At 41.8% G+C, this 115,343-nt stretch carries 126 protein-coding genes, 1 other RNA gene, 1 pseudogene, 1 riboswitch and 3 other annotated features (2 of these 132 cut by a window edge); of the genes and pseudogenes, 28 read left to right on the forward strand and 100 right to left on the reverse strand.

Going from position 1 to position 115,343, the window contains the following annotated elements:
• Positions 1–397, forward strand: the 3' portion of a protein-coding gene (locus MHB69_RS11830; RefSeq protein ID WP_144496231.1) for a DinB family protein. It extends 86 nt beyond the left edge of the window; 397 of the gene's 483 nt are visible here — the last part of the coding sequence; its start codon lies beyond the left edge, outside the window; its stop codon occupies positions 395–397.
• A gap of 22 nt (positions 398–419) precedes the next feature.
• Here the strand turns inward: MHB69_RS11830 and MHB69_RS11835 are convergent, their stop codons facing one another.
• The 7 genes from MHB69_RS11835 to MHB69_RS11865 all read right to left on the reverse strand — a co-directional run bounded on the left by MHB69_RS11835 (position 420) and on the right by MHB69_RS11865 (position 4,887).
• The gene (locus MHB69_RS11835; RefSeq protein WP_342495579.1) at positions 420–716 is read right to left on the reverse strand and encodes a DUF3986 family protein; all 297 of its coding nucleotides are present in this window, start codon (positions 714–716) and stop codon (positions 420–422) included.
• Between the two features lie 9 nt (positions 717–725).
• Complete coding sequence (locus MHB69_RS11840) at positions 726–1,142, reverse strand: hypothetical protein (protein WP_254001377.1); 417 nt, start codon at positions 1,140–1,142, stop codon at positions 726–728.
• A 35-nt stretch (positions 1,143–1,177) separates the two neighbouring features.
• Positions 1,178–1,603, reverse strand: a complete 426-nt coding sequence (locus MHB69_RS11845; protein WP_342495580.1) for an NUDIX hydrolase — start codon at positions 1,601–1,603, stop codon at positions 1,178–1,180.
• A 283-nt stretch (positions 1,604–1,886) separates the two neighbouring features.
• Positions 1,887–2,078, reverse strand: coding sequence for a hypothetical protein (locus MHB69_RS11850; RefSeq protein WP_034280052.1), 192 nt, complete (start codon positions 2,076–2,078; stop codon positions 1,887–1,889).
• A gap of 108 nt (positions 2,079–2,186) precedes the next feature.
• The gene (locus MHB69_RS11855) at positions 2,187–3,590 is read right to left on the reverse strand and encodes a polysaccharide deacetylase family protein (RefSeq protein ID WP_342495581.1); all 1,404 of its coding nucleotides are present in this window, start codon (positions 3,588–3,590) and stop codon (positions 2,187–2,189) included.
• A gap of 159 nt (positions 3,591–3,749) precedes the next feature.
• Positions 3,750–4,304, reverse strand: coding sequence for a delta-aminolevulinic acid dehydratase (locus MHB69_RS11860; protein WP_211043215.1), 555 nt, complete (start codon positions 4,302–4,304; stop codon positions 3,750–3,752).
• 16 nt (positions 4,305–4,320) lie between these two features.
• Positions 4,321–4,887 (reverse strand): GNAT family N-acetyltransferase, encoded by a 567-nt coding sequence (locus MHB69_RS11865; protein ID WP_313960052.1) that lies wholly within the window; start codon positions 4,885–4,887, stop codon positions 4,321–4,323.
• Between the two features lie 261 nt (positions 4,888–5,148).
• Here MHB69_RS11865 and MHB69_RS11870 point away from each other — a divergent pair, with 261 nt between their 5' ends.
• The 5 genes from MHB69_RS11870 to MHB69_RS11890 all read left to right on the forward strand — a co-directional run bounded on the left by MHB69_RS11870 (position 5,149) and on the right by MHB69_RS11890 (position 9,044).
• The gene (locus MHB69_RS11870; RefSeq protein ID WP_342495582.1) at positions 5,149–5,475 is read left to right on the forward strand and encodes an uberolysin/carnocyclin family circular bacteriocin; all 327 of its coding nucleotides are present in this window, start codon (positions 5,149–5,151) and stop codon (positions 5,473–5,475) included.
• A 933-nt stretch (positions 5,476–6,408) separates the two neighbouring features.
• Positions 6,409–7,314, forward strand: a complete 906-nt coding sequence (locus MHB69_RS11875; protein WP_231122779.1) for a hypothetical protein — start codon at positions 6,409–6,411, stop codon at positions 7,312–7,314.
• The gene (locus MHB69_RS11880; protein ID WP_241770699.1) at positions 7,277–7,816 is read left to right on the forward strand and encodes a stage II sporulation protein M; all 540 of its coding nucleotides are present in this window, start codon (positions 7,277–7,279) and stop codon (positions 7,814–7,816) included. Before MHB69_RS11875 ends, MHB69_RS11880 begins: the two co-directional genes overlap by 38 nt.
• Positions 7,817–7,837: 21 nt before the next feature.
• Positions 7,838–8,383, forward strand: a complete 546-nt coding sequence (locus MHB69_RS11885) for a hypothetical protein (RefSeq protein WP_041086311.1) — start codon at positions 7,838–7,840, stop codon at positions 8,381–8,383.
• Complete coding sequence (locus MHB69_RS11890) at positions 8,376–9,044, forward strand: ABC transporter ATP-binding protein (RefSeq protein WP_101676854.1); 669 nt, start codon at positions 8,376–8,378, stop codon at positions 9,042–9,044. Before MHB69_RS11885 ends, MHB69_RS11890 begins: the two co-directional genes overlap by 8 nt.
• A gap of 38 nt (positions 9,045–9,082) precedes the next feature.
• On the opposite strand, the gene MHB69_RS11895 is transcribed toward MHB69_RS11890, so the two are convergent.
• Positions 9,083–9,376, reverse strand: coding sequence for a spore coat protein (locus MHB69_RS11895; RefSeq protein WP_024423071.1), 294 nt, complete (start codon positions 9,374–9,376; stop codon positions 9,083–9,085).
• 250 nt (positions 9,377–9,626) lie between these two features.
• Between MHB69_RS11895 and MHB69_RS11900 the strand changes: the two genes are divergently transcribed.
• Entirely contained in the window at positions 9,627–9,839 is a 213-nt protein-coding gene (locus MHB69_RS11900) for a hypothetical protein (RefSeq protein ID WP_024427922.1), read from the forward strand.
• Between the two features lie 40 nt (positions 9,840–9,879).
• On the opposite strand, the gene MHB69_RS11905 is transcribed toward MHB69_RS11900, so the two are convergent.
• From MHB69_RS11905 to MHB69_RS11920, 4 genes are all read right to left on the reverse strand, one after another.
• Entirely contained in the window at positions 9,880–11,220 is a 1,341-nt protein-coding gene (locus MHB69_RS11905) for a sugar porter family MFS transporter (RefSeq protein WP_034280034.1), read from the reverse strand.
• Positions 11,221–11,301: 81 nt separating this feature from the next.
• Entirely contained in the window at positions 11,302–12,723 is a 1,422-nt protein-coding gene (araA, locus tag MHB69_RS11910; protein ID WP_211043211.1) for an L-arabinose isomerase, read from the reverse strand.
• A gap of 17 nt (positions 12,724–12,740) precedes the next feature.
• Positions 12,741–13,445 carry an L-ribulose-5-phosphate 4-epimerase gene (locus MHB69_RS11915; protein ID WP_340890077.1) on the reverse strand — a complete coding sequence of 235 codons (705 nt, stop codon included), beginning with the start codon at positions 13,443–13,445 and terminating at the stop codon, positions 12,741–12,743.
• The gene (locus tag MHB69_RS11920; RefSeq protein WP_340890080.1) at positions 13,439–15,064 is read right to left on the reverse strand and encodes an FGGY-family carbohydrate kinase; all 1,626 of its coding nucleotides are present in this window, start codon (positions 15,062–15,064) and stop codon (positions 13,439–13,441) included. The genes MHB69_RS11915 and MHB69_RS11920 overlap by 7 nt, the downstream gene beginning before the upstream one ends.
• A 273-nt stretch (positions 15,065–15,337) precedes the next feature.
• Between MHB69_RS11920 and MHB69_RS11925 the strand changes: the two genes are divergently transcribed.
• On the forward strand, positions 15,338–16,426 hold the full coding sequence (locus MHB69_RS11925; RefSeq protein ID WP_025092855.1) for a GntR family transcriptional regulator: 1,089 nt from the start codon (positions 15,338–15,340) through the stop codon (positions 16,424–16,426).
• A gap of 18 nt (positions 16,427–16,444) precedes the next feature.
• On the opposite strand, the gene MHB69_RS11930 is transcribed toward MHB69_RS11925, so the two are convergent.
• The 11 genes from MHB69_RS11930 to MHB69_RS11980 form a co-directional block, all read right to left on the reverse strand.
• The gene (locus MHB69_RS11930) at positions 16,445–17,455 is read right to left on the reverse strand and encodes a serine hydrolase (RefSeq protein WP_034280022.1); all 1,011 of its coding nucleotides are present in this window, start codon (positions 17,453–17,455) and stop codon (positions 16,445–16,447) included.
• Positions 17,456–17,911, reverse strand: coding sequence for a MarR family transcriptional regulator (locus tag MHB69_RS11935; protein ID WP_051627316.1), 456 nt, complete (start codon positions 17,909–17,911; stop codon positions 17,456–17,458).
• A gap of 100 nt (positions 17,912–18,011) precedes the next feature.
• Entirely contained in the window at positions 18,012–18,737 is a 726-nt protein-coding gene (locus MHB69_RS11940; protein ID WP_342495583.1) for a DsbA family oxidoreductase, read from the reverse strand.
• A gap of 140 nt (positions 18,738–18,877) precedes the next feature.
• Positions 18,878–19,435: a 6-phospho-3-hexuloisomerase gene (hxlB, locus tag MHB69_RS11945; protein ID WP_342495584.1), complete on the reverse strand. Its 558-nt coding sequence runs from the start codon at positions 19,433–19,435 to the stop codon at positions 18,878–18,880.
• Positions 19,432–20,064, reverse strand: coding sequence for a 3-hexulose-6-phosphate synthase (gene hxlA / locus MHB69_RS11950; protein WP_342495585.1), 633 nt, complete (start codon positions 20,062–20,064; stop codon positions 19,432–19,434). Before hxlA ends, hxlB begins: the two co-directional genes overlap by 4 nt.
• A gap of 240 nt (positions 20,065–20,304) precedes the next feature.
• Entirely contained in the window at positions 20,305–20,661 is a 357-nt protein-coding gene (locus MHB69_RS11955) for a winged helix-turn-helix transcriptional regulator (protein WP_029708013.1), read from the reverse strand.
• 76 nt (positions 20,662–20,737) lie between these two features.
• Positions 20,738–21,607, reverse strand: a complete 870-nt coding sequence (locus tag MHB69_RS11960; RefSeq protein ID WP_342495586.1) for an alpha/beta hydrolase — start codon at positions 21,605–21,607, stop codon at positions 20,738–20,740.
• 245 nt (positions 21,608–21,852) lie between these two features.
• Positions 21,853–22,200, reverse strand: a complete 348-nt coding sequence (locus tag MHB69_RS11965; protein WP_342495587.1) for a YxiJ family protein — start codon at positions 22,198–22,200, stop codon at positions 21,853–21,855.
• 95 nt (positions 22,201–22,295) lie between these two features.
• Complete coding sequence (locus MHB69_RS11970) at positions 22,296–22,778, reverse strand: hypothetical protein (protein ID WP_342495588.1); 483 nt, start codon at positions 22,776–22,778, stop codon at positions 22,296–22,298.
• A gap of 234 nt (positions 22,779–23,012) precedes the next feature.
• The gene (gene blaBPU, locus MHB69_RS11975; RefSeq protein WP_280806395.1) at positions 23,013–23,801 is read right to left on the reverse strand and encodes a BPU family class D beta-lactamase; all 789 of its coding nucleotides are present in this window, start codon (positions 23,799–23,801) and stop codon (positions 23,013–23,015) included.
• A gap of 125 nt (positions 23,802–23,926) precedes the next feature.
• Positions 23,927–25,090 carry an acyl-CoA dehydrogenase family protein gene (locus tag MHB69_RS11980; RefSeq protein WP_340890101.1) on the reverse strand — a complete coding sequence of 388 codons (1,164 nt, stop codon included), beginning with the start codon at positions 25,088–25,090 and terminating at the stop codon, positions 23,927–23,929.
• Between the two features lie 144 nt (positions 25,091–25,234).
• Between MHB69_RS11980 and MHB69_RS11985 the strand changes: the two genes are divergently transcribed.
• From MHB69_RS11985 to MHB69_RS12000, 4 genes are read left to right on the forward strand one after another with little or no spacing between them, the layout of a single operon-like run.
• Positions 25,235–25,999 carry an amino acid ABC transporter ATP-binding protein gene (locus tag MHB69_RS11985; RefSeq protein ID WP_340890103.1) on the forward strand — a complete coding sequence of 255 codons (765 nt, stop codon included), beginning with the start codon at positions 25,235–25,237 and terminating at the stop codon, positions 25,997–25,999.
• Complete coding sequence (locus MHB69_RS11990; RefSeq protein ID WP_024427907.1) at positions 25,996–26,856, forward strand: amino acid ABC transporter substrate-binding protein; 861 nt, start codon at positions 25,996–25,998, stop codon at positions 26,854–26,856. The genes MHB69_RS11985 and MHB69_RS11990 overlap by 4 nt, the downstream gene beginning before the upstream one ends.
• A complete protein-coding gene (locus MHB69_RS11995) occupies positions 26,853–27,551 on the forward strand; it encodes an amino acid ABC transporter permease (protein ID WP_046311870.1) in 699 nt (232 codons plus the stop codon). The genes MHB69_RS11990 and MHB69_RS11995 overlap by 4 nt, the downstream gene beginning before the upstream one ends.
• A gap of 12 nt (positions 27,552–27,563) precedes the next feature.
• Positions 27,564–28,277, forward strand: a complete 714-nt coding sequence (locus tag MHB69_RS12000; protein ID WP_034279995.1) for an amino acid ABC transporter permease — start codon at positions 27,564–27,566, stop codon at positions 28,275–28,277.
• Positions 28,278–28,312: 35 nt separating this feature from the next.
• Here MHB69_RS12000 and MHB69_RS12005 read toward each other — a convergent pair whose 3' ends face one another.
• The 10 genes from MHB69_RS12005 to MHB69_RS12050 all read right to left on the reverse strand — a co-directional run bounded on the left by MHB69_RS12005 (position 28,313) and on the right by MHB69_RS12050 (position 39,519).
• The gene (locus tag MHB69_RS12005) at positions 28,313–29,143 is read right to left on the reverse strand and encodes a manganese catalase family protein (protein ID WP_024427904.1); all 831 of its coding nucleotides are present in this window, start codon (positions 29,141–29,143) and stop codon (positions 28,313–28,315) included.
• 125 nt (positions 29,144–29,268) lie between these two features.
• Complete coding sequence (locus tag MHB69_RS12010) at positions 29,269–30,309, reverse strand: 2,3-butanediol dehydrogenase (RefSeq protein ID WP_024427903.1); 1,041 nt, start codon at positions 30,307–30,309, stop codon at positions 29,269–29,271.
• Positions 30,310–30,379: 70 nt separating this feature from the next.
• The gene (locus tag MHB69_RS12015) at positions 30,380–31,600 is read right to left on the reverse strand and encodes an MFS transporter (RefSeq protein ID WP_342495589.1); all 1,221 of its coding nucleotides are present in this window, start codon (positions 31,598–31,600) and stop codon (positions 30,380–30,382) included.
• 371 nt (positions 31,601–31,971) lie between these two features.
• Positions 31,972–32,721, reverse strand: coding sequence for an SDR family oxidoreductase (locus MHB69_RS12020; RefSeq protein WP_342496236.1), 750 nt, complete (start codon positions 32,719–32,721; stop codon positions 31,972–31,974).
• A 138-nt stretch (positions 32,722–32,859) separates the two neighbouring features.
• The gene (locus tag MHB69_RS12025; RefSeq protein WP_342495590.1) at positions 32,860–33,981 is read right to left on the reverse strand and encodes an ABC transporter permease; all 1,122 of its coding nucleotides are present in this window, start codon (positions 33,979–33,981) and stop codon (positions 32,860–32,862) included.
• Entirely contained in the window at positions 33,974–35,140 is a 1,167-nt protein-coding gene (locus tag MHB69_RS12030; RefSeq protein ID WP_342495591.1) for an ABC transporter permease, read from the reverse strand. The genes MHB69_RS12025 and MHB69_RS12030 overlap by 8 nt, the downstream gene beginning before the upstream one ends.
• Before the next feature lie 19 nt (positions 35,141–35,159).
• Entirely contained in the window at positions 35,160–36,104 is a 945-nt protein-coding gene (locus tag MHB69_RS12035; RefSeq protein WP_342495592.1) for an ABC transporter ATP-binding protein, read from the reverse strand.
• Positions 36,105–36,428: 324 nt separating this feature from the next.
• The gene (locus MHB69_RS12040) at positions 36,429–37,202 is read right to left on the reverse strand and encodes a class I SAM-dependent methyltransferase (protein WP_041118081.1); all 774 of its coding nucleotides are present in this window, start codon (positions 37,200–37,202) and stop codon (positions 36,429–36,431) included.
• A 98-nt stretch (positions 37,203–37,300) separates the two neighbouring features.
• Positions 37,301–38,515: a formaldehyde dehydrogenase, glutathione-independent gene (fdhA, locus tag MHB69_RS12045; protein WP_024423097.1), complete on the reverse strand. Its 1,215-nt coding sequence runs from the start codon at positions 38,513–38,515 to the stop codon at positions 37,301–37,303.
• A 401-nt stretch (positions 38,516–38,916) separates the two neighbouring features.
• Positions 38,917–39,519: a class I SAM-dependent methyltransferase gene (locus MHB69_RS12050; protein WP_342496237.1), complete on the reverse strand. Its 603-nt coding sequence runs from the start codon at positions 39,517–39,519 to the stop codon at positions 38,917–38,919.
• A 320-nt stretch (positions 39,520–39,839) separates the two neighbouring features.
• On the opposite strand from MHB69_RS12050, the pseudogene MHB69_RS12055 reads away from it, so the two are divergent.
• Positions 39,840–39,914: pseudogene (locus tag MHB69_RS12055) on the forward strand (YjcZ family sporulation protein); the annotation flags it as partial.
• Between the two features lie 43 nt (positions 39,915–39,957).
• On the opposite strand, the gene MHB69_RS12060 reads toward MHB69_RS12055, so the two are convergent.
• The 7 genes from MHB69_RS12060 to MHB69_RS12090 all read right to left on the reverse strand — a co-directional run bounded on the left by MHB69_RS12060 (position 39,958) and on the right by MHB69_RS12090 (position 44,639).
• The gene (locus MHB69_RS12060; protein WP_223251019.1) at positions 39,958–40,113 is read right to left on the reverse strand and encodes a hypothetical protein; all 156 of its coding nucleotides are present in this window, start codon (positions 40,111–40,113) and stop codon (positions 39,958–39,960) included.
• A 165-nt stretch (positions 40,114–40,278) separates the two neighbouring features.
• Positions 40,279–40,413: a YrzI family small protein gene (locus MHB69_RS12065; protein ID WP_144496241.1), complete on the reverse strand. Its 135-nt coding sequence runs from the start codon at positions 40,411–40,413 to the stop codon at positions 40,279–40,281.
• A gap of 450 nt (positions 40,414–40,863) precedes the next feature.
• Positions 40,864–41,094, reverse strand: coding sequence for a YrhC family protein (locus MHB69_RS12070; RefSeq protein WP_065214596.1), 231 nt, complete (start codon positions 41,092–41,094; stop codon positions 40,864–40,866).
• A 72-nt stretch (positions 41,095–41,166) separates the two neighbouring features.
• Complete coding sequence (locus tag MHB69_RS12075) at positions 41,167–42,315, reverse strand: bifunctional cystathionine gamma-lyase/homocysteine desulfhydrase (protein ID WP_214755511.1); 1,149 nt, start codon at positions 42,313–42,315, stop codon at positions 41,167–41,169.
• A 1-nt stretch (position 42,316) separates the two neighbouring features.
• Positions 42,317–43,240 (reverse strand): cysteine synthase family protein, encoded by a 924-nt coding sequence (locus tag MHB69_RS12080; protein ID WP_144496243.1) that lies wholly within the window; start codon positions 43,238–43,240, stop codon positions 42,317–42,319.
• A 46-nt stretch (positions 43,241–43,286) separates the two neighbouring features.
• On the reverse strand, positions 43,287–43,982 hold the full coding sequence (gene mtnN, locus MHB69_RS12085; protein ID WP_075623586.1) for a 5'-methylthioadenosine/S-adenosylhomocysteine nucleosidase: 696 nt from the start codon (positions 43,980–43,982) through the stop codon (positions 43,287–43,289).
• Positions 43,983–43,997: 15 nt separating this feature from the next.
• A complete protein-coding gene (locus MHB69_RS12090; RefSeq protein WP_046311888.1) occupies positions 43,998–44,639 on the reverse strand; it encodes a class I SAM-dependent methyltransferase in 642 nt (213 codons plus the stop codon).
• Positions 44,640–44,825: 186 nt separating this feature from the next.
• Here MHB69_RS12090 and MHB69_RS12095 point away from each other — a divergent pair, with 186 nt between their 5' ends.
• Positions 44,826–45,029, forward strand: coding sequence for a YrzA family protein (locus MHB69_RS12095; RefSeq protein WP_024423103.1), 204 nt, complete (start codon positions 44,826–44,828; stop codon positions 45,027–45,029).
• A gap of 38 nt (positions 45,030–45,067) precedes the next feature.
• Here the strand turns inward: MHB69_RS12095 and MHB69_RS12100 are convergent, their stop codons facing one another.
• The 3 genes from MHB69_RS12100 to greA all read right to left on the reverse strand — a co-directional run bounded on the left by MHB69_RS12100 (position 45,068) and on the right by greA (position 48,067).
• Positions 45,068–45,733 carry a YrrS family protein gene (locus MHB69_RS12100; protein WP_144496244.1) on the reverse strand — a complete coding sequence of 222 codons (666 nt, stop codon included), beginning with the start codon at positions 45,731–45,733 and terminating at the stop codon, positions 45,068–45,070.
• 67 nt (positions 45,734–45,800) lie between these two features.
• Complete coding sequence (locus MHB69_RS12105) at positions 45,801–47,543, reverse strand: penicillin-binding protein 2 (RefSeq protein ID WP_342495593.1); 1,743 nt, start codon at positions 47,541–47,543, stop codon at positions 45,801–45,803.
• Positions 47,544–47,593: 50 nt separating this feature from the next.
• Positions 47,594–48,067 carry a transcription elongation factor GreA gene (gene greA / locus MHB69_RS12110; protein ID WP_008358505.1) on the reverse strand — a complete coding sequence of 158 codons (474 nt, stop codon included), beginning with the start codon at positions 48,065–48,067 and terminating at the stop codon, positions 47,594–47,596.
• A 623-nt stretch (positions 48,068–48,690) separates the two neighbouring features.
• On the opposite strand from greA, the gene MHB69_RS12115 reads away from it, so the two are divergent.
• Complete coding sequence (locus MHB69_RS12115) at positions 48,691–49,038, forward strand: Ig-like domain-containing protein (protein ID WP_342495594.1); 348 nt, start codon at positions 48,691–48,693, stop codon at positions 49,036–49,038.
• A 52-nt stretch (positions 49,039–49,090) separates the two neighbouring features.
• Here the strand turns inward: MHB69_RS12115 and udk are convergent, their stop codons facing one another.
• From udk to MHB69_RS12180, 13 genes are all read right to left on the reverse strand, one after another.
• Positions 49,091–49,723: a uridine kinase gene (gene udk, locus MHB69_RS12120; RefSeq protein WP_024423106.1), complete on the reverse strand. Its 633-nt coding sequence runs from the start codon at positions 49,721–49,723 to the stop codon at positions 49,091–49,093.
• A 7-nt stretch (positions 49,724–49,730) separates the two neighbouring features.
• The gene (locus MHB69_RS12125; protein ID WP_065214592.1) at positions 49,731–50,999 is read right to left on the reverse strand and encodes a U32 family peptidase; all 1,269 of its coding nucleotides are present in this window, start codon (positions 50,997–50,999) and stop codon (positions 49,731–49,733) included.
• A 20-nt stretch (positions 51,000–51,019) separates the two neighbouring features.
• Complete coding sequence (locus tag MHB69_RS12130; RefSeq protein WP_061109403.1) at positions 51,020–51,949, reverse strand: peptidase U32 family protein; 930 nt, start codon at positions 51,947–51,949, stop codon at positions 51,020–51,022.
• Positions 51,946–52,611 (reverse strand): O-methyltransferase, encoded by a 666-nt coding sequence (locus MHB69_RS12135; RefSeq protein WP_039180249.1) that lies wholly within the window; start codon positions 52,609–52,611, stop codon positions 51,946–51,948. Before MHB69_RS12135 ends, MHB69_RS12130 begins: the two co-directional genes overlap by 4 nt.
• 211 nt (positions 52,612–52,822) lie before the next feature.
• Positions 52,823–53,905 (reverse strand): endolytic transglycosylase MltG, encoded by a 1,083-nt coding sequence (gene mltG / locus MHB69_RS12140; RefSeq protein WP_061109404.1) that lies wholly within the window; start codon positions 53,903–53,905, stop codon positions 52,823–52,825.
• Positions 53,906–53,978: 73 nt separating this feature from the next.
• Complete coding sequence (locus MHB69_RS12145) at positions 53,979–55,067, reverse strand: acetyl-CoA C-acyltransferase (RefSeq protein WP_342495595.1); 1,089 nt, start codon at positions 55,065–55,067, stop codon at positions 53,979–53,981.
• Entirely contained in the window at positions 55,055–56,518 is a 1,464-nt protein-coding gene (locus MHB69_RS12150) for an acyl-CoA synthetase (RefSeq protein WP_342495596.1), read from the reverse strand. Before MHB69_RS12150 ends, MHB69_RS12145 begins: the two co-directional genes overlap by 13 nt.
• Positions 56,515–57,081, reverse strand: coding sequence for a biotin transporter BioY (locus tag MHB69_RS12155; protein ID WP_061109406.1), 567 nt, complete (start codon positions 57,079–57,081; stop codon positions 56,515–56,517). Before MHB69_RS12155 ends, MHB69_RS12150 begins: the two co-directional genes overlap by 4 nt.
• Positions 57,082–57,235: 154 nt before the next feature.
• Positions 57,236–57,517 (reverse strand): DUF1292 domain-containing protein, encoded by a 282-nt coding sequence (locus MHB69_RS12160; protein WP_024423112.1) that lies wholly within the window; start codon positions 57,515–57,517, stop codon positions 57,236–57,238.
• Between the two features lie 15 nt (positions 57,518–57,532).
• Positions 57,533–57,949 carry a Holliday junction resolvase RuvX gene (ruvX, locus tag MHB69_RS12165; RefSeq protein WP_024427871.1) on the reverse strand — a complete coding sequence of 139 codons (417 nt, stop codon included), beginning with the start codon at positions 57,947–57,949 and terminating at the stop codon, positions 57,533–57,535.
• A gap of 3 nt (positions 57,950–57,952) precedes the next feature.
• Positions 57,953–58,219 (reverse strand): IreB family regulatory phosphoprotein, encoded by a 267-nt coding sequence (locus MHB69_RS12170; RefSeq protein WP_008358522.1) that lies wholly within the window; start codon positions 58,217–58,219, stop codon positions 57,953–57,955.
• Between the two features lie 89 nt (positions 58,220–58,308).
• Entirely contained in the window at positions 58,309–60,945 is a 2,637-nt protein-coding gene (gene alaS / locus MHB69_RS12175; RefSeq protein WP_342495597.1) for an alanine--tRNA ligase, read from the reverse strand.
• A gap of 80 nt (positions 60,946–61,025) precedes the next feature.
• Positions 61,026–61,233 (reverse strand) — a binding site (T-box leader).
• A 44-nt stretch (positions 61,234–61,277) separates the two neighbouring features.
• Positions 61,278–62,342, reverse strand: coding sequence for an AI-2E family transporter (locus tag MHB69_RS12180; RefSeq protein ID WP_041118105.1), 1,065 nt, complete (start codon positions 62,340–62,342; stop codon positions 61,278–61,280).
• 230 nt (positions 62,343–62,572) lie between these two features.
• On the opposite strand from MHB69_RS12180, the gene MHB69_RS12185 reads away from it, so the two are divergent.
• The 4 genes from MHB69_RS12185 (at position 62,573) to MHB69_RS12200 (ending at position 65,521) form a co-directional block, all read left to right on the forward strand.
• Positions 62,573–63,301, forward strand: a complete 729-nt coding sequence (locus MHB69_RS12185) for an amino acid ABC transporter ATP-binding protein (protein ID WP_024423116.1) — start codon at positions 62,573–62,575, stop codon at positions 63,299–63,301.
• Between the two features lie 13 nt (positions 63,302–63,314).
• A complete protein-coding gene (locus MHB69_RS12190) occupies positions 63,315–64,124 on the forward strand; it encodes a transporter substrate-binding domain-containing protein (RefSeq protein WP_046311901.1) in 810 nt (269 codons plus the stop codon).
• Positions 64,125–64,201: 77 nt separating this feature from the next.
• Positions 64,202–64,855, forward strand: a complete 654-nt coding sequence (locus MHB69_RS12195) for an amino acid ABC transporter permease (RefSeq protein WP_024427868.1) — start codon at positions 64,202–64,204, stop codon at positions 64,853–64,855.
• A 15-nt stretch (positions 64,856–64,870) separates the two neighbouring features.
• Positions 64,871–65,521, forward strand: a complete 651-nt coding sequence (locus MHB69_RS12200) for an amino acid ABC transporter permease (protein WP_024427867.1) — start codon at positions 64,871–64,873, stop codon at positions 65,519–65,521.
• A gap of 104 nt (positions 65,522–65,625) precedes the next feature.
• On the opposite strand, the gene MHB69_RS12205 is transcribed toward MHB69_RS12200, so the two are convergent.
• The 8 genes from MHB69_RS12205 to MHB69_RS12240 form a co-directional block, all read right to left on the reverse strand.
• A complete protein-coding gene (locus MHB69_RS12205) occupies positions 65,626–65,757 on the reverse strand; it encodes a YrzQ family protein (protein ID WP_003216198.1) in 132 nt (43 codons plus the stop codon).
• Between the two features lie 20 nt (positions 65,758–65,777).
• A complete protein-coding gene (locus MHB69_RS12210; protein WP_003216308.1) occupies positions 65,778–65,969 on the reverse strand; it encodes a hypothetical protein in 192 nt (63 codons plus the stop codon).
• 13 nt (positions 65,970–65,982) lie between these two features.
• Positions 65,983–66,501, reverse strand: a complete 519-nt coding sequence (locus MHB69_RS12215; RefSeq protein ID WP_052470355.1) for a PRC-barrel domain-containing protein — start codon at positions 66,499–66,501, stop codon at positions 65,983–65,985.
• 73 nt (positions 66,502–66,574) lie between these two features.
• Complete coding sequence (locus MHB69_RS12220; protein ID WP_041118108.1) at positions 66,575–68,959, reverse strand: ATP-dependent RecD-like DNA helicase; 2,385 nt, start codon at positions 68,957–68,959, stop codon at positions 66,575–66,577.
• A gap of 17 nt (positions 68,960–68,976) precedes the next feature.
• Positions 68,977–69,630, reverse strand: a complete 654-nt coding sequence (locus MHB69_RS12225) for a tetratricopeptide repeat protein (protein ID WP_034279920.1) — start codon at positions 69,628–69,630, stop codon at positions 68,977–68,979.
• A 59-nt stretch (positions 69,631–69,689) separates the two neighbouring features.
• Positions 69,690–70,808, reverse strand: coding sequence for a tRNA 2-thiouridine(34) synthase MnmA (gene mnmA, locus MHB69_RS12230; RefSeq protein WP_039180282.1), 1,119 nt, complete (start codon positions 70,806–70,808; stop codon positions 69,690–69,692).
• Positions 70,809–70,902: 94 nt separating this feature from the next.
• Positions 70,903–72,045 (reverse strand): cysteine desulfurase family protein, encoded by a 1,143-nt coding sequence (locus MHB69_RS12235; protein WP_024427863.1) that lies wholly within the window; start codon positions 72,043–72,045, stop codon positions 70,903–70,905.
• Positions 72,046–72,063: 18 nt separating this feature from the next.
• The gene (locus tag MHB69_RS12240; RefSeq protein ID WP_024423125.1) at positions 72,064–72,483 is read right to left on the reverse strand and encodes an Rrf2 family transcriptional regulator; all 420 of its coding nucleotides are present in this window, start codon (positions 72,481–72,483) and stop codon (positions 72,064–72,066) included.
• 208 nt (positions 72,484–72,691) lie between these two features.
• Here MHB69_RS12240 and MHB69_RS12245 point away from each other — a divergent pair, with 208 nt between their 5' ends.
• Positions 72,692–73,957, forward strand: a complete 1,266-nt coding sequence (locus tag MHB69_RS12245) for a replication-associated recombination protein A (protein ID WP_024427862.1) — start codon at positions 72,692–72,694, stop codon at positions 73,955–73,957.
• Between the two features lie 33 nt (positions 73,958–73,990).
• Here MHB69_RS12245 and MHB69_RS12250 read toward each other — a convergent pair whose 3' ends face one another.
• From MHB69_RS12250 to MHB69_RS12270, 5 genes are all read right to left on the reverse strand, one after another.
• Complete coding sequence (locus tag MHB69_RS12250) at positions 73,991–74,755, reverse strand: tRNA threonylcarbamoyladenosine dehydratase (RefSeq protein ID WP_024423127.1); 765 nt, start codon at positions 74,753–74,755, stop codon at positions 73,991–73,993.
• Between the two features lie 92 nt (positions 74,756–74,847).
• A non-coding RNA gene (gene ssrS, locus MHB69_RS12255) (6S RNA) lies at positions 74,848–75,028 on the reverse strand.
• A gap of 76 nt (positions 75,029–75,104) precedes the next feature.
• Positions 75,105–76,883 carry an aspartate--tRNA ligase gene (gene aspS, locus MHB69_RS12260; RefSeq protein ID WP_342495598.1) on the reverse strand — a complete coding sequence of 593 codons (1,779 nt, stop codon included), beginning with the start codon at positions 76,881–76,883 and terminating at the stop codon, positions 75,105–75,107.
• A gap of 18 nt (positions 76,884–76,901) precedes the next feature.
• The gene (gene hisS, locus MHB69_RS12265; RefSeq protein WP_217008790.1) at positions 76,902–78,176 is read right to left on the reverse strand and encodes a histidine--tRNA ligase; all 1,275 of its coding nucleotides are present in this window, start codon (positions 78,174–78,176) and stop codon (positions 76,902–76,904) included.
• Between the two features lie 73 nt (positions 78,177–78,249).
• Positions 78,250–78,489, reverse strand: a binding site (T-box leader).
• A gap of 58 nt (positions 78,490–78,547) precedes the next feature.
• On the reverse strand, positions 78,548–78,718 hold the full coding sequence (locus MHB69_RS12270) for a YrzK family protein (protein ID WP_003216250.1): 171 nt from the start codon (positions 78,716–78,718) through the stop codon (positions 78,548–78,550).
• Positions 78,719–78,855: 137 nt separating this feature from the next.
• Between MHB69_RS12270 and MHB69_RS12275 the strand changes: the two genes are divergently transcribed.
• Positions 78,856–80,436 carry an SH3 domain-containing protein gene (locus MHB69_RS12275; protein WP_217008789.1) on the forward strand — a complete coding sequence of 527 codons (1,581 nt, stop codon included), beginning with the start codon at positions 78,856–78,858 and terminating at the stop codon, positions 80,434–80,436.
• 97 nt (positions 80,437–80,533) lie between these two features.
• Here the strand turns inward: MHB69_RS12275 and dtd are convergent, their stop codons facing one another.
• The 8 genes from dtd to MHB69_RS12315 form a co-directional block, all read right to left on the reverse strand.
• Positions 80,534–80,977 carry a D-aminoacyl-tRNA deacylase gene (gene dtd, locus MHB69_RS12280; RefSeq protein WP_034279904.1) on the reverse strand — a complete coding sequence of 148 codons (444 nt, stop codon included), beginning with the start codon at positions 80,975–80,977 and terminating at the stop codon, positions 80,534–80,536.
• Between the two features lie 18 nt (positions 80,978–80,995).
• Positions 80,996–83,206 (reverse strand): bifunctional (p)ppGpp synthetase/guanosine-3',5'-bis(diphosphate) 3'-pyrophosphohydrolase, encoded by a 2,211-nt coding sequence (locus MHB69_RS12285; protein ID WP_034279902.1) that lies wholly within the window; start codon positions 83,204–83,206, stop codon positions 80,996–80,998.
• A 141-nt stretch (positions 83,207–83,347) separates the two neighbouring features.
• The gene (locus tag MHB69_RS12290; RefSeq protein ID WP_034279900.1) at positions 83,348–83,860 is read right to left on the reverse strand and encodes an adenine phosphoribosyltransferase; all 513 of its coding nucleotides are present in this window, start codon (positions 83,858–83,860) and stop codon (positions 83,348–83,350) included.
• Positions 83,861–83,883: 23 nt separating this feature from the next.
• Entirely contained in the window at positions 83,884–86,208 is a 2,325-nt protein-coding gene (recJ, locus tag MHB69_RS12295; RefSeq protein ID WP_342495599.1) for a single-stranded-DNA-specific exonuclease RecJ, read from the reverse strand.
• Positions 86,209–86,289: 81 nt separating this feature from the next.
• Complete coding sequence (locus tag MHB69_RS12300) at positions 86,290–86,640, reverse strand: lipopolysaccharide assembly protein LapA domain-containing protein (RefSeq protein WP_034279896.1); 351 nt, start codon at positions 86,638–86,640, stop codon at positions 86,290–86,292.
• 101 nt (positions 86,641–86,741) lie between these two features.
• Positions 86,742–87,230: a cation:proton antiporter regulatory subunit gene (locus MHB69_RS12305; RefSeq protein WP_041115109.1), complete on the reverse strand. Its 489-nt coding sequence runs from the start codon at positions 87,228–87,230 to the stop codon at positions 86,742–86,744.
• A 186-nt stretch (positions 87,231–87,416) separates the two neighbouring features.
• Entirely contained in the window at positions 87,417–89,645 is a 2,229-nt protein-coding gene (gene secDF / locus MHB69_RS12310) for a protein translocase subunit SecDF (RefSeq protein WP_061109412.1), read from the reverse strand.
• Between the two features lie 41 nt (positions 89,646–89,686).
• Complete coding sequence (locus MHB69_RS12315) at positions 89,687–89,983, reverse strand: post-transcriptional regulator (RefSeq protein ID WP_003216788.1); 297 nt, start codon at positions 89,981–89,983, stop codon at positions 89,687–89,689.
• 116 nt (positions 89,984–90,099) lie between these two features.
• On the opposite strand from MHB69_RS12315, the gene spoVB reads away from it, so the two are divergent.
• Positions 90,100–91,650: a stage V sporulation protein B gene (spoVB, locus tag MHB69_RS12320; RefSeq protein WP_176966903.1), complete on the forward strand. Its 1,551-nt coding sequence runs from the start codon at positions 90,100–90,102 to the stop codon at positions 91,648–91,650.
• Between the two features lies 1 nt (position 91,651).
• On the opposite strand, the gene MHB69_RS12325 is transcribed toward spoVB, so the two are convergent.
• Positions 91,652–92,314 carry a DUF421 domain-containing protein gene (locus MHB69_RS12325; protein WP_034279889.1) on the reverse strand — a complete coding sequence of 221 codons (663 nt, stop codon included), beginning with the start codon at positions 92,312–92,314 and terminating at the stop codon, positions 91,652–91,654.
• 152 nt (positions 92,315–92,466) lie between these two features.
• Between MHB69_RS12325 and MHB69_RS12330 the strand changes: the two genes are divergently transcribed.
• On the forward strand, positions 92,467–92,844 hold the full coding sequence (locus MHB69_RS12330; protein ID WP_034279887.1) for a TIGR04086 family membrane protein: 378 nt from the start codon (positions 92,467–92,469) through the stop codon (positions 92,842–92,844).
• A gap of 49 nt (positions 92,845–92,893) precedes the next feature.
• Here MHB69_RS12330 and yajC read toward each other — a convergent pair whose 3' ends face one another.
• The 7 genes from yajC to MHB69_RS12365 form a co-directional block, all read right to left on the reverse strand.
• Positions 92,894–93,160, reverse strand: coding sequence for a preprotein translocase subunit YajC (gene yajC / locus MHB69_RS12335; RefSeq protein ID WP_008360993.1), 267 nt, complete (start codon positions 93,158–93,160; stop codon positions 92,894–92,896).
• 47 nt (positions 93,161–93,207) lie between these two features.
• Complete coding sequence (gene tgt / locus MHB69_RS12340) at positions 93,208–94,353, reverse strand: tRNA guanosine(34) transglycosylase Tgt (protein WP_024423141.1); 1,146 nt, start codon at positions 94,351–94,353, stop codon at positions 93,208–93,210.
• A 31-nt stretch (positions 94,354–94,384) separates the two neighbouring features.
• A complete protein-coding gene (gene queA / locus MHB69_RS12345; protein WP_034279883.1) occupies positions 94,385–95,413 on the reverse strand; it encodes a tRNA preQ1(34) S-adenosylmethionine ribosyltransferase-isomerase QueA in 1,029 nt (342 codons plus the stop codon).
• Between the two features lie 34 nt (positions 95,414–95,447).
• Positions 95,448–95,648, reverse strand: a complete 201-nt coding sequence (locus MHB69_RS12350) for a DUF2905 domain-containing protein (protein ID WP_012010741.1) — start codon at positions 95,646–95,648, stop codon at positions 95,448–95,450.
• A complete protein-coding gene (gene ruvB, locus MHB69_RS12355; RefSeq protein WP_024423143.1) occupies positions 95,641–96,645 on the reverse strand; it encodes a Holliday junction branch migration DNA helicase RuvB in 1,005 nt (334 codons plus the stop codon). The genes MHB69_RS12350 and ruvB overlap by 8 nt, the downstream gene beginning before the upstream one ends.
• 11 nt (positions 96,646–96,656) lie before the next feature.
• A complete protein-coding gene (ruvA, locus tag MHB69_RS12360) occupies positions 96,657–97,262 on the reverse strand; it encodes a Holliday junction branch migration protein RuvA (RefSeq protein WP_024423144.1) in 606 nt (201 codons plus the stop codon).
• A 148-nt stretch (positions 97,263–97,410) separates the two neighbouring features.
• Positions 97,411–97,911 (reverse strand): intercompartmental signaling factor BofC, encoded by a 501-nt coding sequence (locus MHB69_RS12365; RefSeq protein ID WP_046312308.1) that lies wholly within the window; start codon positions 97,909–97,911, stop codon positions 97,411–97,413.
• Between the two features lie 239 nt (positions 97,912–98,150).
• Between MHB69_RS12365 and MHB69_RS12370 the strand changes: the two genes are divergently transcribed.
• The gene (locus MHB69_RS12370; RefSeq protein WP_034279877.1) at positions 98,151–98,795 is read left to right on the forward strand and encodes a serine/threonine protein kinase; all 645 of its coding nucleotides are present in this window, start codon (positions 98,151–98,153) and stop codon (positions 98,793–98,795) included.
• Positions 98,796–99,019: 224 nt separating this feature from the next.
• Here the strand turns inward: MHB69_RS12370 and MHB69_RS12375 are convergent, their stop codons facing one another.
• A complete protein-coding gene (locus tag MHB69_RS12375; protein ID WP_008342761.1) occupies positions 99,020–99,202 on the reverse strand; it encodes a hypothetical protein in 183 nt (60 codons plus the stop codon).
• Between the two features lie 192 nt (positions 99,203–99,394).
• Here MHB69_RS12375 and MHB69_RS12380 point away from each other — a divergent pair, with 192 nt between their 5' ends.
• Entirely contained in the window at positions 99,395–99,541 is a 147-nt protein-coding gene (locus tag MHB69_RS12380; RefSeq protein ID WP_180951406.1) for a hypothetical protein, read from the forward strand.
• Between the two features lie 36 nt (positions 99,542–99,577).
• On the opposite strand, the gene thiC is transcribed toward MHB69_RS12380, so the two are convergent.
• Positions 99,578–101,338: a phosphomethylpyrimidine synthase ThiC gene (gene thiC, locus MHB69_RS12385; RefSeq protein ID WP_342495600.1), complete on the reverse strand. Its 1,761-nt coding sequence runs from the start codon at positions 101,336–101,338 to the stop codon at positions 99,578–99,580.
• Between the two features lie 126 nt (positions 101,339–101,464).
• A riboswitch (TPP riboswitch) is annotated at positions 101,465–101,573 on the reverse strand.
• 235 nt (positions 101,574–101,808) lie between these two features.
• On the opposite strand from thiC, the gene MHB69_RS12390 reads away from it, so the two are divergent.
• On the forward strand, positions 101,809–102,441 hold the full coding sequence (locus tag MHB69_RS12390; protein WP_342495601.1) for a LysE family transporter: 633 nt from the start codon (positions 101,809–101,811) through the stop codon (positions 102,439–102,441).
• A 45-nt stretch (positions 102,442–102,486) separates the two neighbouring features.
• Here MHB69_RS12390 and MHB69_RS12395 read toward each other — a convergent pair whose 3' ends face one another.
• The 5 genes from MHB69_RS12395 to nadB form a co-directional block, all read right to left on the reverse strand.
• Positions 102,487–103,104, reverse strand: coding sequence for a YhcN/YlaJ family sporulation lipoprotein (locus MHB69_RS12395; RefSeq protein ID WP_342495602.1), 618 nt, complete (start codon positions 103,102–103,104; stop codon positions 102,487–102,489).
• A 133-nt stretch (positions 103,105–103,237) separates the two neighbouring features.
• Positions 103,238–104,608, reverse strand: coding sequence for a SafA/ExsA family spore coat assembly protein (gene safA / locus MHB69_RS12400; protein WP_342495603.1), 1,371 nt, complete (start codon positions 104,606–104,608; stop codon positions 103,238–103,240).
• Positions 104,609–104,739: 131 nt separating this feature from the next.
• Positions 104,740–105,849 carry a quinolinate synthase NadA gene (gene nadA / locus MHB69_RS12405; RefSeq protein ID WP_342495604.1) on the reverse strand — a complete coding sequence of 370 codons (1,110 nt, stop codon included), beginning with the start codon at positions 105,847–105,849 and terminating at the stop codon, positions 104,740–104,742.
• Positions 105,836–106,699 (reverse strand): carboxylating nicotinate-nucleotide diphosphorylase, encoded by an 864-nt coding sequence (nadC, locus tag MHB69_RS12410; protein WP_098677001.1) that lies wholly within the window; start codon positions 106,697–106,699, stop codon positions 105,836–105,838. The genes nadA and nadC overlap by 14 nt, the downstream gene beginning before the upstream one ends.
• On the reverse strand, positions 106,681–108,255 hold the full coding sequence (gene nadB, locus MHB69_RS12415) for an L-aspartate oxidase (RefSeq protein WP_342495605.1): 1,575 nt from the start codon (positions 108,253–108,255) through the stop codon (positions 106,681–106,683). The genes nadC and nadB overlap by 19 nt, the downstream gene beginning before the upstream one ends.
• Positions 108,256–108,340: 85 nt before the next feature.
• Between nadB and MHB69_RS12420 the strand changes: the two genes are divergently transcribed.
• Positions 108,341–109,492: an IscS subfamily cysteine desulfurase gene (locus tag MHB69_RS12420; protein ID WP_342495606.1), complete on the forward strand. Its 1,152-nt coding sequence runs from the start codon at positions 108,341–108,343 to the stop codon at positions 109,490–109,492.
• A 3-nt stretch (positions 109,493–109,495) separates the two neighbouring features.
• Positions 109,496–110,038, forward strand: a complete 543-nt coding sequence (locus MHB69_RS12425; RefSeq protein ID WP_024423154.1) for a transcription repressor NadR — start codon at positions 109,496–109,498, stop codon at positions 110,036–110,038.
• Positions 110,039–110,062: 24 nt separating this feature from the next.
• On the opposite strand, the gene pheA is transcribed toward MHB69_RS12425, so the two are convergent.
• The 8 genes from pheA to MHB69_RS12465 form a co-directional block, all read right to left on the reverse strand.
• Positions 110,063–110,941 carry a prephenate dehydratase gene (gene pheA / locus MHB69_RS12430; RefSeq protein WP_034279853.1) on the reverse strand — a complete coding sequence of 293 codons (879 nt, stop codon included), beginning with the start codon at positions 110,939–110,941 and terminating at the stop codon, positions 110,063–110,065.
• Positions 110,942–110,959: 18 nt separating this feature from the next.
• Positions 110,960–111,403, reverse strand: coding sequence for an ACT domain-containing protein (locus tag MHB69_RS12435; protein WP_342495607.1), 444 nt, complete (start codon positions 111,401–111,403; stop codon positions 110,960–110,962).
• Between the two features lie 55 nt (positions 111,404–111,458).
• Entirely contained in the window at positions 111,459–112,745 is a 1,287-nt protein-coding gene (gene obgE, locus MHB69_RS12440) for a GTPase ObgE (protein ID WP_024423156.1), read from the reverse strand.
• Between the two features lie 21 nt (positions 112,746–112,766).
• A complete protein-coding gene (locus tag MHB69_RS12445) occupies positions 112,767–113,360 on the reverse strand; it encodes a sporulation initiation phosphotransferase B (protein WP_034279849.1) in 594 nt (197 codons plus the stop codon).
• Positions 113,361–113,617: 257 nt separating this feature from the next.
• A complete protein-coding gene (gene rpmA, locus MHB69_RS12450) occupies positions 113,618–113,902 on the reverse strand; it encodes a 50S ribosomal protein L27 (RefSeq protein WP_003216586.1) in 285 nt (94 codons plus the stop codon).
• 12 nt (positions 113,903–113,914) lie between these two features.
• Positions 113,915–114,253, reverse strand: a complete 339-nt coding sequence (locus MHB69_RS12455; protein ID WP_034279847.1) for a ribosomal-processing cysteine protease Prp — start codon at positions 114,251–114,253, stop codon at positions 113,915–113,917.
• Positions 114,254–114,267: 14 nt separating this feature from the next.
• Positions 114,268–114,576 (reverse strand): 50S ribosomal protein L21, encoded by a 309-nt coding sequence (gene rplU, locus MHB69_RS12460; protein WP_003216781.1) that lies wholly within the window; start codon positions 114,574–114,576, stop codon positions 114,268–114,270.
• A 12-nt stretch (positions 114,577–114,588) separates the two neighbouring features.
• Positions 114,589–114,661 (reverse strand) — a sequence feature (ribosomal protein L21 leader region).
• Between the two features lie 66 nt (positions 114,662–114,727).
• On the reverse strand, positions 114,728–115,343 hold the 3' portion of the coding sequence (locus MHB69_RS12465; protein ID WP_217008779.1) for a M50 family metallopeptidase. 254 nt of this gene lie beyond the right edge of the window; 616 of the gene's 870 nt are visible here — the last part of the coding sequence; its start codon lies off the right edge, out of view; it ends in the stop codon at positions 114,728–114,730.

Below are 115,343 nucleotides of genomic sequence, written 5' to 3' on the forward strand. Positions count from 1 at the left end.
AGACCGCATAGGTGGAGTGGGGAGTATTTTATACACTCTTTTTCACATTATCGATGTTGAATATAGTTGGCTCCGTGCTATTCAGGGTAAAGAAGACGTGGTATTGAATTTTGATGATTACAAGTCTCTGACGAAGGTAAAAACTCTCTCATCTACTTTACGACATGAAATCGTTGAAATTTTAAAGTTTCATTTAGATGAAAAACAAGATCGAATAGTAACAGTTCCTTGGGATGAAGATGAATACACTAAAAATGAAATATTACATCATATAATTGCCCACGAAATTCACCATATCGGTCAACTTTCTGTTTGGGCAAGAGAAAAAGAATTAACACCTGTATCTGCTAATTTTATCGGTAGAAAGTTAAAATCAGTACATTCTTATGAAAAGTAAGGTCAGTTAAAGATCCATTCATTTATTCCACAATGCCATTTTCTTTTAAAAAGCACTCAAATAATTGCTGACCTTTCTCTTCGATTTGATCATCTTCAATGGGATATTCCCCAATGAATAAGCCTAAATGATTGTATTCCTCATAACTCTTTAAGAGATTCAACCCGTAACTTTTTTGATCAAAAAACAATAACCATTTTCCTGTTTCTAAACTCTTAAAAAACACGCCTTCATAATCACAACCTTGTTCATCATATCCTACATGTAAATGCATACTCTCATCTAAACTATGTATTCTTTCATTTGTACACACTTTCACCTTACTCCCCTAACTTTTCACTTCATGCTGAAACTCAATATTCCTCAACTCGACCCATTCAACAGAGTCAGGTACCTTTTTTGTCATCAAAAAATGTTGAATGATTTGATATGCCTGATTGCGGTCGACATAGCTGCACGATGGCACATACAATGGTGATCCTGCTATGAAATGCTCGATCGTTTCGATCTTTTCTACCTTTTGAAAAGGGACTAAAAAATCTGGATACCTGATGATAAAGAATCCATACGGTTCAGTATAAAAGAAAACTAGACTTTCACTTTCCCAACCATCCTCTACCTCAATGGAAGATTCCCCGTTACCTTGTTTCCAATACTCTTCACCCTCCTGAAAGAAGATTCTTTTCATGAATTCTTGTCCGGGATTTTCTATCGGAGCTTCTGTAGGCCCATAGTATAAAAACATCAATATCGCTCCTTCATGCCTCTATCAATTTGGATTCAACCAATTGTTCTATTTCCCTCAAAATCATAAAAAGCTTGTGTTTGTTGGTTTAACTTTAGCATGTGATATAACTTTAGGTTTAGCTTTTGAAAGGTTTGAGTGCTGACCCATTTTACTTCTTCAATATCCTGATCCGGATCTAGAATGTTCATCTCTCCTCCGGTGATTCCCGCAAAGAACGTAATGATAAGCGCATGATGTTTTTTATCTTGAAAGAACGCTTCTCGAACCGAATGAAGTTCATTTACTTTGACAACATACCCTGTCTCTTCTTTTACTTCACGGATGACAGCCTGCTGCAGGTGTTCACCTTTTTCCACAGCACCGCCCGGAAGTTCCCAATATCCCTTTACATTCTTGACTGTTAATAAATTTCCTTCCTCATCATAAATAATAGCTGAAACCACGTCTACTCGTTTCAAATAAATCCCCCTCAACATTCTCCATTCAATTGCCGAATATATGGCACGAACTGTTCATTTTATACATTCTTATTATACTGTATTAGTAGTCAGCGATTGGGGGCCAGAGCATGTGGATGATCAACATTTTACTTATTGTACTCACAAGATTTACAAGAAATATCGTTTCTCTTTTGAGACAACTCAAAGCGTCAAACGAGAAAATCATCCAACTGTTAGAACATCAAAAACCGAAAAAAACACCTCACGCAACTAGCAGGAGGTGTTTACAATAGGAGAAATCTTATCGTTTTTCATCAAATAACATATATCTAATTCGCCGAATATAATGAAGCGCAATATGACCGAGACATAAAATAAGCCCAATCATCGCAAGAATATAGATGGGCAGCATCAAACCAGGTACATAGTTTACGACAAATCCCAAACTAAACGCTGTCAGCATATATATGCTGATCAACCTCATCAATACCATTCGAAGCCCTCCCTTTCTACAATCACTTTAACATATTTTCCCTCCATTCTCATAATTGGCTTTAAAAAAGATGCGAATCCATTAAGACTTGCATCTTTTTTTACGTATTCAATTCACCTTTTTCGCCCGGGCTTCCTTCCACTGCTCAAGCTCCGAGACTGTTAGTAATTGATATCCTTGTTTGGTCAATTCTTTGATGATCGTGACAGCTGCGTTTGCAGAGGTGTCATAGATGTCGTGCATTAAGACGGTTTCTCCGCTAGACGCATGTGTGAGAATGTAGTTGGCGACGTATTGGCTGTTGCGATATTTCCAGTCTTCAGGATCTACGTCCCAAAGCGTGACTTTCATGTTGACAGCCTCGTTGATCTGCCTGTTTGTTCCACCATATGGCGGTCTAAAGTGAGTCGGTGTGAACCCGCCTGCTTTTTCAATGATTTGCTGTGTATCTTCTACTTGCTTGATGGCTTGTTTTAATGGCAGTCTTGTGAGTAAAGGATGACTATAGGAATGATTTCCGATTTCATTTCCACCTTTTCTGATTTCACCCAGCATATCAGGATAATATTGAACCCTGCTTCCTAATACAAAAAATGTCGCATGTCCTTTGTTTTCTTTTAAAGCTGTTAAGATTTTTGAGGTCGTTGATGGATTTGGTCCATCATCAAATGTAAGGGCAATGGCTTTTTGATTTGGGTTGAATACTCCCTGTTTTGGCAGTTTTACGATCTTTCTTTTTGCGATCGGTTCTTTTTTCTCGTTTTTGTTCTTTTCTTTATTGATGTATTCTGGCTTTAACATGCCTTTAAGCAGTGTTTTCTTAATCGCCAGCACTTGAGGGCCTTGTTTGTCTGGTGCAATTTGCCCTGCTGGGAAGTAGAATTCAATAAAACGATCTTTGATGGCAAAATACTGATAATGCTCTGCTTTAGGAGACGTTCCTTGTTTGAGCAAATGCTCGTTTTCAGCAAGAGAGCGATCTTTTTTCAACTCCTCAAATGTCATTTGAGACAGTTTTTGCAGACTTTTTTTCTTTGATAAAAATAGATCATCAATTGATAAAAACTGCTGTTTCTTGAAATCAAAATTGAATATCTTCGTTTCATGTGCGCCTTTTACTCCGCCTTTCCATTCATATGTATTGAATTTGATCGCAGCAGTTTGTTTGGCATAATGAGTAATCTCGTAATCTATGTTTAATTCGTATCGATGATCTTCATCGACATCACTTGCTTCACTAAACGATGTTTTGAATTTGTCCAGCGCTGTTTCTGCAAATCTTTTCATCTCTTGATCTAGCTTTTTTTGATGAAACACAGGATAGTTCACAGCATATCTCAAGTATCTCCCGTCATTCACGAGGGTCACAATTTCAACTTCTTTATAGCTCGCATCTGGTTCTACCTTCTTCTTCTCTGTCCCGCTTGCCTGCTGATTATGATAAAACGCAGCGATTCCGATGATCATCGCAAGTCCGCATAGGACGAGACTGACTTTCCATTTCATTGACACAATGATTCTCCTCTCGTGATGCCGTCATGCCTGAATGACGTGTGTTTGTAGGATAGACTTTGCATGCACCCTTTTTAGTTTGCAAATCACATAACTGTCACATTTTCGACACATTTTTAGAGAGGAATAAAAAAAGGACTTGATTTCTCAGTCCTTTGATTACTTTTGCATATATAGTTGAAATAATTTCGTTTCTTCATCAATGGAACGCGCTCGATCAAATGCCGCTCTGACCGTCTTTGTATTGTTCATGAGCTCGTACAGCATGGTCAGCACAAAAATAAATGCTGCATTCCCATCGATGTAATCGTCCGGTGCCGTATAAGATGTAGCTCCTGACTCTAAGAAAGCATCTGCTAAATTTTTCTCTCCTAGTGTGCAGCCTGTAGAGATGACATGAATTCCTTTTAAGGAGGCATACCGCTTGATTTCATCCACTCCAAAGGCAGTATCTCTAGGCTCCTCATCTTCGTAAACATCTTCCCCTAATTCAGGCAGGATAAATGCTCCTTCTTCACCGTGAAACGATAAAAGAAGGTAATCTATTTCACCTCTATTTCTGCCGGATAACACATGAATCAGATCATTCGGTCTTCCGATCCAATGCATATCGACTTTCACGCCGAAGTTTTCAAGTGCTGCACGCAGGGCAAAAGATTCCAGCTCACTATTGGGTCCTGCTGCTAATATGATACGCATGGCCTGTTGATCCACTTCTATCTCCTCCAGACTATGATAAAAATAAAACCATTTTTTCCTCATCTGCATATGTATCAGCCCATTTTAGCGCTTTTTCTTCGACAGCGTACGACTCAAATCCAACGGAGCGATAGAGGCGCTTGGCTGAGTGATTAGTTGTCACCACTGATAAATACATTTGCTCGATATCCTGCCGTTCTCGCGCAAAGGAAAGAGCTTTTGTCATCAAGGCCTGGCCTGCTCCTTCTCCGCGGGCACTAGGTGTTACATACATCGCTGTCAGATTCGCTCGATGCTTTAACTTCTGCAAGGTTTCTTGGATGAGCGTGACTGCCCCCACAAGCTGCCCTTGATGAAAAGCGCCAAAAGTCCACATAGATTGGGCCGAAGCAAAACGCGCTTTATATTTGTCCTTTGTATTGATTTGCTCTTCCTCATAGCTCATCGCAAAACCCTCTGGATTTAATCGCAGTGCTTCTAGTCTGAGTGCTGCATATTCTTCAGCATCATCTGGTGTTAACAATCGAATATTCAGAAAACCGCCTCCAAAAGAATGATGGATACTTCCAATTTTATCTTGAAAGAAGATTTTGATCAAAGGATATTGGTCCCTCTGCACATATCTCTTTACCTATATGCAAATTAGACTCGCTTTCCCACCTGTGAAAACAAGGTATTTCAGATCATGTTTACGTGTTTTATTCTAGCAAAAACGATTCTTTTCTCACTTATCTTTTCACCTTTTTTATATTAATCTATAACTAATTCATGAAAAAAATGAAAAAAAAGGATTGCGATAAACTAAAAGATATCTTAAGATAAAATAGTAATAAAAATACAAAAAAGGGAGGAATTTGATATGACAGAAACAAGAAATGATATCAAACTACATGTTCTTTTTGGTGCTTTAGCAGTAGGATTCCTTATGCTAGCTCTTTTTTCCTTCTCGCTACAAATGCTGCCCGTTGCTGATCTAGCAAAAGAATTTGGTATTCCAGGCAGTGTTGCAGCTGTTGTTCTGAACGTGGTTGAAGCGGGCGGGGCTGTTACAACAATTGTCTCCATTTTAACTGCTGTAGGATCAGGTGGTCTTTCTCTCATTGCAGCGGCTGGTAAAGAGACAATTCGTCAGTACCTTAAAAACGAAATTAAGAAAAAAGGCCGTAAAGCTGTTATTGCTTGGTAATTCAATTTTATGACCCAATAGAAGGAGACTTTGTTCTCCTTCTATTTAAATTTTTATGCAGGTGAGAAGATGTTATATCCATTATTATCACTACTTCTATCAATTAGAATGAAACAACAATATTCAAATCTAGCTCAGTTTATAATACGCAGGATTTCATTTTTCAAATCGTTTTCTTCTAAACAATACATATTATTTTCTTGCATTCTTGATACTTTATTCGGATGCCTGATTGTATTCGTTATTTATTCATATCTTTACTCTTCGGTCTATCAAATAGAATGGGAAAGTGCTTTTGTGATATTTTTGTTCCTTTTCTCTATTGTCAAAGGAATTGAATCTTATAGAAGAACGCATATTCTTCCTTTTGAAGAGTTAATACAGCTTGCACCTGTTTCCGCGAGACGCCTTTTTCAAACGCTTTTATTTTCAGAGTTGGTATGGCTTCTATTTACGAGCTTGAGTACTTATTTGATTTATTTTCTCTTTCAATATTTCATTGCTCAAACACATGACTGGATATTTTGGTTGAAGCATCTCAATGTTTTATTGACAGGCTTCTTACTTTTTATCGTCAGCAATAAGATATTTGGTGCTTACATCTATAACATTGTCGTAAAAAAAATTGGGATCATTCGTGTTCTTTTTTTCGCAAGCATCTCTTTACTTTTCTTCTTATTCGGAAGGGTTCTAATATCGAACGTTATTTTCCCTTTTTATCACACCTTCCGACAACTTTTTCAATCAATTTCTTCGCTTGCAGAAGATGCGTTTTGGATTACACTTTCAAACAACTTGGTGTCTTTATATCAGAATAATCTTCAGCAAATCCATCATGCTTTATTTTCACAGGATTCGGTATTTCTACAATTTCTAGCGCTTTTTACTTCACCTGTCACATTTTTCGTGGTGATATTAGCTGCAACACTCGTCATGAAGACTCCTGTTCGCTGGATTCCGACTGGGAAAGAGCATGATCAAAGCTCAAAACATTTTAGAGATTTATATTATTGGTACTTTCAAGCACTTGATAAAATTCAGGGCTCGCTGTTTCAAAAGAATATGTTGATTCAAAAAGACCTTAAGGTGTTAAAAGAAAAAAGGTGGTTGCTGTCTAAAGAGTTTTTTAATTATATGTTCATGTCATATGAAGCCTTCTTCTATGTCGGGGTTATGACAGGTTTGATCTCGCTTATTGATCATCAAGCTTTGCAAATTCAGATATTATTCACATTAAATGTGATGATTTTAGCTAATCAAACATATGAAATGAGAATGCTGACCCCTTCTATATTTTCTTTGAGTGCTGAAAAAAAGAATATTTGGCTCTATGAGCTTTCTCAAACATCTCTTATGCAGTTTTTCTTATCAAAAATCCAGTTATTTTATTGTTTATTTTCTATACCATCACTCTTTCTACTTTTCATTAATCTATCAATCATGAGTGTATATCACCTTTTTGATGTTCAGATGCTCATTCAATTGGTGGCATTGGGGATTGGCTTTTACATTTTTCCATTGATTCAGCTGTATTTGTTTCCATTCACAACAAAATTCAATTTTATTCACGAGCATGAAATAGGGACAACCAATGAAGAAATAGAAGTTATCGATAAAGGACAGGCCTTTGCAAGGAATTTTCTCGTGTTGCCTTTCATGTACTATATGATCTTGACCTCTTTTCTACCTATTTTGCAGCATTCTACAAGTCTCATAAGCGTTCTGTTTGCTTTATATTTTGTGATCGTTTCAGTGATTTGCTGGGTGTTATGCCGCAAGACCATCTATAAAGGGATTGAATATGTTGAAAAAAATAAGATGTTTTATATCGGAGAATAGACTGATTCTACGCCTCGGTTACCTCTACGCTGCTATCTTTATTGCAGCTGTGCTAATCGGAAGCCTTCTTCCTTATGATCAGATTCCTTATCTTAAAAAGGATGAAGAGATGTTTTTTCTATCTATTTTCTTAAACAATTTACAAGTTGGAATGGCGATATTAGGAATTGGAGCTTTTACAGGCGGCATCATGTCTGCAGGCATTCTTTTTTACAACGGCTACATTATCGGCAAACTCGTTCAGTATTTGATTGTCAATCACGAAGCGAAGCAGCTATTCACAGGACTCCTGCCTCATGCTTTCGTAGAAGTCCTTGGATTAATTCTGTTTTCAATCGTCAGCTCTTATCCTTTTATTTATCTCTATCGATTTATAAAAGGAGAAACAATTGAATTAAAAAAACTGACCCTAACTGTGCTTCAATTGATTTTTGCAGCAGCCATTCTTTTATTCATGGCATCTCTTTTAGAGCAATACGTTAGCCATGTACATCTACCATAGAAGAAAGGAGAATCTGGTTCCATGGAGCTACTTCTACGTCCTAAGCAATTTTTCAATCAGAATCAATCGATTAAAACCATTATAGGCCTTGTCTTACTATCATTATTTGTGTCGACTGTCTTTTTAACATTTTTTATTATTGATTTGTTAGTAGATGAACCTTTATCCACTGGGAAACAACTTGCCAGCATTGTTTTTATCTTTTTGCTGACAATCCCGCTTTATTTCATTTTAAATTTTCTCAGTACTGTCCTAACTTCTATTTATATGTATTTTTTTCATAAAGCTTTTATTTTACGCAAAATGTATCTTGTTATTTTGGTTTATAATGCATTTCTTTTATTAGTGAATAGTGCAGCGATCTATTGTGTGATGGTGTTACAATTAGATCACTATTTTCTCTTGATTCAAATAGTTTCCTTCTTATTCAACTTATATCTTTTACGGATCCTTTATGATGGAATTATTTACTATGCTGAAGGATCAAAAAAAGCTGCCTTAGCAACTGTGATCTTGTATATGCTTGTGACGACTGCGTTTGTTATTGGAGGATTCATCAATGGCTAAACTTCAAGTGTCTCAGCTATCTTTTCGCTATGAAACAACAGAAGAGAATTCTCCCCTTCTCGATCATGTGTCATTTGATCTGAAAGAAAGTGATCGAGCTTGTATTATTGGAAAGAACGGCAGCGGTAAATCGACACTTTTAAAGATCATCGCAGGTCTGCTTCCTTCAGCATCAGAAACGATTTTACTTAACGAGCAGCATCACCCTGGAACCGCTCAATATAAAAGTCTGGTAGCATACATCCCAGATAAACCTTTAGTCTATGATGCGCTCACTGGTTTCGAGCATATGGAGCTTATCCAGTCTTTATGGAAAATGAAAAAGTCGGAAAAGGTTTTATACAAAGAGACCTTTCTATCGCTTTGTGATACATTTGATTTAACTCATGCCCTAAAAATGCCTGTCAAACAGTATTCATTGGGCATGAGATATAAACTTTTCTTTAATTGTATGGTGGCAAGATCTCCAGAGCTGATCATTCTTGACGAGCCTTTTACCTCTCTTGATGAAGCCTCTCAAATACAATCGATTTCTTTATTAAAAAAAGAGTTCTCTCATCGATGTGTTTTATTTACAAGCCATCAGCGCTACCTTTATTCAGAGTTAGGAAATCGTTTCTTCCAGCTGGATCAGGGACAATTAAATGAAATGGAGCATTAGACATACAAAAGGCATCCCATAAAAGGATGCCCCCTTCATTACCACTTACAGCGCTTCACCGGACGGCAGCAAGGGTTTTTAATATCACTGCCGCAATCGTATTCTTCTACAATATACTCGTTATGAGTCGATTCAGTGACCGGATAGTAGTTTTCGATTCTTTTGATGTTTTTATTGACGTTTGTGATATGCGTTGGATGAATTTTTCTGATCGTTTGTTCATTCGTTCTTGTGTTGACAATTTGACGTGTGGGGAAAACAACCGTTTCGTCTCCTCCTTGGTTTCCTCTGCGAGGTCCAAAGAAGAAATCATCTAATCGATTTCGGCTCATCTTAACACCCCTTCAAGTTGTCTTTCACTTACACTCTATCGTATGTCAGAAGCACCTTTCGTGATTAGATGCATGTCTATTTTTAAAAAAATCCACTTTCTATCTATTTTTCTCTTTCTTTACAAAAGGACAATTTTAACATATTATACAAATGATATCTTACGAAGACAGGTCATCCATGAAAACAAAACATCAGCTCTTTTTATTCAATGCATTTTTTCCACTCATTATCAAATAAGAGGTGAACGATATGATCAACACGACACAGCCATTCGAACGAAACAAGCTAGACATTGCACTTGAACTAACTCAATTACATCTGAATCAATATCAAACAAACCATCCTGATCAGCTGAGTGAAATTTACGCGAAATATTACGCACTGCTTGAAGTGCTGGATTTGTCTTCCTATGATCAATTGATTGATTTACTGCCAAATGAGCTCAAACAGACGCTTGAGTAAAAAACCATCTACCCACATGGGATAGATGGTTTTCTTAAATTTATACACGTGCAGCCATATCGGTTTCGATTTGCTCTAAACTTCTTCCCTTTGTCTCGACTAGCACAAATCGGGTGAATAACAGCCCGATTAAGCAGATGACTCCGAATGAGGAGAAAATGACCCCAAAGCTGAATTGATCAGCCAGAATAGGGAAAACAAGTCCAACTGCTAATGATCCGGTCCAGTTAAAGGCAGAAGAGATACCTGCTCCGATGCCTCTGACAGAAAGCGGGAAGATTTCGCCGATGATGATCCAAGTGATCGGTGCCCACGAGAAGGCATAGCACAAAATAAAGCAGCAAAGTGAAATCAATGTCACCCAGTTTAAAATTCCTTCACTAACGCCAAGTGCCCCTAATGCGGCTGGAGCAAAGAAAGAAAGGGCCATGCCCGATCCCCCTACGGTGAGAATCGTTCGGCGGTCGAAGCGGTCAACAAATTGTAAAAAGATCACGGTCGTGACGACGAAAATGACACCGACAATGACTGTAAAACCTGCGGCGACCTGCGGCGCAAGACCTACATTCCGAGCGATACTCGTTGCATAATAGACAATGGAGTTCGCGCCTTGAATTTGCTGAAGGGTTGCCATTCCAACCCCAATGAAAAGAGCCATTCGGAATTTCTTTTGAAACAATTCACGAATTCCCGAGCGTTCTTCTTTGGCGACTTCTAAAATTTCCTGCATTTCTGATTCGATTTCTTCACGGGAAGAACGCAGTGATCCTAATACTTCCCGTGCTTTATGAGCCATTCCGTGTTTAATCAAATATCTCGGAGATTCAGGAAGCTTCAGCATGCCAATATAAAGCACGATCGCAAATAAAGCGGCACTTCCCAGCATCCAGCGCCAGCTGTCCGGGATGGGCTCAAACACAAACGCAACAATATAGCTGAGCAATAGACCCGTTACAATCATGAGCTGATTGAGCCCAGATAATTTCCCGCGAATTTTAGCAGGAGCGATTTCAGACATGTAAGCAGGAACCAAAGATGAAGCTGTTCCTACTGCTGTCCCTAAAAAGATTCGAGCGATGGTGAGTGAAATCTCTTCTGGTGCGACAGCTGATCCGATCGCCCCGACAAAAAAGATCACGGATGAGACCAAAATGAGTTTTCTGCGGCCAAATTTATCCCCTAAGAGACCGCTTAAGATGGAGCCAATGATGGCCCCGCCCATTAATGAAGAGACAACGATTCCAAGCCATAATGGGCTGAGCTGAAATTCTTCCTGAATATGTCCTTCCGCCCCTGCAATAATCCCAATATCATATCCAAATAAGATGCCTGCAAAGGACCCGAAAAAGAAGATAAATTTGCTTGACACTTTTTTCTCCAAGTGTATGACCCCCTCACTTAATTAACCGCTTTCATTTCACCCGGTGCTTCTACTGTAACCAGTAGAAGACCTTTCCCCCTTCTATAAAACCACATATTCTGCATTGACTAGCTTTGCAAAGTGAACAATTTGATCAACCTTTAAATTGAGAGACACGACTGTATGATGGCCCCCGCCTTCTTTAATCCATGCTTTGACGCCATCCTGAAAATTCGGTTTGATTTTCCACAATACACGCGCAACTGGTAAATGAGGTGCTGCTTCCTCTGGCTCAAAGGCTTCGACTTCTTGTATGAGCCATTTGAAATGTGTTCCAAAATCCGCTATAGAGACAACGACACCCTCGCCTGCTTTTCCATCAAACACAAGACGTGCTGGATCTTCCCGGTTTCCAATTCCAAGTGGAGACACGACAATGACAGGTTTTGTATGGGCGAGCGCTGGATCTACTTCCAGCATATGAGATTGCAGCACTGCTTCCTCTCCAGACGTCATTTCATATGTGTAGTCCTCCATAAACCCAGTGGATTGATGATGGCTCATCACTTTTAATAAGCGGTCCAGTGCGGCCGTTTTCCAATCACCTTCCCCAGCAAAGCCGTAGCCCTTTGCCATCAGTCGCTGTACCGCAAGTCCAGGCAGCTGCTTCATCCCATGTAAATCTTCAAAGTTTGTTGTAAAGGCATTATAGCCGCCTTCATCTAAGAAACGTTTGATGGCGATCTCATATCGCGCCTGCACCTTGACACTTTTTTCCCACTCTTCAACTGAATACGTTCCATAATTCACATCATATTGCGTTAAATACTCAGCAAATAATGCATCTACCTCTTCATCATCTACTGCATTTACATATTCGACGAGATCGCCTATTCCAAAGTAGTCAACGGTCCATCCTAATTGAATCTGTGCTTCGATTTTATCGCCTTCTGTCACAGCCACATGCCGCATGTTGTCACCAAACCGGGCTACTTTGATGTGAAAGCTCTCATGATAGGCAGCCGCAACATCCATCCAATCCGCAATTTGCTGCTGCACTTCCGGCTTTGACCAATGACCGGTCACAATTTGGTTTTGTTTATTTAAACGTGCATTAATATAGCCATATTCTCTGTCTCCATGTGCGGATTGGTGGAGATTCATATAGTCCATGTCGATCGTGTCCCACGGAATCTTTTCATAATATTGTGTAGCAAGATGCAAAAGAGGCTTTTGCAAAAGACTGGTGCCGCGTATCCACATTTTTGCTGGAGAAAATGTATGCATCCACGTCATCACACCGACAACTTCATCGCGATAATTGACCTCTTTCATAAGCTTTGTGATTTGATCGGCACTGACAGCCAGGTCCTGCAAGATCACTGGATAAGGAAGTAAACCGCTCTCATTTAAAGCATCCGTCATCTTTTGTGCATCTGCTTTTACTTTTTTCAGTGCTTCATCACCATATAAATGCTGTGACCCAACGATAAACCAAAACTCTTTTTTCAGGCTTGTTAACATAAATATCCCTCGTTTCTTTATCTTGAAGGTTTTTGTCCGTAATACGCATGCTTTCCATGTTTTCTTAAGTAATGTTTATCTAAAATTCGCTGCGGCAATGGCTCAGCAAATTCGTTCAATTGCTTGGCAAAAAGATTCATCTTGGCGACTTCATCTAAAATCACACTGTTTGTGACCGCACTTTTAGCATCCTTCCCCCATGTAAATGGACCATGCCCTTGAAGCAATACACCCGGCACCGCCATCACATCTAGGTTTCTTTTCTCAAACGTTTCGATGATCAGCTTGCCCGTTTCTACCTCATAACCCCGATTGACTTCTTCTTCTGTTAGAAAACGAGCGCACGGAACGGCGCCGTAAAATGTATCGGCATGTGTTGTGCCCATTGCTGGTAAATCAAGTCCTGCCTGCGCCCAAACGGTTGCCCACATGGAATGGCTATGTGAAATGCCGCCAATTTCCTCAAAGTGTTTGTAAAGAACTGCATGTGTAGCTGTATCTGACGAAGGACTCAATTCTCCTTCCACCACTTCACCATCAAAGTTCACCACGACCATATCTTTTGCTGATAGTTGGTCATACGCTATGCCGCTCGGCTTAATCACAAACAAACCAATGTCACGATCACATGCACTGACATTACCCCATGTAAATTTCACAAGTCCGTATTTTGGCAAATCTAAATTTGCTTGATACACTTCTTCTTTTAAGCGATCTAGCATACCGTCGTCACTCCTTTCTTTGGCATGAGATGCGCTACCGCCGCTTCTTCAATCGCAAGCCCATTTTGATAGCGCTTTAAAAATTCGTTAAAGCCTTTGACATCGAGTGGATCGGGCTCCATGAGCTCTTCTGATGTATGGGCAAATACGCGATGGGTGAGAAATTCAGCCAATGTTTGCTGCTGCTGATGGACCATATATGAAGCAAGGACAGCCATCCCAAATGCACCGCCTTCTCCGGCTGTTGAAACGACTGATACAGGTGTATTCAGTGCTGCGGCAACTATTTTTTGTCCAACGAGCGGTGTTTTAAATAATCCCCCATGCCCTAGTAAGCGGTCGATCACTACATGTTCCTGTTCCTTTAACCGGTCCATGCCTATTTTCATAGCACCAAAAGCAGAGAACAAATGGGTTCGCATGAAATTAGCGAGGTTAAAGCGGCTTTCAGGAGACCTGACAAAAAGAGGTCTTCCTTCTGGCAGTCTCGTAATATTTTCACCAGAGTAATAGCCATAGCTTAAGAGACCGCCGCCATCTTGATCTGCTTTTAAAGCTTGCTGCAATAAGGATTCGTATAACCTTTCTGACTCCACTTGCAGGCCAAGTGCTTCAAATGCCTCTCTGAATATATTCATCCAAGCGTTTAGGTCACTTGTACAGTTATTCGCATGAACCATGGCAACTGGCAGTCCATCCGGCGTCGTGACAAGATCCACTTCTGGATACACACCTTTTAGATCCTGCTCCAGCACAATCATGGCAAAAACCGACGTCCCAACAGAAATATTCCCGGTCCGTCTTTCTACACTGTTTGTCGCCACCATTCCCGTTCCAGCGTCACCTTCTGGCGGGCAAAATGGAATGCCTGGCTGCAAATGTTTTCCTTGATCTAAAATGGCTGCTCCTGCTGCCGTTAACACGCCAGCCTCCTCACCTGCTAAATAAACACGCGGCAGAAGATGACGAAGCTTCCATGGATAGCCTTTTTCTGCGATCAAGTCTTCAAATTGATGGAGCATTTCTTCATTGTAATCTTTCGTTTGTTCGTCAATTGGGAACATACCTGACGCATCCCCAATGCCAATGGCCTGCTTTCCGGTTAACAGCCAGTGAATATATCCTGACAAAGTGGTCATATATTCTAATCGGGATAGATGTTTTTCATCTTCTAATACCGCTTGATACAAATGGGCAATGCTCCATCTTTCTGGAATATGAAATTGAAATACGTCTGTCAGCTTTTGACTCGCCTCGATGGTCGTTCCGTTCCGCCATGTTCGGAACGGAACGAGAACCTCTCCTGTATGATCACATGCCACATAGCCATGCATCATCGCTGATACCCCGATTGAGCCAATGGTTTGAATGGTCACACCATACTTTTGCTCGGCCTGTTCTTTCATCTCTCGATACGCCACTTGCAGACCTGTAATGATATCAATTAAGTTGTACGTCCATATTCCATCTTGGAGAAAACTTTCCCATTCATATGCACCTTGTGCAATTGGCTGAAATTCCTCATCTATTAAAATCGCTTTAATTCGTGTTGAACCAAATTCAATGCCTAAAGATGTCCGTCCTTCTTTCAAGGCTTTGGCCGTCTCTTTGTGATCCACTCTACGTTCACCCCCATTTTTGATAGCGGTTTCAATTTTCTTTTTCTAGATTCATTGATTCTCTGGTACAATCACAATATAATATTTGTACGTACATATGTCAATAATAAATATAGTTGTACATACATAATGCGACAAAAACTTTCATTTTTTCTGAAGGGGTCATAACAGAAAAGGGAAGCGCCTGTTTTTGATCCGACAACCATGTTAAAATATGTCCATACAATTTCTTCTCAATCCGAGTAGATGATCAACTGAGAAAGAAGTGAAACGATGAAAAAGAAGTACCAGATCATTATTGATGATATAAAAAGCAAAATACTCACAGGGGATTATCGGATCGGGGAGCGTATTCCAACCGAATCAAGCCTGCAAGACATGTATCAAGTGAGCAGACATACAGTTCGAAAAGCCATTTTGGAATTGTCCAGCGAAGGATTTTTGCGCAGCGAAAAAGGTTCAGGCACATTTGTGACCAATCAATATCAAACAAAACCTGCGGGACATGCACATATGAAAACGATTGGTGTCATTACAACATACATATCCGATTACATTTTTCCTTCTATCATTCGAGGCATTGAAAGCCGTTTAAACGAAGAGAACTATTCCTTGTTACTGGCAAGTACAAATAACGATGTTGAGCAGGAGAAAAAAGCGCTTGAAATGATGCTGTCGTTTGGTGTGGACGGACTTATCGTCGAGCCGACGAAAAGCAATTTATATAACCCAAACATCTCGTACTATTTATCCTTTAAAGAACAGGATGTACCGCTCATTATGATCAATGCCTATTATGAGCAGTTAGAGGTTCCTTTTCTCTGTTTGGATGATGTAAAATCCAGCTATTTAGCCACAAAAGAGCTGATCACCTCTGGACATCAGCAAATTGGGCTTATTTCAAAAACAGATGATTTACAGGGAAAATATCGGATGAAGGGCTATATTCAGGCGCTAGGTGAAGCAAAGCTTAATTTCCTGCCTGAGCATGTGCTTTTTTTCGATACAGAATCGAAGCAGCATTTAGGGGAGCAAATTTCCACATTCCTGATGGCGCACAGGCATGAGCTGACTGCCCTTGTTTGCTATAACGATGAGGTGGGTTTAGAAGTAGCCAATGTATGCAGCGAAATCGGGCTGTCCATTCCAGATGATCTCTCGATTATTGGACAGGATAATTCATATATCGCCCAGAAAAATGCCCATGTGAAGCTGACAACACTGACCCATCCTCAGGAGCAAATGGGCCGGGATGCAGCTGACTGGATGATTAAAAAAGTACAAGGAAAAAAGAATCTCCCTGATCAAACGTTTTACGAGCCTGAATTGGTTCCAGGTGAAACGATCAAACGAATAAAATGAGCCCCTACTCCAAGTGGCTCATTTTATTTTAGATTCCAGCATATCCAGCAGATCATACGCTATACGATCGGGAGAGTCTTGCGTGATTCGATTACGGTAGTTGGATAAAACGACCACGCCTGTTTTTGAATGCGGGCGGAAGCCCATGAAACTGGAGAATCCAGACGTCGCCCCATTATGGCAAATGAGTCCTGTGTCATCGATGACCCAGCCGAGTCCCATTGACATGTTCCTGCCCATATCCCGTCTTGGTTCATGCGTGATTTTCCAAAAAGAATCCGCATCTGCGTGTAGATGGCTAGAGAGAAATGACAATAAATCTGTGATGGTCGAGCGAATAGCGCCAGCTCCTTGATAGTCAAGCATATGAAGCGGCGGAACCTCTTTTCCATTTTCCCGATGCCCTAAGATCATCTTTGCTTCTACATTATCCTTAATCGTAATAAAGGTACTTGATAGATGAAGCTCATCCACGATATATTCCATCAATAGCTGTTCATATGTTTTGTGACGAGACCAGCCCATGATTAAACCAAGCAGCCCCATACCCACATTGGAATAACGAGATGGAAAGCTTTTTGGCTGATTCCACTTTTTCGAATTTAACAGTTTCATTAATTCATCGAGTGAATACTGACAGAACATATCTCTTCTCACTTTAGGAAGGAAGCATAGCTGCAAATCTCTAAGAAGACGATGCGGAGGAAGACCAGACGTATGGGTTGCCAGCTGCTCTATTTGAATGGGGTGATTCTTTCGAATGTGAGGACAATACAGAGAAATCGAATTATCGAGTTTCATCTGCCCTTTTTGCATCATGCTTGCCAATATACTTGTCGTAAAGACTTTTGAAATCGAGCCAATCTCAAAAATGACATCCTCTGGCTGCACTCGCTTTTGTATAGGGTGATCCCCGAAATGAAAGACATGCGTTTCCCCTTGATGAATCAGTCCGATCACAAGCAGCGCCTCCTTCTTTTTCTCTGTATAAGAGGAAGCGATTCTCTGTACTTCTTGTTTGAGCGTCATTCATTCCCCTCCTTTCTCTTCGTTTTGATGTGGGATCAATTGATCAAGCTTTTCATAAATCGATGTCAATGTGGAGATCTCATCGAAGGATAATGCTGAATAATATTTTTCAATAATCGCAAGCTCTACCTTTCGCATATTCTCAAGGTACGTTTTTGCCTTCTCAGAAAGTTCAACATGCAATTCCCTCCGGTTATTCGGGTTAATGCTGCGGCGAATCCATTCTTTTTTTTCAAGCGTGTTTAACAATTGACTCACTGCACTTTGAGTGATCCCTAATTGCTGGGCAATTTGAATAGGAGAACTTCCCCCTTTCTGCTCAATAAAATTTAGTACAATATGCTGCTTATCGGTTAACTCATCTACAAATAATTCTTCAAACTCTAATCGGAGCTTTTGATGGATGCGGGCTTCGATATTGTTTAGCTCTTGAATCATAGCTGTTTTGGATGTCACTTTTATCACCTTCATAATTAAGATAACTTAAGTATAAAGCAACCTTTATATTAAAACAAGAAAAAATCCCCATCTTTTAGAAAGATAGGGAACTTGCCTATTACGCTTCTTCTTTAGGGGTAGGCACCGCACATACGCCATCTGCACATGCTGCTTCAAATGAATTGGCAGACGCTTTCTCTGCTTGAGCTGCTTCCTCTGTCCAAGCTGTTTCAAGTGCGCGCAGGAACGTATCGGCCGGCTGCGCACCTGCAACTGAATACTTGTCATTGATCAAGAAAAACGGAACAGCATTGATACCAAGCTGTCTCGCTTCTTGTTCATCTTTTCGGACATGATCGGCAAATGCTTCGCTGCCCAAAACTTGCTGTACTTCCTTCTCATCAAGACCTGCTTTTTCTGCAATTTGTAAAAGGGTTTGACGATCACCAACATGCTTTCCATTTGTAAAATACGCTTGAAACAGTTCTCCCATGACGAAATCGCCTTTCCCCATTTGACCAGCATATTGTGCCAATCGATGAGCATCAAAGGTGTTGGTCAACACGAGCGCATCAAATTGAAAATCGATCCCTTTCTCTTTGCCGGCCTGCTTCACCTGCTCATTCATCGCCATGGCCTGGCTGCGGCTCATGCCATATTTTTTGACGAGCATATCATGAACGTCATAATCGACTTGAGCAGGTGCATGTGGATCAAGCTCAAAGCTTTTAAACTCTATCTCTACCTGGTCCTTCTCTGGGAATTGTTCTAGCGCTGTTTCCAGCTGTTTTTTTCCTATATAACAAAAAGGACAGGCGATATCTGACCAAATTTGTACTTTCATTTTCATCTTCCTTCCGTGTTTACGCTTTTTCTTTAACGATGTAACTATTATAGTTACATCAAATCGGTTATGTCAAGATTCTGGGCTTGATTGAAATGAAAAAGCCTCTCCTTTTAAGAAAGGAAAGGCGTTGAAAATGACTATTCTAAATTTGCATGGTGACCGTACATTGTATGTGTATCGAGCTCTTTCATTTCCATTAACCGCAAAATGACCGCATCGTATGTCAAAAGAAGCAGCTGCTCAAATAGTGAACCCATTGGCTGAATGGTATGATGACTTCCTTCCTGTTGATCCTTTGGTGCACCTGACAATAAGATGATTTCATCTGCTAGATCAGCTATTGGTGACTCAGTTGAAAGCGTGAAAGCTGCCACTTTTCCGCCAATTGCTTTTGCTTTTTTTGCAAGGACAAGCAAGGTCTCTGTTCGACCAGAGCCGCTCCCCACAATCAAGAGATCCTCTTCTGTAAAGGAAGGCGTATTCGTTTCTCCAATGACATAAGCCTTGACGCCAATATGCGTAAGTCTCATCGCAAACGATTTTCCCATCAAACCAGACCTGCCTGCACCTGCCACAAAGACTTTTTGTGCAGATAGAATACTTGTGACCAGGCGCTCTGCTTGTTCGTCTTGAATGGCTGACGAATGCTCAGAAAGCTCATTTAAAATGGCTTTCACATAGTCGCTGGTCTTCATGATTGTTCGATCAGCTGCTTCATTTGTGCCGCTACTTCTGCTTTATTGTCCTGGCTTGCGATACCGCCGCCGACAATGATTAAATCAGGGTTTAATTTCACGACTTCAGGTAACGTATCAAGCTTAATTCCGCCTGCAATCGCTGTTTTTGCCTGCTTAACGACTTGTTTAATTGTCATAAGGTCAGCAAATGAGTTTTGACCAACCGCTTGCAGGTCATAGCCTGTATGCACACAAATATAATCGACTCCAAGCGCATCCAGCTCTTTTGCCCGGCCTGCGATATCTTTGATGCCAATCATATCAACTAAAATTTGTTTTCCTCTTGCTTTCGCTTCTTTCACCGCTCCTTGAATGGACATATCTTCTGCCGCTGCAAGAATGGTGACGATATCTGCTCCTGCTTCGGATGCCTGCTGCACTTCATAGCCGGCAGCATCCATAATCTTCAGATCAGCGAGTACACGTAAATTCGGAAAAGCCTTCTTGACTTCTTTTACAGCACGAAGCCCTTCGTTAATCACAACAGGTGTCCCAATTTCGACCACATCAATGGATGCTTCTACTTCTTTGATCAGCTCAATTGCTTCTGGTATATTCACTAAATCTAATGCTAATTGTAATTTCATGAACGTTCACTCCCGTTTTTTCATCTCATCTTCAAGAGCTCCGTGGATAGGGCTTCTTGAACGATGAAATGAGTATAACAACAGGATGGACGCAATCCAAGTACGCACTTTTTTTTTACATACTATACTTTTCCGCATATGGTTACAAAAAAGATACTGTCTTTTGGCCAGTATCTCAGCGTAAAGACAAAGGGCTAAAATAAAGTTATTTTAGCCCTTTGCCTACAATCGGTAGTCTTTCTATTTATCATCTTTTAAAAAATTACTGTCGAGATACTGTTTTCCCCAATCATACATCGCCTCTAAAATCGGCATTAAGCTTTCTCCTAGTTCTGTGAGAGAATACTCAACCTTTGGCGGGACGACAGGATAAACCTCCCGGTGCACAATGTGATCTTCCTCTAATTCTCTTAGCTGATTGACAAGCATTCTTTGCGTAATCCCAGGCATTAACGACTTTAACTCACCAAAACGTTTTGTCCCTTCTCTGCCAAGGTGCCATAAAATCAGCATTTTCCACTTACCGCCGATAATATTCAGCGTCAGCTCTTTTTCGCAATTGAACACTTTATTTTCCATTCGTGATGACAACAACATACACTCCTTTAATTTCAAACCATTTACGCTTTATCATATACTGCGGCAAAATGAATAGCCAAGCATACGGTCTTCGTTATTGATTTTGTTTTTTGACAAAAGCCATCACAGCCTCTGTCATTTTTTGTGCTTCTTTTGGCGCTCTGTCTGATCCAAACCATTTGTTCAGATCACTATGGCTTAACGTATGAACCCGAAAAACAAACCGAGAGCCTTTATCATGGTTCAGTTTTTCTGCAAATCGGTACACCTCAGGATTTTCCCAGCCCGTGACCAAATAGACAGGAGGTACATTCGCTTGATTCATATAAGTGACAGGTGATGCCTTTGTCCAATTTTTCTCTTGTTTGCCAAAGACTTTTTTATACGATGGGATGGCTTGTATAAATTGATTGAGGTTTAACGGTCCGTCTAGAACAACAATGGAATTGATCGATTTTGGCGACAGCCCCACACGTTTTAAGTAAGTCGAATCTGTAGCAACCAGCGCCGTCAAATGACCGCCCGCTGAGTGACCCATGACGTTGATTTTTGATGAATCGATTTGATATTCATCCGCATGATCCTTGACCCATTTAATGGCGTTTGCCGTATCATCTGCCATCTGCTCATAGTTGGCATCAGGGTGAAGCCTGTAATTCATCGAAACAAACACATACCCTTGACCAGTAAAATAATCAGCCTTTGAAGCAACTCTATTCTTATCTCCGCCTGTCCAGCCTCCGCCATGGAGATAGATCATGACTGGATGCTTCTTCTTTTTGTCTTTATCTTTGCCCTTTGGCATGTACATATCGAGTGTTTGCTGTTTGTTTTGTGTGTCTGCGTAATGGATGTTTGTTGTCGGCTTAGGCTGGTTGAAACGGAACACAAAGAATGCGCAAACCAATAAGCCAGCGATGACAACTACAAATAAGAGCCATTTCAAGATTCGATTCAAAGTCATTGCACCTTTCTGTGTTGGGATGGGGAAGCACGAGTAGCAGATATGTAGAGAAACTAGCACGATTCATTCGATACTAGATTCATATAGGAAGTGTAAAGCAATACAATTGATCAAGTCGTAATATTCATTATACCCCTTAAAGTGGTGAAATTCATTGATTTGCTCTAGAGGGTTGATATCGAAATCAGGGATTTGTTTCTGGATTTTTCATCTAAAAACCATGTCATAGTTTATCCTCCAAGAGGTTATTGTATAAATGCAATGATTCGTTTTCTTGTTTCTTCATGGTACTGGACATAGGAATGTAATAAAGGATACGATTCAAGGACGTGTTGAAATGATTTGATTTGAGGGTATTGCTCTTCAAATGACTGACGCAGCACGTTTAACTGTTTTTTTGGAATTCGTTTATGATCGATCACATAACTTAAGCTGCCTGTCACAAGAGTGAAAAATTCATAAAAATCATCGGACCACATACCAGTTTCCTCCTCAAAAAATACGATATCTTCTGGATAAGTGGAATGAAAAAAATATTGATAGCGCTGCTTCAAATCATTGATTAATGCTGTTTTATCTTGGCTGATGTTCATGGCCTTATGCTCCTTTTATATATAGACATTACTGATAATCATTTCTTTGTCTATCATTAGTAATTGATACTTCCTAATTTAAACCACAAGTACCATTACGGATAATTTGATAGCAATTGACTGAAATATTCATTGAATGTTTTTTGATCCTTCAATAACAGTTCTAACCAATTTGCTAAATCAGGATGATCCAGTGGTTTCCATCCTTCTTCTAATAAAATATTTTGGGGACACTCTTTTTTTGATACCATACCTATTATACAAATTTCCAAATCTCTATCTGCTAGAATCGCCCACTGCAAAGAACGGGATAACCAAACCACTATGTTTGAGTTCGTAATTATATTATCAGCTATAGAACCTTTTGGGTGCGTCCATAGTGCATTTACATAATCCTCACCTGAAATGTTCACACTCGCTTTCAGCCAATGATAATAACCAAACTCCTTCAAATAGTAATCAACTGGATCTGGCTTAAGGACTGCAGTCAAAAATTCTCTATCACGTGTTGAATTTGATAACTCCTTGATTGTTGGTAAAATATCATCACTTAATGCCCAATCAAACTCTTGAAACAAAAAACAATCAAAATTCTTACGGAAGACTTGCTGTGGCAGCCCTTTATTTTGATCAAATACATGATCCCTAAATTCTGATAGAACCTGAATTCTTTTTCTGAACGAACAAATAAGGGCTCAGGCTGGTTCAAGCAAAAAGCCTCCTTCTCATGTGATATCACTATCATTTTCCTAAAACTAACCCATATATCATCATCTTATCAAAATATCCCCTTTTATATATAAAAAAGCATCCTAAACGGATGCTTCCATCAAATGATATTTTTTCAAAATACGATAGGTAATTTCTTTTGCTTCTATGCCGGTGCCTTCGATATTTGTGGCGAAGATGTAGGTTTTGTTTTCATGTTTGATGAAGCCTGCGTACCAGCCGATGCCTGAGCCGGAGCCTGTTTTTCCGTATAGGGTGGCATGTTTCTCTTCTTCTTGGATCATCATTCGTTTGACGGTTCTCATGACAGACAGGTCAAATGGAAGACTTTCTTCATATAGCTGTTTGAGGAAATGGACTTGTTCTACTGGAGAAATTTTCAACGAACTGCTTAACCAAAATTGATCGATTCCTCCTGATATGTCTTCGTTCCCATAATGAATGGCTTTCACCCAATGACTCATGCGTTCTTCTCCGATGTCACGTGCCATGGCTTGATAGTACCAGACGACTGAATCTCTCATACCAGAGCCCAGTGTATGATCCTTATTCCAGTTATCAATTTCTCTTTTTACTCCGTCCCAATATTTGATGTCGTATTCATCTCTCACTGCGCCTGTTTGGAGCCCGATGAGGGCATTTGCCACTTTAAATGTCGATTGTGGGGCAAAGCGCTTGTTCGCTCTTTTTTGGTTATACACCCATGGCGATTTTTCTTTTACTTCTTGGATGACAAATGTGCCTTCTCGGTCTTTCATGAATTCATCTACTGACCACGCTGGAGATGTTCCCTCACTTGATGAAGGCTGGCCGATACAAAATGCCATCAGCATGATGGTGCAAAACAGCCATTTCATATGCTTTTTCTTCAAAAAAACCGCTCCTTTTCCTATGATTTGTATCGATTGTAGCATGCCTGAGTGATGAGACATAAGGGACGCTTGTCCTCTTTTCTGTCAAATAAAAAAAGCCGGTTTCATCCGGCTTTCTGATCATATTAGCTTTCTTTTTTCTCTTCAATGGCCTGCCTCGCGATTTTTGAAATCGTCATATCATCCATTGGCGGGTTATGGAGCCCAGCCCGGATATCTCGGTAGTAACGCTGAAGCGGACAGCCGAGGCTTAAGCTTTTTGCACCGACTAAACGCATGGCTTTATCGACCACTTGCAGACTATGATTAACGACTGTATGCTTCACAGCACCGAATTCATTGATTAACAGCTCTCTTTTCTCAGGCTTTTCATACAATGTTGTCGTTGAATAGATGACGTGGCGTGCTTGCTTTAATAGTAAATCAATTTCGCCAATCAGTGTTTGGACATTCGGCAGGTCACTAATCGTTCCGCTGATACTGTTCGGTGAATGTGTGATGGCATACTGTACAGCATAGTCTCTTGCCGCTTGTGCAATTCCTAAATAGCAGGAAGGAATATGGGCGATCCAAGGGTTTAACGTACCGCCCCGAGGTCCTTTTTGCACTTCAACAAGCATATCATCTGATACCACAACTTGATCTAAGATTAAATCATGGCTTTCTGTTCCTCTCATGCCGACAACATCCCATGTTTCTTCTATAGAAACACCTTCTGTGTCACGGTGAATTAAGAAGAATCCCATCGCCTCTTTTTCTTCGATCCATACACCGACTAAAAAGTATGTGAGAGCTGGTGACATTGTTGTGAAAATTTTACGTCCATTGATCACCCAGCGATCACCTGATTTCATCGCTGTTGTCCCAGGCTTGCCGCCTCTTGTTGGGCTGCCTGTCTGCGCCTCACTCACAGCGCGGTTGACAAGGGCGCCCTTCTTCACTTCTTCCGCAAAGAATTGCAGCTGCTTCTCATTCCATAGTTTCTTTTCATAAATTTCACCAACAACTCCTTGGTGCCAGCCAATCGATAAGGCAGTCGCTCCGTCCATGCTGCCAAGCGTTTCTTGAAATAGAACCATATCTGTTACAGATTGACCCCCGCCTCCATATTCAGCGGGAAGAGACAGGGCTGTATATCCCATGTTTACTAATGATTCGATATTCTGTTTAGGAAAATAAGCGCCTTCATCATGTTTTTTTGCGTTTTGTTCAATCGTTTCACGAAGAGATTCCAGCTGATTAAGCCATGTTTTTTGAAAATCGGTATCGACAAATAATGCTTTAGACAAAACGTATCCAACTCCTCTGTTTCTCACAATCTATGATATCTCATTTTTCCAATCGGAATGAATAAAACACACTTTACTTATAGGATTTAATGTGTTAAATTTTATCAATATTAAGTACATCTGTCAAAGGAACGTGATGCTTTTATGATCTCAGCTACTAATCTACATAAATCTTATGGGCTGACCCATGTGTTAAAAGGCATTGATTTCACCGTTCAAGAAGGTGAAGTGGTCGCAATTATTGGACCGAGCGGATCAGGAAAAACAACACTTCTCCGCAGTTTAAACAGCCTCGACATTCCAGACAAAGGAGAGCTGACTGTTGGAGAAGCCACGATTCAATTTGAACGATATCATAAAAAAGATCTTTTAAAACTAAGGCAGCAATCTTCCATGGTGTTTCAGCATTATCACTTGTTTCAAAATAAACGAGCACTTGAAAATATTACAGAGGGATTGATTGTGTCCCAAAACATGTCTAAAAAAGAAGCTGAAAAGGTTGGAGAGCAATTTTTAGCGCGGATTGGACTGCTTCATAAAAAGGATGCATTTCCGAGTGAATTATCTGGCGGTCAGCAGCAGCGGATTGGAATTGCCCGCGCTCTTGCGATGAATCCTGCGGTGCTTTTGTTTGATGAACCAACGTCCGCACTTGACCCAGAGATGGTCGGAGAAATCCTTGAAATGATCAAAGATATTGCGAGCCAAGGGATGACGATGGTCATTGTGACGCATGAAATTTCGTTTGCAAAGGACGTAGCGGATACCGTGATCTTTATGGCAGATGGGGAAATCGTTGAAAAAGGCTCCCCAGAAGACGTCCTCATGAAGCCTCAGCATGAACGAACGAAACAATTTTTATCTAGGATTCATCGCGGAATGTGGCAAGGATCGGAGGAAGACATATGAAACAAAAGACAGCATTCATGACAGCTGGTGTCCTTCTGATTCTCCTCTCCCTGATTGGCTGCAGCAGTGTGAAAACAACAACAGATGATGGAAAACAAATTGTGAAAGTCGCACTGAGTGCAGAGGTCAATCCACCTTTTTTAGCCACAAATGACCGAAACGAACCGATTGGCTATAACATTGATTATTTAAATGAAGTGGAAAAGAGACTTCCACACATACATTTTGATTACATCTTTGGCGAGGAAGAATCCAATTTAATTGGTGTTGGCGCAGGGAAGTTTGAAATGGCAGCTAATTGGTTTTTCAGTAACCCTGAACGCGAAAAACGGTTTCTTTATCCTCAAGTTCCGTACGGCTATTCGATGACAGGATTAATTGTGAATGAATCAAACCGGGATATTCAATCGCTTGATGATATGACATCAAAAAAGCTCGCTCCTGTCAGTCCCAGCGGCGGATTGCGTTCCATATTAAATCAATATAATGAAGAACATGATCCAGATATTCCGCTGACAACCATTGAAAGCCCTTCAAATGAACTCAACTTAAAGCGCGTTGAAAGCGGACGGTCTGATGCGGCTTTTATGAATATTTCGACCTTCGATACCATACAAAAGCATCTCAACCTAAAGGTCAAAGTTGGCGGCATTGTGTCAAAGGAGCCGATTTATCTTGTCTTACAGCCGAGTGAGAAGCAGCTTGCAGCAGATTTGGACCGGGTCACACAAGAGATGATTGATGATGGAACACTACCTAAGCTTGCGAAAAAGTGGTTTGGGGTTGATTTCTTTCAAGATATTGACTACATCTCAGAGCAAGGCTATCAATATGAAGAAAGGAAGGAAGCGTCATGACGTTTACAGCTGGAGATTGGCTGCGAATTTTTTTACAGGTGCTTGAACGCCTGCCACTCACTTTTCTCATTATTGCAGTGTCATTGTTTTTTGCCATTCTAATAGGGCTCTTATTTGCATGCATTCGTATAAAACAAATCCCAGTGTTGAAGCAATTGGCTGTTATCTATTTATCTTTTACACGAAGTACGCCATTAATTGTTCAGTTATTCTTGATTTATTTTGGGCTTCCTCAGCTTTTACTTGTAGCAGGAATTCAAATCAATCATTGGGATCGTGTGTTATTTGTGATGATGACGTTCTCTTTACATACGGGGGCTTATTTATCTGAAGTTTTTCGCAGTGCGTATTCGTCTGTTGGGAAGGATCAGCTGGAAGCCGCCTACATTGTGGGGATGACAGATACACAGGCCTTGATCAGGATCATTATCCCGCAGGCCTTTCTCATTGCCCTGCCAAACCTCGGAAATTACACCATTGATCTTGTGAAAGACACGGCGATTGCCTTTACGATCGGACTCATCGATATTATGGGACAGGTGAAGATCATCTTAGGAAATAACTATGGAATCGGCATGTTTGAAGTGTATGTGATCATTGCGATTGTGTACTGGCTCATTTGTATGAGCATTGAACTAGTCACCATGCTGCTTGAAAAGAAATTTGTAAAAGGCCGTACTAGTCTGTCACGTTAAGGAGGCGATTTGATGCAAACCATTGATATTCCATTTGCGATTGACCAAGTACCACATATTCTAAAAGGTGTTCCTTTCACATTATTAATTGCTCTTGTTTCCATGGCTGTGAGTCTTGTGATCGGATCTGTTTTTGCTTTCATTCGCCTCTTTCGCATCCCTGTACTCAGACAGCTCGTTACGCTATACGTCTCCTTTTTTAGAGGAACGCCGCTTATTGTTCAACTGTTCGCTTTCTTTTATGGGCTCCCTTTTCTTCTAACCAGTATGAGCGGCACATTCGGACTGACCTTTCATCCGGATATGGTCTCCCCTTTAGCTGTGGCTCTTATTACCTTCAGCCTGCATTCAGCCGCTCATTTAACAGAGGTGGTCCGAAGTGCACTTCTGGCAGTAGATAAAGGGCAGCTTGAAGCGGCAAAAATTGTAGGCATGACCACACGTCAGGCGATGATACGCATTATTTTGCCGCAGGCATTTGTTGTGGCCTTACCAAACCTAGGCAATCAGCTCGTTCAGTTATTAAAAGCGACATCTCTTGCGTTTACAATTGGGGTACTCGAAATCATGGGTATTTCCCGGATCATTGCAAATGACGGCTATCAGTTTTTAGAAACTTATCTCGTCTCTGCTTTGATCTATTGGCTGCTGAGCATTGTCTTTGAATTAGCCTTTGCATTATTAGAGAAACGTGTCAGTGTATACGGAAGAACTCTCGGACGTTAAAAAGTCGATCAGGCACAAAAACCTGATCGACTTTTTTATTCACCCTTTTTTGGTGTGTTAAATAGTTCTTTTGGTGCGGGTTTGAGCTTTGGTGCAGAGCCGAATACGACAGGTGCAGAAATATATCTGAACTCTCCTTTTCCATCCATGCTGCGGCCATGTGCCCATCTGCCTTGCTTACTTTCTTCCCCTCTTGAGAAGTTAAACAAGTCATAGGATACTTGCTGTTTTTCTAGTGAACGAGGGAAGGTGGTTGGTACGACGACATCTCCTTCTCGCTCTTCTAATTCTTTAATTGCGGCAAGCCACATATTTTGATGGTATGTATCACGAGCAATGAGGAAGGAGAGCATATCTTTGACGCCGCGGTCATCTGTCATTTCGTAAAGTCTTGTGACCTGAAGGCGGCCCTGGGCCTCTGCATTTAAATTGGCTCTGAAATCCGCCATTAAATTTCCGCTTGAAATGATGTATTTGGCATTCCACGGGTATCCTTGACTATCCGCTGCCATTGCCCCTAAACCTGCAACAATCGCATGCTGCGGGTTCATTCCGCCCATGACAGCTGCAAGTGCAGGATCACTTTGGTACGCCTCTTCTTGTTCCTTAACTGGTGCATTATCAAGTAAACGCGCAATCATCGTTGCCAGCATTTCGACATGACCAATTTCCTCTGTTCCCACGTCAAATAATAAATCCCTATATTTTTGATCTGCCCGGCAATTAAAGCCTTGAAATAAATATTGCATCATCACGCTGATTTCACCATATTGACCGCCTAATACTTCTTGTAATTTCTTTGCATACACCGGATCAGGCTTTGAGGGCTTTGCTTCATATTGCAATTCTTTGATGTGATAAAACATGATGTCATCTCCCTTATCAAAAACATCTTTTCACTTATCACTATTCGACCGCAGCTCTCTTTATGAAAATGATATGAATACATAAAAAAAGAGAATGGCTTATGCCATCCTCTTTGTTATCTTACTTATTCAGCACTGACTAAAATTTTCACTTGATCTTTTTCATTGATTAATGCATGGAAGCCATCCTCGATCACATCGTCCAGCTTGATTTTTTTCGTGACGAGTGTGTCTGCAGAGAAATAGCCTTTTCTCATTAAGTTTAATACAGATGGGAATACGTCTCTGTAGCCGATAATTCCTTTTACTGTACGTTCTTTAATGACAATGTCATTCGGCATAATTTCTGCGCCTTTTTCCCAAATGCTTACAATCACTGTTTCGCCTGAAATTCTAGTTGATTGGATTGCTTGCTTCAATACAACAGGTACACCTGTCACTTCAAAAGAAACATCGACGCCACCGTTTGTACGGCGAGCAATTTCTTGAACAACATCTTCATACTGAGATGGATCTACAATGATCGCTCCAAGCTCTTTTGCTTTCACTTGGCGCTCTTTTGATAATTCAACTGCATAAATATCAGTAGCACCAGCTGCTTTTAATGCTTCAATGACAAGTAAACCGATTGGTCCGCAGCCAAACACAGCCGCTGTATCCCCAGCTTGTACTTTACTAGAACGAACCGCATATAAAGCAACTGCAGAAGGCTCGACAAGCGCGCCTTGCTCATATGAGATTTCGTCTGGTAATAAATGAAGTAATTCTTCATCGACTGATACATATTCAGAGAATCCACCGCCGCCTCCGGCAAGTCCTAAAAAGCCCATGTTTTCGTCTAAGTTATAAGCACCTTGATGCCCGTGAGTTGCAAAAATAGGTTCAACCACCACTCGATCGCCTACTTTGTAATTGCTCACGCCTTCTCCTACTTCAACAACTTCACCAGAGAACTCGTGTCCCAGTGTAACGGGTGCTTTTTCTTTTGTAAGTGGATGAGGTTCATTCACAGGAATGAAGATCGGTCCGCCTAAATATTCATGTAAATCACTACCGCAAATGCCGCACCATTTTACTTTAAGTTTCACTTTTCCTGGAGCAACTGTTGGTTCATCAATTTCCTCTAGTCGAATGTCCTTTTGATCGTGCCAGCGTAGTGCTTTCATTTATAAGACTCCTTTTCTCATCAATTTAATTAACTTACTTAAATAATGATAACATAATTTTTTTAATTTTCTAAGTAGGATGCACTATTTTTTTGACAGTCAATGGACGAAAGATGACAAAACATAGCAATAGACAGATAAGAAGCATACATAGACACCCAATGATGACGGAAATTCTGATCGATAGAATATGAGCGAGTCCGCCGAATATTCCTGTCATGGTCATCGTCAGAATGGCTTCAACCAAAGCATAAAAGCTGGCTACCCTCCCCATCACCTCTACGGGGATATTTGTTTGATAGAACGTCATAAAACCTGTATTCGCAAATGCTAAAAAGAAGGCTAATATAAAAAATCCACCGGCGGCTGCAACTAGACTGCTGGAAAATGCATAAATAAGATAGCCAAACGCCACAAACAAACTGCCGATTCCAAGCATCAGCGAAACTGACAGCCTTTCGACAATGACCGAATTAAGACTTGCCCCTGCGATAATACCCGCTCCAGCTATACTGACAAGAAGGCCATATTGTGTATCAGTCAGCATCAATACTTCTTTTGCAAAGGCTGTTTCAAGTGAGTCTATGGCCGTAGGAAGGACCGATATCGCGGCACTAAATAATAAATATACCGTCATGATTTGGCGTGACGTCAGACTAAAACGCAGAACAAGCTTTGCATCCTCTTTTAACATTGAAAGGGAAAACCGCTTTTGGGCAGCATCTGTTTTGAGCAAATTCGGTAAACACATCGTTAACAAAGCAGATATCAAGAGGCAGATCGCATTTACATAAATTGAAAGCACAGGAGTCCCGATGAGAAAGAGCAGACCTGCTGCCGCGGGCCCAAGTAAAAATCCCCCGGATTGTAATAAAGAGCGAATGGCATTAAACCGTTTTCGGTTATCCGCCGGGATTAGTCCTGTCATATACACCATCGACGCTGGATGAAACATCGCTTGTGCCATCTGTATGAAAAACACCATGACATATAGGATGATCAGATGTCCTGAGAATAAGGCAAAAGGGATGCATGCAATGAGCAGAGCACGGGTAATATCTAAACTGATCATCACATTCCGCTGATTCAGCCTGTCAATCAAACTGCCGGACCAGCTATTGGTCAAAAGAGAAGCCGCCGGTCTTAGTAAATAAACTGCTGTTACAGCAAGTACAGAGCCCGTTTCTTGAAAAATAAGCAGATGGAGAGCAATCATATAAATCCATTCTCCTATGTTCGCGATCCCGATGGCTCCAAGTAAAATACTCATATCCCGCCAATGTTTTTTCATCATGGTCCCCCCTATTTGTCATAAAAAAATCCCGCCCCCAAGACATGTCTGTCTTGAGGACGGGATTTACTCCGCGTTGCCACCTCAGTTCATTCATCTGTTGCCAGATGAACCTTAGCGGGTGATCATTCACCCTTCTCTGTAACGGGAGAAGTTCGCTGCACCACCATCCGAGGGAATCCGGTGCAGAGCTAAGAGGCTTGGTTCCATCATGCTTCCCAGCTCCTTCTCAGCTTGACGGAGTTCTCTGTGTGGGGCAGCTATGATGTACTCTTCTCTATTTGCGCTGTGTCTTTTTTTCATCACGATCTTCAGCTGAATTGTTACATATTGTACTGCGCCTCGATCAAAGCGTCAATATTTTTTTCATGTTAATCCGCATAAATCATTTTTCTAGTCATGCCGCCATCAACAACCAAATCTGTGCCGGTCACAAATTGATTGTCTTCATCTGTTAAATAAAAACAGGCTTTCACAATATCCTTTGGCGTGCCGACTCGATTGGAAAGATGCTGCTGATGGTCAATTTCTCGAAGACTTTTCTCATCCTTCGTTTCAATCCATCCAGGGGAAATGCTATTCACCGTAATGTGATCCTGACTAAAAGAAACCGCCAAGGCATGAGTAAGCGCGGAAATCCCGCCTTTTGATGCAGCATATGCTTCCGTATGAGGCTCTGACATGGCCGCGCGGGTAGATGAAATGTTCACAATGGAACCGCCGTTTGGATTCTCTTTGATATAACGTGCTGCTTCTCTAGCGCATAAAAAAGTCCCTCTTACATTTGTATGCAGCACATGATCCCACTCATCGACCGTTAACTCATAAGGCGATGCTGTGCACATGACGCCGGCATTGTTGATGAGAATATCAATCGTTTTGCAGTGCTCCGCCGCAAACGACATTAAGCGCTGAATATCCTTCTCCTGTTTCACATCTGTTTTAATGAAATAAACTTCACAGGACTCTTTTCTCAGCTGCTCCTCCAAACGCTTCCCCTTCTCTTCATCTATATCCGCAAGCACCACACGCGCCCCTTCTTTTGCATAACCGCAGGCGATCGCTTCACCAATACCATTGGCTGCGCCTGTGATGATGACGGTTTTATGTTGAAAAATCATCATTCATCCAATCCTTTCTCCATGAGATGTTGTCGTCTATCATATCATTTTGAGGAGTACGCATGAATAAAAAACCCTCTATCGCAATTGAGAGCCATAGAGGGTTTTTAAAAACTAAAATGAAACGAAGAAAAGTGATTAATAGGATCTAATATTTTTCAAACCAATCACCATAAAAACAATCGTAAAAGCTGCTAAAACTGTTATGTCTAATAATAAGATTGATTGGTTGACCGTACCACTCATGATCTCACCAAAACCAGACATCATCCACGTTTGCGGTATAGCCAAAGAGACCTTCTTCATAATGTCTGGAACGATATCTAAAGGCCAATAAATACCACCCAGCATACACGATCCTACGATAACAATTGCACTAAATACTTCAGATTGCTTTTTTGTATGAGATAAGGTGGCAATCATAAAACCTAAACTCACGACTAGCCCTATAACAAATGATCCAAACACTAGAATATGAATTACGTTTCCTAAGTACACATGAAAGAACACAGATAAGACAGTCAAAAGAACACCCAGTTGTATCCATCCAAGGAGGAAATAAGCCACTAAATAGCCCAGAAGCACATATATTTTATGAATTGGACTCGAAAGCAATCTTTGCCATGTATAATCTTTATATTCCAAATGAATAGATGACACAGAGCTTGAAATCGCAAACATCATAAACATAATGGTAAAGCCAAGCGGTATTAAATTTGGTTGCTGGCTTGCTTGATCATCTTGATTTTTTTCAATCAATGAAATGGTGCCAGATTCATTTAACTTGTTCAATGCATTAGAGAGAGAAACACTTTTCTGCTTTTTCACACCCTGATTGATTTGATAAATGATGGTAGCTGTCTCTTTTAAATAAGGAGATAAGACTGCATATTCTTCAGTTTTCTTATAAACTGTCACATCAAAAATTTCTTTATTTTCTTTTAGATGGGACTTTAATTGGTTTGCGACTTTCACAGACGCCACTACCTTTTCTTCAGATACTAAATCTTTTGCGTCCCTTTCAGTCGCCTTTACCCAGAGAAATTTGGTGTTTTTTTCGAGAATTTGAAAAATTTCTTGATCCAGTTTCCCTTGACTAGGCTCTAGAATAAAAGCAACTGTAGGTTTCTTTGAATCAGATGAGGTACTTCCAAAGATAAAACTAAATACGATTGGCATAACAAATAAAAAAATGAGGGTCAATGGGGACTTTAATGTTTCTTTTAACTTTAACGTTATAATGGCTAATATTTTATGCATAACGATGCTTCCTTTCAAAAGACATTCTTAATAAAGCAATGATGAAGAAAGCTAGTCCCATCCCACAGCTAAGTAATAATCCGCTTTGAATTTCACTAAAATCAGCACCTTCCATACTTTTCAAAAACATTTGAAGTGCAAGAGAATTAGGTAAAAAATAGCTGATATCAATCACCCATTGTGGGAATAAGTATAAGGGCACCATACTCCCACCTAAAGCAGCTAACACTTGAGTTCCTAAAATCCCTACACTGTTAAACGTTTTTTCTCTATTGATAAAAGAACCAATCAGCACCCCGAAACCCGCAGCATTTAATATAAAACTACATCCGATCATAACAACAGTAAAAGGCTCTCCCCAGTTCACCTTAAAGACAAAACTAGTAAATAAAATAATGACCGCAAGTTGAATCATACTCATCAAAACAATACCCAATAACTTCCCAACGATGTAACTAGTATTGCTTAATTTTGATACAATCAGCCTTTTATAAACATCTTCTTCTTTTTCCTCTATCATACTTCCAACTAGAAAAACAACAGTCATTAATAAAAAAAGCACACCCATCCCGCCTGCATAGTATTGGAAGGATGTAATCGGCTGGCTGTTGATATGAATATTCCTCTCGTTCACCAGTTCTTTTTTCAGTTGATCAGACGCGATTTCCACTTCTTTACCTTGATTCAACGGCACCAGAATACGATTCATATGATAATTTTGAAAGAATTGCAAAACCACATTTTCCAGAACCATTTCCTGTAAGTTTGAATTAGGCCCTTTCAGAATATTCAATTGCACATGATCATAATTCAATAGGCTTTTTTCAAAATTCGGCTTGATGATTATACCCATTGTAATGTCTCTACTATTTAAATCTTTCTCTAGCTGATTTTTCGAGGTGACCTTCACATCAAATATGTCACTTAGTTCACTCTTAGACACTGTTGAAATAAACATTTTACTTGTAGCGGACTTATCTTGATCTGTTATTCCTACTCGAAATGAATTGATCCTGATTTCACTATCTTTCTTCATGTTATCTCCAAATGCTGCACCTAAAATAGCAATTAATATGATAGGCATAAAAAAAAGTGTAAAAAAGCTTTTCTTATCCCTAAAAAACAATAATAGATCTTTCAGTACAACCCAAATGCTCATATGCTCACCTCCAAACAGCCTAATCTCTCAATTTTTTACTAGTTAAATATAAAAAAACATTTTCTAAGTTTGGTTCTACGATTTCTGCTGAAATAATTTGAACATTTAATGCAGTCACACCTTGAATGAGACGACTTAATAGCTGCTGAGGATGTTGATCAAATATTTTAATTTGATTTCCATGAATCACGATTTCCTTTAACGGATCTTCATCATTTATGTATTGGCACACACGATCTATTTCGCTCTGTCCATGTTCACGTTTAATAGTAAAAATAATTTCCCTTTGATTGCCGACAAGCTCACTTAATTCATGTTGATCCCCCATTGCAATGATCGATCCGTGGTCCAAAATAGCCATTCTTTCACATAAATATTCGACTTCTTCCATGTAATGACTAGTATATATAATTGTCATCCCTTCACTATTTAACATTTTTACTGTTTCTAGTATGTGATTTCTTGATTGTGGATCTATACCTACAGTCGGTTCATCCATGATTAATAGTTTCGGTTGATGCAAAATCGAGCATCCGATATTCACTCTTTTTTTCATTCCTCCAGAGAATACTTTCACTTTGTCATTTGCTCTATCTTCAAGACCAATTAACTGAAGTGTTTCTTGCACTCTGCTTTTTAACTCCTTTCCTTTGAGTCCGTACATTCTCCCCCAAAATATTAAATTTTCTTTTGCTGTTAAATGTAAATATAACGCGATCTCTTGCGGGACAATACCAATCATTTGCTGTACTCTATTTGTTTCTTTGTTTAAATCTAAACCTTCAATCGTTACAGAGCCGCTAGTTGCTCGGATAAGCCCTGTCAAGATGCCAATTAATGTGGATTTCCCAGCACCATTCGGTCCCAATAGACCAAATGATTCTCCTTTTTTTAAGTGAAAGGTTACCCCTTTTAATACCTGCTGATTCTCATAATTTTTCTTAATGTCATGTACTTTTAGCAACCTATCTCTCTCCTCTATTCTGTCTATCGTTCTCTCACATAAGATCCCTTATAATAAATATCATCCAATCAAATCTTAATATATAGTAAAAAAATCTACTAAAGACGTATATTTCCAATCTTTTCATTTTAACATGTTACGGAATGCAGGAGAATAGTACAGGCTTTTTTAAATCTTGAAAACAAAAAACTTACAAGGTGTTCTTGTAAGTTTTTTAATCAATTTATGCGGATCAAATACATTTTCGGTCATATTACAGCACAGGAGTGTCACCCTTCACAAATGTTTGAGTCTGTTTTTTCCAGCAAAGTTTAATCAACATTTTTATTCTTTCCTGAAAAGAGCAATCCAGTCATCCACCTCTATTGATTCTATCTGATCCTCTGTCATGTTCAATCTATAATATTGCTTTATTTTCTCGTTAGCATCTAGCATGTATTTTGTAACGATCTCTTCTTCCTTTAAAGTTTTCGTTGTTCGCTTGACCCATTCTTGAAAAGGGTAACGTTTTTTTCGTTCCATTGATCTTACTTCTTTTATTCCCTCTTTATAAAACAATTCCCGCCATTGTTCTGTAGATAGACAGGACACATGACTTGGGTCTCTTAATCTTTCCAGCTCATTGATAAATAGTGCAAGCTCTTCATCATTTGGCGAAACATTATCAATAAAGAAAAACAGACCATTTGGCTTTAATACGCGAGATGCCTCTTTGGCAAACTGTTGAGGGTGCGGGAAATGGTGTGCTGCAATTCGGCATGTGACCACATCAAATGTGCCATCTAAAAAAGGAAGGCTTTCTGCATCCGCTACTACATAAAAAATTTGTGGATACGCTTTTAAATGAAGTGATGTATGAGAAAGCATCTCTTTCGTTAAATCCGTCGCAAATACTTGATTCACATATGGAGCCAATGCTTTTGCGGTATGCCCGCCACCAGTTGCTATATCGAGGACGATCCAACTTTCTTTTGGAGCTGTCCATTCAACGATTAGATCCAGGTCTGCTCCCTTTGCATGAGTTTGACTCGTCACATACTTTTCTGCATTTCTCCCAAATTGTTCTACAACCCTTCTTTTGGCTTGATCTGAATTCATCTAATTCCTCCCCCTTGAAATGGATTTGTATATTCTATGTGATTTTCCACAATAAAGAGCCGTCCCATTTTATTGAGCGGCTCCTTTCATGTTAAAAATTATCGAGAAAGCATCCCGTGCGGGTCAATGACAAATTTCTTCGCCACACCCGAATCAAAGTCACTATATCCTTTAGGGGCTTGATCAAGGTCAATGACGGTCGCATTGACGGCTTTGGCGATCTGTGCTCTGCCGCTTAAAATGGATTTCATTAGACTGCGATGATATTGCATAACAGGGGTTTGACCTGTCACAAAGGTATGAGCTTTCGCCCAGCCAAGTCCAATTCGCACTTTCAGAGAACCGACTTTTGCATCGGCATCCACTGCTCCTGGATCTTCTGTGACATAAAGCCCTGGAATTCCAAGCTTGCCGCCAACTTTAGTAATATCCATAATTGTATTTAAAACAGTTGCTGGTGCTTCTCCCTGGTCCCCATGACCCGAAGCTTCAAAGCCGACACAATCGACGGCACAATCAACTTCTGGCTCCCCTAAAATATTCGTAATTTGTTCGCCGATTCGATCATGTTTTCGTAGATTGATCGTCTCACAGCCGAAGCTTCTTGCCTGTTCCAGTCTTTGCTCATTCAGATCTCCAACAATCACAGCAGATGCGCCAAGAAGCTGAGCCGAATGTGCTGCTGCAAGACCTACTGGCCCAGCACCTGCAATATAAACGGTTGAACCAGGCTTTACCCCAGCCGTATAAGCACCATGAAAACCTGTCGGGAAAATATCGGAAAGCATCGTGAGATCAAGTATTTTTTCCATCGCTTGATCTTTGTCTGGAAATTTGAGCAGCTGAAAATCTGCATATGGAACCATGACGTACTCGGATTGGCCGCCAACCCATCCGCCCATATCTACATATCCATAGGCAGAGCCTGGACGGTCCGGGTTTACATTTAAGCACACATGGGTTTTTTGTTCTTTACACATGACGCAGCGTCCGCATGCAATATTAAACGGAACGGACACGAGGTCCCCTTTTTGAATAAACTCTACATCTCGTCCAACTTCAACGACTTCACCTGTAATTTCATGACCAAGGACAAGCCCCTCAGGTGCAGTCGTACGCCCTCTCACCATGTGCTGATCACTTCCGCAAATATTCGTCGTCACTACTTTTAAAATGACGCCATGCTCACATTTGCGTCCCACATTGGCTTTAGGTACACCCGGGCCGTCTTTTAAGACCAAATCAGGGTATCCAATATCCTCAACTGCTACTTTTCCTGCTCCTTTATAAACGACACCTTTGTTTCCCGACATGATTTCATTCCTCCCTTTTGTTTAAAAATGAAGTCTCTACAATTTTCTCTATTTCTTAAGCAATTCCCTTCTTCAAACAGCAAATTATGTGAAAAAGAAGGAGATACATGTCTACGTGAGAAAGAAAAATGTGTCTTCCAGTGAAATAAAAAAGAAAATATTGAAAAAAAAGCTAAACTTTTGCAGAACGGTGTCGATATAAGAAATAAGCCAGACAGGTATCCTTAATCGACAAACAAATTCCTTATATATACTATCATTCCTTACACACCTGGCTGGCGCCTATATCACATACAAAAGGCTCTTCTGATGAAGAGCCTTTTTTTATTGCAGGCAAAGAGGCTCCTCTGACAAAGAGTCTCTTTTTTGAGTGCTTGTTCATTACCTGGGAAATATTTTCATCATTTTAAGGCTTTGATACAGATGTATGTATCATAGTGATAAACCGAGACTTCTCTAAAGTGATATGCTGAAAACAGACGGCTGATCTCTTCTTCACTGTACGTTGAAAAAGATGTTGACCGTTTTTGTTCGTTGATCAGCTCCTGCTTTTGGAAGGATAAAAATACTTCTCCATCCACTTGAAGGACGCGGTACACTTCCTTCATGACTTGCTCAATATCCTTCAAGTAATAGATCGTCTGCACCGTAAATAATTTATTGAATGATCTGTCTTCAAAAGGTAATTGCTCAGCCTTACCAAGCGTAATAACGGCTTTGTCCTGTTCCGCAAGCTTCTTATGTTTTCTTTTTGCATATTTAATCATATGACGAGAGGCATCCACTCCATATACTTTTCCGCGGTCAAGTTTTTCAGCTACCTTTGATAAGGTGATGCCTCTTCCAGTCCCAATTTCTAAAATTCGGTCATTTTCTTGTATATTTAAGAGTTGAAGCGTCCATTCATTGATATTATGATGATTTTTTTCCATATAGCGGGCAACCCATTTTGAGAACAAGCCTTTTGGTTCCCTCATTTGTTTTCCAATCCAGCTTTGAATCAATGTTAACACCTGCTTTTCACCAGTAAATAAACTATTTACAAATTTTCTTACTTTTCATATCGGCTCTCACCTAACAAAAATTAAGACCTAGTCCTAATTTATTTGTCTTTTATAAGACGCTCCTTTTCAGAAAATGTTTCGCAGAAAGTGAAAATTATTTTTTAACCTGAATAGGCGTTTTCATTATTTGTGCTCAGATTGATTTCGTTTTCTGCATGAGCTGCATAATTTATAAATGTATCTTGATTAGATAAAGGTGGTGCTAGATTATGGGCTTTGGCGGTTATTCTGGAGGCTACTGCGGTGGCTACGGTGGCGGTTTTGCAGGCGGATTCGCATTGCTTGTTGTACTGTTCATTTTGTTGATCATCATTGGTGCAAGCTGGATTTGCTAACGTAAAAGGAGCAGGAAACGTCATGGTTTCCTGCTCCTTTTCTTTAATACCAATAAGTCCGGTACTGATACATATAACGTCTGAGCATTTCCTCTTGCTCTCTTTGCATGCGGTATGGATTGCCGTATCCGTGCTTTAAGGAATGCGGAATAGATGCATACCCGTGCCCCACAGACGGAAATCTCATATATGGTGACATCGACATTCATTGATCACCTCACAATCACCTTTTACGGTATCATATGTGCAGGTGATCAATGTGGAGCGTGTCTAAACCTGGTCCTTCTCCATCGTATAACAATCAAGCATGGCTAGCATCATAAACATGTCAATCTCCTCCTTTTCACATTTTTCATTTCCTGTTTTAGTTCATATACTTTAGTTGTTTCTGTTTCATTTCTTCATAAATTGTTTCGACTTCTTGTTCGTAAAGAACGGTCTCAATGTCCTTGTATCTCCGCTTAATTGTCAAAGTAATAAAAAATAAATGGATTGTCATATACGCTCACCTCCCTTCAGTTCGCAGCACGCGAAATAGCCCGCAGATCTTCTTTATCAGTTGACCTGCGGGCACACAAAAATGCAGATCAAAAGACAGTGTCTTCCAACCTGCAATGGATGATACGTGTGAAATCCTCGTTTACTTAAACAGTTTTGAAGCGTGCACCGTATAAGGCAAAGGAAGGACACGAACTCTTCCACAGGCTGATGACATGATGAAATTGTTGGTTGAATTGATCACAAGTAGATACGAATAACATATTCTTCAGCCTCCTTTACGTTTTTTTTTAATTACTTTGTAAGTATATCCAGCAAGCACCATTTTGTAAACCTGTTTTTAGTCATATAGGTGATTTTTGTGTTTTTGACTAAATTTCTACAGTTATTCTTGTCCGATTATCCAATACAATAAAAAAAGCCTCCTCAGGCAAATGAGGAGGCTTTCGAATTAATCTTCATCTAATTCTTGCAGTTTCTTTTGAAAGAAAATCGCGCGTTTAACACAAACAAAAGCTACTAATAAGAAAACACAATCTATTCCCATCATCAGCATTTTTGGAAATGCTTCGATGTGCTGGTTCGGTAAGATCGTACCAATATATAAAAAGGTGCTGACAGCAAGCAAAATAAAAGCGTACTGCTTGTAATCTGTCACTAAATCACTCCACTTTTTCTTCACTTGTTTCACCTTCCAGTTATCAATGTCTATTCATAGCTTAACATAGTGAGAGAAAGCGAGGAGCATGTAAATCTATCCATTCGCCAGTGCGCTTAGTCCTTGCTTGATATCATGTAGTAAATCATCCACATCTTCAATTCCGACGGAAATACGAATTAAACCATCTGTGATGCCAAGCTCCTCCCGGCGGTCTTTTGGAATGGACGCATGGGTCATCCGGGCAGGGACAGAAATTAAGCTTTCAACCGCTCCAAGGCTTTCTGCGATTGTAAACAGCTTAAGCTGGCTTAAAAATACATCGACATGTTCTTCTTTTCCAATATCAAAAGAGATCATGCCGCCGAAGCCGGATGCTTGTGTTTTCGCAAATTCATGTCCAGGGTGAGTATCGAGACCTGGATAATAAACACGTGTGACGGCTGCATGTTGTTCTAAAAACTCAGCGATTTTCTGTGCATTTTGTTGATGTGCTTCCATTCGTAGTCCAAGCGTTTTCATCCCTCTCATGAGAAGCCATGAATCCTGCGGTCCAAGAATTCCGCCTGTCGAGTTTTGAACAAAGTGCAGTTCTTCTCCAAGCTCTTTCGTCGCTGTGACGACAAGCCCGCCTACAACATCACTATGGCCGCCTAAATATTTAGTCGCACTGTGCAAGACAATGTCTGCGCCATATTCAATCGGCTTTTGGAAATACGGTGTGAAAAATGTATTGTCGACAATCATCAAAATGTTGGCTTCTTTTGTCAATTCGCCGATGGCTTTTAGATCCGTCATTTTGAGCAAAGGATTGGTTGGTGATTCAATGTAAACGGCTTTTGTTTCAGGTAAAATGGCTTTTTTCACTGCTTCAGGATCACTTGTGTCAACAAAGGTTGCAGTAATGCCAATGCGGTTTAGCACCTTTGTGATGACGCGGTAGGTTCCGCCGTACACGTCATCTGTCAGGACAATATGATCTCCGCTGTTAAACAGCATCATCACAGCCGTAATGGCTGCCATCCCTGAACCAAATGCGTAGCCGCTTGCTCCTCCTTCAAGATCACGAATGACTGTTTCCAGTGCAGTTCTTGTTGGATTTGCTGTTCTGGAGTATTCATACCCCGTATGTTCGCCTGCTTTCGGCTGCTTATAAGTACTCACTTGATAAATCGGCACAGACACGGCGCCTGTTCTTTCATCACCCGTTGTTCCGCTGTGAATCATCATTGTTTTTGGTTTCATGCTATTTTCCTCCCTCATAAATTCCTTTACTTAAATATCGCTCACTGCTGTCAGGAAAAATGGTGACAATGACTGTCCCAGGTGCTGCTTTCTTTGCTTCCTCTAAAGCGGCAAATAAAGCGGCACCAGAAGAGCTGCCGATGAGAACACCTTCTTTTTCAGCTGCTTCTTTCACCATTCGAAACGCATCATCATCACTGACAGTGTAAATCTCATCGAATAAAGCCTGCTCCATATAATCTGGGATAAATTCAAGGCCAATTCCTTCCGTTCTATGCGGGCCCGGGTCCCCTCCATTTAAAATTGATCCTTCAGGCTCCACAACCACTGTTTTTAACGCCTGATGCTGCTCTTTTAAATAGGCGGCACACCCTTGAAAAGTCCCGCCAGATCCTGCTCCCGCCACGAATACATCGATATTCCCTTTTAAGTCGGACCACAATTCGGGACCGAGCGTTCTGTAGTAAGTCAATGGATTTACTTGGTTTTTAAATTGTAAAACACAATAGGCATTGTCAAGGCTTGCCTCTAGTTCAAGGGCTCGATCAATCGCACCCTTCATGCCTTCTTTTCTCGGCGTATGAATAATTTCTGCACCGAGCGCCTTCATCAGCTGTTGTTTTTCTTGACTAAAATGTTCTGGTACACAAAAAATGGTCTGCAATTGCTGCTTTCTTGCACTTAGGGCAAGCCCAATTCCTGTGTTTCCAGCAGTCGCTTCAATAATAGTTCCGCCTGGACGCAGTTTGCCAGATGCCAATGCTTCTCTGATGAGCATATCACCTAATCGATCCTTAATACTTCCACCTGGATTCATCATCTCAAGCTTTGCATACACCTCAACGCCTTCTGGGACGCCAATCCCTGACAGCTTTAAAAGCGGTGTGCGGCCAATTAATTCAGTAATATCCTTTATGACAGCCATATGATTCCCTTCCTTTGCATGGAAAAGAAGGGGGAAACCCCTTCTTTTATTGTGTTTGCTTTATCATACGCAAGACAAGGTCGGTTGAGTGAATCGCTGCTTGCTCAAGGAATTGATCAAAGGAGATATTGGATTCTTTCCCTGCAATATCCGATAGCGCACGAACGACAACAAATGGCGTACCAAAGAGCTGACAGACCTGTGCAACGGCTGCGGCTTCCATTTCCACCGCATACAGCTCTGGAAACTTCTCTCTCACAAACGCTACACGATCCGGATCATTCATAAACGAATCTCCTGTTGCAATCGTTCCTTTTGCCACTTGAATATGATCAATTTCTAAAGCAGATTCTTCTGCCAGCTTCACAAGCTTTTCATCTGCAATGAAAGCAGCTGGAAGTCCCGGCACTTGTCCATATTCGTAATCAAAGATGGTCACATCTACATCATGATGTCTCACATCAGTAGAGATGACAATATCACCTACATTTAATGACTGGTGAAAACCGCCAGCAGATCCTGTATTGATCACATAATCTGGCTGAAAGCGGTCAAGCAGTAATGTTGTGCTGACCGCTGCATTTACTTTTCCAATCCCTGATTTTAATAAAATCACTTCTTTATCTTCATAAACACCTGTTGTAAATTCACACCCAGCGATGTTTTCTTGTGTAGCATTTTTTAGTTGATCTCTTAAAATCGTCACTTCTTCTTCCATTGCACCTATAACTGCGATTTTCAAATCAAAAACATCCTTTCATTCCCTTTTCTTCGCTTCTACGATCCAAACAAAATCATTCATTTGATGAAAGGATGTGCTAAAACCTTCTTCTTCAAAGATTTGCTTTAGCACATCAATGGATGGATAATATTCCGTTTCTAAATCCTCTGCAAGCTGATCGAACCCTGCGGCTCTCGCTTTGTCGATCTGAGCTTGATGTGCTGCTTGATTTTGAAACATTGTATCAGCAAAAACTATTTTACCATCTGAGTGAAGGATGTTGCTATAGGTGTGAATGGCTTGTTTTTTTTCTTCATCCGTTAAATGGTGGAATGCATATGAGCTGACGATCGTATCTGGCTCAAAAGGCGGCGCTGGAAATGATAAAAAATCCCCATCATGAAATAGATCTGGCAGTCCTTTTTGAAGAGCCGCTTTCTTCATGGCATCTGATGGTTCAACACCAAACACGTTTTTATCAGCTGCAAGGAGCAGCGCTGTTAGATTCCCCGTACCGCTTCCAAACTCAAGAACATCTTGGCCTGAACGGCGGGCAATTTCTTTTAAAATAGCCGGATACCGGCGAAACACTTCTCTATACTGCTCGTCATGACCACTTACCGTGTCGTCATAAGAGTCGGCCCAATGATCAAATAAAGAAAGAAATTCGCGTCCCATTTTCTTTCCCTCCACTTTATCTATTTATTCCTATGCGTATAGTATGTTTTATTCCGTCGAACAGTTCCTATCCTACCACAACTTCTGTTTCTTTCCTACTAAAAAATACTGGGAGAGACAGAAAAACATTTGCCCTCCTGAGGGAGAGAGATTAAGATGAATGAAGAGTATAGAGAGGTGAATCAAATGGATTTTCAGCTGGATTTTTTAAAGGATAAAATAGAATTTTTTGAAGCAACATCTTTAAAAGAACTTGAACAAAAGATCCAAAAACAAATTGAACATAATCAGGCGATTCTGCTGACCGTTCATTCTGTCAGTCATCAAACGACTGTAATCGATGAGCGGATTTTGTATACAGCAGTTGTTCATTTTAAAGCAAATGTTTAAACAAAAAAGATAGCATATCTGCTATCTTTTTTTCATGTTTATCTTAATTTTTCAACCTTCACAGGTTTCCAGCCTTTTTCATCTACCCACGTAATTTCCACGCGGTAGCGTTCACCTGTTGATTTATCACGGATGGTTCCTTTTGCATCTTGAGGACCTCCGTTATTTCCTAACCAAAGAACGGTCATTTGATCTTCTGAAATTCCTGTCGCATAGGACATGGCTTTGATCATTTCTTTCCAGTCTTTTGAGCTGGAATCATAGGTTGCTGTATGTGAACCGGATTGCTCTGTTCCTACAGGCTCCCAGTCATCATTTTCGTATGTTTTGTCTACATCACTCGTTTTGCCGCCATCTGTTTCTTTGGCGTCTTTTAACGCATCTTTATTAGGTTTTTCTTCATCATCTGTCTTCTTCGTTTCGTCGTCTTGATCAGATGAATCATCTTTTTTTGCATCTGAATCATCGGATGTGTCTTTCTTTGGATCTTTCACATCTTCTTGTGAGTTTTGTTTATTTTCACTTGTTGCAGGTGCCGTTTTTGATGGCTCTTTCGCTACATCTGGATCTTTCGGCTTATTAAAAATTAACAAACTCGATGCGACAACCAAAATAAGCACCACAACGATACCAATTAATATGTTAAGCACCATATTTGCCTTTCTGCGCTTATCACGATGTTCAAATCGAGAATTTCTACTCAAAATCTCTGCACTCCTTTGCCTCTGTTCCCTAAGTCGTTACTATTCTAACATGTCATGAAGGGATGTTCTATGTCTGTTTCTTTTCAATTTCATTGACCTTTTTTACAATATCATAAAACGCATCATTTGTCTTAGCCCGGCCACTTGTCTCATCAAGGTGAACAACGACAAGGGCGTATTTTGGTTTTTCTACCGGAAAGTATCCAGCAAACCACTTATGATAAAGCGGATTCCCCTTTTTGTCTTGACTGCCGGTTTGGGCAGTACCTGATTTTCCCGCTACATCGTATGGCAAATCTTGAAACCTTCTTCCGGTTCCCTTGTCAGAGGTCACCACCTGCCTTAAGAATTTTTGCAGCTTTTGAGCTGTATAGCGGTCAATGCTGCCCCCTTCAGGCCGTTTGTTTTGAAAGGACAGCATCGTTGTTCCGTTTTGATACAGCACTTTTTCTGCGATTTTCACTTCTTTTCGTTCTCCTCCTCTTGCGATCGCAGCCATCATATTCGCGATTTGCAGAGGTGTCGTTTTGACATTTTTTTGTCCTATTGCGGTTTGTGCAATGGCTTTTTTGACATGCTTGTCTCTTTTATCTCCCCACACACTGCCTGTTTCTTCACGATCAAACTGTTTGAAGTGATGCTTATGATAGACATCCCCTTCCCAGCCAGCTCGATCTATGAGTCCAAGCTTTGCAGCCGTCTTTTCGATGATTTGATCATCTGTTTGAATGAGCTTTTCAGCAAGTGCCGCAAAGGTATAATTGCAGCTCTGCGAGAAACTGTCCGTCAGATTCAGCACTTCCTGTTTTCCTTCAGGCTCTCCATATAAATTCTTTCGACAGTCATACATGGTTTGTGGCTGGTCAAGGTTTTTTTCGATTGCTGCGGCAAGTACAGCTGTTTTAAAGACAGAGCCTGGAGCAATCGCTGTCAGCATGTAATTTCTTGCCTCATGCCGATTTTTGCTTGTGACATTTGGGGTACTTGCCATTGCCAGTACACTGCTGCTTTCAATGTCGAGCAGAACGGCACCGCCTTTTTCAACGCCTTGGTCTTTGAGCACCTTCTCCATTTCAGCCTGCATGTCTTCATCTATCGTTGTCTGTACCTGAAGTGGATAAAAGGAATGAGCTTCTGCTGTATATTTGACGTCCATACCGAACAAAGGGTTTCCCCTTCCGTCCACATGATATAACAATTTTGTGTCTTGCTCGGGTAATAGAAATTCGTCAAAGGTGCTTTCCAGCCCAAATGTGCCGATTTCAGTACGTATGGAAAGCTCTTTTTTGTCAGGATAACGCTTTCTGAGTAGTTCTGGATTTTCGCTTGTGAAACCTAATGTGTGGAGGGCAAGTCTTTTTTTGTCCTTCTCTTTCATATATACGCCGTACACACCTGAATATTTCATATCATTGATGTCTTTCAGTTTTTTTTTCGTGATGTCATCTTTTAAAATGAGAGGTTTTTTCGTTTCTGTTAACTGTTTTTTGAGTTCATCCTCTTCCATCTCAAGAATAGAGGCGGTTTGCTGCAAGCGTGGAAGATCATATTGCAGGAAAGGAAATAAGATAACCGCAGGCTGTTCTTTTGTAAGAAGTGCTTGGCCGTTTCGATCTAAAAACTCACCGCGCCCGTCTGAAATAACGACTTCTTCTGTTCGCTGTTTGACACTTTCTTGTATTAAATTGATATCAAGCTTTGAAAACGATTCTGTGAAGAACAGCTGAATTTCTGCCAGTCTCATCAGAAGACCGAGCAATAGTATAAAAATAATCGCACCTGTCCATTGAATTCTTCTTTTTTTGCGCATAAAAACACCTCGTCCCTATTGTGGACGAGGTGTTTACCTGATAAACGTGATTATGAAATTTTTACAATTTGGACGAACATTTCTCCGCCAGGTGTTTGAACGGTTACTTTGTCGTCTACTTGTTTACCTAAAAGGCTTTTTGCAATAGGTGAATCGTTTGAAATCTTGCCTTCGAACGGATCAGCTTCTGCACTTCCAACAATTGTGTAAGACTCTTCTTCCCCGTCTGGTAATTCAACGAATGTCACCGTTTTACCAAGTGAAACCACATTTGAGTTTCCTTCATCTTCGATAATTTTAGCATTACGAATCATATTATCAAGCGTTGTAATACGGCCTTCTACAAACGCCTGCTCTTCTTTAGCAGAATCATATTCCGAGTTTTCAGAGAGGTCTCCAAAACTTCTAGCGATTTTAATACGCTCTACAACCTCTTTACGTTTAACCGTTTTCAAATATTCAAGCTCTTCTTCTAATTTACGTTTTCCTTCTTCTGTCATTGGAAATACTTTCTCTTGTGCCATGAATCATTCACTCCTTCTATTAATCCTCATCATACAAACTTTCTGCACGTGAGTGACGACTGAAATATACAAGAATGAGGACATGTTCAGGCCCTCATTCCTTCTGTACCATATTCGTAAAAGTCCATCTTACATGGCGTCCCTTTTAGATGCAACTATTATGCCTTTTATTAGACAGGACCACTCGCAGCGGTCTAAAATCGCACAAACTGTGGAAAGGCACAGGAAGCTCCTGTACCTCGTTCGGCCATTTCGATCATATGTAGAAGAATAGCTTATCCATTCTCCATCTTCCAATACATAATATGGTCAGTGTACGATATGTCTATGCTATATTATTACAAAATTGCATTTTGATCAAGAATTGTTTGAAAATTTGTGATGATTTGTTTGTCGTTTTTTTAATATACTTTTTCAACTTCATTCTTTCGCTATGTGGTAGTGATTTCTCCATCTCTTCTTTTCTTCATTGTTTTCTTATCATATCAAACCCTTAAGATTTTTTCCGAGAATGCTGCTTTAATAAATGTTCACATATAATTAACAAATATTAACAAGGAAATATTTGGTTTTTATTGAATTTTATCAATGCAAGACCAAATACACGCTAGGGAGTGTTTTAAATGAACATGAAGAAAACAATTGTTTCTGTTCTATCCATCACTACCTTATCTTTTTCACTAATGGGCATGGCTTCAGCCAAAGAAACAGCGGATTTCACAGTCAATAGCAGCTCTTCTGGATTTCAAACTTTAGATGTGATTTCGATTCAAGATTACAGTGTATCTTTAAGAGTTGGTGAGCAATGCTCAGTCTATAATGCTGCAGCTACACGTTATTGGACAGATAAACAGAGTGTAGCTTCTGTTAGCTCTAATGGAATAGTGACCGCTCATTCACCTGGCAAAGCCACTATCACTCTTTATAAAGGGACGTCTGTCTTAGGACAAGTTTTCGTGACTGTTTATTAATATGATGCTGAAAAGACCTTTACACTGTAAAGGTCTTTTTCTTCTCCACCATTTACTCTGCTCGGTTTTGAAGAATCGTTTGAATTTTTGTCACCATTAAGTCTATCGCCACATGGTTTTGGCCGCCTTCTGGGATGATGATATCGGCGTATCGTTTCGTCGGTTCAATGAATTGATTATGCATCGGTCTGACAACAGATACATATTGTTCAATCACAGAATCGATCGACCGGCCTCTTTCCTTCGTATCGCGTAAAATACGGCGGATGATGCGAAGGTCTGCATCTGTATCAACATACAGTTTAATATCCATTAAATCTCTCAAACGTTCGTCTTCGAGCGCAAAGATACCTTCAACGATAATGACATCCTTCGGCTCAACATGAACCGTCTCTTCTGAACGTGTGTTTAGTTTAAAATCATATATTGGTTTTTCAATGGATTCGTATCTTAGGAGCTGTTCCAAATGCTCAAACATCAGGTCATTGTCGAATGCAAGCGGATGATCATAGTTCGTGAGCAGGCGCTCTTCAAATGGCATATGACTTTGATTTTTGTAATATAAGTCTTGCTGAAGCATGAGGATGGAATGTCCTTTAAATTTTTCATAGATTGAATTGGTGACGCTCGTTTTACCTGAACCCGAGCCGCCAGCAATACCAATGACAACTGGTTTACTCCTCATGTGGCTGTTATTTCCCCTTTCTCATCATGTTGCTAGGGTATACTTTTTGATCAAGCTTGAATTTGACGATTTGCAGCGGATGACGAGCAGCATCTAGTTCATTTCCTTTTTCATCCCAAATCGTTTCAATTTTGCATGTGAAATTCTCAATTTCTGGTCCGAAGAATTCGACTTCGTCGCCTTGCTTAAAGAAGTTACGCTGCTGCAATGTCACGATTTGTTCTTTTTCATCATAATGAAGAACAAGACCTGCGAAATCAAATGTCGTTTTCTTTCCATGAATGCCAAACATTTGTTCATCTGTTCCTGGTACGCCTTCGAAAAAGGCTGGTGCTGTGTCACGGTTTGCACATTTATCTAATTCATCTAACCATTCCTGCTGAATGACAAAATTGTCTGGATCTGCACAATACGCATCAATGACTTTGCGGTATACACTTACAACAGTGGCAACATAATGAATGGATTTCATCCGTCCTTCGATTTTTAAGCTGTCAATCCCCATTTCGATCATTTGAGGAATGGATTCAACAAGCTTCAAATCTTTTGGACTCATTGCAAATGGCGCATCTTCCTCACCAAATAAAGGCGCTTCCTCAGAACCTTCTAGTTTATAAAGATCATAATCCCAGCGGCAGGACTGGCAGCAGCCTCCGCGGTTAGAATCTCTTGCCGTCATATGGTTACTGAGCACGCAGCGGCCAGAGTATGCGATACACATCGCACCGTGAATGAATGTTTCGATTTCAATATCGACCTTTTCTTTCATTTCTCTAATTTCTAGCGCACTAGTTTCACGTGCGAGCACCACACGCTCAAGCCCTTCTTCCTTCCAAAACTGAACAGCTTTCCAATTTGAAAGAGATTGCTGTGTGCTTAAATGGACTTCAAGCTTCGGTGCAACACGTTTACATGTTTCAATGATTAGTGGATCAGCTACAATAATGCCTGCTACTCCAGCGCTTTCGATCCCTTGAAGGTATTCCTCCAGCCCGTCCATGTTTTCATTGTGGGCGAAGATATTTGTTGTCACATAAATGCGTGCACCATATTTGTTTGCAAATGCGACACCTTCTGCCATTTCTTCAATTGAAAAGTTATCTGCATTTGAGCGAAGTCCAAATTCTTTCCCGCCAATAAAAACAGCGTCAGCTCCGTAATGTACAGCAATTTTCAGCTTTTCCAAGTTTCCTGCGGGTGCAAGCAGTTCTGGTTTTTTTGTAATGACACGTTTCCCATCAATCATTTCAGAAATACCATCTTTCAATAATGCCATTTCCTCTGCCTCCTCTTATCTTAATAAACCGTTTCTTTAAAGAAGAACCCTGTATCAATCGAACGATTCACTGGCTGAATCTCTTCAATCCGCTTCACCCAGTCTTCTTTCTGATCTTCATACGCGTCTTTGTCAGTCGTTAGTAAATCAATTGCTTTTCTATAAAGTGATGTCACCTCTGTCATATAAGAAAGTGACTTTAAAATTCCGTCAATTTTAAATGAGTCAATGCCTGCGTCAACAAACTCTTCTAATTCGTCAATCATACACACATCATTTGGACTCATAATATGTGTCCCGTTTGCATCCTCGAAAATAGGGTATTTGTTTTGACGCTCTTGGTCATGCAGGAATAGTCCTTCCTCCATATTTCTGCCTACGACGTCCATTTGTTTGCCCTGGTATTCAAAGTAGTTGCCGATGAGCGTACGTTTTGATTGAAACATACATGTCATGCCATGAACTTGAATTTCAATCTCCACTTCAGCATTTTCTTTGATGTCGATCACACTGTCCATGTTCAGCTCTTTAGCAAGAACAGCACGCGATGCGCCTTTTCTGCCCCAATAGTTACAAGTGTAATAGTTGGTTCCAGTCGTTTCTGTACTCCAGTGAAGGTTCAGGTTCACCCCTGTTTCCTTTGCGGCCATGATCACGGCCGGGTCTCCAAAAACGACGCCGTCCACGTTTAATGAATCGAGAAAGGTTAAATAATCTCCAAGCAGCTGCACGCGGTCATTATGAAAAATCGCATTCATCGCCACATACACTTTTTTGTGATGGGCATGTGCAAGCTCTACCGTTTGTTTCACATCTTCTCTTGAAAACTCACCTGCAAGACGAATACCGTATGTTTGTTCGCCTATTAAGAATGCATCAGCTCCTGCCTCAATTAATGGCAGTACGTCCGACACGCTGCTTGGCGTCACAAGCAATTCTGGTTTCTTCATGATTGGTCACCTCTTTTTGTACTAATGGCGATCCCGTCTCCAACTGGGATAATGCACGTTTGGAAATCAGGGTTTGACATGAGCCATTGATTGTATCGATCAATTTTTCCAATTAATTGTTTCTTTCGTTTATCTTCAATTTCTTCTTCATAATTTGTCGCCACTAAGCCTTTGAATAATACATTGTCTGTAATAATCATTCCGTCATGAGCGAGCATCGGTTCAAACAATTCAAAGAAACGCTTGTACTGCCCTTTTGCGGCATCAATAAAGATCACATCATAGGGCGCCATCGTTTGGACCGTTTTAGCCGATTCCATCGCATCACCAAAAAACACGTGTATTCTTTCTTTTAACTTTAATTCCTCAATATTCCGTGTTGCTTCTTCATAGCGCTTTGCATTGCGCTCAATCGTATAAATCTCAGCATCTGGCAGAGCTGTTGCCATTCGAATGGCGGAATAGCCAATTGCTGTCCCAACCTCAAGAATTTTTTTCGGCTTTTTCATCGAAAGCAGCTGCAGTAAAAGCTCAATGCTCACCTTTTCCATAATTGGCACATGATGCTCTTTTGCATAGATCTCTAATTGAGCGATTGCATCAGGACTTGGGTGAATTAAATGTTCAATATAATCATTTATTCGATCATCTTCGATAGTCATTATCTGTCTAGCTCCTTCATGACCTGAAAAAGAAGAGTCCTGCCTATTGCAGCTCTCTCTCTCGTCAATCTTTCGTTCATCTAAGTAAAAACAACCCAATATATTTTACCACAAAGAAGTGGCAATTGCGAACCTATAAAATGGAGATTCCAACGAAAAAAACTGCAGGCAATCTCGTATTGTCTACAGTCTTTTTCGATTCACTTGTACATTAATTGCTGCCTGTGATGTATTTCGCTTTTGCTTTATTATGCTCATTTAACGTTTTCGTAAATACGACTTCGCCATTTTTCTTCGCAAGGAAGTAAACGTAATCCGTTTTCTCTGGATGCAAAGCGGCTTTCCAAGAGGATTCACCAGCATTTGCAATAGGTCCAGGCGGCAGCCCTTTGTTGTTATACGTGTTATAAGGAGATTTCACTTTTAGGTCTTTGTAATACACGCGGGATTTATGCTCACCAAGTGCATAAAGAACGGTTGGATCAGTTTGAAGCGGCATGTCCTTTTTCAACCGGTTATAGAATACACTTGAGATTTTTGCCCGATCTGTCTTTTCTGTTGCTTCCATTTCAATCAGTGATGCCATCGTTAACACATCATGTATGGACATGTTTCTTTTTTTCATGTCTTTTTCATACGTTTTCACGTATTGATCTGTTTGTTTAATCATCGTTTCAATGATCGTTTCGAGCGATTCATCCTCACGATAAAATGGATACGTAGCAGGGAATAAATAACCCTCCAACGGATGTTTCACCTGTTTTCCATTCACCTGTGATGTCACGGTTTTCGGATATTTTTTCATTAGTGTTTGAATAAAATCAGGATCATCCAGCTTCGCTTCAACTTCATTCGCTGAAAAATTCGTCTGATTTGCAATAATGGCTGCAATATCAGACAGCTGTCTTCCCTCTGGAATCACAAGCTGAAAGGCGTAATCTGTCCCGCCAGATGTCAGCTTTTTGATCAGCGTGTCTGCGTCCATTGTTTGTTTTAAATGAAAATATCCCGCTTTAAAGCCGGACGCCTTTTTGTATTTTGCATAATAAGTAAAAATCGCGTCATTCGAAATGAGCCCATTATCTTTTAAAATGCCTGCAATTTCGCGGACAGATGTCCCATTTGGAATATGAATATTAATGGTTTGTTTACTTTTTTGATCGACCGGTCCGAGTGCTGATTTAACATATAAAAAGCCTGATAATGCTGCAATGATGATGACAGCAAGGACAGATAACAGGACGATCCCCATTTTTCTTTTGAAGAATGGTCGTTTCTTTTGTTCTGAAAACATGCATGGCCCTCCTCACATCTAGCTTTTATAGTACATGATTCGACGGAGTTCGGCAATTCCTTGCTTATGCATGTCATGACAGAACTTGCCACAAAACGGCTAAACCAACGCCGCCACCGCTTCCAATAGCAGCCATGACATAGCTTCCATTCGGTAAGGTGCGCCCTTCATAAAATAATCTCACCATCATAGCAGCTCCTGACGCGCTGTAAGGATGCCCAAGGCAAAGTGCACCGCCTCTTCTATTGATCCGGTCATATGGTATCCCCAGCGTCCGGGCAATAAGTGCAGCTTTCAGCGCAAACGCTTCATTGATTTCAAATAGCGCCACTTCCTCTGCCTTGATGTTCTCTTGATGTAAAAGCTTCTTGATCGCATCAATTGGTGAAGCAGCTGGAAAATGAGGATGTATCGCTGTCACAGCACTTCCGGCATACCGTAGCATCACCTTATATCCACTTGCTTCCGCTAGCGATCTTTCCATCACAGCGACGGCGGCTGCTCCGTCTGCTTCCTTACAGCTATTGGCGGCGGTCACAGTTCCTTTTCCCGGTAAAAATACAGGCTTTGCCCGCTTGATCAGCTTTGCCATCGGTCTTATTTTAGCAGCCGCTTCATCTATGTTCATCCCGTCAATCGAAACGATTTCTTCTGAATATGTACCATGTGTGAATGCTGCTAAACTTCTTTCCCAGCTTAAAAGGGCATAGTCATCTTGTTCTTTTCTTGTGACAGAAAATGTTGACGCGGTCAGCTCTGCTGCTTCTCCCATATGCGGATCTCCTATCCACTCCGGTGAAAAGCGGGCTCTTTCTTTCATTGGTGATCTGGAAATGCTCTCTGTCCCGCCAGCGATATACATTGAGCCCTCCCCCGATTGAACCATGACGCAAGCTGTTCTGATCGCTTCAAGACCAGAGGCACACTGCCTGTCAATCGTCATGCCGGGAACATGTAAAGGAAGACCTGCTTCTAATGATGACAGACGGGCCATATTTCCACCGCCTCCGACGACATTGCCTAATATGACGTCATCCGGCGTCCTCATCTGAGACAAATGCCGAATAAGGGGAGCGGCTAATTGCTCTGGGCGATAATCCTTCAGCATCCCGTTTTTGTCACCGAAGGGTGTTCGTTTTGCTTCTACGATCACTGCTTGCATGACAATTGCTCCTCCGCCCACTTTTTCATGCTCGCACGGGCTATTTTTCCGCCGGATGTTTCAATCATTTGATCAATCACAAGCCATTTTTTTGGTACCTTGTAGGCCGCCAGCTTTTCTTTAACAGCTTGTCGAACCGCCTTTATTTGCGGCACTTGCTCCAGTATGGCAACAGGGATTTCACCCCAATATGGGTCAGGAACGCCAACCACAATCGACCGTTTGACCTCTGGCTGTTCATTTAGCACACGCTCAATTTCCTCTGGGAAAATATTCAGTCCTCCATAGACAATCATGCCATTCTCACGACCGCACATATACAGATAACCGTCTTCATCCAGCCATCCCATATCGTAAACTGTCAGCCACTCCTCCGGCGGTTTCTGCTCATGCAAGTAACCTGAAAACGTCATTGGGCTCTTTACATAAATCCTCCCTGTTTCATTTGGCTGACAGACAGATTGATCGGGCCGCCTTACTTCTACTTGAATGGAGGAGAAAAGCCGTCCAACAGAAGTAGGTTTTTGCATAAAGTCATTTGAAGACAAATAAGAGACAAAACTTAACTCTGATGTGCCATAAAAATCAAAAAAAGTGACATGTGGATAGTTGGTCACGAGCTGTTCTTTTGAAGAGATGCTCCAATCTGCTCCCGATGACATGACAAGAAGCGGATTGTCTTCTCTAAAAGCTTCGATTTGCAGTAACGTTTCTGTCATTGTTGGGACAGTATACATCACGGTGATATCACCTGTCTCTAAGGCTTTCTTCGCTTTTACTGGCACAAATTTTTCTAAAAGCGTCACTGTGCCGCCAAAATATAATGTACTGATGGCACCATATAAAAAGTGAGAGGATAAGAGTGTACCTAATATAAGAGCATGATCTTGATGAGTGATTCCAAATGAAGCAGTGGTCATTCGAAAGCTCTCGATCCAAGACTGCTGACGCCTAATAAAGGCTTTCGGTGAGCCCGTTGATCCTGACGTAAACCCCATATAAAAGACAGGATCCTTCTCGGTATCGCAGCTGTTATATGGACTGTCTGTGAGAAGGCTCATTCTTTCCTTCCATTCAGATAAAGAAAGAAGCGGCATGTCCACGCTTCCCTGTTCAAATCTCTTTATCAATCGATCCTCTATAATGGCGAGATCCGCCTCACTTAACAGGAGCTTTTCGACACATTCTTCATGACTCCATCTCGGATCAAGCGGAACGGCTGTCCATCCTGCATAAGCAGCGCCCGCAAATATTTGCAAAAAAGAAGCACCATTTGATAATAAAAAAGCGATTCTTTTTTGCTGATGAGCCGTTCCTTGTAACCACTGTGCTGATCTCTGCACACGTTCATACCAATCTTGATATGTAATGCTTTCTTGCTCATCTATGATGGCAATCTGATCTGATTTCATTTCTGCATGTACTGCATAGCTTTCCGTTATTCTGTTCAAACTGCACGCCTCCCTTTATGCAGATCCCTTTTTCGATATGACATGGCCTGTATGATTTTGACCGTAAAGACAGCACACATTCCCGCTTTGATGAGATCACCTGGAAGATAAATCAAACTAAGGAAAGCCGCCTGCGAGACCTTCATATGCATCATCATGGCTTGAAAGGGGATGCCGCACATATACAAAATCACAATACTGCAAACCGCATAGATCACAAAAAGACGCAGTGCGGTTACTTTTTTCAGCCGGTTCACCCATAAGCTGATCATGAAGGCAGCAACAGGATAAGCAAGAAGAAAACCACCGCTTGGACCAAAAAAGACCCCTATCCCGCCTCTCCCGCCTGACAAAAGAGGTGCGCCTGCTGCCACAACCAAAAGAAAAAGACATAAACTGATTAGTGCTTGTTTAGGCTTTAACAGCCCCCCAGCAAGCAAAAGACCTGCGGTTTGCAATGTAATCGGTACAGGTGTAAATGTAAATAAAATCGGCGGGATTAAGCCTAACATCCCGATGACCGCTGTCATTAACGCTATTTGCATCATATCTTGTATTTTCAATCTCCATGCCCCTCACTCAATTTATTGTTAAAAACAGAGTAAAAGGTACAATTCATTATGTCAACATAAAATAAAATAAAGTTAACATATTAATCGTAAAAAAAGACCTGTGAAGAAAGATCAAGAAGATCTGTTCACAGGCCTTTTATTTGTTCTATTCTTCGTCTTCTTGATCTAAGAACGTATTTAACGTTTCTTCAATCATGTCCCATTCTTCATCCGTTTCAATCGGCTCTAGCTCGCCATCTTCACCGTCTTCGTTCGGTGTAAAGCTTGATGCATGAATTTCAATTTCCTCATTGTCTTGCTCAGAAATTGGGTAGTAAAGGACATAAGATTTGTTAAAATGGTCGCTTTCAAAAGTAAATAGTACTTCGCAAAGCTGTTCATTTCCATTATCATCAACGATTGTAATTTGCTTTTCTCCGTGTTCCATTTGATTCACCTCATTTTAATTTAAGCTGTCTAAATATCCTTGCAGGATCATAACAGCCGCCATTTTATCAATGACTTTTTTACGCTTTTGTCTGCTCACATCTGCAGAGATGAGCATTTTTTCCGCTGCCATTGTTGACAGACGCTCGTCCCAAAGCACAACAGGAACATTGTACGTGTTTTCTAGCACTTTCGCAAATGATTGGCTGGCTTCGCCTCTAGGACCGACCGTGCCGTTCATATTTTTTGGAAAGCCAAGTACAATTTTATCCGCTCCAAATTCTGCAACGATCTCAGACAGGCGGCTGAGACCAAAGTCTCCGCCTGCTTCATCAATTTTAATTGTTTCAATCCCTTGCGCTGTCCATCCCATTTCATCACTGATCGCAACACCAAGGGTTTTCGTGCCTAAATCTAAGCCCAGAATTCTCATGTTTTACGCCTCTTTATGTGTCTCTAAGTACGATTTAACCAATTCCTCAATTAATTCGTCTCGTTCTAGTTTACGAATTAGGTTGCGTGCATCCTGATGTCTTGGAATATAAGCAGGGTCGCCTGACAGCAAGTATCCGACAATTTGATTGATCGGGTTGTATCCTTTTTCTTGGAGTGCGTCATGAACTGTAATGAGCACTTCATTCACATTGGTTTCAGCTGAATCATCAGAGAAGTTAAACTTCATTGTCTTATCAAATGAACTCACTGCTTCTTGCACCTCTCTTCCAACATTCTACTAGCAAGCTTTTTTCTAACCGCTCATCTAATACCATTATTCTACACTACATCGCCTGATTATAAAACGGATTTGACAGATTCTTCGACAGTTGCCAGTGCTTCTTCAAGCTTTTCTGGTTGTTTTCCGCCTGCTTGTGCCATGTCTGGACGTCCGCCTCCGCCTCCGCCGCAGATTTCAGCTGCCTGCTTCACAAGCTTTCCTGCATGAAGACCTTTTTCGATCACGTCTTTTGTCACTCCTGCTGAAATGTTTACTTTTCCGTTTTGAACGGCTCCCAGGACGATGACAGCTGATCCTAATTTAGCTTTTAAGTCATCAACCATTGTTCTTAAATGGTTCATGTCTTTAGCGTTTACTTTTTCAGTTAATACTTTCACTCCGCCAACTTCTGTCACTTTCTCTAAAATAGAGCCTGCTTCTGCTTGGCTTAATTTCGCAAGGAGAGATTCGTTTTCTCTTTGAACCTCTTTTAAATCTGCCTGTAATGAAGCAATCCGTTTTGGTACATCCTTTGTATTTGACTTCAGCTCGCTTGCTGCCTGCTCTAAAATCGCCAGCTGGTCATTTAATTCTTCATAAGCACCTTTTCCAGTCACAGCTTCAATACGACGTGTTCCAGCACCAATACCCGACTCAGACGCAATTTTAAACAAACCGATTTCCGCAGTGTTCTGCACGTGACAGCCGCCGCATAGCTCGATGCTGTAATCGCCCACTTGGACAACACGGACAATATCGCCATACTTCTCGCCAAAGAGCGCCATTGCACCCATTTCTTTTGCTTCAGCAATTGGTTTCAGATCAATAGCAACTGAGATACCTTCCCAAATCTTTTCGTTCACGATTTTTTCAATCTGAGACAATTCTTCTTTCGTCACTTGTCCAAAGTGAGAGAAATCAAAGCGAAGTCTGTTTTCATTCACCAATGACCCTGCTTGGTTCACGTGGCTGCCTAATACATCTTTCAGCGCCTGATGCAGAAGGTGTGTCGCTGTATGGTTTTTCACAATGCCTTTTCGAAGAGCTGATTCCACTTCAGCAGTGACCTCGAGACCTTTTTGAGCCGTACCGCTTACGACGACTCCTTCATGGACATGCTGACCGTTTGGTGCTTTTTTCACGTCTTTGATCTCAATGATGGCTTCTGCACTTTTTAGTGTCCCTTTATCAGCCACTTGTCCGCCGCTTTCCGCATAGAAAGGCGTTTCATCTAACAAGATTTGCACCGTGTCTCCTTCATGTGCTTCAGAGACAAGTTCACCATTTTGAAGCAGTTCGATAATGCGAGTTTCCGCAGTTAAATTTTCGTAGCCAACAAAGGTACTTTCCACTTTAATATCGCCTAAAGCGCCGCCTTGAACCTGCATACTGCCGACATCTTGTCTCGCATTTCTTGCCCGTTCACGCTGCTTCTCCATTTCCGCTTGGAAGCCTTCTCGATCAACTGTCATGTTTTCATCTTCTGCGTATTCTTCTGTCAGCTCGACAGGGAATCCATACGTGTCATACAGCTTAAATACATCTTCACCTGAAATTTGTGAACTGCCTTTGTCTCTTTCTTTTTTGATCACTTCTGACAAAATCGCTAACCCTTCGTTCAGTGTTTCGTGGAAACGTTCTTCTTCGTTTTTGATGACTTTCGCAATAAATTCTTCTTTTGCTTGTACATCTGGGTAGAAATCCTTCATGATCTCAGCAACAACTGGCACTAGATCATACATAAACGGACGGTGGATATGAATCGTTTTTGCATAACGCACAGCGCGGCGCAGCAAACGTCTTAATACATATCCGCGGCCTTCATTGGAAGGAAGCGCACCGTCGCTTACAGCAAAGGCAACTGTCCGGATATGGTCAGCAATGACTTTAAATGCTGTATCTTTTTCCTTCGCCAAACCATAGCTTTCTCCAGAAATGGTTTCGACTGCACGAATAATCGGCATGAAAAGGTCTGTATCGAAGTTCGTTGGCACATTTTGAATGACAGATACCATTCGTTCAAGGCCCATCCCTGTATCTATGTTTTTCTTCGGAAGTGGGGTATATGATCCATCTGGATTATGGTTGAATTCAGAGAACACAAGATTCCATACTTCTAGATAACGCTCGTTTTCCCCGCCTGGATATAATTCTGGATCGTTCATGTCGTCACCGTATGATTCACCGCGGTCATAGAAAATTTCTGTATTCGGTCCGCTTGGGCCCTCGCCAATATCCCAGAAGTTTCCTTCAAGGCGAATAATACGTTCTTCAGGCACACCAATTTTATCTCTCCAAAGAATATATGCTTCTTCGTCCTCTGGGTGGACTGTCACAGATAACAAATTCGGATCAAAACCAATCCACTCTTCACTTGTGAGGAATTCCCACGCCCATTCAATGGACTCTTCTTTAAAATAGTCACCAATAGAGAAGTTGCCAAGCATTTCAAAGAACGTGTGATGACGTGCTGTCTTCCCTACATTTTCAATATCATTCGTACGAATCGATTTTTGCGCGTTGCAAATACGCGGATTGTCAGGTACGACGCGGCCATCAAAATATTTTTTTAATGTTGCCACCCCACTGTTGATCCATAAAAGTGTCGGATCGTCATGCGGTACAAGTGACGCACTCGGTTCTACAGCATGTCCTTTTTCTTTAAAAAAGTCTAAAAACATTTGACGTACTTGAGCTGAAGTTAAAGTTTTCATTCAAAAATCCTCCCTTTTCATTCATCAATCTCCACACAAACGAAAAAACACCCCGCCCTATGCAAGCACAAAACGACTTACACAGGGACGAGATGTTCTCGCGGTACCACCCTGATTATAGACAAATTCGTCTATCACCTTCACATCCGATAACGCCGGAAGAGAGCGGCAGTGTTTATCTGCACTCGGGACTAGCTTCCGTTAAAGGTCTGATAAGGCTTTTCACAGCAAATAAAGCCTCTCTCTGCAACAGCTTTTTAACGTACTCGGGTCCGTCATTGAATTTCAATATGTATGAATCGAAATTATTATAGACAACTCGGCTCGTCTTGTCAATGAACGCTTCGTCTCATCAGGATATATTGCACAATGATCACCCTGATAATCGCAGCTGCTGGTACGGCTAAAATCATCCCAATTAAGCCAAACAGCTCCCCTCCTGCAAGCAAGACAAGCATAATGACGACAGGATGCATATGAAGACTTCGCCCTACAATGATCGGGCTGAGGACATTGCTCTCTAAAAATTGCAGCACCGCTACTGTGATCAATACAATGATGACCGATTTCACTGAGATGGTAAACGCAATAAAGATGGCAGGAACTGCGCCAATTATCGGTCCAAAATACGGAATCACGTTCGTTGCTCCTATCAGCATGCCAAGAACGAGCGGATACGGGATATGGAAAAGCCAGAGCACAATGGCTGCTGCACCCCCGATTAAAGAACAGACAAGCAGCTGCCCTCGAATATAATCACCAAGCGATTCATCCACTGCTTTGACAAAGGCATGCCCCCTCTTCCTAAATGATGGCGGCGTTAAATACCATGCCGCCCGCTTCATCGTGTTCATGTCTTTTACCATATAAAAAACAAGAAAAGGGATGAGTGCTGCAACTAAAACGTAATCAAATAAAACTTTACAGCTAAGAATCATCCGCTCAGCGCTATTGGCTGCATATGTCTCCGATTGAACAATGAAGCGGTCCAAGCGGTCGTGAAGTCCGTCAGGCCAGTGGCTCGTATGATGATGAATATGTGATAAAGCGCCATTATACGTTTCCGCGATGACAGGAATTTGTTCTGACAGCTCATTTAACTGTGCGATCATAACAGGCGCTCCTTTATAAACCGCAAAACCAATCCCGCCAAAAAACAGGACATAGATGAGTAAGAGACTGATTGTTCTCGGCAGCCCTCGTGCATGCAGTCTTTCGACAATAGGATAAAGCAGGTAAGAAATAAAAATGGCGATGAGAAGCGGAATGAGAACCGCCTTCAGTAATACAAAAACAGGCATCCATAACTCGTCGAGCTGCAGTAAAATGAGCAAGGATGCAAGGACAAGCAGGACCCCTGCAGCATATATCAGAAATTGGATCGGACGTTTCTTCACCTTTTTCACCTCTTTTCTTATTGTTTAACCATTTTCTGCAATTATCCACGTAAATAAAATTTGTCCTAACTTTGTTAAAAATGAATACACATGAAACATACAGCTCCATCCAAAGTCACTGTTTGCAGTAAAATCTCGTCAGAAAATATTCCATTATTTACTTCTTTTTACACAAGTTGTGCTAGAATCCACTTTAGCTTTAGCCAATGAAACACAAGAGGAGGTTCTTCATGATCACATTCGAAGAAGTCAACAAGCATTATGGCCAGTTCCATGTACTTAAGGACATTAACCTACATATTCAAAAAGGGGAGGTTGTTGTGATCATCGGTCCTTCAGGGTCTGGTAAAAGCACGATGCTCAGGTGTATCAATCGTCTTGAAAGCATTGATGCGGGAAAAGTTCTTGTCAACCAAGTGTCTGTTCAGCATCCGAAGACCAACATTAATCTTGTCAGGCAAAATATCGGCATGGTCTTTCAGCATTTTCACCTCTATCCGCATAAGACGGTGCTTGAAAACATTATGCTTGCGCCGATGAAGGTCAAAAAAGTGAGCAAGGAAGAAGCAAAGGAAACAGCTGAATTTTATTTAAATAAAGTCGGCATTCCTGAAAAGGCAGACACCTACCCTTCACGACTCTCTGGCGGACAGCAGCAGCGCGTTGCCATTGCAAGAGGGCTTGCGATGAAGCCGGAGGTGATGCTTTTCGACGAACCGACATCTGCACTTGATCCAGAGATGATCGGCGAGGTATTAGATGTGATGAAGCAGCTGGCCCGTGAAGGCATGACCATGGTTGTCGTCACACATGAGATGGGCTTTGCCCGCGAAGTGGCCGACCGCATTGTCTTTATTGATGAAGGCAGAATTCTTGAAGAATCAACACCGGCTGCATTTTATGAAAAACCGCAAGAGAAACGTGCTCAATTATTTTTAAGCCGTATATTAAATCACTAGGGGGAATGGTTTGATGAAAAAAATGAAACGCTTTGGCCTGATGCTCTTTATGACTTGCTGCATTGCCGCTTTGGCTGCTTGTGGATCGACTGAAAAAGGGTCAACTGAGGCAAAACAAGGAAGTTCTTTAGAAACCATTAAGAAAGACAAAAAAATCATTTTCGGTGTAAAAAATGACACACGTTTATTCGGTCTAAAAAATCCGAGCAGCGGTGATATTGAAGGATTTGATATTGACATTGCAAAAGCCATCACAAAGGAAATACTCGGCGATAAAGGAAAAGCAGAATTCAAAGAAGTCACATCTAAAACGAGAATTCCTTTACTTCAAAAAGGAGATATTCATGCGATTGTTGCGACCATGACAATTACAGAAGAACGTAAAAAAGAAGTCAATTTCTCAGATGTATACTTTGAAGCAGGACAATCACTGCTTGTGAAAAAAGGAAGCGACATTCAATCCATTGATGATCTTAAAAAAGGAACGAAGGTACTGGCCGTAAAAGGCTCTACTTCTTCTCAAAATATCCGCGAGAAAGCACCTGAAGCATCCGTATTAGAATTCGAGAACTATCAGGAGGCTTTTACAGCATTAAAATCAAACCAAGGGCAAGTGCTGACAACTGATAATGCGATCTTATTTGGTATGGCAGATGAGGATTCAAATTATGAAGTGGTCGGCGGCACCTTTACAGATGAGCCTTATGGCATTGCTGTGAAAAAAGGAGATCAAGAATTAACAGATGCGATCAATAAAGCCTTAAAAACGTTAAAAGACAATGGAGAGTATGACAAGATTCTTAAAAAATGGATCAAAGAATAGCATTTGATTCGTCAAGATCAATGCCTCAGGTGAGCCGCTCCTTGGCTCCCCTGTTAATCAGGAAGGAAGTGAACTGATTGCTGCGGTTTTCCATTCTCACTGAAAATGTTCATCTTTATTTAGAAGGCTTTAAATATACCATTGGTGCAAGTGTCATTGCTCTGATTGGAAGCTTTTTGATCGGTACACTCATTGCCATTATGAGAATAGCGCCACTCAGGCCGCTCAACTGGTTAGGGACGGCTTACGTGGAATTTATTCGGAATATTCCGTTATTATTGATCACCTTTGTTTTCTTCTTTGGTTTACCAGTGCTGGGTATAGTAGCAGATGGTTTTACTGCTGGAACGATCGCTCTTGCCATTTATACCTCTGCCTTTATTGCTGAAGCCATTCGTGCAGGGATACAAGCTGTGCCGCTTGGACAAATGGAAGCAGCCCGTGCTTCAGGTCTGTCATATGGCGGGACGATGCGGTATATCATTTTGCCGCAGGCGATTAAAATCGTCATTCCCCCTCTTGGGAATCAATTTATTAACCTTGTCAAAAACTCCTCTATTTTAGGTGTCATTGCAGGGTTTGATCTTATGTATCAGGGAGACCTCATTGCGTCTAGAACATTCGTGACGTTTGATGTCTACATCTTTGTCGCCATGTTCTATCTGCTATTAACCATTCCGCTCAGTCTAGGTGTTGGTTATTTAGAAAGAAGATTAGCAAGAAGCCACTAGAAAGGAGGAAACATCATGGATTTTATAGGTGCCTACCAGCCTGATCATCTCGCCTTTTTACTTGAAGGATTTGCTGTCACCTTAAAAGTGGCTTTTATTTCCATCATTTTGAGCTTTATCATTGGATTAGTCGTTGGCACATTGCGGTTCGCTCAAATTCCGGTTTTATCAAAAGTGCTTGCGGTTGTTGTAGAAACCATTCGGAACCTGCCGCTTTTACTGATCATCTTTTTCACATATTTTGCATTGCCTGAAATCGGCATCAAGCTGAGCATCACAGCCTCTGCTATTGCAGCTTTAACCGTGTTTGAATCTGCGATGCTGTCAGAAATTATTCGGAGCGGCCTTAAATCAATTGATAAGGGTCAGATCGAAGCAGCCAGGTCTTCTGGTTTAACCTATATTCAAACATTGAAAATGATTATTATGCCGCAGGCTCTGCGCCGAATGGTGCCGCCAATTGTCAGTCAGTTCATATCTCTTTTGAAAGATACGTCGCTTGCCGTTGTCATTGCGCTTCCAGAATTATTACATCACGCTCAAATATTAAACGGTCAAAGCCAATCCTATTTACTGCCGATATTCCTATTGGCAGCTATGATGTATTTTGTCGTCAATTTCAGCTTATCTATTCTTGCAAGACGATTAGAATACAGGCAGGCATAAAATTGAACATCCGCTCTTGACGGATGCCTCAGCGTATAGACCGGTTTGCGATCACGCTGAAAAAAACAAAGGGCTAAAATGAAGATCATTTTAGCCCTTTTTGTTTACATCATTCTCATAACACGTTTTCTTAGCTTTTTCATATCCCGCTTTGATGGCATATCATATCGGCTTGCAAAGTGATATGCGAGTGCACCTGCACCAAGCGTTAATAGTGAAGAAGTCATTTTGCCCATTCGAAATTCCCCCTTAACACTTATAATTGAATTGAACGTTCATCGTCACTAAACAGATCATCTAAGCTGCTTAGTGTCCCGTCTTCCTCCACTTGGTGTGTAGATATTTTGCCTTTCGACAGTGTCAATTCAATAAAACAGCCCCAGCAATAATATTGATTGACCCCAATTTTTCCGATGTCTTTACATTTGCAATTTGGGCAAATGAGCATAATCAGCACCTCTTTACGTTCGGTTTAGAACCAGTGCTTCCTTTTGAACGTTCATCAAGGTTCCGGCAGCCTGCAGCTGTTTCCGAATCCCTGATAGCTCTGTAAAGAAGCCGTCCGAGAGTTCATATGCTACGATTGTGCCCGAATTTGAGCAAAAGTATACATCTTCCAAAATGCCTAAATTTTCACCATCAGGCGACTGCATCATTTTCTTTTTTAATTTTGAAAATAACAAGAATGGAGCAGTGGAATCCATGCCCACTCCCTCCTGACAGCTCACATACAAACCTTTATCTGTCAGCTGATCAAAAGCAGAGAATGGAACGAGTGCACAGTCTTTCTTTTTCCCCTCTAACACATATCCTCCGCAGCTGCCTCCGGCTAAAAAGCAAATATCTTTTATGGAACCAAGTGATTGGGACAGCTCATCTGTATAGATCGTCATTCCTTCAAGTTCTCGGCATGTTCTCAAAATGTGCTCAACCACCTTTTGCGGAACAGTCTTATCGTGTGCGTTTGCTTCATGACTCATACGAAGAAATGGCTTCCATGAACAGAATGGGAGAAGTTCTTTTCATACTAAAAGGCTTCCATATGGAAGCCTTCTACTCATGCATAAAATCAAATGGAGTGATTCCCTCCATGCCAATATTTGCGTCATGTACGCTAAACGGAAGCTCTTTTTGGAGCGCTTCAAGTTCTGCATCCATGATTTGTTCGGTTTGCACTAGCCGCATCGTTAAGGACGTTTGTCTAAGGGAATCCTCATTGTTTTTCACGCCCCATTCCAGCGCTGATTCCTCGCCGCACAGTATTAAAAACTTTTTACTGCGTGTAATGGCTGTGTACAGCAGATTCCGCCGAAGCATTCGGTAATAGCTCCTGACGACTGGCAGCACAACAATCGGGAATTCACTTCCTTGTGATTTGTGAATGGAGCAGCAATAAGCATGGGTAAATTGATGAAAATCCTTTTTTGTAAAGGTGATTTCATTCCCATCAAAGGAGATCACGGCCATGTCTTCTTTTTCTGTATTTTCTTTTGCATAAAAAATCGAGACAATTTCGCCGATATCGCCGTTAAAAATGTTGTTCTCCGGCTGATTCACAAGCTGAAGCACCTTATCACCTGTCCGGTACACCACATCACCAAACGGGATTTCTCTGCCTTTTGGTTTTTTAGGATTCAAAATGTGCTGCAGCATTTTGTTGAGCTCATTGATGCCTGCTTTTCCTTTATACATTGGTGCGAGCACTTGAATGTCCTTTGCCGAAAATCCTTTTTGAGCAGCATTGCTGACAACTTTCTCAATGACTTCTTTCATTTGATCAGCTGAACACCGAATGAAGGACCGATCCTTTGAGCGTGCAGTAATATCCTTTGGCAGCACACCATTTTTCATATCATGTGCCAGTTCAACAATGGTTGAGCCGTCTGCCTGCCGGTAAATATCTGTCAGGGTAACAGCCGGCACGGCTTTTGAGGCAAGCAAATCCCGTAAAACTTGGCCTGGTCCGACAGATGGCAGCTGATGTTCATCCCCTACCATAATCACTTGGATATGATCAGGAATCGCTTTAAACAAATGATTCGCCAGCCAAATATCCAGCATACTTGATTCATCAATGATGACAAGCTTTCCTTCAATCGGCTGTTCCTCATCATGCGAGAAGCCCTCCGAACCGTTCCAGCCTAGCAGCCGGTGAATGGTGACAGCTGGAAGCCCTGTTGATTCTGTCATCCGCTTAGCCGCCCGTCCAGTTGGTGCCGCAAGCACAAATGGGAAGGATTCATCTTTTTTATAATCACTCGGATCAAGAGAAACACCGTGAAGATCACTGTAAAGCTCGACAATTCCTTTAATGACCGTCGTCTTCCCTGTTCCAGGCCCGCCTGTTAAAAGCAGCATCGGGGACATGAGTGCCTTTTGAATCGCTTCCTTTTGTGTCGGAGCATACTGGACGCCTAACCGCTCCTCCAGCTCGCCAAGTGCTAGCAGGAATTCTGATTCAGGAAATTGATCTGCATATTCTGTTTGGGAGACGATTTTTTGAATGCGTTTGGCGACACTTTGCTCTGCATAAAATAAGGATGGATGATAGCAGCGGTCGTCTTCAATGATCATTTCTTTTCCTTCGCCAAGTGCAATGATCTGATTGGCAACATCCATTTCAGTCACTTTGTAATCATTGCCTGTTTGGTTGAGCAGCTTGCGGGTTTCGACGATCAAATCTTTCGTTTGTATGTACGTATGACCGTCCTGTAGACTGGCTGTCTCCACTGTATATAGCAAGGCGGCGCGAATCCGCTCTGGGTCATTACCTGAGATGCCTGTTCTAGCACCAAGCTCATCCGCCTTAATAAATCCGATTCCCTCGACATCCTTGACAAGCTGATAGGGATTTTCCTCGATTTTCTGCAGCGTTTCACTCTCGTATACTTGGTAAATCTTCATGCTGAGCTGCGGACCAAAACCATACTGATTCAGGCTGATCATGATTTGTTCCAGCCCTTGATGCTCCTGAAGCGCTGCGGCCAGCTTATCCGCCTTCTTTTTTGATAAGCGCGGTACATCATACAAAACAGCTGGGTCACGCATAATCTTATGAAGCGTCTGATTGCCAAGCTTCCCGACGATTTCTTCAGCCGTCTTTTTCCCTATCCCCTCAAATAAATCACTTGAGAGATAATGTATGATTCCTTGCTTCGTTGTTGGTACTTCCTTTTGAAAATGAGTGGCCTGAAACTGTTCACCAAATTTCGGATGGCTTGTCACTTTGCCATAAAAGGTGTAGGTTTCCTCCTCATGAAGTGCTGGGAAGTAGCCTGTGACAGATGCTGTTTTTTCCTCTAAGTTTTCCGATGTTTCAATGACTTTTACCTTTAACACCGAGTATAAATTACTTTCATTATGGAAAATAACGGCTTGAATGGTCCCCTTTAAAAACGGTTCGTCCTCAAGCTTCATTTGATCTGGATGTTCCTGCACAGGTCTTCCCTCCTTCTCTATTCTGCCTCTTGAATCAGCTTTTGCGCATGTAGTGCCAGCATATGGTCAGGCTGCACGTCAATGGCTTTACCCAGCATCTCAAGTGCTTCGTCTTTTTTCTCTAAGTACGCATACGCAACACCTAAATTATAAAAGGCATCTGCATGCTGCGGATCACGCGTGATGACTTCACTAAAAGTTGTCACCGCTTCTTCCAGCATGTGTTCATTGGCTAAGCACATGCCAAATTGGAATCTTGCTTCATTATCTTCTTCATTTAGTTCAACGGCACGCTGAAGATACGGCATCGCAAGCTTTGGCTGCTCTAATTTGATGAGCGTCTGCCCGAGCATATAAAACAAATCACTATTTTCCATGCCCGCTTTTAGTGCTTGTTCAAAGTAGTCTTTCGCTTTCATAAAGTCTTCTTTTAATGTATATACATTTCCTGCTCCATAATAGGCTGCAGCTGCGGTATGATCAAGTTCAATTGCTTTCTGAAAAAAGTTTAAAGCGCGTTCAAATTCATTGATACTTGAAAGTAAGTTCGCAAAGTTAATATATGGAACCGGGTCCTTCGGGCTTTCTTCGATCGCTTTTGTAAAAGCTTCAGCTGCTTTTTCGATATTCCCTTGATTCAAGGCTTCTATGCCGATTTCGTTATAATTCATTCGCTCTCTCATCCTTTCATTAAAAAACCTCAACAGCGACGTTGAGGTTTTGAAACATACTACACATACGACAGCTTTTGACCATCTTTGAAGACATCGTCAATTGTACCGCCGCCAAGACATTCGTCGCCATCATAAAAAACAACCGCTTGTCCCGGGGTAACAGCACGAACAGGCTCATCAAAGATCACCATCGCTTCTTGCTCACCTGTCATTTTGACCTTCACATGGTGATCTTCTTGACGGTATCTGAATTTTGCTGTGCAAGTTAATTCACCGTTTTCTCCGACAATATGAGGACGAGTCCAGCTGATATTAACAGCTGAAATGCTTTCAGAGTATAAAAGTGGATTGTGGAAGCCTTGTTCAACAAACAAGATGTTTTTCTCCAAGTCTTTTCCAACGACAAACCAAGGATCACCGCTGCCGCCAATGCCAAGTCCTTGGCGCTGACCGATCGTGTAATACATCAGTCCATCGTGCTCCCCTTTTACTTCTCCGTCCATTGTCTGCATCACACCAGGCTGTGCAGGCAAATATTGACTGAGGAACGTTTTAAAGTTTCTTTCTCCAATAAAGCAGATACCTGTTGAATCTTTTTTCGTTGCTGTTGCGAGCTCTGCTTCTTTTGCCAATTCACGAACCCTTTTTTTCTCTAAATCACCGATTGGGAACATGACTTTATCAAGTTGTTCCTGTGTCAGCTGATTTAAGAAATACGTTTGGTCTTTGTTTGCATCAAGACCTCGCAGCATTTTGACTTCATCACCAGTTCGATCAACACGAGCATAGTGTCCTGTTGCCAAATAATCCGCACCAAGTGAAAGTGCATGCTCAAGGAATGCCTTGAACTTAATTTCTTTGTTACACATGACATCTGGGTTTGGCGTTCTGCCCGCTTTATATTCATCAAGGAAATATTGGAACACTTTGTCCCAATATTGCTTCTCGAAATTCACTGCATAATAAGGGATTCCAATTTGGTTACATACGCGGATGACATCCTCATAGTCTTCCGTTGCTGTACAAACACCATTTTCATCGGTGTCATCCCAGTTTTTCATAAATATGCCGATGACATCATAGCCTTGCTCCTTTAACATAAGAGCGGCAACTGATGAATCGACTCCTCCGGACATACCGACCACAACTCTTGTATCTTCTGGTCTTTTTGTCATCTTCATCAACTCCAATTTCAATGAAACAACATGCGCGTTTCGTTCTTCAGGTGCTTCGCTGTTTCATTTTTCACACACGAACAAAAGGAAGCATTTATTTGGCTAGGCGTTTGACAACAGCCGCTATCTTATGTGCCGCCTGCTTCACATGATCCTCTTCATTCCCAAGACCGAAGCTTATTCTGACTGAGGATGTCAGCTCTTTTGCTTCTGCGCCATACATGGCGCTTAACACGTGCGAAGGAAGGACAGATCCAGCCGTACATGCCGATCCGCTTGAAACAGCAATTCCTTCCATATCTAAATTCACAAGCAACGATTCAATGGAGACGCCCGGGAAATGAACATTTAAAATGTGCGGCAATGTCTCTTTCGGATGTCCATTGATAGAGAAATTGAGAGATTCCTCTTCGAATACTTGCAGCATGGTTTCTTTGAGCTTACCATAATGCATCGCTTTTTCTCTTCTATTTTGCTTCGTTAATTGAACAGCTTCTGCAAGCCCAACAATTCCTGCCACATTTTCAGTACCGGCACGGCGCTTTCTTTCTTGTTCGCCTCCGAATATTTGCGGAGAAAGTTTCACGCCTTCGTTTACATATAAAAAACCTGTTCCCATCGGACCATTCAGCTTATGGCCAGAAGCAGATAAAAGATCAATATGGAGATCTGCTGCATCAATGGGCACTGTGCCAAACGCCTGCACTGCGTCTGTATGAAAATGAGCAGTGTGATCACGCAGAAGTTCGCCAATGGCTTTGATTGGCTGAATCACACCTGTTTCATTATTGCCGTACATGACGGTCACAAGAATCGTATCATCTCTCAATGCTTGTTTTAATTGATCAAGATGAATCAATCCTGTTTCGTCCACATCTAAATATGTCACTTCAAATCCTAGTTTTTCTAGGCGTTCACATGTATGCAGCACCGCATGATGCTCTGTTTTCACTGTGATGATATGTTTTCCTTCATGCTGTCTTGCCATGGCAACACCTGTAATTGCCAGGTTGTCCGCCTCGGTTCCACCGCTTGTGAGGATGATCTCCTGCGGTTTACAGTGTAATTCTCCTGCAATGACTTCTCTTGCTTCATCGAGCCACTTTCTTGCCTCGCGCCCATATGAATGAATACTAGAGGGATTGCCAAATATCTCTGTAAAGTACGGCATCATCTTGTCCACAATACGCTGATCCATCGGCGTTGTGGCCGCATGATCTAAATAGATTCGTTCCATTTCCGGTACACCTCTGATCTAAATATAGAACATATACGAGTCTTGATCCCCGTCATCTGTGTAGCTTGCCAAGTCTTCAAGAGTTGTATTGTCTAGTACGTCTTTTACTGCATCACGAATACGAATCCATAGTTCACGCTTTGCTGGTTCTTCGTTTTCGATGACTTCAACAGGACTAATGGGTCCTTCTAATACACGAATAATATCACCTGCTGTGATCTCATTTGGTTCATGTGCAAGAACATAGCCGCCATACGCTCCGCGGATACTTTTTACAAGACGGGCATTGCGGAGTGGTGATACAAGCTGCTCTAAATAATGCTCAGACAAATCATTGTTTTGAGCGATTGATTTTAATGATGTAGGGCCTTCGCCATGTTTTTTGGCTAATTCGATCATGATCGTCAGACCATATCTGCCTTTAGTTGATATTTTCAAGTTAAACACCTCTGCGTTTTCTATTCTATGTCATCAATTATTTTTCTGATTTCATATACGCCGATATATAGACCAGAAGCAATTATATCATACTTTCAGCCAACTTTCATTTACGGGTTCTGAGCATGATAGAAGGACGAATCCCTTTTCTATTTGAAGAAATTTCGGTACTCTATACAAACAAGACATTGCTATAGGAGAGATAATTATGAAACCTTTAGCGTACCGGATGCGCCCAAGTCATATTGAAGACATTATTGGGCAGGAGCATCTTGTTGGAGAAGGTCAAATTATTAGGCGAATGGTCGAGGCAAAACATTTATCCTCGATGATTTTATACGGACCGCCGGGCATCGGCAAAACATCGATTGCAACCGCGATTGCTGGCAGTACAAGCATTGCTTTTCGAACGCTGAATGCGGTCATTCATAACAAAAAGGATATGGAAGCTGTTGCCGCTGAAGCGAAAATGAGCGGCCAGGTGATCCTTATTTTAGACGAAGTCCACCGGCTTGATAAAGGAAAGCAGGATTTTCTTCTTCCTTATTTAGAAAATGGCATGATCATTTTAATTGGGGCAACGACGGCTAATCCCTACCATGCGATCAATCCTGCCATTCGAAGCCGGACACAAATATTCGAGCTGAAGCCGCTTGAAACAGAGCAGATCAAAGCTGCGTTAACAAGAGCCTTACAGGATGAGCATCGAGGGCTTGGCGGCTATGAGGTGACAGTGGACGATGAAGCGATGAATCATTTTGCCAATGGATGCGGAGGAGACGTGCGTTCTGCTTTAAATGCACTCGAGCTCGCTGTCTTATCGACAAAAGCTGATGAGACAGGGCATATCACAATCACTCTTGCCGCAGCAGAAGAATGTTTACAAAAAAAGAGCTTCTCACATGACAAGAATGGTGATGCTCATTATGATGTCCTCTCGGCTTTTCAAAAATCCATTAGGGGATCTGATACAGATGCGGCGCTGCATTACCTTGCCAGACTGATCGAAGCAGGAGACCTTGAAAGCATTACAAGGAGATTACTCGTGATGGCTTACGAGGACATTGGCTTAGCCAGTCCGCAGGCTGGCCCCCGCGTGTTAAGCGCAGTACAAACAGCAGAAAGAGTCGGCTTCCCAGAAGCACGGATTCCACTGGCGAACGCAGTGATTGAGCTGTGTCTTTCTCCTAAGTCTAATTCGGCATATAAGGCGATTGATGCGGCACTTGGTGACATTCGTACAGGGAAAATTGGAGAAGTTCCAGTTCATTTAAAGGATGCTCACTACAAAGGCGCCACAGCACTCGGAAGAGGCGTCGATTACTTATACCCGCATGATTACGAAAACGGCTGGGTGAAGCAGCAATATTTACCTGATCCGTTGAAAAACAAGCAATACTATGTACCGAAACAAACCGGAAAATTTGAAGGTGCATTGAAACAGGTCTATGAAAATTTAAAACGCCAGAAATAAAAAAAGCCCCCTGCATGTTAGCAGGCGGGCTGTTTATTTATCCTTCACACGTGTAATTGGAATATCTTTTAAAAGCTTCATAATGACATGACCACCCATGATCAGTCCGGCAACAGACGGAACGAATGCATTGGATGATGGCGGCATTTGTGCCTTGCGAATCTTCGCTTCATCATTTCCAACTTCTTTTCTGACATCTTCACGAATGACAATCGGACTTTCATCAGAGAAAATGACTTCAATTCCTTTACGAATCCCTTCCTTACGCAGACGTGTTCTCACAACTTTTGCAATAGGGTCGGTATGTGTTTTTGAAATATCATCAATTTTGAAGCGTGTCGGATCTGTTTTGTTCGCAGCTCCCATACTTGAAATGATGTTCACACCTCGTTTCAGACACTCTTTCATTAAATGAATTTTATAGTGAATGGTATCTGAGGCATCAATGACATAATCAAGCGGATACTCAAAAAATTGTTCGTATGTTTCCTCTGTATAAAACATCTTTAGCGCAACAACTTCACATTCTGGATTAATATCAGCGATTCTCGCCTGCATTAAGTCAACCTTTGGCTGGCCAACTGTTGATAGCAATGCTGGAAGCTGACGATTTACATTTGTAATATCAATATCATCTTTATCAACAAGAACAATACGGCCAACGCCTGAACGAGCGAGTGCCTCTACTGCGAATGAACCAACGCCGCCCACACCAAGCACTGCAACTGTACTGTTTTTTAGTATATTTAAGCCTTCCTTGCCAATGGCAAGCTCGTTTCTTGAAAACTGATGTAACAAGTGCCTCACTCCACCTTTATTTAAAATGAATCGAAAGAATCATATCATATTCAGACTTCTCCGTCATCCTTCTCTAAAAGAAAAAAACACAAAAAAGTCCCGATGACGCCGCCAGCATTTCCTTCGTTTTGAACCCCGCACCATGCAGGTGGGTGCTTTCTTCCTGACTTTATAAGTCCTCTAAAGAGGCATTTATGCAGAAAGGAAAGGCAAGCTCCCGTATAAAAAAATGTTCGGTCAAAACTAGGTAACCACCGTACGTATCAGGACTTTATTTATTATTGATGAAAGCATATCATAGGCATATTTCTTTTTCAAGCGTTTACATACCTATAAACATGCGCCTATTTTACTGTTTTACTTTTGTTTTAATCGCTAAACTCAGCTCATCAAGCTGCGCCTCGCTTACATGGCCAGGGGCATCTGTGAGAACGCAGCTCGCACTTGCCGTTTTTGGGAATGCAATCGTATCTCTTAAGTTAGAGCGGCCTGCAAGCAGCATCACTAAACGGTCAAGACCCAGCGCGATTCCGCCATGCGGAGGAACACCATGCTCAAAAGCATCCAGCAGGAAGCCAAATTGTTCGTAAGCTTCTTCTTTTGAAAAACCAAGTAAGCCAAACATTTTTTCTTGAATGTCCTTTTCGAAAATACGAATAGAACCTCCGCCAAGCTCGTAGCCATTCAGCACAAGATCGTAAGCCTGTGCCTTCATGTCTTCCGGGCTTGTTTCAATTAATTCAAGATCATCGCGAACTGGCATTGTGAATGGATGATGGGCAGCATAGAAGCGGCCTTCTTCTTCATCCTTTTCAAGCAGCGGCCAATCGACAACCCATAAGAAATTGAATACAGACTCATCGATCAGTCCAAGCTCTTTACCAAGTTTTAAGCGAAGTGCACCAAGCGCATCATGGACAACAGACGTCTTATCTGCAACAAAAAGTAAAAGGTCGCCTTCTTCAACTTGCAGCTGTTCTTTTAATTCAGCTTGCTTTGCTTCATCAAAGAATTTAGCGATCGGCCCTTTTAATTCAGTCCCTTCTGCTTTTAGCCAAGCTAGACCTTTTGCACCGTAGTTCGCTGCAAATGCACCAAGTGCATCAATGTCTTTTCTTGAGTAGTTCGCTGCAGCCCCTTTTACATTGATGGCTTTCACAGACCCACCATTTTTCACAGCTCCGCTAAACACTTTGAAATCGGAGTCTTTTACCGTGTCTGAAATGTTCACCAGCTTCATCTCAAAGCGTGTATCCGGCTTATCAGATCCATAAGAATTCATCGCTTCATCGTATGTCATACGAGGTAATGGCAATGTAAGGTCTACTCCTTTGACATCTTTCATCACCTTCGCCATCATCTCTTCAGCAAGCGTCATGATATCCTCTTGACTCATAAAGGACATTTCAATATCGACTTGTGTAAATTCCGGCTGACGGTCAGCACGCAAGTCTTCATCTCTAAAACAGCGGGCAATTTGATAATAACGGTCCATTCCAGAAACCATCAGCAATTGTTTAAATAATTGCGGAGACTGAGGCAATGCATAAAATTCTCCCTCGTGTACACGGCTTGGAACAAGATAGTCACGCGCACCTTCTGGGGTACTTTTCGTTAAAATTGGTGTTTCAATGTCTAGAAAGCCGTTGTCGTCTAAGAAATGGCGGAATGCTTTTGTGACTTCATGTCGCATTTTCATTGTTTCAAACATTGCAGGGCGGCGAAGATCCAGGTAACGATATTTTAAACGAACATCTTCTGATACCTCATCTGCTTGATCTGAAATCACAAAAGGAGGAGTCTTCGCTTCATTTAAAACGGTGACCGTTTCGACTTGAATTTCAATTTTGCCCGTTTTTAAATTTGGGTTGATCGTTGCTTCTTCTCTTGCAACAACCGTTCCTTTAATATCAAGGACATATTCATTACGAATTGATTCTGCTGTCTCAAGCGCCTCTTTTGATAGGTCTGGATTGAAGACAACTTGTACAATCCCTGTACGGTCGCGCAAATCAATAAAGATTAATCCGCCTAGGTCACGCCTTTTTTGAACCCATCCTTTTAATACAACTGACTGACCGATTTGGTTTTCTGTTACTTCTCCACAATAAAAAGTTCTACCAAACACAAACATTCCACTCCTTCTTTACGCTTTCTGGTGGGCCTTCAACATTTGAATCAGCTCATCAAGCTTCACTTCAATTTGTTCACCCGTTGTCGTATCTTTCACATTCACAATTTGCTGCGCAAGCTCATCTTCACCAAGAACTGCAATAAATTTGGCTTTTAATCGATCAGCCGCTTTAAATTGTCCTTTTAGTTTCTTCCCTGTATAGTCCATTTCACTTGAGATACCTTCTTTTCTCAGACGGTTTAATAATGAAACAGAATAATCCTTCGCTTCATCTCCGAGAGCAGCAATGTATAGATCAATACCATCTTGCAGAGGAAGCTCAATTCCTTCAGCATCGATCGCAGATAAGAAACGCTCAATACTCATCGCAAATCCGATCCCTGGTGATTCAGGACCGCCAATTCCTTCAACGAGCCCATCATAACGGCCGCCGCCGGCTAATGTTGTAATCGCACCAAAGCCTTCTGCATTACTCATGATCTCAAATGCTGTGTGATTGTAGTAATCAAGACCGCGTACTAAATTTGGATCAACGACATACTCAATGCTTATATCCGATAAGTATTGTTTAACCTTTTCAAAATAAGTCCGCGATTCTTCATTTAAGAAATCTTGAATGGATGGAGCTGTTGCCATCAATTCATGATCACGATCCTTTTTACAATCAAGAATACGAAGCGGATTTTGATGTAAACGCGTTTGACAGTCGTGACAGAATTCCTCAATTCTTGGCTCAAAATGCTCGACCAGTGCTTTGCGGTAGTCTGCACGGCTCTCTTTGTCACCAAGGCTGTTAATGACGAGCTTTAAGTTGGAAAGACCTGCTTTCTCATACACACTCATCGCAAGCGAAATGACCTCAGCATCAATGGCAGGATCTTTGGAACCAATCGCTTCTATCCCAAATTGATAAAATTGACGATATCTTCCTGTTTGCGGACGTTCATAGCGGAACATTGGTCCGATGTAATACAGCTTTGTTGGCTGAGCAGGCTGTGCAAACAATTTATTTTCAACATAAGAACGGACGGTTGAAGCTGTTCCCTCTGGACGAAGTGTGATGCTGCGTCCTTTTTTATCTTCAAATGTGTACATCTCTTTTTGAACGATATCAGTTGATTCGCCTACTCCCCGTGCAAACAGCTCAGTATGCTCAAAAATCGGTGTGCGGATTTCTTTGTATTGAAAGGCTGCACATGTATCTCTCGCAATTTGTTCAACATACTGCCAGCGTTCTGACTCTCCAGGTAAAATATCCTGTGTGCCTCTTGGAATATTAAAACTCATTTTTCGTCCTCCTACGACCATCATTCATTTTTTATGTGGACATATAAAAAACCCCCGCCTCTACTATGTGTATAGTAGGGACGAGAGTTATACCCGTGGTGCCACCCTAGTTGGAACATGATCCAGCCATGTTCCCGCTCAAATCCTTAACGCAGATTCACGTTCTCCGCCTATTGACTCATTTTTAGAGCGTTCAGCAGGAAACCTACAGAGTGTTCTTTCGTGATAAATGCCATGCGGATTCGCTTTCAGCCTAAGGCGATTCCTCTCTGCTCACGCAATTTACCCTACTATTCTCTATCATCAGTTCCACATTTTAAATTTTCAAGTGTGTTGATTTATATTATAATAAGGTCGGTGCTGCCACTCTGTCAACCCTTGCCGTGCCTCTTTTTCTTTTCCAGCTCTTCTTTTGACGTACATCCGTATTCAGATGCGGTCTCTTCAAGGAAGCCTGGCTGATCCATTTCGTCGTGCTGCCAGCGGTCGATATCACGATGTCCATTATATTGCACTCGTCCTAATTTTCTGCTTAATCTCATGTTTGTACATCCTTTTATCACATTTTTATTTAGTATAAACAGATTGATTCATTTTTATTAGGGAAACTGCAAGGAATTCATCCACTACATAACGAATTAACATTCATCGGTTTTACAAGGGAGGGGAAAACACCGTTTTGAATCTGAAAAAACACAATCAAATGATGATGCTGCTTACTTGTTTTGTTCTCATCGCGAGTTCTTTGCCTATGACACATGCTACAGCACAAACAGATCAAGCTGTTGTCGCAACAGATGAAATCAATGTGAGAACGGGCCCTGGTTTAAGCTATGGAATTGCAGCTGTTGTAAAACGCGGCGAAAGTTATCCCATTCTCACTGAACAAGGAGAATGGGTGCAGATCCAATTATCAAACGGACAAAAAGGCTGGGTCGTCTCATGGCTGATTACCACATCATCCGGCGCTCAAAAATCCGCGAAGCCAAAGGCGCAAGGTCAAAGCACGGCTGGAGGCAGTACAATTACATCGACAGCTTCCGATCTTCGCATCCGGACAGGCCCTGGGACTTCCTATCAAGTGATTGGTACTTTCCCGCAAGGTGCTACCGCTAAAAAGCTCGAGACAAGCGGCGAATGGACGAAAATTTCGTATAAACAAGCAGAAGGCTGGGTTCACTCTGATTATGTTTCAGGGGGGCAGAAAACTTCTCAATCAAGCTCCGGCGAGTCCTCTCGCTCTAACCAGACAGGCACAGTTGGCGTATCGAGCTTGAATGTAAGGCAATCGGCCGCACCAAATGCACAAGTCGTCGCTTCACTTGCCCGCAACACACAGATCACCATTTTGCGAGAGCAGAACGGCTGGTATGAAATTGAGGGGAAAGGCGTAAAAGGCTGGGTTGCAAGCTATTACATTGTCACAGGCAAAGGAGCAGGCTCTGCACCTGAAAAGAGTTCATCCTCTTCGGCTTCTGAACAAAAAGCGTACATTGTCTATGATGGCACCAATATTCGAAAAAGCGCTTCTACCTCTGCTGGGATTGCAGAAAGAGCAACAAAAGGAGCTGCCTATCATATCGTTCGGACGCAAGGTGACTGGTACGAGGTGACACTATCAAACGGCGGAACCGGCTATGTGGCGAGCTGGGTCGTTCAAACGAAGAAAAATAGCAGCGACGCGCCAAGACCTCAGCAGGATTCATCGTCTGGAACTGGTTCTTTAAAAGGAAAAACGATTGTTCTTGATCCTGGTCATGGCGGAAAAGACAGCGGCACAATCGGCGCAGACGGTGCTTTTGAAAAGAACATCACCATCAAAACCGCCAATTTACTGGCAGGCAAATTAAGGGCTTCTGGTGCAAATGTATATTTAACAAGAAGTGATGATACCTTTATCAGCCTTCAATCAAGGGTGGCAACATCTCATTACCGAAATGCAGATGCATTTATTAGTCTTCATTACGATAGTTTTATGGATCAAAGTGTTAGAGGAAGTACAGCGTATTATTATCAAGCAGCAAAAGATCAGCAATTAGCGTCAAGCGTTCATTCAGAAGTCGCAAAACGCTCTCAAATCCCTGATAAGGGTGTCAAATTCGGAGATTACTTTGTTTTAAGAGAAAACAAACGCCCTTCCCTTTTATATGAACTCGGGTATTTAAGCAATCCTCAGGAGGAAGCGATCATTTATAGCGCCTCTTACCAAGAACGAGTCACAGAAGGAATGACTGAAGGATTAAAACAATATTTCCGTTAAAAAGAAAGAGGCCACTGCGCCTCTTTTTTGTTTATCCGCAAAAGAAAAAGACTCTAAACAAACTCCCGCACGAGTTCATCTACAGTCTAAAGAGAATCTATTCTTTGCTGTCCATCAAGATCGTGACTGGTCCTGAATTGGTCAATGTCACGTCCATCATCGCACCAAAACGGCCAGTTTCCACATGGATGCCTTTTTCTCTAAGGGTTTTATTGAAACATTCATAAAGCGAGTTAGCTGCATCCGGCTTGGCGGCTTTCATAAAATTCGGCCGTCTGCCCTTTCTCGTATCACCATATAGGGTAAATTGCGATACAGACAGAACGCTTCCTTTTATGTCCAATAATGAACGATTCATTTTCCCATTTTCATCTTCAAAAATACGTAAATGTGCAAGCTTTTCAGCTAAGTAAAGCACATCTTCTTCTGTATCTTCGTGTGTGACACCAACAAGCACCATATATCCTTCGTTGATGGCACCTGTGATCTCTTCTTCTACCTTCACAGATGCATTTGTCACACGCTGCACAACAAGCCTCATAGACGATATACTTCCTTTCTAATTCATGAATCGGCGAACAGAGTAAATGTCTTTGATTTGTTTAATGCGTTCGACCACTTTGTGCAAGTGATTAATATTTTGGATAAAGATCGCCATATGGATCGTCGCCACTTTGTTACGATCAGACTTCCCAGAAACAGAGGAGATGTTCGTTTTGGTTTCGTTGACTGCTTGAAGCACCTCATTGAGTAAGCCGCGTCTATCATATCCTAATATTTCAATTTCCACATTGTATTCTTTACGGTTTTGAGCAGGCTGCTCATGCTCCCACTCGACGGGAATTAACCGCTCCTGTGCTTCTCCTGTCTTCACGTTCGGACAGTCGTCGCGGTGAACAGATACGCCTCGGCCCTTCGTAATAAAACCGACAATGCTATCGCCAGGAACAGGATTACAGCACTTAGATAAGCGGACAAGCAGGTTATCAATTCCTTTGACCCTTACGCCAGCTTCCCGTTTTTTCCCGTGATACGTCTTTGGCTCCACCGTCACTTCTTGAACGGTTTTCTCTTGCTCTTCTTGATCTCTTTGTTTTCTTTCTTTTTCCGTTAAACGATTGGCGACCTGCAGTGCAGTAATGCCGTTATATCCAACTGCTGCATACATGTCCTCTTCGTTTGAAAAATTAAATTTGTCAGCCACTTTTTGCAGGTTTTCAGCGGTCAGAATGTCTTTGACATCAAACTCAAGGTTTTTGATCTCTTTCTCCACGAGCTCTCGGCCTTTTTCGACATTTTCTTCACGGCGCTGTTTTTTGAAAAACTGTCTGATCTTGTGCTTCGCTTGGGAGGTTTGGGCAAGCTTGACCCAATCCTGACTTGGCCCGTAGCTGTGCTTTGATGTCAGAATTTCAATAATGTCACCTGTTTTTAGTTTGTGATCGAGTGTGACCATCTTGCCATTGACCTTGGCACCGATCGTTTTATTCCCAATTTCCGAGTGAATCCGGTAAGAGAAATCAATTGGAACTGAGCCCGACGGCAGTTCAATGACGTCTCCTTTTGGAGTAAACACAAACACCATATCAGAGAAAAGATCAATCTTTAACGACTCCATAAATTCTTCTGCATCTGTGGATTCGTTTTGAAATTCAAGAATTTCTCTAAACCAAGAGAGCTTCTTCTGGAAGACCGCTTCTTCCGTTGATTCTGCTGACTCTTTACCTTCTTTGTATGCCCAGTGTGCCGCAATCCCGTATTCTGCGATTTCATGCATTTCCACTGTACGGATCTGAACTTCAAGCGGATCGCCTTTTGGTCCAATCACCGTTGTATGAAGAGACTGGTACATGTTCGGCTTTGGCATCGCAATATAATCCTTAAACCTGCCTGGCATCGGCTTCCAGCACGTATGGATAATCCCGAGCACAGCATAACAGTCTTTAATGCTGTCAACCAAAATACGAACGGCAAGCAGATCATAAATTTCATTAAACTGCTTATTTTGCAAGACCATTTTGCGATAAATACTATAAATATGTTTTGGTCTGCCGGAAAATTCAGCCTTGATGTTTACCTCAGACACGCGGTCTTTCACTTCATTGACAACCTCGTCCAAGTATTCCTCACGTTCCGCTCGTTTGCGCTTCATCAGATTCACAATCCGGTAATATTGCTGCGGATTTAAATAGCGGAGTGCTGTATCTTCAAGCTCCCACTTAATCTTTGAAATCCCTAATCTGTGCGCAAGCGGTGCAAAGATTTCAAGTGTTTCATTTGAAATTCTCCGCTGCTTTTCCTGCGGAAGATGCTTGAGCGTTCTCATATTATGAAGACGGTCTGCCAGCTTAATCAAGATCACGCGGATATCCTGCGCCATTGCAACAAACATTTTTCGATGGTTTTCGGCCTGCTGTTCTTCTTGTGATTTATATTTAATCTTCCCGAGCTTTGTGACACCATCAACAAGCATTGCTACTTCCTCGTTAAAATGCTCTTTTAAATCCTGTAATGTCACATCTGTATCCTCAACTACATCGTGCAGGAAACCGCCTGCAATGGTTGATGGGTCCATTTCAAGATCAACAAGAATACCCGCCACTTGAATTGGATGGATAATATAGGGCTCACCAGATTTCCGGTATTGCTCCTTGTGTGCATTTTCAGCATATTCATATGCTCGCTCTATAAATTGAATATGTTCAGCGGACAGGTATTCTCTTGCCTTGTCAATGACCTGCTGCGCCGTTAAAACTTGTTCGTTCGCCATGGAATCACCTTTTTAAATGAAAACTGTATTGTAGTTTATTATCAAGAAAAATTCGATAGATGTAAAGAGAAGAAGTCCGCTAAAAGATTTTTGATAGGAAAAAAGCACCCTTCTTACTGAGTGCTTTTTACGAAAACTCCATTAGTATTGCATTAACGTCATGATGTCGTAGCCGTCAAGCTTCTTTCTGCCGTCCAGATACGTCAGTTCAATCAAAAATGCAATCCCTGCCACAACGCCGCCTAATTCCTCTACAAGCTTAATGGACGCTTCAATTGTTCCACCAGTCGCAAGTAAGTCATCTGTAATCAGGACACGCTGACCAGGACGAATCGCATCTTTATGAATCGTTAATACATCTTTACCATATTCCAAGCCGTAATCGACTTTAACGACTTCACGAGGAAGCTTTCCTTCTTTACGAACCGGTGCAAAACCTACACCAAGTGCGTATGCTACAGGGCAGCCAATAATGAATCCACGCGCTTCAGGTCCAACAATGAGATCAATGTCTCTTTCCTTCGCGTAATCAACGATTTGATCCGTTGCATAACGGTACACTTCGCCTTTATCCATTAACGTTGTAATATCTTTAAATTGTACACCTTCCTTTGGGTAGTCAGGTACAACTGTCACATATTGTTTTAAATCCATCTTTTCCTTTTCCTCCTCGTACGTCAAAGCACAGGTGAGACTTCGCTCATCATGCTATTCAGCCATTCCTTCAGCTCTTTAGCTGAGGAATATGTTAGTGTTTGATCGAGTTCCATCAATCGTTGTTTTGCTGTATAGGATGCTGATGCCGTTAAATCTTTTTTAGGGGCATCAAGTACTATTGACAGCACACCATTCTCTATTTTAACAAAACCGAGTTCAAAAAACACCTTTGTCATAAAAATGATTGTATCTTTTGTCCAGCCTCTATGTTTGGCAAGGTCCATTCCTTGTTCTTTGATAGGAAAACTTCCCCGTTTAAACAAGAACCCATAAAACCATTTGAATTGGTCACGGCTTGGGAAAGAGGACATAAAATGATCTTCTTTTCTTTGAAAAACCGTATAAATTCTGGCAGGCTTTTGATTTTCTAAAAGCTGCTTCAGCAATTGCTCATCTGCGGGAACATCCGCAAAGACCACATATTTGCCCTGTACATCAAACGTTGATACATTTTCTGCATGAACATGATGAATGGGGATATCGACGTCCTGTTTTGTTGCTTCATCAAAACAGACAACCAAAGATTTTTCTGAATCAAGTGTCGAGACTTTCTTCTCCCAATCCTTTTTCCCGCGCAGATCAAACAGCTGCCATTCATCAACTCGTGCATCTTTTAGCATCAGCTGGGGCTTCTTCCGGTTATTCCATTCATTGACGGACATTTCTCCAATCACGGAAATGCGGCTTCCTGGAACAATTTCTTCTTTTAATTTCCCTTGGTGAAAACCGACACAGTCAAGCAGCTTGTCTTCGTCTTTCAGAGACATTTTAATATGGTTGTGATTTGCCCCAATCGTTCGGATATCTTCAAGCTTCGCATCTTCAATCATAATGAACGGTTTTGGGTTTGACATACCGAATGGTGACAGCATCCCCGCTTCCTCAATCGCTTCAACCGTCAATTCGTCTACCTTGCACACGGCATCGACCCGCTGTATTGGAATAAAATCTTCTTCCGTCAATGTTTCATTTGCATATTGATTTAATCTTTCCCTTAGTAAAGCGACATCATCCGCTCGAAGTGTCATCCCTGCTGCCATCGGGTGCCCCCCGAAATGCGGCAGGATGTCGCGGCATTTGCTTAGATGGAAAAACAGATCGAAGCCAGGAATACTCCGGGCTGATCCTTTTGCCATTTGCGTCTCTTCATCTATTCCAAGCACAATCGCCGGACGAGAAAAAGTATCCGTCAATTTAGAGGCAACAATTCCGACAACGCCCGGATTCCAGCCAGCTTTCGCTACAACGATCGCAGACTGGTCATCAGGCGTTTCTTCCACCATTTGAATGGCTTCTTCTGTGATCGTACTGACAATCTTTTGACGTTCTTTATTCAGTTCCTGTACAAAACGAGCGAGCTCTTCTGCTTCATCCTTATCCTCAGTCATCAGAAGATGAACGGCAGGATCTGCCTGTTCAATTCGTCCTACAGCATTCAGCCTTGGCGCAATTTGAAAGCCGACCGTTTCCTCATTGGCTTCTTCTAGAGTGGCTCCCGCTTCTTTCAATAACGCTTTCAGCCCCGGTCTATTCGACTGCCGAAGCTGCACAAGGCCTTTTTTGGCGAGCCATCTATTCTCATCATGAAGCGGTACAAGATCCGCGATTGTCCCGATTGCTGCAAGATCTAACAGCTGAACTGGCAGCTTCCCAAGCAGTGCATGCGCCACTTTAAACGCTACGCCTACACCAGCAAGTTCTTTAAAGGGATACTCACAGCCAGGCTGCTTAGGATGGACAATAGCAAGTGCCTCAGGCAGCTCCTCACTTGGTTCATGGTGATCTGTAATGATTAGGTCTAACCCTATTTCTTTTGCAATACGTGCTTCATTTACAGCAGCAATGCCTGTATCGACCGTGATGACAAGCGATGCTCCTTGCTCCTTGATATATCGAAATGCCTGTTCATTAGGCCCATAGCCTTCTTTAAATCGATCTGGAATATAAAAGTCTACTATCGCAGACCGCTCTTTTAATGTATGTAAAAGTACAGACGTACTTGTCACACCATCTGCATCATAGTCTCCGAAGATCACAATCGATTCCTGCTCTTCGATCGCTTTGTTGATGCGCTCTACTGCTTCTTTCATTCCTTTTAATAGAAATGGATCATGAAATTCGGCTTTTTGATCAAATAAAAAAGACCTCGCCTCTTCTACTTCTTCAATTCCTCTTTTTACGAGAAGCGATGCAGTCAGCGCTGAAATATTCAGATTTTCAGAGAGTGATTTCACTTTTTCTTCGCTTGGATGTTCATATTCCCAGCGCATTTTGGATAATAACATAAATTCACCCCTCAACCACACTATTATACTAGAGTGGCCTGAGGGGTTTCAATTTTTATTTTATGAAATTGTGCTGGAAGATTATTTTTCCTTCCGGTCAAATGATGCTGGCTGTTCTTTTAAAGGCGTGACATGAGATTTCTTTTGAAGATCTCTGTCTGCCTTTTTCGTCGCCGCAGCAGGTGCAGCGGCTGCACGCTCAGCTTTTAATGCTTTTAGTTCACGTTTCAGTTTCACAATTTGGAAGATCCCTGCAAATGCCACAATCAGCCCGCCCATTAAAACTGAACCGATAATGACAAGGATCAGCGGCCATTCAGCCGTTCCAAATAAGTAGTGTACCTCGACAGGCCGTACATTAATCACGGCAAATACTGAGACAATTAATACGAAAATAAATGCGAGTATGATGGTCCATTGTTGTTTGTTCATCTACATATCCCCCAAGCTTTTTCTTTTATTCTTCCCTTTTCGCTGCCTTTTTTAAACACCGAAAGAAAGCAGTGGAAGAAAACCTATCAGCATGGGCATCATCAGCTGCTGAGTTTTTCTTTAATCAGATTCTTTAATTCTTTTCTTTCTCCAGAAATGACAAGGGTATCCCCTTCTTCGATGATGGTATCTGGTCCTGGATTTAAAATCTTCTCATGTGATTTTCTCACAATGGCGATGACTGTTACTTGATAGTTTTGGCGAACATTGAGGTCACCGATGCTTCTTTGAACAGCTGGTGCATTCTTTTCAATTTTAAACCATTCAATCACCAGTTCATCAATGGCTACCTCTACGGTTTCAAGCGCTTTCGGCTTATAGACCATGCCGCCTAAAATAGCCGCAATTTGTCTTGCTTCTTCATCGTTTAGCAGGATGCCAGAAATCGTTTCTTCATGGTCGTCCTCCTGAAAATGATACATTTCTCTTCTGCCGTCATCATGTGTAATGATGGCAAGCTTCTCATTATTTCTTGTGATCATTTCGGCTTTATGACCGATACCTGGCAGTTCAGTTTCCCGAACCTTCATAACAGCCCCTCCAATGAATAAAGCCAAATGCCTAAACAGACACTTGCTTTCTATACTGGTCTAAACGTAAGTCATTATAGCAAAAGACCATTTCAAGATCAATGAAACCCAAAATGTTTTTTCAAATCATCTTATTTTCAGAAAAATCGATAGAAAAAGACTGCCGAAAAAGGCAGTCTTTCTAGATTAAATATCTTGTTCTGTATCAATCTTAGCTGGTTTTTTCAGCTCACGGCCTTTCCACATCAGCCAAATTTGTGCCGCGATATAAAGGGATGAGTACACCCCTGTTAATAAGCCGACAAGTAAGGCGATGGAGAAGTTTGTAATCGACGCTGATCCGAAGATAAGCAGTGCGACAACAACGACAAGTACAGTCAGCACCGTGTTGACAGATCGCGTAAAGGTTTGCTGTAAGCTTAAGTTCACAATGTACGATAGATCTTCAATGGTTTTCGGTTTACGTTTCTTCATTTGCTCACGAACCCTGTCGAAGGTAACGATCGTGTCGTTGATCGAGTACCCAATGACCGTGAGGATCGCGGCAATGAAGGTGACATCCACCTCTAAGCGCGTAATACTAAAGAAGGCGACAATAAAGAATGCATCGTACAGCAGTGAGATAATCGCCGCAATCGCCATCTTATACTCAAAACGGACGGATACATATAAAATGATCCCAATGGAAGCAATGATGACGGCATATAGCGCATTACGGGCAAGTTCTTTTCCGACAGTCGGTGATACTGTACTTACATTCGGCTCAGTGCCGTATTTATCTTTGAAGTAATCCTTCACTTCAGCGATTTTTTCTTTGTTCGGCACCCCGACAAATCGAGCAGCTGCCTGATTTTCTTTTTGCCCCGACAGCACAACACTGTCTGCTTCAAGACCAAGCTTTTTAAAGTCTTGCTCTACTTGTGCAGTTGTCAGCTTGTGATCGCTTTGAACATCAATTCTCGTTCCACTAGCAAAGTCAATACCAGCATTGAGCTTGAAGATCGAAAGGACGATGATTCCCGCAATAGTAACAGCTATGGAGAAAATCATAAAGCCTTTACGTTTGCTGACGAAATCCCATTTATCAAATGGCGTTTTCGGTTCGGTATTTTCTGTTGTTTCGTGGATACTCATGATGTCTTTTTTGCGGACACCAAACCAGCCTTTTTTGCGGTCGAGCGCACGGCTTTCTACAAGCAGTCCAAGAAGGAATCTTGATAGGAATACAGCCGTGATAAAGCTTGTTAAAATCGAGAGGATGAGCATTGTTGCAAATCCTTTTACAGAGCTTGTCCCGAAGAAGAACAGCACTCCGCCGGCAATAATACTTGTTAAGTTTGCATCAAAGATGGTCGCAAATGATCTGCGGTTCCCTGACCTGAAAGCAGAACGGACAGATTTGCCGAGCTTCAGCTCTTCTTTGATCCGCTCATAAGTAATAATGTTGGCATCAACAGCCATCCCTACCCCTAGAATAAGTGCGGCAATTCCAGGCAGTGTCATGACCGCGCCCATCCAGTCAAACACTTGCAGCGTAATGTAGATATAGGCTGAGAGTGTGATGACAGCTATAAGACCAGGTAATCGGTAATAAAGCAGCATGAATAAGAAGATAAATGCGATTCCTACAATTCCTGCGAACACTGTTTCGTTCAGTGCTTGTTCACCAAACTGTGCACTCACAGATGTGGAATATTTTTCTGTTAATTTTACTGGCAATGCCCCGGCATTTAAAATACTTGCGAGGTCTTTTGCCTCTTGGACAGTAAATTTCCCTTCAATTTGTACGTCACTGCTGTTAATCTCTTGATTCACATTTGGTGCAGATACATACTTGTGGTTTGATTTTGAGACTTCTTTTTTGAAGGAATCTCCTTTGTGATAATCAAGCCAAATGACAAGCTGGTTATTCGGCGCCATCGCCGCTACTTTTCTTGTGACGTCACCAAATTTTTTCGCATCCTTTAGTTTAACCGTCACAATTGGCTCATTCGTTTGACTGAATGTTTGTTTTGCACTGTTTTCGACTAGGTCAGCCCCGTTAAGAAGTTCTTTATCATTCGTATCTCTGAAGGATAGCTGTGCTTCAGTGGAAAGAATCTCCCTAGCTCTGTTTTGATCTTTTACCCCTGCAAGCTGCACACGGATACGATTATTGCCTTCAATCGAGATGTTCGGCTCACTTACACCTAGCACATTGGCTCTTCGGTTTAAAGCTTCCACTGTACTAACGAGAACACTATTTGTGATCTTGTCCTCTTTTTTCACTGGATGTACATCATACAGGACTTCAAATCCACCCTGTAAATCCAGCCCTAGCGTCATATCTTTCGCAACAGGCTTTGTCAGTAAGCCCACGCCAGTTCCGATTAACAGAACCACTAAGAAAAACGCAAGAATGCGCCCTTTTTTCATTATGTATTTCCTCCTTAAACACCTGAATCCATTAAGATGGCTTATTTCAACAGTTCATCAAGCATATTCTTGCCATCTTCACTGTCCAAAAAAGCAGACGTTTTAAACGACTGAACGGTTGCATAGTTCATAAATTCGCCTATTTTCACAGATAAAATATCTGCAACCATTTCATGAATCGGATACTCTTGTTTTTTCTTCCACTTCTTATTCTCTAAGTATGACCATAATTCCTCTAAATCTACATCTTTATAGCCCAAAACGATGAATTCTTCAAGCTTACTGAACAGAAAAGGCTTTAAATGGTCTTTGTATATAGCAGCTGGGTGTTGTGTCATTGCGTAGCTCCCCCTTTTCAGTTTTTTATCGAGAGACTTGTCATGCTTGGACGATATACACGCATATCTTATTGTATATGATTCTATGTCGTTTGAGAAGGCAGGTGATCTGTGATTTGACGAAGCAAACGTTTTTAAAGGGGACCATTATTTTAATTTTAGCAGGTTTTATCACGAGAATATTGGGTTTTGTCAATCGAATTGTCATTGCGAGGTTCATTGGCGAAGAAGGGGTCGGGCTTTATATGATGGCTGCACCTACCTTTTTTCTCGCCGTGACGCTCACACAATTCGGACTGCCTGTCGCCATTAGTAAGCTTGTCGCAGAAGCAGAAGCCCGGGGTGACAAACAGAAAACAAAACGTATTCTGGTCATGTCCCTTGCGATAACAGGAACACTCAGCCTGATATTCACGCCGCTCTTTTTATGGTTTGCGCCCATCATGGCAGAAAATATGCTGACTGATCCTAGAACGGTCTATCCACTGCTTGCCATTACACCCGTCGTACCAGTCATCGCCATTTCCAGTGTGTTAAGAGGCTATTTCCAGGGCAGACAGCAGATGAGCCCGCTTGCGATGTCTCAAGTTCTGGAGCAGGTCGCAAGAATTTCACTAGTGGCAGTATGTACAACGGCTTTCCTTCCTTACGGGATTGAATATGCGGCAGCAGGTGCGATGATTTCATCTGTGATTGGAGAGATGATTTCACTTGCTTACTTACTGATCGCCTTCCGCTATAAAAAGACGATTCGTATTCGAAAACGATTTTTTAAGGCGATTCATGACGGGAAGGACACGTTTAAACAGCTGATGAGCATTGCCCTGCCAACAACAGGCAGCCGTTTTATCGGGAATATTTCGTGGTTTTTAGAGCCGATTGTTGTCGCGCAAAGTCTTGCCATTGCTGGTTATGCAGCTGTAGAGGCGACAAGGCAGTACGGGGAGTTGACTGGTCTTGCCCTGACCCTTTTGACACTGCCTAGTTTTATTACGTATTCACTCTCCACTGCATTAGTTCCGGCGATCAGTGAAGGAATGGAGCAGAACAAACGTAAAACGGTCGAATACCGGCTGAAGCAGGCGATGCGCCTTTGTTTACTCAGCGGAGGCATTTCATGTATTATTCTTTTCGTTTACGCAGAAGATTTAACGCTCTTTATGTATGGTTCATCGCACGCGGCCATTTATGTGAAATTCATGGCGCCATTTTTCCTTCTTTATTATTTTCAAGGGCCCCTTCAAGCCGTGCTTCAAGCACTCAATTTAGCTGGTGCGGCGATGACCAACAGCCTGATAGGTGCAATTGTGAAAACAGGGATGATTTTTGTCCTTGCTTCCCAGCCTGGCTTTGGCATTATGGGCGCAGCACTTGCGATGTTAATCGGCATCATCCTTGTCACGCTTCTCCATGCGGCAACTGTCGGAAAGGTGCTGCCTATTCATTTACCATTAAAGGAATATGGACTATGCGTCCTTGTAATTATCGGTACAGGGGCTGTCAGCCTTTGGCTGAAATCTCAAGTAGACGGACTCTTTTCTGCTCCTATTGAACTTGTGACGCTCATTTTTGTTACGTGCACGCTCTATGTCATTCTATTAATCTGCCTAGGGCTAGTGAAACGAGAAGAGCTGCGCCGCATCCCGTTCATTGGGAAGCTGTTTTAGCTCATCTCTTTTTGATCACTTCATCTTTCAAATCAATATAAAATGTTTTTTGATTAAAGCTGCAGTAAGAGATTTGATCGATATCATGATAGCCTCTTTTAGCAAGCTCATCTTTCAGCCACTGTTCATTTTGATTGATTTGCTTAAGGTGGTCATGCTGCACGACACCGTCCGCAACAAGTGGAAGCTCAAGCGCTGCATGTTTGCGCTTGTTTTCTTTTTCGACAACGGCGAGCTTTCCAGACGGCTCTAAAATGGCGTAAGAGACATCCTGAATGCTGTCGATGTTATTTTCTCTTAATTGAATGAGAAGGTCATCAAAATTGTATCGCTGTTTTCTCATTGCACCCTCGTCTATTTTCCCATTGATGATGAGCAGGGCCGGTTTGCCGTCAAGAAAGCGCCGGACGCCTTGGAATTTCAATGAGAGGTAAGCAAGTGTGATTTGAATGAAGGTTAACAGCAGGATTGGCCATACCGTATGTAACATGTGATCCTCTACTTCTTCTATGGCGAGAACCGCAATTTCTGCGATCATCATAAAAATGACTAGATCTAAAATGCTCAGCTCGCCAATTTCCCTTTTGCCCATTAAGCGAAATATAAACCAAATAAGAAAATATAAAATGATGGTTCTCATGGAAATGATCAAGATATCCTGCATGTGATGTAAACCCTCCTTCTCCAACATAGCTTGTGTCAAAACACTTTATTTATGTAGAAAAGAAACGTCTGAAACATGTCTATTTTTTCTTCACTGTGAATACATTTTAGTAAAAGACAAGCTTCGTTCAATTGGAGAGGAGACGAATCTACATGCAGGAAACGAAACATATTGGAAAAGGCATTTTATCCGGCTTAATTGCCATTTTTGTCGTGATGGTTGTCACAAGTTTACTTGTGTCGCTCATGCTTACATTCACAAGTATGCAGGAAACATCATTTAAATGGATGATTATGATTTTGTCCTTTGCTGCCCTTTTATTAGGAGGCATCATTTCTGGAGGGAAAGCAAAGGAGCGTGGCTGGCTGATTGGTGCGGTCACGTCTATCATTTTTTCCCTCACTGTATTTCTATTTCAATATTTGGGATTTGGAAAAACGTTTTCACCAGAGCAGTTTATCTATCATGGAGCATTTTTAGGCATTTGTATGCTGGGGGGAATGATTGGCGTCAATCTTCGAGGCAAATAAAAAAAGAGCGGTTATATCGCTCTTTTTTTTATGGCTATGTATCAGAGGATTAGCCTTTGTCAGCTAATTCTCTAATAGCACGACGATCGAAAGTTAAACGGTTGTTTTCGCTTGTTTTGATGACCACTTTTGATTCATCAATTGAGTCGATTTCACCGTGTAAACCACCGATTGTGACGATTTTATCGCCTTTTGATAAAGATTGCTGCATCTGACGCACAGCTTTCTGTTGCTTTTGCTGTGGACGGATTAACAAGAAGTAAAGCACAGCAAACATGACAACAATCATAATGATTGAACCCATACCACCATCCATTCTATTTCACCCCTTTCTAAAGCATTGTAAAGCCTTTCGTTTATGCGTTAAAAGTTTTTCGCATTCGGTTTGTTAAAGCCGTAACGCTCAAAAAACTCTTCTTTAAAATCACCTAAACGATCCTCACGGATAGCTTCTCTCACTTGCTCCATTAATTTTAACAGAAAATGAAGATTATGATAAGTTGTTAATCGAATTCCGAACGTTTCATTTGTTCTGATGAGATGTCTAATATAGGCGCGTGTATAGTTTTTACATGTATAGCAATCACAGTTTTCATCGATTGGTCTAAAGTCACGCTCATATTTTGCATTTTTCACAACAAGACGGCCTTCACTTGTCATCAAGGTGCCGTTTCTTGCAATTCGCGTCGGCAGTACGCAGTCAAACATATCTACACCGCGAATGGCGCCGTCAATTAAGGAGTCTGGTGAGCCGACACCCATTAGGTACCTCGGCTTGTCTGCCGGTAAAAATGGTGTTGTGAACTCTAGTACACGATTCATCACATCTTTTGGTTCCCCTACAGATAAGCCTCCGATGGCGTAACCTGGGAAATCAAGTGAAACAAGGTCTTTTGCACTTTGTTTTCGAAGCTCTTCGTATTCTCCGCCTTGGACAATCCCAAACAGCCCTTGATCCTCAGGACGCTGGTGCGCTGTTAGACAGCGCTCTGCCCATCTGCTTGTCCGCTCCACAGAACGTTTCATATAATCGTACTCTGCAGGATACGGCGGGCATTCATCAAATGCCATCATAATATCAGAGCCAAGTGCATTTTGGATGTCCATGGCTTTTTCAGGAGATAGGAACAGCTTGTCTCCGTTTAAATGATTACGGAAGTGAACGCCTTCTTCTTCAATTTTTCTAAATTCACTCAATGAAAAAACTTGGAATCCGCCTGAATCTGTTAGGATTGCTCGATCCCAGTTCATAAATTTGTGCAGACCGCCTGCTTCCTTTACGATATCGTGACCTGGACGGAGCCATAGATGGTACGTATTGCTTAAGATGATGCCTGCATCCATAGCCTTTAATTCTTCAGGCGCCATTGTTTTGACTGTAGCCAGTGTACCTACTGGCATAAATACAGGTGTTTCAAAGGAGCCGTGCGGTGTATGAACGCGGCCAAGACGTGCACCTGTCTGTTTGCATGATTTAATGAACTCATAACGTATCGGTAATTGCGACAAAAATGAGCCCTCCTGTCTTTGTTGTATGATGTTATTGAATCAGCATGGCATCGCCAAAGCTGAAGAATCGGTATTCCTCTTTAACAGCCTCATTGTACGCTTTAAGTACGTGCTCTCGTCCAGCTAATGCGCTGACAAGCATAATTAACGAGGATTTTGGCAGATGGAAATTCGTGATCATGCCGTCAATTGCCTTGAATGTGTAGCCAGGGTAAATAAAGATCGACGTCCAGCCGCTTGAGGCTTTGAACTCACCATCATGTGCACTTGCAATGGTTTCAAGCGTTCTTGTTGACGTTGTGCCGACTGAAATAATCCGCCCGCCTTCCTTGCGAATGCGGTTAAGCTCATCAGCTGTTTCTTCATTCATTTCATAAAACTCTGCGTGCATTTCGTGTTCTTCAATACGTTCTGCACTTACCGGACGAAATGTGCCAAGCCCTACGTGCAGCGTAATGAAAGCAATGTGTACACCTTTCGCTTTCAGCGCATCCAGCAGCTCGGTTGTAAAGTGGAGACCGGCAGTTGGCGCAGCAGCGGAGCCAACCTCTTTTGAATAAACGGTTTGATAGCGTTCACGGTCGTCAAGCTGCTCTTTAATATATGGAGGCAGCGGCATTTCACCAAGGGATTCAAGCACTTCATAAAAAATGCCTGTATATTGAAACTCGACTTTTCTTCCGCCATGTTCCATTTCCTCTGTGCATACTGCTTTGAGCCGTCCATCACCAAACGTGATAACCGTCCCTTTTTTCACCCGTTTGGCTGGTTTGACAAGTGTTTCCCAGTTGTCTCCCTCTTCTTGTTTCAATAGAAGCAGCTCTACTTTGGCACCTGTATCCTCTTTCATACCAAACAGACGTGCAGGCAGAACGCGCGTATTGTTTAGAACGAGACAATCACCCTTTTGAAAATAATTGATGATTTGTGAGAATGTATCATGTGTAATCGCACCCGTTTGTTTGTTTAAGACCATCAGTCTTGATGCATCTCTTTTTTCAAGCGGCACTTGTGCAATCAATCTTTCTGGTAAATCAAAATCAAATAGTTCTAGCTTCATTTCCTTCACCTATTCTGTAGTTAACTAGTTAACGTTATTTCATCCGTCCAAAGATATTAAGTAATATGGTTAGTACGATGCTAATGACAATGCATGTAATGACAGGAAAAAAGAACGTTACATTTCCTTTTTTCACAAAAATATCACCTGGAAGCTTACCAACCAATTGAAATACTAATCCTGCGGCAAAAAGGACACCACCTAAAATCATTAATATTTTAGGGAATTCAGTCACGAATCGGAACCTCCATTTGAAAATGTTCATACGCTTCTCTTGTGACGACCCGCCCTCTTGGTGTTCTTTGCAGGAAACCAATTTGCAGTAAGTACGGTTCGTACACATCTTCAATCGTATGTGATTCTTCTCCAATTGTCGCTGAGATCGTATCAAGCCCAACAGGACCGCCTCTAAATTTTTCGATCATACTTAAAAGCAGCTTATGGTCTATATGATCAAGGCCAAGCCTGTCGACTTGAAGACGCTCTAGGGCATCTTCCGCAATATCCTGCGTAATGGCATGATTCCCAAGCACCTGCGCAAAATCTCTTACTCTTCTGAGCAAACGATTGGCAACCCTCGGTGTTCCCCGGGAACGTCTCGCAATCTCTTCAGCAGAGCGAATATCGATCCCAATCTCAAACAGCTCGGCTGTTCTTGCCACAATGTGAGCCAAATCTCTTTGTTCATAGTATTCCAATCTTGCATGTACCCCAAACCTATCACGAAGCGGCGCTGTTAACAGCCCGACACGGGTTGTTGCACCTACAAGCGTAAATGGCGGTAAATCAAGCCGTACAGAGCGTGCTGTATCTCCTTTTCCAATGACAATATCTAAACAAAAGTCCTCCATTGCTGGGTACAGCACTTCTTCAATTGAGCGCTGCAAGCGGTGAATTTCATCAATAAACAATACATCACCTGGCTCAAGAGATGTTAAGATGGCCGCCAAATCACCAGGACGTTCAATCGCTGGTCCTGACGTTGTACGCAGCTGAACATTCATTTCATTGGCAATGATCGACGCAAGCGTTGTTTTCCCAAGTCCAGGAGGTCCATATAAAAGGACGTGATCAAGCGTTTCCTGCCTCATGCGGGCAGCTTCAATAAATACGCTGAGGTTATCCTTTACTTTTTGCTGACCGATATATTGGCTAAGTGTCTGTGGCCGCAGACTTTGCTCAATGGCTGATTCATGGTTGTCTGCTTCAGTTGAGACGAGCCGTTCATCCATGAGACATCACCCTATTTCAACATTTTTTGTAAAGCTTTTTTCACATATTGATCGGTTGTGAGATTCTTTTCTTCTTTTAATAATGGAAGAACCTTTTTGATTTCACGATCACCGTATCCAAGGACACTTAAGGCTTCAAGCGCTTCATCTAATGCAGTTTGCTGCGTTTCGACCTGAATGTGGTCCTCGTGATTAAATAAGTTGCCAATCATCTCTGGCACCACATCTGCCAGTTTGCCTTTTAGATCCAGAATGATTTGGCGTGCTGTTTTTTTGCCCACACCAGGGAATTTAATCAGGAACGCTTCATCTTCACGTTCTATCGCTGAAATGACAGCGCCAGGATCCCCGGAAGCAAGAATGGCGAGTGCGCCCTTTGGCCCAATTCCTGTGACATTTAACAGTTTTGTGAACAGCGCTTTTTCTTCTCGTGTTTGAAAACCGTATAACGAAAAGGCGTCTTCCTTTATGTAATGATACGTATAAATCGTTTCTTGTTTATTTACTCGATAGATAAACGGGTTTGGGGTATAGACTTGATATCCCACTCCGCCGTTTTCAATGACAACATATTGCGGGCACACATAATCAATGGTCCCTTTTACAAACTCTATCACCGTTTTCACCTCTTTGACTGTTCTTCATTGTAACATAAATCGAAGAGAAAACCGCAATAAAAGTTAACATACGTTCGCTCAGTACATTTTTATGATGAAACCACGAAAAACAGCTTGCGGCCTTCATACCAGCAAGCTGTTACACGCTTTAAAACGATACTTCATTTCGATAAGGCTTCATGACTTCAAGCACATGCTCAAATTCATCCTTTGTTCGAAAAGGAATGCCTTGCTCAAGCTGCTTTTCCACATGACTTTCTAAACGGGACGTATCAATTTGAAAAAAGAGATGAATAGGCTCCGCCCAGCCGTCAGGCCTTCCATGAAACGTAGAAATCACACCGTCCTCTGATAATCCGATATATCCATTTGCTTTACTTAATGGAGAGATATCATCAATTTGCTTTCTAAAAAGGGCAAAATCCTCTTTTTGTTCTACGAGCGTCCAGCCTTTATACTGCGCCCAGAATGTGTCTTTGTCTTCTAATGATGCCCGGTGTCTTTCAATACTCACATCGCCGTCTAGATAAACTTTTTCAAGCTGGACGGTAATAGAGTTTGACTGCTTTTGCAAGTGTTCTTTCCCTTCCATATCCGCAGCAAAAAAAAGCACACTTGTCATGATAAGTCCTGTAACGAAACATTTCATCTTCACTTTCACTATTTACACCTCTTTAGAACATGAGATCGATGCATGACATATGTAGTTTGACCCATTTTTCTAAACATTAACCAAATCGATCATTCAAATGTATGGTAAGAGTCTTTCGTTGTATCCTTCATTCGTAAATGTTATGTTTTATACAATCCATTGCTTTATCGAATGACACGGTTTTTTCATCATTCGTTTTTCAGCCGCATAAACTGAAACCAAAGAAGGTGAAGTCAATGTCAGATGTCAAAAGATTAGCCGAATCGATTCAATATCATGAAGAGAAACGTTTTCATAAGCTTGCCTATAAACCGGCAGAGCTTGAACTGTGCGGCAAAGGAAGAAGTGCCTATGTCTTTTTATACAAAAAAGACGGCAAGAAAATGGCACTAAAAGTCTTTTTCCCTTCTTATCAGCATATTGCCCGCAAAGAGGCTGCCATTTACGAAAAACTTTCTGGTTCGTCTTACTACCCTGAGATTTATGAGTCTGGGGATCAGTATATTTTAATGGAATATATTAAAGGCTACACATTCTATGAATGCCTTACAAAAGGAATTCCTATTAAAAAACAAATGATTGAACAAGTCGATGATGCGCTGGAGGAAGCGCGCGAGAAAGGATTGAATCCTTCTGATATTCATCTGCGCAATTTGATCTTAACAAAAGAAGGACGGATCAGGGTCATTGACGTTGCCAGATTCACGCAAACGAAAGCATGTCATCAATGGGATGATTTAAAAGCCGCTTATGCCTATTACCAAAAACCTTTTTTCCCTAAAAAAGCACCGCGTCTGTGGCTTGAAGTCATTGCATATTTGTATAAAAAGAACTGGCTGTCCCGCGGGCAGCTTAATAATCGAAATGATTTTTCTGCATAATGAAAGCCGCTCTCTTTTGAGCGGCTCAGATTGTTGACAAAGGGCTAAAATGATCTTGATTTTAGCCCTTTCTTTTCAGCGTGATAGAAAACCTTTGCAGTCTAGGAAGGACGAGAACCGGAGCGGAGCGAATTGGACATTCGTGAGCACCGGCACGCAGAACTGACAACGAATGCGAGGGTTTGTCTACACGCTGAGCCGCTCTCTTTGAGCGGCTTTCTGCGTTATTCTGTTTCTACATGGATACTATTGACGTTTAATAGGTTAATGATTTCATTATTCAGCTTAAACCAATGATTGGCTTCTTCAATTTTTTTATACACATCATAGGTAGCTGGACGTTTGAGCTCGAAATCAAGCACTTCCCCATTGTTCATATGAAATGTTACCTTAAATACTTTCATCATAAAGATCACCTTCCACTCTTCTTGTTCGCTGGTCAAATAGATCAGCTCTTTTCATTCATTCTCTATTCAACTCGTTTCCCCTCCTTGTTTCCATTCAAACCCAAGAAGTTTAAATTTTGTTTAAATTCACACAACATATCTATCTCTCAGATCTGCAAAGAAGTATATTGATTAAAAAGGAGGCTGCCCTTAATGAAGCAGAAAAAGAAACGAACATCTCCCGAAAAACAAACAGTCTTTTTTCATTTAACAGATGCTCTCATTCCAAGTGTGGACATGCTGGCATATGCAGCAAAGGCATTTTTTCACCTTTTAAGAAAAGCCTTCTCAGCCGTTTGATAAAACCCCGCACAGCATGCGTGCGAGGTTCTTTTTTTAGTGCTGATAAATTTGACTTCCCTGACTGACAAACTCCTTCGCCTTCTTTTCCATCTCTCTTTTCACTTCTTCAGATTGATTGCGGATATCATGAGAAATTTTCATACTGCAAAACTTCGGTCCGCACATCGAGCAAAAGTGAGCGGTTTTAGCGCCTTCGGCAGGCAATGTTTCATCATGGAACGCCAAGGCTCTTTCTGGATCAAGTGACAGGTTGAATTGATCCCGCCATCTAAATTCAAACCTTGCTTTCGATAAAGCATCATCGCGCTTTTGAGCCGCAGGATGTCCTTTTGCTAGATCAGCGGCATGTGCCGCAATTTTATAGGCGATCACGCCTTCTCTCACATCTTCTTTGTTCGGCAGACCTAAATGCTCTTTTGGTGTTACATAGCACAGCATGGCTGTTCCGTACCAGCCGATCATGGCCGCACCGATTGCGGATGTAATGTGATCATACCCCGGCGCGATATCTGTTGTAAGAGGCCCTAACGTATAAAATGGTGCTTCCTTGCAAATGTCCATTTGCTTGTCCACATTCTCTTTGATTTTATCCATTGGGACATGTCCGGGCCCTTCAATCATCACCTGCACATCATGTTTCCAAGCGATCTCTGTTAATTCACCTAACGTTTCCAGCTCTGCAAACTGCGCCTCATCATTGGCATCAGCAATCGAGCCTGGTCTAAGTCCATCTCCAAGTGAAAAGGCGATATCATATTTTTTCATAATTTCACAAATGTCTTCGAAGTGAGTGTAGAGGAAATTCTCTTGATGATGAGCAAGACACCATCTTGCCATAATTGCACCGCCTCTTGAAACAATTCCAGTCACCCGATCGACTGTAAGCGGAATATATCTTAACAGCACGCCCGCATGAATTGTGAAATAATCTACACCTTGTTCTGCTTGTTCAATTAATGTGTCCCTGTACACGTCCCACGTCAAATCTTCTGCGACTCCATTCACTTTTTCAAGGGCCTGATAGATAGGAACGGTTCCTACTGGGACTGGGCAATTCCGAATGATCCATTCTCTCGTTGTATGAATATCCTTTCCAGTAGACAGATCCATCATTGTATCTGCCCCCCATCTGATCGCCCATGTCATTTTTTCAACCTCTTCATCAATGGATGACGTGACAGCTGAATTACCAATATTCGCATTGATTTTGACATGAAAATTCCTTCCGATAATCATTGGTTCACTTTCTGGATGGTTAATATTCGAAGGAATGACGGCTCTTCCGCTCGCTACTTCCTCTCTAACGAACTCAGGGCTTAGCTCTTCTCTTATTGCGATAAACTCCATTTCAGGCGTAATGATGCCTTTTTTGGCATAATGCATTTGCGTCACGCGCGCTCCTTGTTTCGCGCGGAGCGGCTTATGATGAAAATCAGTTTGGACAGAATGGAAGGACTCCTTCTCCCTTGAACGATATCCGTTATCTTCCGGTTTTACATGACGCCCTTCATAGCTTTCTGTATCTCCTCTTTCTTCAATCCATGCTGCCCTAAGACGCTTTAATCCCTTTGTGACGTCAATATGAACGTTCTCATCAGTGTACGGTCCACTCGTATCGTATACACGGACTGGTTCATTTTTTATGCCGCCCGCCTCTGTCACAGTATGTGAGAGCGCAATCTCTCTTTTCGGCACTAAGATATCGGGCCTTGATCCTTTCTCATACACCTTTCGGCTGCCGTCAAAGCTGGATAATAATGATTGGTTGGATGGGACACTTTTCTTTTCCTTCATTTGCTGTTCTCTCCTTTTCTTCTTGTCACCGGACAGGATGGAATCAGCACCAGCAAAAAACCAGGCTCTATTGAAAGAACCTGGTTTCGTCGTCAGAAATAAACATGCATATCATTGATAGGATACATGCATCATCTTCAACTTCCCCACGCTGGTACGAGCCAGATCAGGTCCAAAGGGTTAAGAAGCTTATGCTACTCTCTCAGCCCATTTACGGGCACCCCTAGTCACTTTTATCGATTTCCACATCAGTGTAGCATAGAGACTTCATGAAAAAAAGAGAATTCAGGAAAATAGTTCCTTTCCCCTACAAGCTTTATGGATTATATTGATATACAGATTTCTATACATGATCTGTCTCTCTCATTTCAATTAAATCTGAAATAATCGTTGATCCTTTTCTCCTATTATGTATAATTAATCTAAACGGAGAATTTTTATACAATTTATTCAAAGGAAGTTCTAGTCGATTGCAAACATTTCTCACATTTATCGTCGTAGGATTCTCAATTGCTCTGCCTGTTGGAGCAATCACGGTTGAAATGACAAAACAGGGACTCAAAAACGGATTCTTTCATGGTTTAACTGTCGGAGCAGGCGGTATGACCATAGACTTATTACTTATCTTGGCTTTATATGCTGGATTTGCTCAGTTTTTATCTTTGCCGTTTGTTCAAATCCCGCTCTGGCTGATCGGAGCTGTATTTTTAATGATTCTCGCATACGACTCCATTAAACACGCGGATCAAGATATCCATTTAGCAGGAGAAAAGGTCAATAAATCATTCGCAAAAACATATCGAAACGGCTTGCTCGTGGCGGTATCTCCTGGAAATCTTGTGTTCTGGGTTTCTGTTTTTGGTGCCGTACTTGCGGATGCGTATACAAAAACAGATTCATCTGAATTTATGCTGGCTGCCGGCGGTATCTTGGCAGGGATTTTCCTTCATGACATCGGTCTTCTCACACTTGTATCGTTAACAAGAAAAGTGATGAATCGGACGATGATCAAGTGGACTTCCATTATTACTGGTATTTTATTACTAGGGTTTGGCTGTTATTTCTTTTACGAATTTTATATAGGCATCAAGGTTTATTTTTAAGAAAAGGCTAAAGTTCGTGATGAACTTTAGCCTTTTTGTGTCAAACTATCGGGTCATGCCTGTTTGGCCTGTTTCAAATTGCGTTCTTCTCATGTCTCTAAAGCGAGTGAATGCACCTTCATCTTTTATGACTTGGACTGCTCTTCCATCCGCATAACGAGTCGCTGCTTCTTCTACTTGTGATACGCCTTCTGACGTCAGGCGGCCATCTGATTTAATGGCAATATACACATTCTCATCCGTCACCATGACTTGAGAGTCTGCCACGTGATTCATTTTATTGACGCGGTTGGCAATTTTTCTTGAACGCTGAATGTTCTCTTGTTTATCATAGCCTGAGAACGACATTTGGTTATGATAGTTCATATCTCCATGACTGTAGCGTCCATCTCCACCTGTGAGAGGCATTCGATCATCCGTTTGAGGACGTGTACGGTAATCAACATTTGTTGTATTTCTCCCGTTCATTCCCTCCATAAGTTCAGAAACTGGTCCTTGATGATCTTGGTTGTTGTCTTCCGATCGTTGATTTGAATGATAACCAACCGGCTGGCCTGATTGATTATGACGTGTATCGACACCTGCGTTATTATTTGCACCACATGCCGTTAAACCAATAGGAAGAAGCACTAATGCGATTGTTTTTTGCCATTTTTGTCTCAAACGAAAAACCCCCTGTACAAATTCAATCTCATGAGCGCGAAACAGGCTCTGTTTTAGCATGTACAGTTAGGAAAAAAATCAAGCTGTCAGTTATAAACAAAAAAAGGAACGATTGAGATCGTTCCTTCTGTCATTAATCTTCTTCCTCTTCCTCCGGCCTTGCAAAAACGGATTGACCTGGATATGGCTGCATATAAGGCTGAGCTGGATAAGCCCCCATTTGGCCATAAGGAACAGGATTCGGATCATGTCCTGGCCAAGGCTGATGATGCTTCATGCCATCATCGCATCCGCAGTCTCCCTTTCCATATGCTGGATTTGAAACATTTGGATAAAACCCTTGATTTGCGTTAGCATTTGCGTTGGCGTTTGAATGCATATGGTGATGCCAGTGATGTCCGTCGTTTGCATGGTGCTCATGATTCTCTCCGTAGTAAGCTGGCGCTTGATACGCAGGATAATACGGATGAGCCGGGTATGGATATGGCATCATATGATGATGATAATATGGCTGGATTGGATAACATAGGCCTGATCCCGGTAAAATTGGCGAAGCCGGCACCATTTGCTGCGGATATGGATACATCGCCGGCATGTAATGACCATAACCAAAATAAGGATCATATGGTTCATGATGATGGTGCTGATGATGATGCTCGTTATTTTCAGCCACTCCCCCTACCGCTGCCCCTCCCATATTTGGCATTTGCGGGAAGTTAGGAAGGTTCGGATAATTGCCATGCTCCATGTCTTTTCCCTCCTCTTTTTGATGCGGAATATGAATAAACGGATCATACCCCTTCGCCACTTCTTCTTTTAGATGACCTTTATTTTCATGATGAAAATGGTCCTTGTTATCTTTATGTTCCTTATTTTCATGATGAAAATGATCCTTGTTATCTTTATGTTCCTTATTTTCATGATGAAAATGGTCCTTGTTATCTTTATGTTCCTTATTTTCATGATGAAAATGATCCTTGTGGTCTATATGTTCCTTATTTTCATGATGAAAATGATCCTTGTTATCTTTATGGTCTTTATTTTCGTGATGAAAATGATCCTTGTGATCCTTTTTGTGATGAACGTGATCTTTTTTCTCATGATGATCTTTTTTGGGAGGAGGCGTGAATGGCTGGTAGAGATTGGTCTGATAATAGTTCACATCGACTTGCGGAAAAACTGGCTGCTCGATCTTTGGCACTGGCGGTACATATGGTACCGGTTCATTTGGCTTTTCCTTCGGTTTCGTATCTTGCACTTGCACAACATCTTTTGGCTTTTCTTTCACATACGGATGTTCTTTCGTTTTTGGCATTTCTTTTGCTTTGTGATGATCTGTTTTCACAGGAACACCACTAGATGGAATTTTAATCTTCATACCCGGCATGATCAAATCAGGATTACTGAGCTGTGAATTTAGTTTTTTCAATTCTTGAAAGTCGACTCCGTATTTCTTTGAAATTTTCCAAAGGGAGTCTCCTTTTTGCACAATATGAATTTTCAACGTTTTCCCCTCCTATGCAAAACGTGAACGTAACGGTTATGTCAGAAGTACAATATGTTTCAACATAAATTTATGCCTATTTACAAGCCGATATGATAAAAACTTGTTTTCTGATAGGAGGGGCTGATTCATTATTTAATGGCGAGCATTTTCTTGAGTGCAAGCAATGCGTCTTTCGTGATGTCTTCATTGACCTGTATCAACCCGGCCGGCTGACCCTTCTCAATGCTTTCAAGTGACCATAACAAATGAGGCAGATCAATCCGGTTCATAGTCAAACATGGACACATATCTGGGTTAAGGGATTCAATTTGTTTATCTGGGTGCTGCGCTATGATCCGTTTGACTAAATTCATCTCTGTTCCAATCGCCCATTTGCTTCCTGCTGGTGCCTGTTTGATCGTATCAATAATAAATTTCGTTGAACCTGCTAGGTCAGAAGCCCTTACGACCTCATGCGTGCATTCAGGATGGACAAGAATTTGAATGTCACGGTCTTTTTTTCTCATTTTTTCTATATTCTGAACGGTAAACTTCTCGTGTACGGAGCAATGGCCTTTCCATAAAATCATCTTAATACGAGAAAGCGGCTGATCGGTGATGAGCTTTTCTTCTATCTGATCCCACACAGCCATTTCTTCTAGCGGAATACCTAAATCAAAAGCCGTATTACGCCCTAGATGCTGATCAGGGAGAAACAGAATCCGCTCTTTTTGTGTCAGTGCCCACTCGAGTACTTTTTTAGCGTTTGACGAAGTAACCGTCGCCCCGCCATGCTTGCCGACAAATGCTTTAATATCTGCTGTTGAATTGACGTACGTAAGCGGAAGTATTGTATCCCCAAACAGATCAGTGAGCTGCTCCCATGCTCTGTCTGTTTGTTTCATGTTTGCCATATCTGCCATTGAACAGCCCGCCCTCATATCTGGCAAAACGACGCTTTGATTCTTGCTTGACAGCATATCTGCCGTTTCTGCCATAAAGTGAACACCGCAGAACACAATGTATTCAGCCTCGTGATTGTCAGCAGCTATTTGCGCTAGCTGCAATGAATCTCCTGTTGCATCTGCAAATTCGATGACCTCATCCTTTTGATAATGGTGGCCCGGTATAAAAAGCTTTGAACCAAAAGCCCGCTTAATTTCTAACACTCGCTGCTTCATCTCATCATCAGAGCGGTGTTTATATTCATCTGGCATCATGACTGCATGTTGATTGGCTAATACATTAAGCATAGACATGAGTTGTTCCCCCTTTATGACTGAATTCCATATTCATACTAAAATCAAATGCTGGGGCTGAATGAGTCAGAAAACCAAGTGAAATAAGATCGACTCCTGTCCCCCTATAACTTGGCAATGTCTCTAAGGTGATTCCCCCTGAAGCCTCTGTCAGAATGGACTCTGGCGTCATTTGTTTAAAACGTTTTACCTCGTCCGGAGAGCAGTTATCAAACATGATAACATCCGCTTTTGCTTCAATGGCTTCCATTAGCTGCGTTTCTGATTCAATTTCCACTTCAATTTTCACCATATGACCGGCATATGCTCTTGCTTTCTCTACAGCTTCACGGATAGAACCGCATGCGGCAATATGATTATCTTTAATCATCACCCCATCCGATAAGCCAAAGCGATGATTCTTACCACCGCCTGTCTTTACTGCGTATTTTTCTAACATACGCAAGCCGGGTGTCGTTTTTCTCGTATCACAAATCGTAATAGACGGGTCACCTAATCGCTGCACCGCCTCATGTGTTAAGGTGGCGATACCTGTCATTCGCTGCAATAGATTTAAAATGACCCTCTCTCCCTTTAATAAGTCGTTGACTGGGCCCTTTATTTTCGCCAGTACAGCGCCTGAATGAATCCAATCACCTTCTTGAAAAAACAGCTCAGTTTGAATCTGTTCATTCAACAGGCGGTACCCTGTATCAATCAGTTGTGACCCTGCCAATACACCAGATTGTTTCGCAATGATAAGAGCTGTTCCTTTCTTGTCTCCAAAGATGGCATCTGCTGATACATCTCCAAAGCCAATATCTTCTGTGAAAAAATGAGTGAGCATTTGTTTTAACTGTAAACGTTCCATTTGGCACCGATCCTTTCATTTTTCATAATGTGAATGTGGCCTTTTTCATGAACAATCTGCCTGCCCCGCCACAACGCATCACTCCGCTCTGGATAATCCATTCGATAATGGCCGCCTCTGCTTTCTGTACGAAGTAATGCAGATTTAGCAAGGCAAACCGCTAATGCCCATTGATTGCTTAATTCGACCTGTTCATTTGTGATATCCTTCACATTAATTTGCTGAAAATTGACATGTTGCAACGAATGAAGCAAAGTCTGCAAGCCTTTTTCATCTCTCACAATGGCCGCAAATGTAGTCATCCATTGTCTCAGCTGAGCTGTTGAAATCATTGGGACCATCCATATTTCTTGAATAGAAAAAGGTGGACTTGTTTCTTTCAGTTTAGGCAGCTGGTCAATTCTCTGTGCCGCTTTGCTGCCTAACACGAGACCTTCCAGAAGAGAATTACTCGCCAATCGATTCGCACCGTGTAAGCCAGTGCAGGCCGCTTCTCCAATGGCAAATAGCGCTGGAACAGTCGTTTCTCCATATTCATTCACGCTGATACCGCCCATTAGAAAGTGCATACCTGGGGAAATTGGCAGCCTGCCGCTTGCCATATCGACGCCTGCGCGCTCGCACATCTGAGCTATGGCCGGAAAACGAGCTGAAAAATGCGGAATATCATGGATGTTAAGATACAATTGATGACCTAATTGCTGCTCATGAAAAATCGCTCTAGCGACCACATCTCTAGGTGCTAAATCAGCTTGCGGGTGAATATCTTTCATGATCCGCCTGCCTGTTTCATCTTCTAAATAAGCTCCCTCTCCCCGTACTGCCTCTGAAATGAGACCAGCTGCTTTTCCCGCGATTGTTAAAAGAGTAGGATGGAATTGAACAAATTCGAGATCCACTAATTGCGCCCCGGCTCGATAGGCCATCATCAGTCCGTCTCCTGTTACAGAAGGATCATTTGTGTTTGTCTCATATAGGGAGCCGCAGCCGCCAGTTGATAAAACAACGGCATCTGCGGTCATCGTATGTACGTGTCCTTTCTCGTCTTTCCATACAACACCCGTACATGTCCCTTCATGAATCAATAGATCAATGACATGATGATATTCGTATAAATGAATATGTGAGCCGAGCTGACTTTTCAGAAACTGTACAAGGGTTTTGCCTGATTGATCTCCTCCCGCGTGCAAGATGCGATGAGTGGTATGTGCGCCCTCTTTGCCTAATTGCGGCTCTCCCGCCTCATCTTGATCAAATGGACAGCCTTCTGCTACGAGCTGCTCCACAAGATGTTTTCCAAGTTTCACGATTTCTTGTACAATTCTTTCATCATTGTGGTCACAGCCGGCAGCTAGTGTATCCTGCACATGCTGCTGAACTGAATCATGTGCTGAAAAGGCAGCAGCGATTCCTCCTTGTGCCAGCATGGAATTACTAGATGAACATTGTTTTTTTGTCATCATGATGACCTGGCAGCTTTTCGAAATGGTTTTTGCAAAGGAAAGCGCTGCAATGCCTGATCCCACCACAATGACTTTTTTGATTGATGACACCATCGCCCCTCCTGTCATTTACACCTGTCTTGACACATATCATTACACAACACTAAAATAAATACAAGAAAAAATTTTCACACGGGAGATGGATGGGTTGGTTTATTTAGATTACGCAGCTTCTACACCTGTTTCAGAGGAAGCGCTGCATGTTTTTGAGCAGCTAAGTAAAAATTTCTACGGAAATGCAAGCAGTCTTCATGATGCCGGGGGAAAAGCAAATGACATATTGACTTACAGCAGACAATCACTCGCTGCCATGATCGAGGGTGAACCAGATGGGGTCTACTTTACAAGCGGTGGAACTGAATCCAATCTCCTTGCGATTCAATCGATCATCAATGGACTGCCGACACATCAACAGCATGTCATCACAACTTCAGTTGAGCATCCTTCTGTTCATCATGCATTTAGCAGCTTAGAGCGTCTTGGCGTAAAAGTCACGATCATTGAACCGAATCAGGATGGAATCATAACAAAAGACATTCTCAAAAAAGCATTATTGCCTGAAACAGGACTAGTATCTATTCAGCATGCTAATTCAGAAACAGGAATTATCCAGCCGCTTGCTGAATTAGCCCCTCTTTTAAAAGAAAGGAACATTCTTTTTCATACAGATGCTGTGCAAACATTTGGAAAGATTCGTATGTCCATCAAAGAACTTGGAGTCGATGCCGTGTCCATCTCAAGTCATAAAGTGTATGCTCCTAAAGGCGCTGGTGCCGTTTATATGGGCGCACATGTTCCTTGGAAACCTTTATATGCAGGTGCAGTTCAGGAAAATGGCTTACGTCCAGGGACAGTGAACGTTCCATGTATCGGTGCTTTTGCGGCCGCGAGCGAACAAACGATGCTTAGGCTGGATGAACAGCATAAATTAGATAAGCAGCTGCGTGATTATTTTCTTCAGCAGTTAAAAATAAGACAGCTGCCAGTTCGTACACTTCAGGACAATGACAATCGCCGCACGCTGCCTCATATTATTGGTTGTTTTTTTGAAGGGTTTGAAGGACAATATGTAATGTTAGCATGTAACCGGCATGGGATTTGTCTTTCAACTGGAAGCGCATGTGCTTCTGGTTATCACCATCCTTCCCCTGCTGTGAAGGCATTGCGTGTATCAGATCGTGATGCCCTTCAATTTATTCGACTATCATTTGGATGGCAGTCATCAAAAGAGGACATCGATCAGCTTTTGCATACATTTGAGCATTTGCAAAAGGAGAAGAAGGGAGCTTAGGACGTGGAGCAAGAGAGGAAACTCATTGGCGAAGAAAGAAGAAACGCCATTTTAGAGTGGCTGAAAGAAACAGACACACCGCTTACTGGAAGCTTTTTAGCTAAAAAGGCGGCTGTCTCTCGGCAAGTCATTGTACAAGATATTTCATTATTAAAAGCAAAAAACGAACCCATTATTGCCACAAGCCAAGGCTATGTGTATATGGCGGCGCAGCATGCGCCAGAAAGAGAAATTGAACAAATCATCGCCTGCAAGCATGATCCTGCTCGTACAGAAGAGGAACTGACCTTAATTGTAGACTTTGGTGTGACGGTGAAAGATGTGATCATTGAGCACCCTGTTTATGGTGAACTGACGGCCTCTATTCGCGTCAGTACACGGAAACAAGTCGCTGATTTTGTGCATCATATTTCTAACACCGGCGCTTCCTACTTGTCAGAACTAACAGACGGCGTGCACCTGCATACTCTCACTTCTTACAGCCAAAAGCAGCTTGACCAAGCCATTCAAGCGCTGGATGATGCTGGGTTTTTAATAAAAGACTAAAAAAATAGTGTCCTGCACGGGACACTATTTTTCATTCGTTAATTCATATGTTTGATAGCTGCCGAGCAGCTTAACCTCACAGCCAATCGCCTCTAATTCTTGAATCGCACCTGGAACGAGGACATCATCCATTTCTTTTTCAATATCAATAATAAATAAATAATGTCCAAGACCTGTTTTTGTCGGACGAGATTCAATTTTTGACAAGTTGAGATTCCGCCAAGAAAAAGCAGACAGCACGCGGTGCAATGCGCCTGATTGGTCATCCTTAGGCAGACTGACCACAATGGTCGTTTTTGGCTTTGATGAGAAACCAGAATTCATTGGGAACGATGCGTTAGGATCTTTATGTAAAATCACAAAGCGTGTATGGTTGTGCGGATAATCATGAATGTCTTTTTTCGCAATCGTCAAACCATACGTTTGTGCGGCAATTTCATTAGCAATAGCCCCGACAGCTTCATCTGGATGCTCACTGATGTATTTTGCTGCATAGCCTGTTGATTCCACTGGCCGATGAGGAATATGAGGGTACTGCTTTTTCAGAAATTGATGACACTGGGCAATCGCGTGAGGATGTGATTGAATGACATCTAACGTCTCCCAGCTCTCGGCTCTTGATGGGTGGACAAGCAAATGCTGCCGAATTGGTGCTGTCATTTCCCCCACAATGGACAGCGCTTCTTCATGAATTAAATAATCAATCGTTAAGTTCACAGAGCCTTCGAGTGCATTTTCAAGTGGAACGACCGCCAAATCGACTTCGCCCTTTGACACAGCATCCATACATTGCGGAATCGTTGCATAGGCACGCTGCACCGCATCTTTTGGAAAACAAGAGCATACGGCCAAATGAGTAAATGTTGCCTCTGGTCCAAAATAACCTACAGTTAATTGCTTCATCTGCTATGATCTCTCCTTTTACGCCCCGGAACCTAGAATTTCGACTTTTTCGACAAATTCAAGCTTTCTTAATTGATTCATGACGGTGTTGATATCATCTGCCATACCAGCTGTACTAATTGATAAGGTGACATTCGCTCTTCCTTGCAGCGGAATCGTTTGGTGAATGGATAACACATTACAGCCAGAGTCAGCCACAATTTGAAGCAGTCTTGATAAAGCCCCAGACCGGTCCTCAAGGTGGAAAAACAATGTGATGATCTGCTCTTTCACCATTGTATAAAATGGAAAAACAGCATCTCGGTATTTATAAAAAGCACTGCGGCTTAAATCCGCTTTTTGAACAGCATCGGCAACTGAATCCGCTTTTTTGCGATCGAGAAGCTTTTTGACTTCAAGCGTTTTTCGCATCGCATCTGGAAGTACATCATCTCTTACCAAATAGAACGTTTCTTCTTTCACCTGTTTTCTCCCCTTTTAAAAACGGGAGAGCCCATGGTCTGGACCCTCCTTTTGATCAATCAATAAATTCGAATTCAAATTCAAGCAGACGAATGATGTCGCCATCTTTTGCTCCGCGCTCACGCAAGGCATCATCGACACCCATTCCGCGCAGCTGTCTAGAGAATCGTTTAACAGATTCATCTCTTGAGAAGTCTGTCATCTTAAACAGACGCTCAAGTGCTTTACCCGTTAAGACAAATGTGCCATCAGGATCTCTAGAGATCTCAAATGGTGCATCGCCTTCATCAAACCTGTACATCACGCGGTTATCCGACAGCTCCTCTTCATTATAGAGCGGGAATTCCGGTGTTGTTTCAAGCTGATTGGCGATTTCAAATAAGAGCTCACGAAGCCCTTCTCTTGTGATCGCACTAATCGGGAACACTTTATAGTCATCCGTTAATTTTTCCTTGAATGCCTCTAGATTGTCAGCTGCATCTGGCATGTCCATTTTGTTCGCAACAATGATTTGCGGACGCTCTGTCAATCTCATATTGTACTGCTCAAGCTCTTCATTAATCGTCACGTAGTCTTCGTATGGGTCACGCCCTTCAAGTCCAGACATATCAATGACATGGACAATGACACGTGTACGCTCAATATGACGTAAAAATTGATGACCTAAGCCAACGCCTTCGTGCGCTCCTTCTATCAGTCCTGGCAGATCCGCCATAACAAAGCTTCGGTTATCGTCTGTTTCAACAACCCCGAGGTTCGGTACAAGCGTTGTAAAATGGTAATCCGCAATTTTTGGTTTCGCAGAAGAGACAATCGAAAGCAGCGTTGACTTCCCGACACTTGGGAAACCAACAAGTCCAACATCTGCAAGTACTTTTAATTCTAAAATGACGTCACGTTCTTTACCTGGTTCACCGTTTTCAGACAGCTGTGGTGCAGGGTTTGCTGGTGTTGCGAAGCGTGAATTTCCACGTCCGCCACGTCCGCCTTTGGCAATTACAGCCCGCTGCCCATGCTCTGTCAAGTCAGCTAGTACTTGTTCCGTCTCTGCATCTGTTACAACCGTACCCGGCGGAACTTTGACAATCATTTCTTCCGCATTTCGGCCATGCTGGTTTTTACTCATTCCGTGCTCGCCGCGGTCAGCCTTGAAATGGCGCTTATAACGAAAGTCCATTAACGTTCTGAGTCCTTCGTCTACTTCAAATACAACATCTGCACCATTTCCGCCGTCGCCGCCTGCTGGGCCGCCCTTTGGTACATATTTTTCACGACGGAACGCCACCATACCGTTTCCGCCGTCACCGCCTTTAACATACACTTTAACCTGATCTACAAACATAACTTCCTCCGTTTCTCTGCATCACATATCTCGTTCTTGCCTCAAACAAAGCTCAATCATGGACTCATGAGGCGTCACATGAAATTGCGTTATACTCATACATGGATAGTTTGCGTCATGAAACGCATTTAACGCATCCAAACTTGTTAATTTTCCTTTGAAATCAAAATATAAGATCACATCATTTTCTTCATGATCTGTTTGGAACGTGACCGTTAAATGATTTTCAGTTTTTTGGCAAACTGATTGATCGAATATCGAAAACAACTCCTGTGATACCGTTAGCAGCTGCGATTCATATGCTGATAAGTCTCGGGTTTCACCAAGCACTTCATATTCTAAGGTGATAAAATGCGACTCCCAATTAAATGTTAGAAAGTAATAGGCCAATTGGGGAATTTTTAAATTTGAGAGTTTGGATTCATGCTGTGCTTCAATGACCATTTCTTCTATAATTTCAAACACGCGGTCATATTTTTCTAATGTCAAGTTGCCTTTGATCAGCTGTAATTTATTCATCCAGTCGTGTCTTGAACGACTGAGCAGATCAATCAATTCATTTGTTAATGCAACGTGAGTTAATTTTTCATTTTCTTTACTTGGTATCTCTTCCATTATCGCACTCCCAATCGTTTGGTCTCTCTTTTAGGAGTCTTATCATCAATATGTCTCCCTGAATTATAACAGAGAAGACAGCATAGAAAAACACTAGTTATGTGAGGAAAGGTTGTTTTTTCTGATCGTATAGGAGAAAATGAGGCAAAGTCAGCAAACGTTCTTTGATATTTATGGAGTGCATCTTCTTTTATCATCTTCGGTACTGCTTGTAAAAAGTGAAAAAAACTCCAGTCAATGACCGGAGTTTTTAGCAATTATTGTGCCGCAGGATATACGCTCACTTTTTTACGGTCACGACCGAAACGTTCGAATTTAACTGTTCCGTCGATTTTAGCGAAAAGAGTGTCGTCGCCTCCGCGTCCAACGTTTTCACCTGGATAGATTTTCGTTCCACGTTGACGATAAAGGATAGAACCACCAGTTACGAATTGACCATCAGCACGTTTAGCGCCTAAACGTTTAGACTCAGAGTCACGTCCGTTCTTTGTAGAACCTACCCCTTTTTTAGATGCGAAAAATTGAAGATCTAATCTAAGCATGAAGTTCACCTCCTATTTTTTTGTTGATATTCTCACATAATCGTGATAATCTCGTTCAATTGTCTCTAAGGAAACGACCATGCCTTCTAAAAGCAGCTGGGCTTTTTCAAAGGATACTGGATCTGTATCAGCTGGCAGTTCAAAAGAGAAATAGCCGCCTTCTTCACCAATATCAAGCAGTGGGTCCAATCCTGTCAGTGCAATAATTGAATTGACTGAGCCGAAAACAACAGCAGATACACCTGCACAAACGAGATCCTGACCTTTTTCAGCAAACTCGGCATGTCCAGTCATCTGAAAAGACGTAATGCTTTCATCTGCTGAAGACCGAGTAATGGTTGCTTTGATCATATCACTCACACGCCTTAAGCGTTGATTTTTTCGATAACAACTTTAGTGTAAGGTTGACGATGACCTTGTTTCTTGTGGTTGTTTTTCTTCGGTTTGTACTTGAACACAGTAATTTTCTTACCGCGACCTTGTTTTTCAACTTTAGCCGTTACTGTTGCTCCAGCAACTGAAGGGTTACCCACTTTGACAGTGTCTCCGCCGACAAACAATACGTTTTCGAAAGTTACTGTTTCACCTGCTTCAGCAGCTAGTTTTTCAACATAAACAGTTTGACCTTCTTCAACTTTTACTTGTTTACCACCAGTTTCGATAATTGCGTACATCTCTGCACCTCCTAATAAACTCAGACTCGCCGAATACAGGGGGCCATAGGCACTTTACACCTGCTCCGCGCGGTTGTAGCACGGGTGCTACATATCCATAACATTAAAAAATATATCAAACTAGACGCAGAATGTCAATGTATTTTCACCATTAGTACGGTAAAAGAAGCTCTTCCATTGAGGAGGTGGTTCTGCGGTCTGAAAAATACGCATGGAGCAGTTCATTTTCATCAAGCTGGCTCATCTTCACGCCATCTCTTTCAATAATAATCGGATGTTTGCAGCCCCTTTGAAATCGTGCCATCACTTCGTATACTTTTTCCTCTGCACTTGCTCTCAGCGGAATCAGTTTTTCTACCTTTTGCTCTTTTTTACCGTAATACCGTTCTAGTAAAAAGCGAACCCTGACGTAATGCCGCTGCCTGTGCTCCATCACGAGTGAATAAGCTAAAAAAGTGAGCAGCACCCAGCCATTGAATTGCAGCGGTGCAAACAAAAGTAACCCTCCTGTCAATAGACCGAAAAAGACAAGTGAGCCTTTTATTGCTAGGGCATGTGCACGTTGGAAAGGGTAAAAAACGGATAAGAGCAAAAAGAATAATTTTCCGCCATCAAGCGGCCAAACGGGCAAAAGATTCACAAGAAAAATCGCCATATTATAAAAGGTAAACATCGTAAAGACGTCATGCGAGATAAGAGAAGCCTCCATGAAAAGCCATGCCATGAGCTGGAGCGGTACATGCTGAAGCGGCCCGCACAAAATGACC

Source organism: Bacillus sp. FSL K6-0994 (genome assembly GCF_038630815.1).
Lineage (GTDB): Bacteria > Bacillota > Bacilli > Bacillales > Bacillaceae > Bacillus > Bacillus safensis.

What these genes read in the sequence shown, in the direction of transcription:
- MHB69_RS11840 (WP_254001377.1), bottom strand. Translation starts at nt 1,142, where the DNA reads ATGTTTTTATACTATGGGCCTACAGAAGCTCCGATAGAAAATCCCGGA.
- MHB69_RS11850 (WP_034280052.1), bottom strand. Translation starts at nt 2,078, where the DNA reads ATGGTATTGATGAGGTTGATCAGCATATATATGCTGACAGCGTTTAGT.
- MHB69_RS11870 (WP_342495582.1), top strand. Translation starts at nt 5,149, where the DNA reads ATGACAGAAACAAGAAATGATATCAAACTACATGTTCTTTTTGGTGCT.
- MHB69_RS11875 (WP_231122779.1), top strand. Translation starts at nt 6,409, where the DNA reads ATGAAGACTCCTGTTCGCTGGATTCCGACTGGGAAAGAGCATGATCAA.
- MHB69_RS11880 (WP_241770699.1), top strand. Translation starts at nt 7,277, where the DNA reads ATGTTGAAAAAAATAAGATGTTTTATATCGGAGAATAGACTGATTCTA.
- MHB69_RS11885 (WP_041086311.1), top strand. Translation starts at nt 7,838, where the DNA reads ATGGAGCTACTTCTACGTCCTAAGCAATTTTTCAATCAGAATCAATCG.
- MHB69_RS11890 (WP_101676854.1), top strand. Translation starts at nt 8,376, where the DNA reads ATGGCTAAACTTCAAGTGTCTCAGCTATCTTTTCGCTATGAAACAACA.
- MHB69_RS11895 (WP_024423071.1), bottom strand. Translation starts at nt 9,376, where the DNA reads ATGAGCCGAAATCGATTAGATGATTTCTTCTTTGGACCTCGCAGAGGA.
- MHB69_RS11900 (WP_024427922.1), top strand. Translation starts at nt 9,627, where the DNA reads ATGATCAACACGACACAGCCATTCGAACGAAACAAGCTAGACATTGCA.
- araA (WP_211043211.1), bottom strand. Translation starts at nt 12,723, where the DNA reads ATGTTAACAAGCCTGAAAAAAGAGTTTTGGTTTATCGTTGGGTCACAG.
- MHB69_RS11915 (WP_340890077.1), bottom strand. Translation starts at nt 13,445, where the DNA reads ATGCTAGATCGCTTAAAAGAAGAAGTGTATCAAGCAAATTTAGATTTG.
- MHB69_RS11925 (WP_025092855.1), top strand. Translation starts at nt 15,338, where the DNA reads ATGAAAAAGAAGTACCAGATCATTATTGATGATATAAAAAGCAAAATA.
- MHB69_RS11930 (WP_034280022.1), bottom strand. Translation starts at nt 17,455, where the DNA reads ATGACGCTCAAACAAGAAGTACAGAGAATCGCTTCCTCTTATACAGAG.
- MHB69_RS11940 (WP_342495583.1), bottom strand. Translation starts at nt 18,737, where the DNA reads ATGAAAGTACAAATTTGGTCAGATATCGCCTGTCCTTTTTGTTATATA.
- hxlB (WP_342495584.1), bottom strand. Translation starts at nt 19,435, where the DNA reads ATGAAGACCAGCGACTATGTGAAAGCCATTTTAAATGAGCTTTCTGAG.
- hxlA (WP_342495585.1), bottom strand. Translation starts at nt 20,064, where the DNA reads ATGAAATTACAATTAGCATTAGATTTAGTGAATATACCAGAAGCAATT.
- MHB69_RS11955 (WP_029708013.1), bottom strand. Translation starts at nt 20,661, where the DNA reads ATGTTGTTGTCATCACGAATGGAAAATAAAGTGTTCAATTGCGAAAAA.
- MHB69_RS11960 (WP_342495586.1), bottom strand. Translation starts at nt 21,607, where the DNA reads ATGACTTTGAATCGAATCTTGAAATGGCTCTTATTTGTAGTTGTCATC.
- MHB69_RS11965 (WP_342495587.1), bottom strand. Translation starts at nt 22,200, where the DNA reads ATGAACATCAGCCAAGATAAAACAGCATTAATCAATGATTTGAAGCAG.
- MHB69_RS11985 (WP_340890103.1), top strand. Translation starts at nt 25,235, where the DNA reads ATGATCTCAGCTACTAATCTACATAAATCTTATGGGCTGACCCATGTG.
- MHB69_RS11990 (WP_024427907.1), top strand. Translation starts at nt 25,996, where the DNA reads ATGAAACAAAAGACAGCATTCATGACAGCTGGTGTCCTTCTGATTCTC.
- MHB69_RS11995 (WP_046311870.1), top strand. Translation starts at nt 26,853, where the DNA reads ATGACGTTTACAGCTGGAGATTGGCTGCGAATTTTTTTACAGGTGCTT.
- MHB69_RS12000 (WP_034279995.1), top strand. Translation starts at nt 27,564, where the DNA reads ATGCAAACCATTGATATTCCATTTGCGATTGACCAAGTACCACATATT.
- MHB69_RS12005 (WP_024427904.1), bottom strand. Translation starts at nt 29,143, where the DNA reads ATGTTTTATCACATCAAAGAATTGCAATATGAAGCAAAGCCCTCAAAG.
- MHB69_RS12010 (WP_024427903.1), bottom strand. Translation starts at nt 30,309, where the DNA reads ATGAAAGCACTACGCTGGCACGATCAAAAGGACATTCGACTAGAGGAA.
- MHB69_RS12015 (WP_342495589.1), bottom strand. Translation starts at nt 31,600, where the DNA reads ATGAAAAAACATTGGCGGGATATGAGTATTTTACTTGGAGCCATCGGG.
- MHB69_RS12020 (WP_342496236.1), bottom strand. Translation starts at nt 32,721, where the DNA reads ATGATTTTTCAACATAAAACCGTCATCATCACAGGCGCAGCCAATGGT.
- MHB69_RS12025 (WP_342495590.1), bottom strand. Translation starts at nt 33,981, where the DNA reads ATGCATAAAATATTAGCCATTATAACGTTAAAGTTAAAAGAAACATTA.
- MHB69_RS12030 (WP_342495591.1), bottom strand. Translation starts at nt 35,140, where the DNA reads ATGAGCATTTGGGTTGTACTGAAAGATCTATTATTGTTTTTTAGGGAT.
- MHB69_RS12040 (WP_041118081.1), bottom strand. Translation starts at nt 37,202, where the DNA reads ATGAATTCAGATCAAGCCAAAAGAAGGGTTGTAGAACAATTTGGGAGA.
- fdhA (WP_024423097.1), bottom strand. Translation starts at nt 38,515, where the DNA reads ATGTCGGGAAACAAAGGTGTCGTTTATAAAGGAGCAGGAAAAGTAGCA.
- MHB69_RS12060 (WP_223251019.1), bottom strand. Translation starts at nt 40,113, where the DNA reads ATGTCACCATATATGAGATTTCCGTCTGTGGGGCACGGGTATGCATCT.
- MHB69_RS12065 (WP_144496241.1), bottom strand. Translation starts at nt 40,413, where the DNA reads ATGACAATCCATTTATTTTTTATTACTTTGACAATTAAGCGGAGATAC.
- MHB69_RS12075 (WP_214755511.1), bottom strand. Translation starts at nt 42,315, where the DNA reads ATGAAACCAAAAACAATGATGATTCACAGCGGAACAACGGGTGATGAA.
- MHB69_RS12080 (WP_144496243.1), bottom strand. Translation starts at nt 43,240, where the DNA reads ATGGCTGTCATAAAGGATATTACTGAATTAATTGGCCGCACACCGCTT.
- MHB69_RS12090 (WP_046311888.1), bottom strand. Translation starts at nt 44,639, where the DNA reads ATGGGACGCGAATTTCTTTCTTTATTTGATCATTGGGCCGACTCTTAT.
- MHB69_RS12095 (WP_024423103.1), top strand. Translation starts at nt 44,826, where the DNA reads ATGGATTTTCAGCTGGATTTTTTAAAGGATAAAATAGAATTTTTTGAA.
- MHB69_RS12105 (WP_342495593.1), bottom strand. Translation starts at nt 47,543, where the DNA reads ATGCGCAAAAAAAGAAGAATTCAATGGACAGGTGCGATTATTTTTATA.
- greA (WP_008358505.1), bottom strand. Translation starts at nt 48,067, where the DNA reads ATGGCACAAGAGAAAGTATTTCCAATGACAGAAGAAGGAAAACGTAAA.
- MHB69_RS12115 (WP_342495594.1), top strand. Translation starts at nt 48,691, where the DNA reads ATGAACATGAAGAAAACAATTGTTTCTGTTCTATCCATCACTACCTTA.
- udk (WP_024423106.1), bottom strand. Translation starts at nt 49,723, where the DNA reads ATGAGGAGTAAACCAGTTGTCATTGGTATTGCTGGCGGCTCGGGTTCA.
- MHB69_RS12125 (WP_065214592.1), bottom strand. Translation starts at nt 50,999, where the DNA reads ATGGCATTATTGAAAGATGGTATTTCTGAAATGATTGATGGGAAACGT.
- MHB69_RS12130 (WP_061109403.1), bottom strand. Translation starts at nt 51,949, where the DNA reads ATGAAGAAACCAGAATTGCTTGTGACGCCAAGCAGCGTGTCGGACGTA.
- MHB69_RS12135 (WP_039180249.1), bottom strand. Translation starts at nt 52,611, where the DNA reads ATGACTATCGAAGATGATCGAATAAATGATTATATTGAACATTTAATT.
- mltG (WP_061109404.1), bottom strand. Translation starts at nt 53,905, where the DNA reads ATGTTTTCAGAACAAAAGAAACGACCATTCTTCAAAAGAAAAATGGGG.
- MHB69_RS12145 (WP_342495595.1), bottom strand. Translation starts at nt 55,067, where the DNA reads ATGCAAGCAGTGATCGTAGAAGCAAAACGAACACCCTTCGGTGACAAA.
- MHB69_RS12160 (WP_024423112.1), bottom strand. Translation starts at nt 57,517, where the DNA reads ATGGAACACGGAGAAAAGCAAATTACAATCGTTGATGATAATGGAAAT.
- ruvX (WP_024427871.1), bottom strand. Translation starts at nt 57,949, where the DNA reads ATGAGAATTCTGGGCTTAGATTTAGGCACGAAAACCCTTGGTGTTGCG.
- alaS (WP_342495597.1), bottom strand. Translation starts at nt 60,945, where the DNA reads ATGAAAACTTTAACTTCAGCTCAAGTACGTCAAATGTTTTTAGACTTT.
- MHB69_RS12185 (WP_024423116.1), top strand. Translation starts at nt 62,573, where the DNA reads ATGATCACATTCGAAGAAGTCAACAAGCATTATGGCCAGTTCCATGTA.
- MHB69_RS12190 (WP_046311901.1), top strand. Translation starts at nt 63,315, where the DNA reads ATGAAAAAAATGAAACGCTTTGGCCTGATGCTCTTTATGACTTGCTGC.
- MHB69_RS12200 (WP_024427867.1), top strand. Translation starts at nt 64,871, where the DNA reads ATGGATTTTATAGGTGCCTACCAGCCTGATCATCTCGCCTTTTTACTT.
- MHB69_RS12205 (WP_003216198.1), bottom strand. Translation starts at nt 65,757, where the DNA reads ATGGGCAAAATGACTTCTTCACTATTAACGCTTGGTGCAGGTGCACTC.
- MHB69_RS12210 (WP_003216308.1), bottom strand. Translation starts at nt 65,969, where the DNA reads ATGCTCATTTGCCCAAATTGCAAATGTAAAGACATCGGAAAAATTGGG.
- MHB69_RS12215 (WP_052470355.1), bottom strand. Translation starts at nt 66,501, where the DNA reads ATGAGTCATGAAGCAAACGCACACGATAAGACTGTTCCGCAAAAGGTG.
- MHB69_RS12225 (WP_034279920.1), bottom strand. Translation starts at nt 69,630, where the DNA reads ATGAATTATAACGAAATCGGCATAGAAGCCTTGAATCAAGGGAATATC.
- mnmA (WP_039180282.1), bottom strand. Translation starts at nt 70,808, where the DNA reads ATGACAAAAAGACCAGAAGATACAAGAGTTGTGGTCGGTATGTCCGGA.
- MHB69_RS12235 (WP_024427863.1), bottom strand. Translation starts at nt 72,045, where the DNA reads ATGGAACGAATCTATTTAGATCATGCGGCCACAACGCCGATGGATCAG.
- MHB69_RS12245 (WP_024427862.1), top strand. Translation starts at nt 72,692, where the DNA reads ATGAAACCTTTAGCGTACCGGATGCGCCCAAGTCATATTGAAGACATT.
- hisS (WP_217008790.1), bottom strand. Translation starts at nt 78,176, where the DNA reads ATGAGTTTTAATATTCCAAGAGGCACACAGGATATTTTACCTGGAGAG.
- MHB69_RS12270 (WP_003216250.1), bottom strand. Translation starts at nt 78,718, where the DNA reads ATGAGATTAAGCAGAAAATTAGGACGAGTGCAATATAATGGACATCGT.
- dtd (WP_034279904.1), bottom strand. Translation starts at nt 80,977, where the DNA reads ATGAGGCTTGTTGTGCAGCGTGTGACAAATGCATCTGTGAAGGTAGAA.
- MHB69_RS12285 (WP_034279902.1), bottom strand. Translation starts at nt 83,206, where the DNA reads ATGGCGAACGAACAAGTTTTAACGGCGCAGCAGGTCATTGACAAGGCA.
- MHB69_RS12290 (WP_034279900.1), bottom strand. Translation starts at nt 83,860, where the DNA reads ATGGATTTAAAACAATATGTGACAGTTGTACCTGACTACCCAAAGGAA.
- recJ (WP_342495599.1), bottom strand. Translation starts at nt 86,208, where the DNA reads ATGTTATTATCCAAAATGCGCTGGGAATATGAACATCCAAGCGAAGAA.
- MHB69_RS12300 (WP_034279896.1), bottom strand. Translation starts at nt 86,640, where the DNA reads ATGAACAAACAACAATGGACCATCATACTCGCATTTATTTTCGTATTA.
- MHB69_RS12305 (WP_041115109.1), bottom strand. Translation starts at nt 87,230, where the DNA reads ATGAAGGTTCGGGAAACTGAACTGCCAGGTATCGGTCATAAAGCCGAA.
- secDF (WP_061109412.1), bottom strand. Translation starts at nt 89,645, where the DNA reads ATGAAAAAAGGGCGCATTCTTGCGTTTTTCTTAGTGGTTCTGTTAATC.
- MHB69_RS12315 (WP_003216788.1), bottom strand. Translation starts at nt 89,983, where the DNA reads ATGACACAACACCCAGCTGCTATATACAAAGACCATTTAAAGCCTTTT.
- MHB69_RS12325 (WP_034279889.1), bottom strand. Translation starts at nt 92,314, where the DNA reads ATGCAGGATATCTTGATCATTTCCATGAGAACCATCATTTTATATTTT.
- MHB69_RS12330 (WP_034279887.1), top strand. Translation starts at nt 92,467, where the DNA reads ATGCAGGAAACGAAACATATTGGAAAAGGCATTTTATCCGGCTTAATT.
- yajC (WP_008360993.1), bottom strand. Translation starts at nt 93,160, where the DNA reads ATGGATGGTGGTATGGGTTCAATCATTATGATTGTTGTCATGTTTGCT.
- queA (WP_034279883.1), bottom strand. Translation starts at nt 95,413, where the DNA reads ATGAAGCTAGAACTATTTGATTTTGATTTACCAGAAAGATTGATTGCA.
- ruvB (WP_024423143.1), bottom strand. Translation starts at nt 96,645, where the DNA reads ATGGATGAACGGCTCGTCTCAACTGAAGCAGACAACCATGAATCAGCC.
- MHB69_RS12365 (WP_046312308.1), bottom strand. Translation starts at nt 97,911, where the DNA reads ATGAAATGTTTCGTTACAGGACTTATCATGACAAGTGTGCTTTTTTTT.
- MHB69_RS12370 (WP_034279877.1), top strand. Translation starts at nt 98,151, where the DNA reads ATGTCAGATGTCAAAAGATTAGCCGAATCGATTCAATATCATGAAGAG.
- MHB69_RS12375 (WP_008342761.1), bottom strand. Translation starts at nt 99,202, where the DNA reads ATGATGAAAGTATTTAAGGTAACATTTCATATGAACAATGGGGAAGTG.
- MHB69_RS12380 (WP_180951406.1), top strand. Translation starts at nt 99,395, where the DNA reads ATGAAGCAGAAAAAGAAACGAACATCTCCCGAAAAACAAACAGTCTTT.
- thiC (WP_342495600.1), bottom strand. Translation starts at nt 101,338, where the DNA reads ATGAAGGAAAAGAAAAGTGTCCCATCCAACCAATCATTATTATCCAGC.
- nadA (WP_342495604.1), bottom strand. Translation starts at nt 105,849, where the DNA reads ATGTCTATGCTTAATGTATTAGCCAATCAACATGCAGTCATGATGCCA.
- nadC (WP_098677001.1), bottom strand. Translation starts at nt 106,699, where the DNA reads ATGGAACGTTTACAGTTAAAACAAATGCTCACTCATTTTTTCACAGAA.
- nadB (WP_342495605.1), bottom strand. Translation starts at nt 108,255, where the DNA reads ATGGTGTCATCAATCAAAAAAGTCATTGTGGTGGGATCAGGCATTGCA.
- MHB69_RS12420 (WP_342495606.1), top strand. Translation starts at nt 108,341, where the DNA reads ATGGATGGGTTGGTTTATTTAGATTACGCAGCTTCTACACCTGTTTCA.
- pheA (WP_034279853.1), bottom strand. Translation starts at nt 110,941, where the DNA reads ATGAAGCAATTAACTGTAGGTTATTTTGGACCAGAGGCAACATTTACT.
- obgE (WP_024423156.1), bottom strand. Translation starts at nt 112,745, where the DNA reads ATGTTTGTAGATCAGGTTAAAGTGTATGTTAAAGGCGGTGACGGCGGA.
- MHB69_RS12445 (WP_034279849.1), bottom strand. Translation starts at nt 113,360, where the DNA reads ATGGAAGAGATACCAAGTAAAGAAAATGAAAAATTAACTCACGTTGCA.
- rpmA (WP_003216586.1), bottom strand. Translation starts at nt 113,902, where the DNA reads ATGCTTAGATTAGATCTTCAATTTTTCGCATCTAAAAAAGGGGTAGGT.
- MHB69_RS12455 (WP_034279847.1), bottom strand. Translation starts at nt 114,253, where the DNA reads ATGATCAAAGCAACCATTACTCGGTCTTCAGCAGATGAAAGCATTACG.
- rplU (WP_003216781.1), bottom strand. Translation starts at nt 114,576, where the DNA reads ATGTACGCAATTATCGAAACTGGTGGTAAACAAGTAAAAGTTGAAGAA.